The 115,343-nt window shown below is 43.9% G+C and carries 89 protein-coding genes and 2 pseudogenes (1 of these 91 cut by a window edge); 78 read left to right on the forward strand and 13 right to left on the reverse strand.

Annotation, left to right across the window (positions count from 1 at the left end; all coding sequences use genetic code 11):
- Both QNH28_RS14875 and QNH28_RS14880 read left to right on the forward strand, forming a co-directional pair.
- On the forward strand, positions 1-215 hold the 3' end of the coding sequence (locus QNH28_RS14875) for an LLM class flavin-dependent oxidoreductase (protein WP_283907379.1). The gene continues 1,123 nt to the left of window position 1, outside the view; 215 of the gene's 1,338 nt are visible here — the last part of the coding sequence; its start codon lies beyond the left edge, outside the window; the stop codon is at positions 213-215.
- Complete coding sequence (locus QNH28_RS14880) at positions 212-1,483, forward strand: M20 metallopeptidase family protein (protein ID WP_283907380.1); 1,272 nt, start codon at positions 212-214, stop codon at positions 1,481-1,483. Before QNH28_RS14875 ends, QNH28_RS14880 begins: the two co-directional genes overlap by 4 nt.
- A gap of 47 nt (positions 1,484-1,530) precedes the next feature.
- On the opposite strand, the gene QNH28_RS14885 is transcribed toward QNH28_RS14880, so the two are convergent.
- Positions 1,531-2,577 (reverse strand): stalk domain-containing protein, encoded by a 1,047-nt coding sequence (locus tag QNH28_RS14885; protein WP_283907381.1) that lies wholly within the window; start codon positions 2,575-2,577, stop codon positions 1,531-1,533.
- Between the two features lie 273 nt (positions 2,578-2,850).
- Here QNH28_RS14885 and QNH28_RS14890 point away from each other — a divergent pair, with 273 nt between their 5' ends.
- Positions 2,851-3,909 (forward strand): LLM class flavin-dependent oxidoreductase, encoded by a 1,059-nt coding sequence (locus QNH28_RS14890; RefSeq protein ID WP_283912157.1) that lies wholly within the window; start codon positions 2,851-2,853, stop codon positions 3,907-3,909.
- 19 nt (positions 3,910-3,928) lie between these two features.
- Positions 3,929-4,495 (forward strand): NADPH-dependent FMN reductase, encoded by a 567-nt coding sequence (locus QNH28_RS14895; protein WP_283907382.1) that lies wholly within the window; start codon positions 3,929-3,931, stop codon positions 4,493-4,495.
- A 101-nt stretch (positions 4,496-4,596) separates the two neighbouring features.
- On the opposite strand, the gene QNH28_RS14900 is transcribed toward QNH28_RS14895, so the two are convergent.
- Entirely contained in the window at positions 4,597-5,145 is a 549-nt protein-coding gene (locus tag QNH28_RS14900; protein WP_283912158.1) for a TetR/AcrR family transcriptional regulator, read from the reverse strand.
- Between the two features lie 285 nt (positions 5,146-5,430).
- On the opposite strand from QNH28_RS14900, the gene QNH28_RS14905 reads away from it, so the two are divergent.
- The 5 genes from QNH28_RS14905 to QNH28_RS14925 are packed head-to-tail and all read left to right on the forward strand — an operon-like array spanning position 5,431 to position 8,478.
- Positions 5,431-6,171, forward strand: coding sequence for a carboxymuconolactone decarboxylase family protein (locus QNH28_RS14905; RefSeq protein WP_283907383.1), 741 nt, complete (start codon positions 5,431-5,433; stop codon positions 6,169-6,171).
- Positions 6,172-6,192: 21 nt separating this feature from the next.
- Positions 6,193-6,855: an SDR family oxidoreductase gene (locus QNH28_RS14910; RefSeq protein ID WP_283907384.1), complete on the forward strand. Its 663-nt coding sequence runs from the start codon at positions 6,193-6,195 to the stop codon at positions 6,853-6,855.
- A 12-nt stretch (positions 6,856-6,867) separates the two neighbouring features.
- Entirely contained in the window at positions 6,868-7,032 is a 165-nt protein-coding gene (locus QNH28_RS14915) for a hypothetical protein (RefSeq protein WP_283907385.1), read from the forward strand.
- Positions 7,033-7,060: 28 nt separating this feature from the next.
- Positions 7,061-7,456 (forward strand): cupin domain-containing protein, encoded by a 396-nt coding sequence (locus tag QNH28_RS14920; protein WP_283907386.1) that lies wholly within the window; start codon positions 7,061-7,063, stop codon positions 7,454-7,456.
- A gap of 41 nt (positions 7,457-7,497) precedes the next feature.
- Positions 7,498-8,478, forward strand: a complete 981-nt coding sequence (locus QNH28_RS14925) for an aldo/keto reductase (RefSeq protein WP_283907387.1) — start codon at positions 7,498-7,500, stop codon at positions 8,476-8,478.
- 113 nt (positions 8,479-8,591) lie between these two features.
- Here the strand turns inward: QNH28_RS14925 and QNH28_RS14930 are convergent, their stop codons facing one another.
- The gene (locus QNH28_RS14930; protein ID WP_283907388.1) at positions 8,592-9,371 is read right to left on the reverse strand and encodes an AraC family transcriptional regulator; all 780 of its coding nucleotides are present in this window, start codon (positions 9,369-9,371) and stop codon (positions 8,592-8,594) included.
- A 225-nt stretch (positions 9,372-9,596) separates the two neighbouring features.
- Between QNH28_RS14930 and QNH28_RS14935 the strand changes: the two genes are divergently transcribed.
- The 17 genes and pseudogenes from QNH28_RS14935 (at position 9,597) to QNH28_RS15015 (ending at position 34,901) form a co-directional block, all read left to right on the forward strand.
- Positions 9,597-10,256: a ThuA domain-containing protein gene (locus tag QNH28_RS14935; RefSeq protein WP_283907389.1), complete on the forward strand. Its 660-nt coding sequence runs from the start codon at positions 9,597-9,599 to the stop codon at positions 10,254-10,256.
- Between the two features lie 24 nt (positions 10,257-10,280).
- Complete coding sequence (locus QNH28_RS14940) at positions 10,281-11,384, forward strand: Gfo/Idh/MocA family protein (protein ID WP_283907390.1); 1,104 nt, start codon at positions 10,281-10,283, stop codon at positions 11,382-11,384.
- A 227-nt stretch (positions 11,385-11,611) separates the two neighbouring features.
- Positions 11,612-14,083 (forward strand): GH39 family glycosyl hydrolase, encoded by a 2,472-nt coding sequence (locus QNH28_RS14945; protein WP_283907391.1) that lies wholly within the window; start codon positions 11,612-11,614, stop codon positions 14,081-14,083.
- A gap of 272 nt (positions 14,084-14,355) precedes the next feature.
- Positions 14,356-15,468, forward strand: coding sequence for an alpha/beta hydrolase (locus tag QNH28_RS14950; RefSeq protein WP_283907392.1), 1,113 nt, complete (start codon positions 14,356-14,358; stop codon positions 15,466-15,468).
- 230 nt (positions 15,469-15,698) lie between these two features.
- Positions 15,699-18,503, forward strand: coding sequence for a DUF8487 domain-containing protein (locus tag QNH28_RS14955; RefSeq protein WP_283907393.1), 2,805 nt, complete (start codon positions 15,699-15,701; stop codon positions 18,501-18,503).
- Between the two features lie 703 nt (positions 18,504-19,206).
- Positions 19,207-21,849 carry a glycoside hydrolase family 2 protein gene (locus QNH28_RS14960; RefSeq protein ID WP_283907394.1) on the forward strand — a complete coding sequence of 881 codons (2,643 nt, stop codon included), beginning with the start codon at positions 19,207-19,209 and terminating at the stop codon, positions 21,847-21,849.
- A complete protein-coding gene (locus QNH28_RS14965; RefSeq protein WP_283907395.1) occupies positions 21,842-23,947 on the forward strand; it encodes a hypothetical protein in 2,106 nt (701 codons plus the stop codon). Before QNH28_RS14960 ends, QNH28_RS14965 begins: the two co-directional genes overlap by 8 nt.
- Before the next feature lie 308 nt (positions 23,948-24,255).
- Positions 24,256-25,155 (forward strand): carbohydrate ABC transporter permease, encoded by a 900-nt coding sequence (locus QNH28_RS14970; RefSeq protein ID WP_283907396.1) that lies wholly within the window; start codon positions 24,256-24,258, stop codon positions 25,153-25,155.
- Positions 25,156-25,160: 5 nt separating this feature from the next.
- Positions 25,161-26,045, forward strand: a complete 885-nt coding sequence (locus tag QNH28_RS14975) for a carbohydrate ABC transporter permease (protein ID WP_283907397.1) — start codon at positions 25,161-25,163, stop codon at positions 26,043-26,045.
- A 141-nt stretch (positions 26,046-26,186) separates the two neighbouring features.
- On the forward strand, positions 26,187-27,614 hold the full coding sequence (locus QNH28_RS14980) for an ABC transporter substrate-binding protein (RefSeq protein ID WP_156113113.1): 1,428 nt from the start codon (positions 26,187-26,189) through the stop codon (positions 27,612-27,614).
- A gap of 100 nt (positions 27,615-27,714) precedes the next feature.
- Complete coding sequence (locus tag QNH28_RS14985) at positions 27,715-30,162, forward strand: alpha-L-rhamnosidase-related protein (RefSeq protein ID WP_283907398.1); 2,448 nt, start codon at positions 27,715-27,717, stop codon at positions 30,160-30,162.
- A gap of 65 nt (positions 30,163-30,227) precedes the next feature.
- Positions 30,228-31,256 (forward strand): cache domain-containing protein, encoded by a 1,029-nt coding sequence (locus QNH28_RS14990; RefSeq protein ID WP_283907399.1) that lies wholly within the window; start codon positions 30,228-30,230, stop codon positions 31,254-31,256.
- 556 nt (positions 31,257-31,812) lie between these two features.
- Positions 31,813-32,061: a hypothetical protein gene (locus QNH28_RS14995; RefSeq protein WP_283907400.1), complete on the forward strand. Its 249-nt coding sequence runs from the start codon at positions 31,813-31,815 to the stop codon at positions 32,059-32,061.
- A 76-nt stretch (positions 32,062-32,137) separates the two neighbouring features.
- Positions 32,138-32,392 carry a cold-shock protein gene (locus QNH28_RS15000; RefSeq protein ID WP_283907401.1) on the forward strand — a complete coding sequence of 85 codons (255 nt, stop codon included), beginning with the start codon at positions 32,138-32,140 and terminating at the stop codon, positions 32,390-32,392.
- Positions 32,393-32,516: 124 nt separating this feature from the next.
- Complete coding sequence (gene murD, locus QNH28_RS15005; RefSeq protein WP_283912159.1) at positions 32,517-33,815, forward strand: UDP-N-acetylmuramoyl-L-alanine--D-glutamate ligase; 1,299 nt, start codon at positions 32,517-32,519, stop codon at positions 33,813-33,815.
- A 304-nt stretch (positions 33,816-34,119) separates the two neighbouring features.
- A pseudogene (locus QNH28_RS15010) lies at positions 34,120-34,610 on the forward strand (DinB family protein).
- A 42-nt stretch (positions 34,611-34,652) separates the two neighbouring features.
- Entirely contained in the window at positions 34,653-34,901 is a 249-nt protein-coding gene (locus tag QNH28_RS15015; protein WP_283907402.1) for a hypothetical protein, read from the forward strand.
- A gap of 306 nt (positions 34,902-35,207) precedes the next feature.
- On the opposite strand, the gene QNH28_RS15020 is transcribed toward QNH28_RS15015, so the two are convergent.
- Together QNH28_RS15020 and QNH28_RS15025 are read right to left on the reverse strand one after the other, a co-directional pair.
- On the reverse strand, positions 35,208-36,974 hold the full coding sequence (locus QNH28_RS15020) for a cache domain-containing sensor histidine kinase (protein WP_283907403.1): 1,767 nt from the start codon (positions 36,972-36,974) through the stop codon (positions 35,208-35,210).
- On the reverse strand, positions 36,967-38,208 hold the full coding sequence (locus QNH28_RS15025) for a response regulator (protein WP_283907404.1): 1,242 nt from the start codon (positions 38,206-38,208) through the stop codon (positions 36,967-36,969). The genes QNH28_RS15020 and QNH28_RS15025 overlap by 8 nt, the downstream gene beginning before the upstream one ends.
- Before the next feature lie 307 nt (positions 38,209-38,515).
- Between QNH28_RS15025 and QNH28_RS15030 the strand changes: the two genes are divergently transcribed.
- From QNH28_RS15030 to QNH28_RS15050, 5 genes are all read left to right on the forward strand, one after another.
- Positions 38,516-40,693 carry a beta-galactosidase gene (locus tag QNH28_RS15030; RefSeq protein ID WP_283907405.1) on the forward strand — a complete coding sequence of 726 codons (2,178 nt, stop codon included), beginning with the start codon at positions 38,516-38,518 and terminating at the stop codon, positions 40,691-40,693.
- Between the two features lie 57 nt (positions 40,694-40,750).
- Positions 40,751-42,922 carry a GH92 family glycosyl hydrolase gene (locus QNH28_RS15035; RefSeq protein ID WP_349655066.1) on the forward strand — a complete coding sequence of 724 codons (2,172 nt, stop codon included), beginning with the start codon at positions 40,751-40,753 and terminating at the stop codon, positions 42,920-42,922.
- 194 nt (positions 42,923-43,116) lie between these two features.
- A complete protein-coding gene (locus QNH28_RS15040) occupies positions 43,117-44,205 on the forward strand; it encodes a peptidylprolyl isomerase (RefSeq protein WP_283907407.1) in 1,089 nt (362 codons plus the stop codon).
- Between the two features lie 25 nt (positions 44,206-44,230).
- Positions 44,231-49,162 carry an S-layer homology domain-containing protein gene (locus tag QNH28_RS15045; RefSeq protein ID WP_283907408.1) on the forward strand — a complete coding sequence of 1,644 codons (4,932 nt, stop codon included), beginning with the start codon at positions 44,231-44,233 and terminating at the stop codon, positions 49,160-49,162.
- 231 nt (positions 49,163-49,393) lie between these two features.
- Positions 49,394-49,735, forward strand: a complete 342-nt coding sequence (locus QNH28_RS15050) for a MerR family transcriptional regulator (protein ID WP_283907409.1) — start codon at positions 49,394-49,396, stop codon at positions 49,733-49,735.
- 184 nt (positions 49,736-49,919) lie between these two features.
- On the opposite strand, the gene QNH28_RS15055 is transcribed toward QNH28_RS15050, so the two are convergent.
- Together QNH28_RS15055 and QNH28_RS15060 are read right to left on the reverse strand one after the other, a co-directional pair.
- A complete protein-coding gene (locus QNH28_RS15055; protein WP_283907410.1) occupies positions 49,920-50,777 on the reverse strand; it encodes a class I SAM-dependent methyltransferase in 858 nt (285 codons plus the stop codon).
- Between the two features lie 29 nt (positions 50,778-50,806).
- On the reverse strand, positions 50,807-52,441 hold the full coding sequence (locus tag QNH28_RS15060; protein ID WP_283907411.1) for a glycosyltransferase family 2 protein: 1,635 nt from the start codon (positions 52,439-52,441) through the stop codon (positions 50,807-50,809).
- A 110-nt stretch (positions 52,442-52,551) separates the two neighbouring features.
- Between QNH28_RS15060 and QNH28_RS15065 the strand changes: the two genes are divergently transcribed.
- Positions 52,552-54,183 (forward strand): alpha-helical endospore appendage domain-containing protein, encoded by a 1,632-nt coding sequence (locus tag QNH28_RS15065; protein ID WP_283907412.1) that lies wholly within the window; start codon positions 52,552-52,554, stop codon positions 54,181-54,183.
- On the opposite strand, the gene QNH28_RS15070 is transcribed toward QNH28_RS15065, so the two are convergent.
- On the reverse strand, positions 54,180-55,256 hold the full coding sequence (locus tag QNH28_RS15070) for a glycosyltransferase family 2 protein (protein WP_283907413.1): 1,077 nt from the start codon (positions 55,254-55,256) through the stop codon (positions 54,180-54,182). The genes QNH28_RS15065 and QNH28_RS15070 overlap by 4 nt on opposite strands.
- Before the next feature lie 181 nt (positions 55,257-55,437).
- Between QNH28_RS15070 and QNH28_RS15075 the strand changes: the two genes are divergently transcribed.
- The 8 genes from QNH28_RS15075 to QNH28_RS15110 all read left to right on the forward strand — a co-directional run bounded on the left by QNH28_RS15075 (position 55,438) and on the right by QNH28_RS15110 (position 63,951).
- Complete coding sequence (locus tag QNH28_RS15075; RefSeq protein WP_283907414.1) at positions 55,438-56,517, forward strand: glycosyltransferase family 2 protein; 1,080 nt, start codon at positions 55,438-55,440, stop codon at positions 56,515-56,517.
- A 54-nt stretch (positions 56,518-56,571) separates the two neighbouring features.
- On the forward strand, positions 56,572-56,904 hold the full coding sequence (locus QNH28_RS15080) for an alpha-helical endospore appendage domain-containing protein (RefSeq protein WP_283907415.1): 333 nt from the start codon (positions 56,572-56,574) through the stop codon (positions 56,902-56,904).
- Positions 56,894-57,769: a hypothetical protein gene (locus QNH28_RS15085; protein WP_283907416.1), complete on the forward strand. Its 876-nt coding sequence runs from the start codon at positions 56,894-56,896 to the stop codon at positions 57,767-57,769. Before QNH28_RS15080 ends, QNH28_RS15085 begins: the two co-directional genes overlap by 11 nt.
- A 56-nt stretch (positions 57,770-57,825) precedes the next feature.
- Positions 57,826-58,920 (forward strand): BclA C-terminal domain-containing protein, encoded by a 1,095-nt coding sequence (locus QNH28_RS15090; RefSeq protein ID WP_283907417.1) that lies wholly within the window; start codon positions 57,826-57,828, stop codon positions 58,918-58,920.
- Between the two features lie 346 nt (positions 58,921-59,266).
- Positions 59,267-61,255 (forward strand): Na+/H+ antiporter, encoded by a 1,989-nt coding sequence (locus QNH28_RS15095; protein WP_283907418.1) that lies wholly within the window; start codon positions 59,267-59,269, stop codon positions 61,253-61,255.
- A 517-nt stretch (positions 61,256-61,772) separates the two neighbouring features.
- Positions 61,773-62,984, forward strand: coding sequence for an MFS transporter (locus QNH28_RS15100; protein ID WP_283907419.1), 1,212 nt, complete (start codon positions 61,773-61,775; stop codon positions 62,982-62,984).
- 53 nt (positions 62,985-63,037) lie between these two features.
- Positions 63,038-63,397 (forward strand): GIY-YIG nuclease family protein, encoded by a 360-nt coding sequence (locus QNH28_RS15105; RefSeq protein ID WP_283907420.1) that lies wholly within the window; start codon positions 63,038-63,040, stop codon positions 63,395-63,397.
- Positions 63,398-63,471: 74 nt separating this feature from the next.
- Positions 63,472-63,951, forward strand: a complete 480-nt coding sequence (locus tag QNH28_RS15110; protein ID WP_283907421.1) for a DUF6530 family protein — start codon at positions 63,472-63,474, stop codon at positions 63,949-63,951.
- Positions 63,952-64,014: 63 nt separating this feature from the next.
- On the opposite strand, the gene QNH28_RS15115 is transcribed toward QNH28_RS15110, so the two are convergent.
- Complete coding sequence (locus QNH28_RS15115; RefSeq protein ID WP_283907422.1) at positions 64,015-64,953, reverse strand: AraC family transcriptional regulator; 939 nt, start codon at positions 64,951-64,953, stop codon at positions 64,015-64,017.
- 151 nt (positions 64,954-65,104) lie between these two features.
- Here QNH28_RS15115 and QNH28_RS15120 point away from each other — a divergent pair, with 151 nt between their 5' ends.
- Both QNH28_RS15120 and csaA read left to right on the forward strand, forming a co-directional pair.
- Positions 65,105-66,013 carry a DMT family transporter gene (locus QNH28_RS15120; RefSeq protein WP_283907423.1) on the forward strand — a complete coding sequence of 303 codons (909 nt, stop codon included), beginning with the start codon at positions 65,105-65,107 and terminating at the stop codon, positions 66,011-66,013.
- A gap of 42 nt (positions 66,014-66,055) precedes the next feature.
- A complete protein-coding gene (csaA, locus tag QNH28_RS15125; RefSeq protein ID WP_283907424.1) occupies positions 66,056-66,388 on the forward strand; it encodes a chaperone CsaA in 333 nt (110 codons plus the stop codon).
- 129 nt (positions 66,389-66,517) lie between these two features.
- Here the strand turns inward: csaA and QNH28_RS15130 are convergent, their stop codons facing one another.
- On the reverse strand, positions 66,518-68,014 hold the full coding sequence (locus QNH28_RS15130) for a glycoside hydrolase family 43 protein (RefSeq protein ID WP_283907425.1): 1,497 nt from the start codon (positions 68,012-68,014) through the stop codon (positions 66,518-66,520).
- 174 nt (positions 68,015-68,188) lie between these two features.
- Here QNH28_RS15130 and QNH28_RS15135 point away from each other — a divergent pair, with 174 nt between their 5' ends.
- From QNH28_RS15135 to QNH28_RS15170, 8 genes are all read left to right on the forward strand, one after another.
- Positions 68,189-69,097 (forward strand): ArsR/SmtB family transcription factor, encoded by a 909-nt coding sequence (locus QNH28_RS15135; protein ID WP_283907426.1) that lies wholly within the window; start codon positions 68,189-68,191, stop codon positions 69,095-69,097.
- A gap of 133 nt (positions 69,098-69,230) precedes the next feature.
- Positions 69,231-70,340, forward strand: coding sequence for a phosphotransferase enzyme family protein (locus QNH28_RS15140; protein WP_283907427.1), 1,110 nt, complete (start codon positions 69,231-69,233; stop codon positions 70,338-70,340).
- Between the two features lie 57 nt (positions 70,341-70,397).
- On the forward strand, positions 70,398-71,321 hold the full coding sequence (locus QNH28_RS15145; protein ID WP_283907428.1) for an aminoglycoside phosphotransferase family protein: 924 nt from the start codon (positions 70,398-70,400) through the stop codon (positions 71,319-71,321).
- A 256-nt stretch (positions 71,322-71,577) separates the two neighbouring features.
- Entirely contained in the window at positions 71,578-74,229 is a 2,652-nt protein-coding gene (locus QNH28_RS15150) for an endo-beta-N-acetylglucosaminidase (RefSeq protein WP_283907429.1), read from the forward strand.
- Between the two features lie 234 nt (positions 74,230-74,463).
- Entirely contained in the window at positions 74,464-77,079 is a 2,616-nt protein-coding gene (gene ppsA, locus QNH28_RS15155; protein ID WP_283907430.1) for a phosphoenolpyruvate synthase, read from the forward strand.
- 266 nt (positions 77,080-77,345) lie between these two features.
- Positions 77,346-77,723 carry a VOC family protein gene (locus tag QNH28_RS15160; RefSeq protein WP_283907431.1) on the forward strand — a complete coding sequence of 126 codons (378 nt, stop codon included), beginning with the start codon at positions 77,346-77,348 and terminating at the stop codon, positions 77,721-77,723.
- Between the two features lie 198 nt (positions 77,724-77,921).
- Complete coding sequence (locus tag QNH28_RS15165) at positions 77,922-78,608, forward strand: FadR/GntR family transcriptional regulator (protein ID WP_283907432.1); 687 nt, start codon at positions 77,922-77,924, stop codon at positions 78,606-78,608.
- A gap of 38 nt (positions 78,609-78,646) precedes the next feature.
- Positions 78,647-79,429: an ABC transporter ATP-binding protein gene (locus QNH28_RS15170; protein WP_283907433.1), complete on the forward strand. Its 783-nt coding sequence runs from the start codon at positions 78,647-78,649 to the stop codon at positions 79,427-79,429.
- Positions 79,430-79,620: 191 nt separating this feature from the next.
- On the opposite strand, the gene QNH28_RS15175 is transcribed toward QNH28_RS15170, so the two are convergent.
- Positions 79,621-80,499: an AraC family transcriptional regulator gene (locus QNH28_RS15175; protein ID WP_283907434.1), complete on the reverse strand. Its 879-nt coding sequence runs from the start codon at positions 80,497-80,499 to the stop codon at positions 79,621-79,623.
- 213 nt (positions 80,500-80,712) lie between these two features.
- On the opposite strand from QNH28_RS15175, the gene QNH28_RS15180 reads away from it, so the two are divergent.
- The 9 genes and pseudogenes from QNH28_RS15180 to QNH28_RS15220 all read left to right on the forward strand — a co-directional run bounded on the left by QNH28_RS15180 (position 80,713) and on the right by QNH28_RS15220 (position 90,710).
- On the forward strand, positions 80,713-83,373 hold the full coding sequence (locus QNH28_RS15180; RefSeq protein ID WP_283907435.1) for a glycoside hydrolase family 78 protein: 2,661 nt from the start codon (positions 80,713-80,715) through the stop codon (positions 83,371-83,373).
- A 149-nt stretch (positions 83,374-83,522) separates the two neighbouring features.
- Positions 83,523-84,188: a Rossmann-fold NAD(P)-binding domain-containing protein gene (locus QNH28_RS15185; RefSeq protein WP_283907436.1), complete on the forward strand. Its 666-nt coding sequence runs from the start codon at positions 83,523-83,525 to the stop codon at positions 84,186-84,188.
- Between the two features lie 242 nt (positions 84,189-84,430).
- Positions 84,431-84,703, forward strand: a pseudogene (locus QNH28_RS15190) (NUDIX hydrolase); the annotation flags it as partial.
- Positions 84,704-84,817: 114 nt separating this feature from the next.
- Positions 84,818-85,666: a sialate O-acetylesterase gene (locus tag QNH28_RS15195; RefSeq protein ID WP_283907438.1), complete on the forward strand. Its 849-nt coding sequence runs from the start codon at positions 84,818-84,820 to the stop codon at positions 85,664-85,666.
- Between the two features lie 39 nt (positions 85,667-85,705).
- Complete coding sequence (locus tag QNH28_RS15200) at positions 85,706-86,227, forward strand: PadR family transcriptional regulator (RefSeq protein ID WP_283907439.1); 522 nt, start codon at positions 85,706-85,708, stop codon at positions 86,225-86,227.
- 207 nt (positions 86,228-86,434) lie between these two features.
- A complete protein-coding gene (locus QNH28_RS15205) occupies positions 86,435-87,118 on the forward strand; it encodes a MarR family winged helix-turn-helix transcriptional regulator (protein WP_283907440.1) in 684 nt (227 codons plus the stop codon).
- A 245-nt stretch (positions 87,119-87,363) separates the two neighbouring features.
- Complete coding sequence (locus QNH28_RS15210) at positions 87,364-88,716, forward strand: MATE family efflux transporter (RefSeq protein ID WP_283907441.1); 1,353 nt, start codon at positions 87,364-87,366, stop codon at positions 88,714-88,716.
- A gap of 46 nt (positions 88,717-88,762) precedes the next feature.
- A complete protein-coding gene (locus tag QNH28_RS15215; protein WP_283907442.1) occupies positions 88,763-89,641 on the forward strand; it encodes a LysR family transcriptional regulator in 879 nt (292 codons plus the stop codon).
- 169 nt (positions 89,642-89,810) lie between these two features.
- Positions 89,811-90,710 carry an NAD-dependent epimerase/dehydratase family protein gene (locus QNH28_RS15220; RefSeq protein WP_283907443.1) on the forward strand — a complete coding sequence of 300 codons (900 nt, stop codon included), beginning with the start codon at positions 89,811-89,813 and terminating at the stop codon, positions 90,708-90,710.
- Between the two features lie 137 nt (positions 90,711-90,847).
- Here QNH28_RS15220 and QNH28_RS15225 read toward each other — a convergent pair whose 3' ends face one another.
- Positions 90,848-91,825 carry a biotin--[acetyl-CoA-carboxylase] ligase gene (locus QNH28_RS15225; RefSeq protein ID WP_283907444.1) on the reverse strand — a complete coding sequence of 326 codons (978 nt, stop codon included), beginning with the start codon at positions 91,823-91,825 and terminating at the stop codon, positions 90,848-90,850.
- 247 nt (positions 91,826-92,072) lie between these two features.
- Here QNH28_RS15225 and QNH28_RS15230 point away from each other — a divergent pair, with 247 nt between their 5' ends.
- From QNH28_RS15230 to QNH28_RS15320, 19 genes are all read left to right on the forward strand, one after another.
- A complete protein-coding gene (locus QNH28_RS15230; protein WP_283907445.1) occupies positions 92,073-92,624 on the forward strand; it encodes a biotin transporter BioY in 552 nt (183 codons plus the stop codon).
- Positions 92,625-92,723: 99 nt separating this feature from the next.
- Entirely contained in the window at positions 92,724-93,893 is a 1,170-nt protein-coding gene (locus QNH28_RS15235) for an FAD-dependent oxidoreductase (RefSeq protein ID WP_283907446.1), read from the forward strand.
- A 131-nt stretch (positions 93,894-94,024) separates the two neighbouring features.
- Positions 94,025-95,458, forward strand: coding sequence for an AcpB/EbpR/MafR family transcriptional regulator (locus QNH28_RS15240; protein WP_283907447.1), 1,434 nt, complete (start codon positions 94,025-94,027; stop codon positions 95,456-95,458).
- A 161-nt stretch (positions 95,459-95,619) separates the two neighbouring features.
- On the forward strand, positions 95,620-96,327 hold the full coding sequence (gene deoD / locus QNH28_RS15245; protein WP_283907448.1) for a purine-nucleoside phosphorylase: 708 nt from the start codon (positions 95,620-95,622) through the stop codon (positions 96,325-96,327).
- Positions 96,328-96,330: 3 nt separating this feature from the next.
- Positions 96,331-97,677, forward strand: coding sequence for a purine/pyrimidine permease (locus QNH28_RS15250; protein ID WP_283907449.1), 1,347 nt, complete (start codon positions 96,331-96,333; stop codon positions 97,675-97,677).
- A 15-nt stretch (positions 97,678-97,692) separates the two neighbouring features.
- On the forward strand, positions 97,693-98,874 hold the full coding sequence (locus QNH28_RS15255) for a NupC/NupG family nucleoside CNT transporter (protein ID WP_283907450.1): 1,182 nt from the start codon (positions 97,693-97,695) through the stop codon (positions 98,872-98,874).
- Between the two features lie 20 nt (positions 98,875-98,894).
- Positions 98,895-100,082 carry a phosphopentomutase gene (gene deoB, locus QNH28_RS15260; protein ID WP_283907451.1) on the forward strand — a complete coding sequence of 396 codons (1,188 nt, stop codon included), beginning with the start codon at positions 98,895-98,897 and terminating at the stop codon, positions 100,080-100,082.
- Positions 100,083-100,406: 324 nt separating this feature from the next.
- Complete coding sequence (treC, locus tag QNH28_RS15265) at positions 100,407-102,125, forward strand: alpha,alpha-phosphotrehalase (RefSeq protein ID WP_481858318.1); 1,719 nt, start codon at positions 100,407-100,409, stop codon at positions 102,123-102,125.
- A 50-nt stretch (positions 102,126-102,175) separates the two neighbouring features.
- The gene (treP, locus tag QNH28_RS15270; RefSeq protein ID WP_283907453.1) at positions 102,176-104,146 is read left to right on the forward strand and encodes a PTS system trehalose-specific EIIBC component; all 1,971 of its coding nucleotides are present in this window, start codon (positions 102,176-102,178) and stop codon (positions 104,144-104,146) included.
- 163 nt (positions 104,147-104,309) lie between these two features.
- Positions 104,310-105,029 (forward strand): trehalose operon repressor, encoded by a 720-nt coding sequence (treR, locus tag QNH28_RS15275; protein WP_283907454.1) that lies wholly within the window; start codon positions 104,310-104,312, stop codon positions 105,027-105,029.
- Between the two features lie 409 nt (positions 105,030-105,438).
- Entirely contained in the window at positions 105,439-106,884 is a 1,446-nt protein-coding gene (locus QNH28_RS15280) for an MFS transporter (RefSeq protein ID WP_283907455.1), read from the forward strand.
- Positions 106,885-107,001: 117 nt separating this feature from the next.
- Entirely contained in the window at positions 107,002-107,352 is a 351-nt protein-coding gene (locus tag QNH28_RS15285) for a metal-sensitive transcriptional regulator (RefSeq protein ID WP_283907456.1), read from the forward strand.
- 134 nt (positions 107,353-107,486) lie between these two features.
- Complete coding sequence (locus QNH28_RS15290) at positions 107,487-108,410, forward strand: DUF8832 domain-containing protein (protein WP_283907457.1); 924 nt, start codon at positions 107,487-107,489, stop codon at positions 108,408-108,410.
- 232 nt (positions 108,411-108,642) lie between these two features.
- Positions 108,643-108,900 (forward strand): glutaredoxin family protein, encoded by a 258-nt coding sequence (locus QNH28_RS15295; RefSeq protein WP_283907458.1) that lies wholly within the window; start codon positions 108,643-108,645, stop codon positions 108,898-108,900.
- 512 nt (positions 108,901-109,412) lie between these two features.
- On the forward strand, positions 109,413-109,601 hold the full coding sequence (locus tag QNH28_RS15300; RefSeq protein ID WP_042188410.1) for a hypothetical protein: 189 nt from the start codon (positions 109,413-109,415) through the stop codon (positions 109,599-109,601).
- Positions 109,602-109,794: 193 nt separating this feature from the next.
- Positions 109,795-110,592 (forward strand): helix-turn-helix domain-containing protein, encoded by a 798-nt coding sequence (locus QNH28_RS15305; RefSeq protein ID WP_283907459.1) that lies wholly within the window; start codon positions 109,795-109,797, stop codon positions 110,590-110,592.
- A 216-nt stretch (positions 110,593-110,808) separates the two neighbouring features.
- Positions 110,809-112,113 carry an NtaA/DmoA family FMN-dependent monooxygenase gene (locus tag QNH28_RS15310; RefSeq protein WP_283907460.1) on the forward strand — a complete coding sequence of 435 codons (1,305 nt, stop codon included), beginning with the start codon at positions 110,809-110,811 and terminating at the stop codon, positions 112,111-112,113.
- 26 nt (positions 112,114-112,139) lie between these two features.
- A complete protein-coding gene (locus tag QNH28_RS15315) occupies positions 112,140-113,189 on the forward strand; it encodes an NAD(P)/FAD-dependent oxidoreductase (RefSeq protein ID WP_283907461.1) in 1,050 nt (349 codons plus the stop codon).
- Between the two features lie 25 nt (positions 113,190-113,214).
- The gene (locus tag QNH28_RS15320) at positions 113,215-114,162 is read left to right on the forward strand and encodes an ABC transporter substrate-binding protein (RefSeq protein WP_283907462.1); all 948 of its coding nucleotides are present in this window, start codon (positions 113,215-113,217) and stop codon (positions 114,160-114,162) included.
- Between the two features lie 160 nt (positions 114,163-114,322).
- On the opposite strand, the gene QNH28_RS15325 is transcribed toward QNH28_RS15320, so the two are convergent.
- A complete protein-coding gene (locus tag QNH28_RS15325) occupies positions 114,323-114,898 on the reverse strand; it encodes a dihydrofolate reductase family protein (RefSeq protein ID WP_283907463.1) in 576 nt (191 codons plus the stop codon).
- Positions 114,899-115,343 lie beyond the last annotated feature (445 nt).

Below are 115,343 nucleotides of genomic sequence, written 5' to 3' on the forward strand. Positions count from 1 at the left end.
AAACTTGGTTTGAGAGTCATGGGGCAGACGGATTTATGATCGCGGCTGCCGTCCCTAACGGACTGGAGGAATTCATTGATCGGGTGGTGCCGATTCTGCAGGAGCGGGGTTTGTTCCGCACTGAATACGAAAGTGACACGCTGCGTGGAAACCTCGGCATTCCGTTACCAGAGAACCGCTATTCCAAAGCTTCTCAGCCAGCAGGGCAAATTTGACGGTTGATCCAGTATTGGCTATCAATCAAAATTTGGGTATTGCGGAGATGATGGATTACGTAGGCCAGCTACAGGATGAAATGATTGAACACCGTCGTGATTTGCATGCCCATCCGGAGCTACTGTACGATGTCGTCCGTACTTCTGGTAAAGTAGCGGAATTGCTGGAGGAGTGGGGGATCACAGTACGGAGAAATGTCGGCAAACATTTCGGAATGGGGGTGGTCGGCCTCCTGCAGGGGTTGGCCGGCAATGGTTCAACTCTTCTTCTAAGGGCAGATATGGATGCCCTGCCAATACGAGAGGGTAATGAGTTGCCATACAAGTCAGTGAATGACGGCATCATGCACGCCTGTGGCCATGATGCTCATACCGCTATGCTGTTGGGTGCTGCCCGAACCTTGGCAGCCTTCCGGGAGCGATTGTCCGGTACAGTCATCTTCGTCTTTCAGCCGGCTGAGGAAGGCGCAGTCAAAAGTCCGCGTGATGGCAGACTACTCTCGGGTGGACGCGATCTCATTGAAGACAGCGTACTGGAAGGTGTGGATTACGCTTACGCACTGCATGTCATGCCTGAGCTTCCGGTTGGTACGCTTGGTATTCATCCTCATTATGCCATGGCAGCATCCAGTCATTTTAAGGTGGGATTTCAGGGAACATCCGGTCATCATAGTGCTCCGCACCAAGCTGTAGATGCAATCCAGATGGCGGCACGATATATTGGAGAGATCAACGGAATGATGGCTAATCGAATCGATCCGCAGGAGGCGGCAGTGTTGGCCTTCGGTACGTTGCAAGCAGGTACTGCTATTAATGTGATCGCTGAACACAGTGAACTGACAGGAACGTTCAGAGCATTTACCAAGCGTACGGTAGCTGCGATTACAAATGGTTTACAGCGCCATGCTTCAGCTATAGCTGAGTCTTACGGAGGGAAATACAAGCTGGAGCTGCGTGAAGGAATTACAGTAGTGAACAACGCGGAAGCGGTTCAGCAGGTGCTTCACGCAGCCCTTGCAGTTCTAGGAGAGGACCAGGTAATACTGCTGGAGCAGCCAAGTCTGGCTGGTGAGGATTTTGGTTGGTATCTTGAAAAGGTTCCCGGTGCCTTCGCCTTTATTGGTTGCGGTAATAAGGAGAAGGGAATTGTCCATGCTATTCATCAGCCACAGTTTAATATCGATGAAGCGATGCTAGTTCATGGTGCGAGGATACTGGTTAGACTCGCAATACAGCATAATGGATCGGCCAGCGGTAAACAAAAGTAAAAGGTACCCCAATGGGATACCTTTTACTTTTGTTTAGGCTTGTCAACTCACCAGAAATACGTTTCGAATGTGTAACCGTTTTTCCCAAAGAATGTTATCTCCCCGCTTGTCACGCCCTCAGGAATGTCAAAAAACATGCCTTGTTTACCCGAGATATCATAGGTATGAGTTACTCTCTTATCATGAACTTTGTAACTTACCTCGAAATGACTGAATTTCTTCTTAAGTCCTTGATCGAACATACCGACACTAACGAGTTGTCCGCACCTCTTCACTTGGACGTCGTCTCCATCATCCCCCATGCCTAAATCCATACTCCAGTCCAAACTCCCGTTTTTTAAACGATCGATGTATTTCAACGTAAGCGATTCTACGCCATCTTCCTCTTCGATATGTAAGAGTACAGCTGTATATTTATCAATAATCCGAGAGTCCAGAACTGGAATTCCGCTCAAAATAGCAAATTCAGTTAACTCCTGCTCTGTTATTGCCTCTCCTGAGGGGTCATCCAGCTCGATAGGCTTCATTCCTAGCCAATCTTCCCACTCCTCAGGAGATTCGAGTTCAGCACGAAAGTCATCATCCGTGGTAATGATCGCTGTTCTAGTTGCTACATCCCAATCAACAGAGATCCCGATTCGTTCGGCAATAGCGCGCAATGGAACCATAATATCACTGCCGGAGAGATAAGGTGTAGGACTCTTCCAATCGATCCAGATATCAGAATCCTCTATATCTTCGTTGTAATCGCTAAACATATAATCACTTTTATCCGGATAAATAGAAAGTGCTCCATTAAAATGTGAAATAAACACGTGTGGATATTCATTATCTATAAACTTCGTAATATCGGCTTGAATGTCGGGATGCTCAAAAATTTGGGTTGGAACGAATGTTTTTCCGTCTATTAACGTTGGTAACTCATCTTGAAAGGAAAAGTTCATGCCATTAATTGTGACGGAGGGGTGGATTACAGAACGTTCGATAGAATCAGATAGTTTCGGTGAAACAGAAGCCGATGCGAAGATTGGAGTCGAATAGGAGGTCAACAAGATAAGAATAATCAATACGTTTATGAAGCGGCGGTTGTGCATGATTGTAACTCTCCTTTAATTGTTCATCATGTTAATTACGAAATCAATATGCTAAATATACCATATAGAGATTATTATAGGGCTTTCAAACAGCCATTCTGGAAAAGGGGATTCTTAGCACAAAGGCTGAATTCGAATATTTTGTTCTTAACAAGAATCATTAGTTTGACATTATGCAAGCATTTAACTATACTTATTATAGTCACTTACTTAAATATATTAATAAGGAAAATCATAAACGAATTCAAACTTCTTAAAGAAAAGAGGATAATCATGGACCAATATCGGATCACTGCAGACAATGGCTTAGAGTTTGGACTTTATACATTAGGTGATCATCTAGCGAACCCTGAAACTGGGAGCAGAATATCTGCCAAACAACGCATACGTGAAATCATTGACTTGGCTCAATTAGCGGAGCAAGCAGGAATTGATTTTTTTAGTGTAGGAGAGAGTCATCAAGAGTATTTTGCTACTCAGGCGCATACCGTTGTGCTATCAGCGATAGCTCAGGCTACTAAAAAAATGAAAATAGGTAGCTCGTCTACGATTATAAGTACCTCTGATCCGGTAAGAGTGTACGAAGATTTCGCTACAATTGATTTGATCTCCAATGGTCGAGCTGAAATTATAGCTGGGCGTGCCTCCAGAGTGGGGTTATATGAATTGTTGGGTTATGATCTTAACAATTATGAGGAATTATTTGAAGAAAAATTCGACTTGTTATTAAAGATAAATGAAAACGAAGTTATGAATTGGAAGGGGGAATTTCGTAACCCTCTCAAAAATGCAAGAATCCTCCCCCGTCCTGAAGAGGGAAACTTACCGATATGGCGAGCTGTAGGGGGGACTTCTGCCAGTGCGATCAAAGCAGGCATTGCAGGTGTTCCTATGTTTTTGGCCCATTTAGGGGGTCCCGCTGTCTTGTTCAAAAGATCCATTGATGCTTATCGTGAAGCTGCAAGTCAGAACGGATTCGATCCGTCGAAGCTACCTGTAGCGACTGCTGGATTCTTTTACGCGGATGAAACGACACAGAAGGCACAAAGAGCCTATTATCCATATATAAACGAAGGAATGAAATTAACAAATGGACGTGGTTTTCCTAAACAGGCTTTTGCTCAAGGAGCCGATCCGCGCGATGTTATGAATATTGGCAGCCCACAGGAAATCATTGAAAAAATTCTATATCAACATGAACTCTTCGGCCATCAACGATATATCGCACAAATGGATTTTGGTGGTGTACCTTTTGAGAATTTAATGAAAAACATAGATTTAATCGGTTCTGAAATTCTACCAGCTATTAAAAAATATACGGCGAAAAAATAATCTCCAGGAGGTCAGAAATATGAAAATCGTAGCGTTATCAGGGTCAATGATAGGCTCGAAAACCCGAATTGCCATGAATTATACAGTAAATTCGTTTCAAGAAAAATATCAGGATGCAGAAGTTACACTTCTAGATCTGGCGGAGTATGATGTTCAGTTCAGTGATGGTCGCAATTATCTGGAATACGAAGGGGACACCAAGTACGTCATTCAAACGATCATGGAAGCAGATGTAATCGTAATCGGAACGCCTATATTTCAAGCTTCCATCCCAGCAACCCTAAAAAATATATTCGATTTAGCGCCCGAAAAAGCATTTCATAATAAGGTAGTAAGTATGCTGGTCACGGCAGGTTCTGCACGACACTATCTGGTAGCTGAGCAGCAATTGAAACCAATATTGTCCTATATGAAAGCGCAAATTGTTCAAACGTATGTTTTTATAGAAGAGAAGGATTTTCATAGAAAAGAAATAGTAAACGATGATGTGCTATTCCGTATAGACCGCTTAGTGGAAGATACTTATGTACTATCTGAGACTTATGCCAAAATTCGAGAGGCTGAAGAAGCAAAATATGGTTTCTAAGGAAAATCAATATATCCTGACATTTCGCAAACTAAATCACCCTTCATCCATTAGGATGAGGGGTGATTTGTGTACGAAAAGATTACATATACCAAAACTTACTACTCACAATTTCTATCCAACAAGGCTCCCAGCTGTTCTGCTAAAACTTGATAAGTTACAGGTCTTTCATTCGTAAACCACCATTCAACGACACCCACATACGATGAAGCTACAAATTGTACGACTAGATCTTTATTTAAGCCTTCGTTTTTACCCTTTGTGATATCGACTTCGTCTTTGAACTCTTCTTTTAGAAACTCCAGAAAACGACTTCGGAAGAAAGGTGCTCCTTTACTAGCTAACATCATGGAGAAAAAGGCATAATTACTCTCAAAGTATTCCGTCCAAATCACAGACCCCGTTACAAAATCCAGATCAGAGACTGATGCACATCGCTCACGAAGTTCATTGATATGGCTCTCGATAAGCTTATCCAGTAGATCATATTTATCCATATAGTGAAGGTAAATGGTACCACGGCTCACATTTGCTTTATCTGAGAGTTCCTGAAGGGTTATATCATCAAAATTTTTCACGCTCATTAGGTCAATTACTGCTGTCTTCAAGGCTTCCTGCGTTTTAAGGATTCTTCGATCGACTTTAGACAATTTGCTCACCGAACTTTCTTTATTCATAAAAAATAGAGTAAGAATTCTTTATATAACATACTATAACAAACTCAACAATGGGATATCTGTTTATATATTTATATAAAAGAATCGCGAATACGTAGTAGGAAATAAACAAATTCGATGATTTTGTTTATTAATATACAAATCGCATCAAATTAACAATTGGCACAAAATTTAATCCGATTATAATAATAGACATGTGATCATTATTGTAATTATGCGTATTAAATATTCATTATCCTAAGAAAGGATTGTTGTACCATGGATAAACATCAAGAAAGAATGTTTCCAGGCTATGAATCTAAGCTGTTGGAAACAGATCCTGAGTTTATAGAGCTTTTCGATAACTTTGCATTTGATGAAGTAGTAAATCAGGACGATTTGGATGATCATACTCGTATGATGGCTATTCTGTCCGTTTTAATTGGCTGTCAAGGCATTGACGAGTTTAAAGCCTTGCTTTCAGCAGCACTTAACTTTGGTGTTACTCCAGTGGAAGTAAAGGAAATTGTATATCAATCAGTCCCTTATCTTGGCATTGGGAGGGTATTTCCCTTTCTACAAGCAGTGAATGAGATTTTGACTGCTCAAGGCGTTGAACTACCTTTACCTGGTCAGGGGACTACAACCACAGAAAATCGTTTAGAGGCGGGAATTCAAGCACAAGTAGATATTTTTGGAGAAGGCATGAAGCATTTCTGGAAATCAGGTCCGGAAGAGAGTCAACACATCAATCATTGGCTTGCAGCTAATTGCTTTGGTGATTACTACACCCGAAATGGACTCGACTACAAAGAAAGAGAAATGATTACATTCTGCTTTCTTTTTGCGCAAGGTGGATGTGAACCCCAATTGATTAGTCATGCAGCTGCCAATATGAGACTTGGAAATGATAAGTTGTTCCTTATCAAGATTATATCTCAATGCCTGCCTTTTATAGGGTATCCGCGCAGTTTGAATGCTCTTCGGTGTGTGAATGAAGCAGCAGCTACATCGGAATAAGAAGTTTAGGAGGAAATGATTATGAACAATCGCACATGGCTTATTACCGGTGTGAGCAGTGGTTTTGGTTATGAGATGACGAAACAGCTTCTTGAGAAGGGCAATAAGGTTATCGGTACTGTTCGTAACAAAAGCAAGGTCGCCGACCTCATTGAGAAGTATCCCGAAACCTTCACTTGCGAGATTCTAGATGTAACCGATTTTCCTGCTATTCGTAATCTTGTCGATAGATCTTTTGAAAAGTTTGGACGTATCGACGTTATCATAAGCAATGCCGGCTATGGTCTTTTCGGGGCCGCTGAAGAACTATCTGATGACGAGGTAAATCACATTATCGCTACGAACCTAACGGGATCCATCCAGCTTATCCGTTCTGCGATTCCGCATTTGCGGACACAGGGTGGTGGCCGCATTATCCAGATCTCCTCCTATGGTGGTCAGGTAGCCTTCCCCGGCAATTCGTTATATCATGCAACCAAGTTTGGTATTGAGGGCTTTTGTGAGTCCGTTGCTCAGGAGGTTTCAGCTTTTAACATCGGTATTACATTGGTGGAACCGGGAGGGGCCCGTACCGAGTTCCGTTATGGGAGCGCACAGGTAGCAAAACTCATGTCAGAATACGAAGGCAACCCAGCACATAGCTTTTTGAACATGCTGGATGCTTCTAAGAGTTTAGCTCCTTGAGACCCTGTGCGAATGGCTGCCCGCATCATAGAAAGTGTCGAAGTAGAGCCGGCACCGATACGAATGGTACTCGGATCTCAAGCACTGTCAAGCACGATTTCGACCCTAAAAGCTAGAGTTGCTGATTACGAGATGCAGAGCGAACTAGCAGCTTCTACTGACTTTCCAGCAGAATGAAAAAATAGACAGAAAGTAGGAATCAACGATGAAAAATGAACAACTTAGTAACAGCACTATTTTTCCTTTAGGAGAAAAAGTGAAAGCAAACTTTACGGGTGACGCTTATTTGCAAATGGTGTTTACAGATCCGAAGCCGCTTAATACCGCAATTGGTAATGTAACCTTTGCTCCAGGCGCCCGCAATAACTGGCATGCTCATCAGGTTGGACAAGTTCTGTTAGTCACTGGTGGAAATGGCTGGTATCAGGAAGAAGGAAAACCTGCTCAATTGCTAGAAACAGGTGATGTGGTCAACATCCCCCCTAATGTGAGACATTGGCATGGTGCGACAAAGGACAGTTGGTTTGTTCATTTGGCTATGACACCAGGCGAAACAGAATGGTTTGAAGTAGTCAATGACGAATGGTTTGAAGCACTGTAGAAATCGAACGTTGCTTAACCTTAGAAATGGAGGCTTATTCTATGGAATACATCAAATTTGGAAATACGGGAATGGACGTCTCTCGGATTTGCCTTGGTTGTATGAGCTTTGGAAAGGTGCTGCCTGGCGGGCACCAATGGGTGCTTGATGAGGAGAACAGTCGTCCTATCATTAAAAGAGCGCTTGAGCTCGGGATCAATTTTTTTGATACAGCTAATATTTACGCAAGTGGTTCCAGTGAAGAGATTATCGGCCGTGCGCTTAAGGATTATGCGAATCGAGATGAAATTGTTCTCGCCACGAAGGTCTGGGGTCGCATGCGTCCAGGTCCAAATGGTGGTGGGCTTTCTCGAAAAGCTATTTTGGGCGAAATAGATAACAGTTTGAAGAGACTTGGGACTGATTATGTGGATCTCTATATCATTCACCGCTGGGATTACAACACACCCATTGAAGAAACCATGGAGGCCTTGCATGATGTGGTAAAGTCTGGAAAGGCTAGATATATTGGTGCTTCTGCTATGTATGCATGGCAATTTCAAAAAGCATTACATGTAGCCGAGAAAAAGAACTGGACTCGCTTTGTATCCATGCAAAATCACCTTAATCTCATCTACCGAGAAGAGGAAAGGGAGATGATGCCGCTTTGTCAGGATCAAAAAATTGCGGTAACCCCTTATAGTCCTCTAGCATCAGGAAGATTGATTCGAGATTGGTCGGATACGACGCGTAGATCCGAAACCGATCTCATTCAAAAATCAAAGTATGATTCAACTGCTGATGTAGATCGATTAATCGTTGAGCGAGTAGCGTCATTAGCAGAGAAACGAGGCGTAACACGTACTCATATCGCACTTGCATGGCTGTTGCAAAAAGCTTCTGTAGCTGCTCCAATTGTGGGTGCGACGAAAATTGCTCAGCTCGAAGATTCAGTAGATGCTCTTTCGGTGAAATTATTACCTGAAGAAATTTCATTTCTTGAAGAGTTGTACGTTCCTCATCCAATAGTTGGAGCTCAGTAATAACTACTTTGCAAGCTGTCACTTAAACGTAGACCTTTTCGCCGTCTTTGTGCATCCGAGTATTAAAAAAAAGCCGATGATCTGAACCAAAAGATCATCGGCTTTTTGTTTGCTTAACGTAATTCACTTGGAGTCCGTTGTTTAATCTGTTTAAATACTCTGTTAAAGGTACGGATATTAGTGAAACCGCATTCCAGTGCGATATCTAAAATGGATTTGTCTGTAGTCAGCAGCAGCTGTTCTGCCTGATTGACTCGGATGTTGCTAAGGTACGCAATATAGCTCATCCCCGAAAGACTCTTAAAGAAGCGGGAGAAATAAAAGAGGCTCATATTGGCTTGCCTTGCAGCGTCAGCAAGTGTGATGGGATGCATGTAGTTGACGTCGAGGTATTCAAGAACCCCTTGCATAATTTTCATGTTAGTGATGCGTCTTTTGTCTTTCTGCGGATTAATCTTATCCAAAGGAACATGCCGTAAAATGAGTCCACTCCACTCGTGCAACAAGCCAATGATTAGCTGTTCATGATATTCCAGCTTCTGATTATATTCGACCATAAGTTCCTGCAGGATCAGTGAAAGACGGTTGTTGATACGCACTTCATCTTCTCGTGTAGCTATCCGTTTCTCCATAAATGGGGAAGTCAGTCTCACATTCAGAGGCCATCCTCCAGGAAAACCGATTAACGAAGGATTGAATATCACCATCATTATCTTGGAGCTGCTGTCTTTACTGTCATAGTAGTGGATGTCTCCGCTGCTGCATATAGCCATATCTCCCGCTTTCAAGATCCTCGTTTCGGAGTTAATTCCCATCCGAATTGAGCCTTCAAATACATAAACTATCTCAAGATCGTTATGCCAGTGGGCTAGAAAATCAATATTATCAGACACTATTACAGTGAAAGGGAACGTCGAATGGTATGTTCTATTTTCGTGAAAGGCTTTCATGAGATCTCCTGTTCATGCGGTTAAATTTTAGGTTCACCTCTAAAACTTAGCAAAAAATGACCATTCCTACAAGTGAAATGGCGAGCACTCCTCTTTGATCTAGATTACAATTTCATCAGATGGACGAAAGGTTGATTACATATATATATAGGAAAAGGAGATTGCAGGATGACGAAGAAAGCATTGATTGTAAAAGGTGGATGGGATGGGCATGAACCAAATGAAGTAGCCGCAATTTTTGCTGGCATTCTAGAGGCTGAAGGCTTTGAAGTTGAAGTGTCTGATACGCTGGAGAGCTTCAACAGTGCAGAGAAGCTTGCGGATTTAAGCCTTATTGTACCGGTATGGACCATGGGAGAAATCAGTAATGATCAGGTATCCTCAGTTCTGAAGGCAGTAGCTTCTGGAGTAGGAATTGCCGGTTGTCATGGGGGGATGTGTGACTCTTTCCGTAACAATACAGATTGGCAATTTTTGACCGGGTCACAGTGGGTGGCGCATCCATTTAACGATGGGGTAGAGTACAAAGTCAATATCGTACATTCTGGCTCCAGTCCCATTGTGGAGGGCATCCAAGACTTCAAGGTGAAATCGGAACAATATTATTTACATGTAGATCCTGCAGTGGATGTCTTGGCAACAACTACGTTTGTAATGAGTGAGGGTGAGCATTCAGCGAATGGTATCATCACGATGCCCGTTGTGTATACGAAGAAATGGGGACAAGGGAAGGTTTTTTATAATTCACTTGGACATCATGCAGATGTTTTCGATATTCCGGAAGCCAAGGAACTGATGAGAAAAGGCTTTTTGTGGGCGGCTAACTAAAACTGAGATAAGGTGGGAATGATCTTGCGCAAAGTGAAGGTAGGTATAGTCGGCTGCGGGAACATCAGCAGCATTTATTTTGAGAATTTGAATGGGACCTTCGTTAATACTGAGGTCTATGCTTGTTCCGACCTGGATAAAAGTCGTGCAGAGCAAGCGGCGGAGAAATATGGCGTTCCTCATGTATGGACGACAGAACAATTACTTGCTTCGGAAGAGATTGAAATTGTCGTTAATCTAACAACGCCTAATTTTCATTTTGACGTGTGCAAGCAAGCCTTGCTAGCAGGCAAGCATGTGTATGTGGAGAAACCATTATCTCTTTCCCTGGAAAATGGCACCGAGTTAGTTCGTCTAGCGAAGGAGAAGAACCTGTTCCTTGGCTGCGCGCCAGACACTTTCCTCGGAGGCGGTCTGCAAACCTGCAGTAAGCTGATTGCGGATGGCTATATCGGGGAGCCGGTGGCAGCAACTGCCTTTATGCTCTGTCATGGACATGAAAGCTGGCATCCTGATCCAGAATTCTATTATAAAGCCGGTGGAGGACCCATGTTTGACATGGGACCCTACTATCTAACCGCCCTAGTGTCCTTGCTAGGCCCAGCTAAAACCGTATGCGGCATCACTAAAACCTCCTTTGCTCATAGAACGATCACCAGCGACAAGAAGTTTGGTAAAGTCATTGATGTAGAGGTGCCTACACATGTTGCCGGAACGATTGAGTTTGACAGTGGTGCCGTGGCAACCATGATCACCAGCTTTGATGTTTGGCACAGTACTTTACCGAGGATCGAAATCTACGGATCGCAAGGAACCTTGATCGTACCGGACCCTAACAACTTTGGAGGGCCGATCCTTTTACGCCCGGCACACAGCCCGGAATTTCAGGAGATCCCGCTTATCTACAATTATGCAGATAACAGTAGAGGCATAGGTGTTGCGGATATGGCCCGCTGCATCGACACGGGGGAAACTCCTCGTGCAAACGGAGAACTCGCCAATCACGTACTTGAAATAATGCATGCATTCCATACAAGTTCTGACTCTAAACGGTATGCCGAGCTGGTTACCAGCTGCGAGCAGCCCAAGCCACTGCCGCTGGGCTTAGTCAAAGGGTATTTAGGGTAGTAATTTCCCAGAGTAAATTACTGGAGATTACGCCGCATATCAAAAAGGGTAGAAGACTGTAAGATAAGTCTTTACCCTTTTTGATAAACAGCAACAGGTGGATCTATGAAATGTTCGAGTGCTAACTCAAAAAGTCGATATTAACGGTAAACTTGATTTCATCGGTTTATATGTTAGGATTTTGGAGAGGTAAGACTCTATAAAGATTTAAAAATAGGAGGTTAGGTATGCAAGAAAATACATTGATAGCCTCGGATTTCAGGTTTTCAATTAACCTCCCTGAAGACGCTATCGCTTCCTGGCATCAAGAACTTGAGGTAATGTACATTTTGCAGGGAACTGGGGTACTACAGTTGGATGACAATCAGTTTACCTATGAAGTTCGGCAGGATGACATTATTGTGCTGAATAGCTACCAACTGCACGCTTTAGATATGCAAGGTTCGGGCAAGGCGCTGTCGTTGTTTATCTCGCCCGCATTTTCGGCAGCTTTTTGTCCTGAGATTGAAAGTATTATTATAGAGTGTAAGTCTTTTCTGTACCCTAAGGAGGAGCAGACTCGCTTTAATTTACTCCGTAGTGAGTTCGCCAGTGTATTCCAAGCCCTTTACAAAAATGAATCTCATTTACCTATATTGCTGCGCAGCCGTGTGGGGGTACTGCTGAACAACCTAGTACATAATTTTTTCGATCAGAACAAGCAGAAGGATCCCTCCAGATCCTCAAGCAGGGAAAGGTTACGCAAAGCCACCGATTATATTCACCGACACTATCGGGAGAATATTACACTGAGTGGACTAGCCACCACTATCTATTTAAGCAGCTCCTATTTGTCTCATTTATTTCAGAAACAGCTCGGTCTTACTTTCACTACCTACCTTACAAATGTTAGGTTGAGTCAGGCAGTCGCTCTTCTTCGTAGTGAAAGAACGATCACGGACATCGCCTCAGAAGTTGGGTTTCCAAGTACCAATGCGTTGATCGACGCCTTCAAACGACGTTTTGGCGTTACACCAGGGCAATACCGTCACATCAATGAGCATGATGCCGCTGATCCTAAGGAGAACGGTATGACCAGTGAAGGATTCTCCACCGATTTTTCTTCACTGATGCGGCATTTGCATCAACCCGATCAATCTAATGTCCGCCCTCAGGTCAACGAGGTACATGACCTTCATGTGGAGATAGGCCATAAGATCCGGACACTGACTCATAATTGGCGAACGTTGGTAAATGCAGGATATGCCAAAGATCTGTTGAATGGCGCGGTGCAGACACAAATACGAAAGCTGCAAAAGGAGATTGGCTTTCGCTATATGCGCTGCAAAGGTCTGTTGGACGATGACATGATGCTGTATGTTAAGAAAATGTCGGGTAGCGTAGATTATAACTTTGTATATGTAGATGAGGTGCTGGACTTCATGCTTTCTGTGGAGTTAAAACCTTATGTGGAATTTAGTTATATGCCCTCTGCATTAGCGAGGGAAGCCGTGTTTCCATTTAAGAGGCCGAGCATCCTATCTATGCCTGAGCAATTAAATGAATGGCTCGCCCTTGTGACTTTCCTTGTTAGGCATTTCATTGACCGGTATGGGCTTGAGTCAGTGCGGGAATGGAGGTTTGCTCCTTTCGTGAGTCCAGAGTTTTCGGGTTATGGTGTGTTTACCATGGAAGAATACTGGGTGCTTTACCGAGAAACCACCCACGCCATCCGCGCTATCGATCCGCAGCTACATATTGTTGGTCCAGGAAGCAACATTGATTCAAGTGATTTTATTAGCGATTTTCTAGTGTCTTGCAGTAAGGGGAATTGTTTGCCCGATTCTCTGGCTCTACGTGCTTATCACAGCATATTACCGGGGCAGGAAGACACTGGTCTTCAGCTCTTGGCAGAGGATGAGGCTTTTCCACTTGCGGTAAGCGGCGATGAACAGTTTATGAAACACGCGTTACAAAAGGTCAAAAAGCTGTTGCGTCAACGTGGTTTCGCTAGTCTGCCCGTGATTCTTGAAGAGTGGAGTAATAACATATGGCAGCGTGATTTGTGTAATGATACCTCCTACAAATCTGCTTTTCTTTTCAAAAATATTCTGGAGAATTACGACCAGTTTGAGGCTATGGGATACTGGTCGCTTAGTGACCATATGGAGGAGATCGTTCCTTCGCCGGATCTTTTTCATGGCGGGTTTGGTTTATTCACTCGCGGGGGGTTGCCCAAAAGCTGTTATCGGGCGCTGCAATTGTTGCGGTATGCAGGAAGCAGTCTGATCGCTGAAGGTGACGGGTATTTTATAACTTCCTCCAAAGGTGAAATACAGATATTTTTATATAATTATTGTCATTATGATACTCTATATCGCTACCGTCATACCACTCACTTGACTCAAACCGAACGATACAACGTGTTCAACATACGCAATACCCGTCAGTACCACATTCGTCTCGAGGGCTTAACGCCGGCTGTTTATACAGAACGAAGGTATTCGGTAGGTCCTTCTGGGGGAAGCGCCTTTGATGAATGGTTGAATATGGGGGCACCTAAGGACATGCGTCCTGAAGAATGGTCTTATCTTGAAGGTCGGTCCCTGCCGTTATTTCAAGTGTATTCGCAGCAAGTGACAGAGAATTTTGTGGTAAATACTGTTGTTCAGCCACATGAGGTACAATTGATTCGACTAACACGTCGACTAACACGATAAACAGAAAAAACTACGAGGATGACAAAGGTGTCGTCCTTTTTTTTGTTTTTTATATTGTATTTTTGCTCTAGATGTCATTTTTGGAATCGCTTTCACTAATAATGATAAAGAAAGGATATAACAAAAGAAATAATGCGATATTTTTTCTGCAAACCCAAACCTATAATTGAGTTATAGCAACCAGTATAAATCGCCGCGATTAATTTTACAATTAGGTCTAGCGGAGTAAACATAGGCTGAGTGGATACAACATTCGAAAAGGAGTAATCATCATGGAACGTAAATATACTCAAAAGCTTCTTACATCGATGCTTGAAAGACAGCATGTAATTAATGAAAATGGACTGGATATCCTGATTAAGCCTATTCCTGAAACCGATGAGCCTGGCGTACTGGATCCTCGCTTTCATCAGAGTATGGAGTCAATCCTAAAAGGCTTCAATGGAATGCTGGTTAAGATGATGTTAAAAGGCAGCCGAAAGAAAAATATCCAAAAAAGTGCAGCTCAAATGCGCAAGATGATGAATGGCGTGAACAGCATTCCGATCACTGAAGGTGTTGATGTGAGGCATGCTACCGTTCAGAACGGCGATGTGGCTGTCCCTGTGCGAATTTATACCTCGCAGAAGAAGAGCGGAGAGTTGCAGCCAGTGTTCTATTACATCCACGGAGGTGGTTTTGTAGCAGGAGGACCCGAAGTAGTGGAGGAGATGTGCAAGCTTGTGGTTGCTAATACCGGCTGTGTATCGATTCAGGTTGATTATCGCCTCGCTCCGGAAAACCCATACCCCGCTGGGCTCGACGACTGTTATACCGTATTGAAATGGATATATGCTCACGCCGAAGAATTCAATGGTGATCCGAATCGCATCTGTATTTCCGGTGATTCTGCAGGTGGGAATCTAGCCACGGTATGCGCAATGAAAGATCGGGATGAGGGCAAGCAGATGGTAAAGGCACAGGCACTACTATATCCAAGCGTGGATGCAGCAGGTATGAAGGAACATATGAAGCGCAGAGATGTTTATGAAATATCCCCTTCTCAGGAAAAAGAAATTAGATCTATATTGGATCTGTTGAGCGGTGGTTTAGGAACTGTCGGCTTAGGTGAATATTTGGGCGTGCCCGATGATACAATCCCTCATTTGAGCCCGCTGCGAGGAGATCTGAAAGGGATGCCGCCTGTCATTATTTTGTTTGGCGAATATGACTTTCTACGGATCGAGGATGATGCATATGCCTTAAAGCTGAAGGATTCGGGCGTCAAAGTGAAAACGGTACGGTACAAAGGACTTTCTCACGGTTTTGCCGATCAGGTGGGGGTCACACCGCAAGCGGAAGATAGTTTGATTGAAATTGGAAATTTCATGTTAGAGAATGTGTAATTAATTATAGTCAAAAGCTGCTCAGTGCGGCTTTTTTTATTGTTCTGAAATTACTATTAAATCTTGTCATCAGGCACATTCAAGCTCCGGCTATATTGTAAGATTAGACCTGTCGTCATTCAAATGAGTGTTAACCACTCTACTGAATTATCTGGCTTAATATGCTAAGCTTTATATAGTAGAGCATTATACTGCTAGAGTTCAGTGATTACCATAATAGGAGTGATATTTTGCAGACAAAGATCAGCCTCGAAGGCCAATGGAAGTTGCAATTGGACGAGACAAAACAGGGACTAACCTTGCCTTTTACAGAGGTCATCACACTGCCGGGAACAACATCTTACGCAAGCAAAGGACCAAAGAACGAGGAAGTTTTAGTAAGCGCTCTAGCCGATGAATATTTGTTTGAAGGGCAAGTCTGGTTCGCAAGAGAGGTATTCATTCCGGATGAGCTGGCTGGTAAGGCCTGCTATCTATTTTTGGAACGGACGAGACTTACGACGCTTTGGCTGGACAATACGGAGATCGGTAGCCGTAACAGTCTGAACACCCCGCATATATATGAATTGCCTAAGCTACAAGCTGGAATTCATACAATCACCGTCCGTGTGGACAATACCGATTACCCAACCAAAGGCGGACATTTGACTTCACAGGATACCCAGACCAATTGGAATGGAATTACCGGTCGTATGGAGCTTCAGTTCTATGGAGAATCGAAGCTTACTAATATCCGACTGGAGTCGAATCTGGATGCACGTACCGTTCGTATTACAGCAACCTTGGACAGTAACAGTGAAACTACGCTTGCGGTGTCTGCCCAAAGCTTCAATAGTGAAGAGACACACGCGGTGGACGAGCGTGAGTTTCCTGTTTCTCCGGGGCTTTTTTCCGTTGATTATGTGCTAGGTCAAAACGCGTTGCTCTGGAGTGAAGGCGCTCCCAATCTTTATAATATAACCCTTGTTTTGAAAGACAGGGATGGACATATTACTGACCAACAGGAGCTCATCTTTGGTTTGAAGGAATTCCGAGCGGAGGGCGACAAGTTTACAATCAACGGAGAGAAAACCTTTCTCCGCGGCAAACATGACGGCCTGATCTTCCCGCTCACCGGCTATGCCCCAACTGATGTCGAGGAATGGGTAAGAATCCTTGGCATTTCCAAGTCCTACGGTATCAATCATTATCGCTTTCATACCTGCTGTCCACCGGAGGCAGCTTTTACCGCTGCGGATATGCTTGGGATCTATATGCAACCAGAACTTCCATTCTGGGGTACAATCACGGAAAAAACCGATGAAGGCCATAATCAAGCAGAGCAGGATTATCTGATCAGTGAGGGGTATGCCATTCTCCAGGCCTTCGGCAATCATCCCTCCTTTGTGATGATGTCCCTTGGTAATGAGTTATGGGGCAGTAAAGCTAAAATTGATTCTTTCCTGAAGGACTATAAAACGTTCGATAATCGGATTCTCTATACACAGGGCTCCAATAACCACCAATGGGTACCAGAAATTCTGGAACATGACGATTTCTTCAGTGGGGTACGCTTCTCCAGAGACCGACTGTTTAGAGGCTCTTATGCCATGTGTGATGCACCATTGGGACATGTACAAATCGCTTTGCCGAGCACAATGAAGGATTATGATGATCAGATCGTACCCTCGAATCTCTTGAATGGGGAGGAGATGGAAGCTTCAACTGGCGGCGAGATCCAGATTCAGTATGGTACCGAAGCCAAGACCGTGAAGGCAGATGAGGCTTCCGGAGAATGGATACCGCACATTCCTGTTGTTTCGCATGAGATTGGACAATACGCAACCTATCCAAATTTTGAAGAGATCGAAAAATACACCGGACCACTCAAGGCCGAGAATTTCAAAATTTTCCGTGAACGCTTGGAAAGGAAGGGACTGGGGCATTTAGCCGCTAAATACTTCGAATGTTCAGGGCAGCTGGCCGTAGCCTGTTACAAAGAGGAACTCGAGGCGGCATTCCGCTCCCGGCGGCTTGCCGGCTTCCAGCTCCTAGATCTCCAGGATTTTAGCGGTCAGGGAACAGCATTAATAGGTGTCCTCGACGCCTTTATGGATTCCAAAGGAATGATTTCCCCTGAGGAATGGCGAACCTTTTGCAATGATGCCGTACTGCTGGCGAGATTTCCTAAGTATAACTATGTCTCCGGTGAACCGTTCGTTGCTCATGTAGAGCTAAGCTGCTTCCGCAGCGGTATGCCAGATACACTTGAATTACGTTGGGAGCTGACTGTGGATAACGGTATTTTGGCAGAAGGGACAACCGAGGTGAACGTTCCCTCCGGAACGAATTACATTGATATCTGCGATTTGGAAATAACCCTGCCTGTAGTTGACCGGATGAGTACTATCGTATTGTCGCTCTCGATACAGGGGACAGATATTCGTAAGAGCTACGATCTATGGATTTACCCAGAAAAGAGCGGCAATATGCTGGAAGGCATCCATGTATTCGACAAGCTGTCTAGTGATGCGCTTACACTGCTGGAGCAAGGAGATAGAGTGCTGCTGATGCCAAAGCCGGCAACTCTCCAAAATGCTGTTGAAGGTTATTACTGCACAGATTTTTGGTGTTACCCAATGTTCCGCTCAATCTCAGAGAGCATGAATCGCCCAGTTCCTGTGGGTACCATGGGGCTGTTAATTGATAACAGCCATCCTGTATTCCACGAGTTCCCTAGCGAGGAGTATTCAACATATCCATGGTGGAATATCGTTCAGCACTCAAAATCCATTATCATGGATGAAGCTGATCGCAGTTGGAATCCCGTGGTGCAGACCATCGACAATTTTGAAAGAAATCATAAGCTTAGTTTCCTCGTGGAATGCAGCGTAGGAGCAGGCAACTTACTAGTGTGCGCTATAGATGCAGACAAGGTAAGCGATACGCCTGAAGGAAGACAGTTCTTATCAAGCCTTGCGGGTTACATGAAATCCGCAGCTTTCAAACCACAATACAAAGCAACTGTTAACGAGCTTCTTGAGTTGATCAAGTAGGGGATTGCTAAAGCTCTTCATTGTATTTCATAAGGATGAACAGAACACAGGGACAGTGCTTCTTTATATCCGATGGACCGTATAACAGCAGAGCAGCGATTCTCTAAGTCACGAGAGAACCGCTGCTCTTTTTGTGCTAGTTAGGAGGCAAATTTCAACTTCCACAGTGTAATCATCCTCTAGCTTGTGAGAGTTTAGGACCCAAATGACGCTATTTGACAAATTTCAGCCTTTTGAGCAGCGTTTCGGACTCCAGTGACACTAATGCTTAGAAAGAGGTGCGGATTAGGTGGTTTTTATGATAATAGCGACTATGGGGTCCGTTGACATCCGAAAAGTGGAATAATACTGCGTTTAGGGTCATCTCAGTCCGGTAGGTGCTACGTTGTTGCAGTAGTGCTTAAACATCAAATCAAACAAAAATCAAAGGAGTTCCCCAGCAGCCTTTCACGGCTTGAGGGAACTCTTTTTCGCGTTCTACAAACGGCTTGTATCTAGTAAGGTTGTTTGTATTTATCTGCAACTGAGCAGATTTACAAACGATTTCACAGGGTTAGGGACCTTTGAAAATGATAACCCGGTGCTATCATTGGTAATGAAGCTTGATGAATAAAATTGTAAGCGCATTAACCGATGGCGCCAGAGCCGTTCTTAGTCATGAACAGCGCCAAATTAAGCAGGGTTTGGGGGAACGGGAGAAGACATGAAACAAATTTTATTGAACGATCTAAAGTGGGAAGTCAAAGGATACTGGCCTTGGGTGCCATTAAAGGGCACCAGCATGGAACTGGGGCAGGAATTGATGGGAGTTACAGACTGGATGCCAGCTACTGTGCCGGGTGGAGTTCATTATGATCTCTACAGACAGGGCTGGATTAGCAATCCTTATGAAGAGTTGAACAGTCTGAGCTGTGAATGGGTGGAGAACCGTTGGTGGGTTTACCGCACGACTTTGAAACATCCTGAGCTGAAGGCATCCCGAATTGAACTGGCCATTCAGGGACTAGACTATGAAGCAGCTGTTTACGCCGACAATATCCTGTTGGGTGAACATAAGGGAATGTTCGAGCCGGCTGTATTTGATGTTACAGATCTCCTCTCGGAGCGGGAGAGTCTGGAAATCTCAGTACTACTGAAGCAGGCACCGGATGAAATGGGGCAAATCGGCAAAACCTCGGCCACCTTCACGCAGAAGAGCCGTTTTAATTATAAATGGGATTTCTCCACCAGGTTAGTTAACGTCGGAATCTGGGATGATGTTGTACTGAGGGTTCACCGGGATTGTTCCTGGGAAGACTTGTCGATCACTACAGATGCGGAACTTGGTGTGAATGGCGAGCAGGTTTCTGGTCGAATTTCCATTCAGGCAAGCATCAAACAGATGGCTAGACCTGAATATGCACTGGCGATGACAGCTAGCATCACTTGTTCTGATCCGGAGGGGAATCCGCTGGTGGTTCAGACATACCCGGTTCTCGCGAAAGAAGTTCTGAACGCGGAGCTTGATATTCCTGAGCCTCAGCTATGGTATCCGAACGGCTACGGAGAGCAACCGCTCTACAGCCTTGAGCTGAAGCTGCTGGACGAAGAGGATATGGTGCTGGATACCCGGAGGTTACAGACAGGCATCCGCAAGCTCGATTATATCCTTAATGAAGGAAGCCCCGACAACGCACTACCTTATACGGTCGTGATCAACGGGCGCAAGATTTATATAAAAGGTGTAAATATGACACCCTTGGATCATCTCTACGGAAATGTGACGATCGAACAGTATCAGCAGATGATCTATTTAATGAAAGCGGCACATATCAATCTTGTTCGGGTATGGGGCGGCGGAATCATTGAGAAAAAAGCCTTTTACGATTTATGTGATGTAAATGGCATTATGGTCTGGCAGGAGTTCATCCAATCGAGCTCCGGCATTGATAATATTCCTTCCCAGCAGCCTGAGTTTCTGGAACTGCTGCACAAAACGGCTTGCACCGCCCTCTGCGACAAACGCAATCATGTATCGCTGACGGTATGGAGCGGTGGTAATGAATTAATGAGTGAACCGAACAAGCCATCAGACCTCAACGATACCAATCTGGCAATGCTGAAGAGTCTGGTGGAGCAGTATGATCCGCAGCGGCTCTTTCTGCCGACCTCGGCATCTGGTCCGGTGGAATATATTACGGAAACCAAGGGCCAGGGTCATGATGTTCATGGCTACTGGAAGTATATGGGCAACCCCTATCACTACGAATTATATGGAAGTAACGATAATCTGCTGCATAGTGAATTTGGAGTGGACGGTCTGAGTTCTCTCAAAAGCCTAGAGAAATTTCTGAATGCAGCCAACCAGCAGCCTGTCTCGATGGAGAATAGCGCGATATGGAGACATCACGGAGAGTGGTGGGATACGCTAAGCCGTGAAGAGGAAATGTTCGGCAGCATGAATGATTTGAAGCAGTTCTCCGCTTGCAGCCAATGGATGCAGGCAGAAGGAATTCGCTTCGTGCTGGAGGCTAATCGTCGCCGGAAATTCCGGAATAGCGGCAGCATTGTCTGGCAGTTCAACGAGCCATGGCCGAATGTGTCTTGCACTAATCTTGTCGATTATTATGGTGAAACGAAGATGGCCTACCATTGGGTGAAACAAGCCTTCCGTCCGCAGCATGCTTCGCTAGATTACCGCAACCTAATGCTAACGCCTGGCACAAGATTTCAGGGAAATGTATTCGTACATGGTGGAGATGGAGGTAAGGTAAAGGTTGATGCGGAAGTACTCGATGCAGCGGGCCGAGTCCTACATCGGCAAACCTTCGAGGCAGAAGGAGACAAAGATCGTGCTGTCTGTGTTGGGGAGCTGAATTTCAACGTACCTGAGCATGAGAAACTATTATATTTTGTTAGATTGTCATTCCGGAACGTTGAAGAAGAATTGCAGCATAATTTATATGTTTTCTCCACCGCAAAAAATCATCTTTATGCTCCTGCATTTGATCTTACAGGTGGCAGCCTGCAGGTGCGGCAGGAAAGCTTATGGCAGTCTGCTGGTGTAGGAGAGAAAAGTCGTCAGGCTAACTTCACTCTCCATAATACTGGTAGTGAAGTACTGTTACATGTACATGCAGAGGAGAAGGGGAACCGCCACTGGATGGAAGCAAATGAACAGTTCTTCAGCCTTTTTCCGGGAGAAAAAAGGACAATAACGGTTACCTGCACTCCGAAACTGGCGGGTGGGTTTCTGGCTGGGGAGAATTACAGTAGTAGCGACGGCTTACCAGAAATTAAATTTCACTCGTTTCTGACAGCACAGGGCGATACGATACCAGATGAAGGAGCAGGAAATCGTGAGTAAATCATTGTGTTTTGTACCGGGGAAATACGTTCCGCTAAGTCGCTTTATTCTGAGTGGTGGATCTGAACCCATTGCTGTACCCGTTACTAGGGCTGTGGCCGATTACTTAAAATTGCACAACGCAGAACTACTGCTAGCCTGCTTGCGGAGCGGTGAAGTGACTTTCCACAGAGCCGCTTGGTCAACCCTGCGAGAGGATACAGTCGAGGCTAAGAACGCTGATGGAACCCAGAATTCAGAGGAAGGAGTGTTCGTATTGGTCAGCCCGTTGCTGACCAATACGCTTCCAGTAGTGTCACACTGGGATCATAGTGCGGCTGAAGGAAAAGGTGGCTTCCGCTATGGTGGGACCGACGGCATCGGGACCTTACGGATGGACGAAGCTGGAGAGAAGGTTGTAGCTGAACATGTACGGCTCTACAATAACGATCCAGATAGCCCCTATGTATACAATACAGAAGTTTATCAGCTGTTCGGTAGAAGCGAAGGGGATAAGGAACTTAAAACCCCTCAATTCGAGCATTACATCGGTGACCGCTACAGTCTCTATGCAGTAGATGATTTAGTTGCCATCTCCTTGAGCGAACGTATCCTGAAGACCTTCGGGTATCCGGTGGTCTTCCGTAACGAATCCACTGACGATGGGGCTCTTTTAAGCAATGCGCCTGTGTTTCAGCTCATCAGCGGCAGTCTGCTGGTTACGGAGAACGGACAGCATAGCCTCGCTTCCTATATTTTGCCGCCCTATTGGAGTCCCGAAAACGTTAAGTGCTATCCGCTGTTATTCAACGGTTATTATGATGCCAATGAAAATACCTTTAGCACTGTAGGTCCCTCATTTCTGGAAATCATCGGAAAGACTCTGGCCAGCACAGGCAAAGGTGTAGTTGGTGTTCTCTGGAACGGCGGAGGCTACATCGGCAGCCGCTCCCTGCAAGGCTCCATTTACGCCGGCATTGGGGCGGCAATTGCCAGAGGCCGAGATAGCTATGGTGGTGATGCGGAGCAGGTTGTGACCGTGGGTGGCTCACGCGGTGGGCTGACCGCGTTGCTGGCGGGAGGCAATCCTCTAAGGCTGCCGTACCGGGTGCGGTACACATTGTGTTATGCACTTCCGCTAATTCTGAATGGGCTTACCCGTGAGTTTGCGGAAGGGGCCTGCCCGTTGATCTGGCACGTGGCAGAGGTGGACACCGGTTACCGGGATATCTGGAAGAAGGACTGGCGGCATCCTCAGACCGGAAGATCAGGTATCGAGTCTCTGCTACAGACACTTACGGGAGCTGGTGACTCTGCAAGTCTGCGGGAAACGACCGGACTGGAATCCGATTTCTTCCTAGACGGCCTTAAAGCGAGCGGCACTAAGCTACTGATAAACCACGGCACGCATGATGCCTTTACCCTCAGCCGATTCAGCTTTGCCTTCGCGGCCTTGGTCCGGAGTCGTGGCATTCCACTTCGCCATGAGGTCGGCTACCGCTTCGGGCATAACAACTGTACGGACCTTTACGAGCAGGCTGCTCTGTGTCTAAAAGCTATACTACAGGAACAGGAGCTTGAATTCACGGGGACGGTGCATTATCGCAGAAATAGTCCGGCTGCGGTGGAGTGGGAGCAGACGGAACGTTTTGTCCCAACTCATCAACCTGTTTTTCTGGAAGCACCGAAGTTCGTAGCGGTGGGTAGTCCAGTGGCTTGGACTCTGTATGGAGAGCCGGGAATGGAATACCGCCTGGAGCTGGGAATCCTAGATCAGCAGGCTTGGGAACAGAAGCAGCAGGTAGTCCGGAATGAGTGCATTAAACTCGCGTCCGGCGTCTTACCAGATAAACATCATCCTCTTGAACTCTGTTCGTGGCAGGATGGGGTAAGTCAACTCGCTGAGGGGCAGCATGCGGGTTATTATCTCTATGAGTTGTCTTACAGGCTCAAGGGTGAACAGGAGTGGAACGAAGTATCTCCAGCTCGTGTGCCGCAGCCCGGCGTGGAACCGCAAGCGCTGCTTCATATTTTGGAGGAGCAGCCCAATCCGGCGAGCGAAGCATTTCGAGCGAAAGCGGCCGTCCTATGCATTAGTTCAGGGCTAAGTGAGGCCTAAACAAAACGTCATACCATGAACATAAGCGGTGTACGACCATTCCGGTGCGTACATCGCTTTTTTTGAAATATAAGAAAGTATAAGTTTCATACCATACACAATCTCTTATATTTCTCGCATGATTGCTTGCCAGCAAAATAAGTAGCTTTACAAACGCTTTCGCAGGGTTACCGGATTTCGAGGTTTTGTAGGAAGCGCTATCATTTAAATATAACAACTATACAACGCCTGACCGGAGTGAATTCTTGGCTTCGGGAGGAAGGAAGGACAGGAGCATGATTGGAAAAACCACTGAACTAAATCCTTTAATGACAAAGAAAAAGAAAGGTTATCCTGTGCGGCGTCTATTTAGAGATTGGTCCTCTTGGATATTAATTGTCCCTACACTGTTTGCCTTTTTCTTTTTTTCCTGGCAGCCGCTCGTCAAGGGCATTGTGCTCTCTTTTTTCAATACAGAGGGTTATAATGCCGTAAGCTTTGCCGGACTGCAGAATTACAAGGATGTGATACAGAACTCAGCGTTTCAACAGACACTGACCAACTCTTTTGTGTATGTGTTCTGGTCGCTGCTGATCGGTTTTGCTGTACCCATTATAGTCGCAGTTGTGATCAATGAGCTCAGGCATGGGAAATCGTTCTTCCGCTTTTCGGTCTTTTTTCCGAGCATGGTTCCCGGCATAGCTGCCTCGATGTTATGGATGTTTCTGTTTGAGCCTGGGAAAGGCGGCGTGCTGAATATTATGCTGAGCGCTCTGGGATTCCCGGTGCAGCAGTGGCTTCAGGACCCGGACATGACGATTATGCTGATTATTTTCACGATTACCTGGCGGAATTTCGGGGGAACGGTGCTGCTCTATCTAGCCAGTCTGCAAAGCATTAATCATGATCTGTACGAAGCGGCTTCCATCGACGGTGCGAATGTATGGCGGAGATTTAAAAGCATCACCATTCCGCAAATTTCAAGCATGATCGGATTGATGATGATTTTGCAGATCAGCGGTGTATTCCAGATTTTCAACGAGCCTCTGGTTATGACCGAAGGTGGGCCGAACAACGCCTCTATGACGTTAATGCTCCAAAGCTATTACTATGCGTTCCGGAGCTTTGAAGCAGGCCATTCCATGGCGCTGGGGGTTATTACTTTCCTTGTCCTGATGATGCTTACTATTATTTATTTCCGGCTGGATAAGAAATTGAACAGGGAGTAGAAGCTATGAAAACAAAAGAAGCATTTGGCATTATCGGCAATATAGAATACAGGTCACCTTGGGTACGCGTGCTGTATTGGTGCATGTTCATTCTGATGATTGTGCTTGCCGCCGTCTGTATTCTGCCTCCGGTCTGGATTATGGTTTCGAGTCTTAAAGACATCAAAGAGTTTTATGCGATCCCGCCTACCCTGATTCCTCGCTCATTCAATGTAGGCAAGCTATGGGAAACCTGGCAGGAATTTAACTTTCTCAGTTACTATCTGAATACGGCTTACTTAGCTGTCGGTTCTGTACTGTTCTGTCTTACGTTTAACGGCCTGGCAGGATATTTTTTTTCTAAGCTGAAGCCTCGAGGGAGTGCACTGCTGTTTGCCCTGATCGTGTGGACTATGATGGTTCCGAATACAGTCGGTATGGTGCCGCTGTTCAAAAACCTGATTGATTTTCCACTGCTACACTTGAATCTGACCAATACCTACTGGCCGATGTGGTTTATGGCTGCTGTGAATCCGGTGGTAATTCTGATCTTCAAGAACTTTTTTGATACCATCCCACTGGCGCTGCTGGAAGCGGCCAAAATTGACGGAGCGAGCACCATCGGCATTTTTATCAGGATAATCCTCCCGCTTAGCGGACCAGTTATGGCCACGATTACGATACTAACGATGAACAGTGTCTGGCAGGACTTCTTCTGGCCTTTTATGGTGCTGAAGGATAAATCGACCTGGTCGGTCATTGTGGCGATCTATAATCTGAAAGCGACTTTGCCGCAGGACATTCAGTTTATTGCGCTGACGTTTGCGATTCTGCCGCCGATTATTCTGTTTGTTTTTTTCCAAAAGTACATTATGAACGGACAATCCATGGGCGGCAGCATTAAAGGGTAACATCACCCGATCACAAACCATTTCACAGTTTTGCCCCGTAGGGTGCTGCAGAAGGTGCGTGGTAAGATGATTTCAGATTTAAAAGAAAGCGCTTTACATGTTGTGAAGAATGCTTTAACAATAAGACTAGGGGGAATTACATTGAGAATCGAACACACCAAAAAAATTACAGCTACACTGGCGCTAACGCTGCTTCTTACGGCCGGTCTGGCTGGCTGCGGAGGCTCCAAAGAAGAGAACGCCGGAGGGAATACGGAGGAAGCGAGCAACAAACAGGTGACGATCAAGGTCAGCAACTGGCCGAAGCCGAATGAGGAAGCCAAAATTGCCCAGTATGAGCAGCTCATGGCGAAGATGAAAGCTAATTATCCAGATATCATTGTGGACAAGGATGAATGGGGTTATGATGTCAGCTCTTTCTTGCCTAAAGCGGCTAGCGGTCAGCTTCCTACGGTGTACGAAACCTTTTTTACAGAAACTAGCAAAATCATTAAGGCAAATTACGCGGCAGATATCACGGATACGATGAAAAAATATGGCTATGACAAAGCGATCAATCCAGATCTGCTGAAGATGGTGACCAAGGACGGCAAATATTACGGGATTCCGAAGGACGGCTACGTGATGGGGATGCTGTACAATATGAATCTCTTCAAGGAAGCTGGACTGCTGGACGATAAGGGCATACCAAAGTTCCCTAAAACATATGAAGAGCTGGCACAAACTGCGCAGATCATCAAGCAAAAGACCGGTAAGGCGGGAATATTCCTGCCAACCAAAAGCGGCCAGGGCGGCTGGATGTTCATGAACATTGCTTGGGCTTACGGCGCGGAATTCGAGAAACAGGTGGATGGAAAATGGCAAGCGGTGTTCAATTCTCCAGAGGCAGCGGCGGCCCTGCAATATGTGAAGGACTTGAAATGGAAATATGATGTCCTGCCGGACAATAATCTGGTGGATGTTACGAATGACATGTTCCGCATGTTCGGAACCGATCAAGTCGCTATGAGCTTCGGCATGAATGACTGGCCTCCAGTCATCCAGCAGCAGACCAAAATGTCTAAAGATAATGTAGCAATGTCCGCCCTTCCAGTTGGACCGATCGGGAAACCTGTAACTCTGCTCGGCGGTGGTCTATATATGTTCTCGCCTAATGTAACCCCTGAGCAGATTGATGCTGGATTCAAATGGCTAAAAACCTACGGCTTCACACCGGAGTCCTCAGAAGAGGCATTAACTGGTTGGGATATCGAGAAAAAGACACTGAGTGATCAGGGGCTGATCGTAGGCCCTTACGGCCTGCGGATTTGGACAGATGAGAAACGGATCGGTGAAGAACAGAAGATTCTCGACAAATACAACAATGTGAACCTGGATTTGTTCCGTGATTATATGGACAACGGCAGCAAAGGCATGCGGGCAGAAGAGCCGGTCAACGCTCAGGAATTGTACCAGAAGCTGGATATTGTACTGCAAACTGTCCTTACGGACAAAAACGCAGACCCACTGGAGATTTTGACTAAGGCTGCTGAAGAATTCCAACGTGATTATCTCGACAAGGTGAAATAAGCACAGTCAAACGGCGGCGTCGTCCTTCTGAAGGGCGGCGATGCCGTTTCTGCGTACATTGCCAAAATCTACTCTAATTGATAAAGGAGATGTGCATTACATGGCAGCAAAAGAATGGGGAGACTGGAACGCACGCTGGATCTGGCCTTTGGTTGAGAAAGGAACAGCTAGTTGGGAACAGCAACACGAGCGAGTATATTTTCGCAAAGTGTTTGAGCTACCAGCTGGAGCCGGGAAGGCTTATAGTCTAAATTTGGCCATTACTGCTGACAGCCGCTACAGACTCTTTGTTAACGGGCAGCGTTTATGGGCCGGTCCTTGTAAGGGTCATGGCCATGTACAATATTATGAGGAATTCAGTTTGGACGACGTTTTGCAACCAGGTATAAATGTGATTGCTGTTATGGTAGTTCATTATGCAGGGACATCTCCCTTTAGGCTGGGTGAAGACGGACCTCTATCCATCTGGCGTTCGACAAAAGGCGGCTTGCTTGTAGAAGCGGAAGTTATGAACAATGGGCAGCTTGTGCAGGAACTGAATACAGATACCTCATGGAAAAGCATTAGGGACCACAGCTACAGACTTCAGCCGTTTCCGATTATGCGCTGGATGGGCGGATTGGAAGAGGTGGAGGGGGACGTAGCGCTACTGGATTGGACACTGCCGGAATATGACGACAGCGCCTGGTTAGCCGCAAGGATTGTACAGCCGGTGCGGGATGATTATGGCCAATTGACCCCATGGCAACTGGACAAACGTCCGATTCCGCTACTGTATGAGCGGGAGCAGCTCTTCCTAAAGCTGATGCGGAGCAGCAGTGGTGAAGGAGATGCCCTATTTGAAAAAGGGCATTGTCTGGAGCTACGCAATGAAGCTAGTGAGGTTGCCCTGCCAGTAGCAGGAATACATGTGGAAGCGGGGCAGCAGCTTTGGCTGGAGCTGGATGCAGGCGAGCTAATCACAGGTTATCCGCAGCTTAAGCTCCTTGGGGGTAAAGGTAGCCGGATCACCCTGCTTTACGCCGAGTGCTACGAAGAAGAGACTGGGGATGACGAGATCCGCCGCAAAGCTGTCCGCGATGATATGCGGGAGCATGTACTAAGAGGCGGATATGACAGCTACCACCCAGCCGGTTATGGCACCTCGATGCAGGTGGAAACCTATGAACCGTTCTGGTTTCGTACCTTCCGGTATGTCCGACTGGAGGTGCATACTGGAGCTGAACCTTTGACGATATCCGGCTTCAGTTATCGAGAGACTGGGTATCCGTTACTGGCGGAAGGAAGCTTTCATTGCAACGATGAACGATATAATCAGCTCTGGGAGCTGAGTGTCCGAACCCTACAACGCTGCATGCATGAGACCTACGAGGATACGCCGTATTATGAACAGCTGCAATATACCATGGATACCAAACTGATGATGGAGTTTACGTACCTGTTGTCAGGAGACGACCGATTGGCACAGAGGGCAATGGAAGATTATAGGGCTTCGCAGCTGCCAAACGGCATGCTGCAAAGCCGCTTCCCCTCCGTACTGCCACAGGTCATCCCCTCCTTCTCCTTGTATTGGATCGGGATGATTCATGACCACTACAGATCCTTTGGAGATTTGGATATCGTAAATCGGTACCGACTGCCACTGTTATCCGTATTGGACTGGTTCGATCATCGACTGACACCGCAGGGTCTGGTGGACAGAACGCCTCGCCAATATTGGAATTATTTCGACTGGGTAGAAGAATGGCCACTCGGTGCACCAGACTGTACGGATGATGCACCTGCAACCGTACTTAGCCTGATGTATGCGAACGCATTGGGGCAATCGGCTGAATTACTTACCGCCAGCGGGTGGACGCAGATTGCATCAGAATTGCGCCAGCGCAAAGCGGCGGTCAACGCTGCAGTACTGGATTGCTGTCGCCAAACGAATAGCCTAATGTTCCGCGACAGCCCTAAGGCGACTACAGAAACACAGCTTAGCCAGCATACGCAGGTCTGGGCAGTTTTAGCTGGTACGGTAGATGCTGTAGAGGGGGCGGCATTACTAGAAGCAACGATGACAGACACATCGCTGGCTAAGCTTTCACTGCCGATGAGCTACTATTTATTCCGCGCGCTGGAGCATTGTGGATTGTATGACCGTTCCTTCGGACTATGGGTACGCTGGATGAAGCAGCTGGATTTGAACCTCACTACACTCCCAGAAATGGACTCTGTTGGAACCAGAAGTGACTGTCACGCCTGGAGCGCGCTGCCGATCACTGAGTTCACAAGAGGGATATTGGGTGTCCGGCAAGAGATAGAGGAAATAACCATAAAGCCACATTGCGGTGAACTGCAACAGGCCAGTGGAACCGTAAGCACAAGTCTGGGTCCAATACATGTGAAATGGGAAATCCATTCAGAAGCGGGGCATAAAAACTTCCATTTTGAATCTACCTGGCCAGCCGGTTCGGCGATTACAATTATCCTTCCGAATAATGAAGTGCATCTGACAGATTCAGGATCTTTTTATAAGGAGATCGACATTAGTCACTTTAGCTGATAGTCTGATTTTAATTGATTTTCGTTTTCGTTGATTCATACACCGGAGGGGGATGGGGGAGTTATATGTTCAGATCATTCGGCCGCAACATCCGCCTTGTCCTGGTGCTGTTTATTACCGTTTACATTGCTGCTTCAAGTTTCATTTTGTACCGTACTATGGAGCATAGAAGCTTGGATATGTTGCGGCAGTTATCTGTTCAATACACTGGCCAGCAGCATAAGAATACTCTTTTGTTCATGAACTGGCTGGAGGAGACCTCCAAGCTTATCTCCAACAATCAGGTGGTACAAAACGCTCTGAAAAAACCAGCGTACGACGGAGCAATTTCTCCGATTCTTGAGGGCATTCGCTCCTCTAGCAGTGACATTCTCGGCATTTATATTTGGGGTGAAGCAGGAGGGACTTACTCCTCGAGCAATGTGTCGGGGCTTCTCCCCTTTGCAGAGATCAAAAAGGTTCCGGGGATGGAACAATTTCTGGATAACCGGGAACAGACTTTGCGCTGGACGGTGCTGAACCGGGAACATCTAATGAACGCACCTTCTGATTTGCGCGACCGTCTGCTGCTTGAGGTGAAAATTCAGAATGGGGAGGGGCAAATTTTAGGTCTGCTCTCACTCGAAGTTGAGATTGACAAGCTGTACAGCTTCTACCTGTCAGGCAAAAATACGATCTACGGAGAGAATGAAGTTTATCTGCTGACAAGTAACGGAAAGCTACTGAGTGCGGCGGATGTTCCTATGAAGCGATTGCAAAAAATTAGAGCTGCGCTGGCCACACCGGAGAAGGATAATCCAGCTATGCCGGAAGAACAAGATAGTTCAAGTAGCGGTGCTATGGATTTGTTGGAGCGTGAAACGGCCGACGGCTTGATTTTACTCTATCCGCTGCCCGAATCGGACGAGCGGATTGTCACCTATATCTCTGCAGACGGCATGAATGCAGAGCTGCGGACGTTTAAGTATTTAATGATTGGCTTAAACATCGTCGTGTTTATAGTGTTCTGGTTGCTGATCTCAATGCTTAGTGGCAGTATTGTTAATCCGCTGAAACAGTTATACTTGAAAATTAACTCCACGATGAAAGACTAAGATTGGTAGTCAGAATCTATAAAAATAGCTGTGGAATTTCAGTCTATCTGCTAAAGTCAGCAAAAGGTCACTGAATTGCAGTGTTTATATCTATTCAGACATAGAGGTGTCCCCCAAAGCAATGAATTGGTTGCTAATGCTTGGGACGCCTTTTGGTGTTTTTAGTAGAATGAATGGGAGTAGAGGGAGATGAGATCCACAAACTAACCTATGCTTCACCAATACATCTCTCTGGCAGATAAAACTAGTGTGCTTTAGCTGTACGAAATACAACTAAAGCACCTCTATTCGGAAGTGACTCTAATTCGTCTGAATCATCTGATTCACTCAGTACCACTATTTCGCCTGCTACTTCCATCTTTACGCCAGCCTCCTCCTCATCATATTACATTCAAAACGTTTAACTTTTGGGCATAATCGTTACATTTGTAGCGTTATATCGTTAGAATTAGGTTATGTAATGATTTTCTGATATTCCTGAATTGGAACAATGTGGTAAAATATAATATTGTGAGGAGAGTAATCATCGAAAAATGGAGGAGGGAACAAATATTTCATGGGCAACGACTTATACAGAAAACTAGGTGCATCCTTTCTAATTTCCGCTGGAGTAATCTATGCTATCGAACGTGTGGGCTCTTTGAAGGCTCGCAGCCATGAAATTGTAGCGTTATACGAAGCAAAAATGTTCGAGGCTCTACCTGAAACTAATATTACAGGCTTCTTCGATAATATCTTTGTGCCAATCCTTTCGTTCCTGGGTATGATACTTTTCGTATATGGGTTCCCGAAAAAAATAAAATGAGATGATTTTGTTTTGAAGCTAGAGCAAAAAACTCAATCTCCATGATACTTAATAAAGTGACAGAGGTGGTGCTTAAATGGCGGAAAGAAGATGTGGTATTGTCAAATGGTTCAAAGAAGATAAAGGTTACGGACGGATAATGCTAGACGGGCAGGAAGGTAATCATGTCTTTGTTCACTTTAGCGAAATACTACCAGACCCTATTAAGTTACCGAACGGCTTTCGGGTTCTTAAAGAGGGTCAAAAAGTTGCATTCGACCTATTCGAGTTCCCTAGTATAGCTGATTCTCAGAGCAGGACAGCTAAGAATGTGCAAATTTTAGAGGATTGAAGGAACCGTTTCTATTTGTTCGACTAACGGGCAGGTTAGTTCCAATTTGTGGTATATTTTATTTAATGACATTTACTAAGTGGAGGTACTTATGAATCCTGCGTTTGACACCTATATCCAATCAATGGCCGGTCGGGACGTGAGTGTCATCGGCGCCGGTGTCAGTAACGCACCGCTGATCCGTATGCTGTGCTCGGCTGGGTCTCGGGTCACAGTGCGCGATCGCAACCAATCTTTGCCCCGAAAGGAGTGGGATGATCTGGGGGTTAGGTTGTACTTAGGGGAGAATTACCTGGATCGCGTTGGGGGAGACACTGTGTTCCGTACTCCGGGCATGCGCCCAGACCATCCGGCGCTAGACTCAGCCCGCGCGGGCGGCAGCCGTGTGACCAGTGAGATGGAGGAATTCTTTGCGTTGTGTCCTTGTCCAATTTTCGGTGTGACCGGTTCGGACGGTAAGACCACCACCACGTCGTTAATTGCAGACATGCTGGCCAACGGGGGGCGTACGGTGCATCTTGGCGGCAACATTGGCACACCACTGCTGACGCGCGCGGGCGAGATGTCGCCGCTGGACGCTTGCGCGGTCGAACTCTCCAGCTTCCAGCTGATGGACATGACGCGCTCTCCCCATGTGGCGGTCATTACCAACCTTTCGCCCAATCACCTCGACTGGCACCGCGACATGGATGAATATTCCGCCGTCAAGCGCCGCCTGTTGGATTTTCAGAGTGCGGACGACCTTGCCATCCTTAACGGCGACAACCCGGCGACCGCAATACTTCGCGGGCGGGGGCGTACCAAGTATTTCGGCGAGCACACGGTCCGCGATGAAGTGATCGACGGTCTGGTACCTATCAGTGACATTCGTTTGCCGGGGTGGTATAACATTGAAAACGTTATGGCAGCCATGACCGCCGTGAGGGGGACCGTGCCGGACGAGGCAATCCTGGAGACGGTGAGCACTTTTGTCGGCGTGGAGCACCGAAACCAGTGGGTGGCAACTGTTGGCGGTGTCCAATACTACAACAATTCAATCGGTTCCAGCCCCGCACGCACCGTCGCCACGCTGCACGCTCATGAGGGCCGAGTGTTGCTGATTGCCGGCGGTCGAGATAAGAAAATTCCGTTCGACGAGATGGCTAGACTACTGCCTGATCATGTTAAGGTGTTGCTGTTGATCGGCGAAGCGGCAAGTCAAATCGAGGCTGCGGCGCGTAGAGTGGCGGGCTGTCCGCCTATTATCTACTGTGAAGGCCTGGCCGAGGCAGTGGCGCAGGCGCACAAGTTGGCCTCATCGGGCGACACTGTGCTGCTGAGTCCTGCATGCACTGCGTTTGACCAGTACCTTAACTTTGAAGAGCGCGGGCGTCACTTTGTAGAGCTGGTTGGGAAGCTGCGACGGTCGGAGGGAAAGGATTGAATAAGACGTGGGCGTTTTCCGGGAAAACCTTATTGCCCGTATTTGCGGTTAACGGGAAACGATAGTTAAACATAAAGGGTTCCACATATTAGTCATGTACTATATGAAGGACCCTTTATTTTATCTGACTTTTTTATATTTACTCTTGATAAAATGCAGAAAATAAAGCACTAGACTGACGAGGTCATTAACCTAACGGCAGTTTAGTGTCACAAGAAGAAATAGTAGGTTAATGTCGAATGAATTTGTCTGGATAGTTAGAATATTAATATTTCGATGATTTATATTACGAGAGTGCTCTATAATGAAGACTCTGTTCAAATACAACTGGCAGGTTCGTAATAACTGGTTTTCTTGGTCTGAAGATGTACTTGAAGATGAATTGCTTAAAGCTCGAATTGGCGGTGTTGGAGGACTCTTAGAAACACTGTTTCACATTGTTTATTGGGAATATAGTTGGATTCACAGCGTATTGCAGGAAAGGCAGAATTTGAACAAGAGCCCTTCGAGGCTTACAGAAGTCTGAAGCAGCTACGAGATTTATCAATACAGTTTCACGCAGAAGTGGAGCAATTTGTTACGTCATGGACACCAGAGATGGAACGTAAAGAGCTGACACTTCTACGTGATAATGGTGAATGGATAACATATAAGCAGGGAGAAATCATGCGTCACGTCATCGCTCACGAAATACATCACATTGGTCAGTTGTCTGTATGGGCAAGAGAAATTGGGCGAGAACCGATCACTGCGAATCTAGTTCGTAGGGGATTGTTCAACTATTGGGCTGGATAACGTTATGGTAAGATAATGCAATAAAACATCTGGGGTGCAAAAATGAGAATGTATGCTCTTCTTACAGAACCAATAGGGGACATAAGTAAGGTAATGATTTATGAATCAAAGTATCGTGTTTATTTATTTCTATTTGAAACTCATGAAAATATGGGTGCAAATGCTGACTATTGTTATGAAACATTAGAAGAAGCAATGGAATTCTGTAATGAGGAACTAAACATAGTTGAGGAACAGTGGGTTGTTATTAACGATCCTAAAGACGGGGAACAACACGATATTATTTACTAAACCAGTATTGACAGCATTGAGCAAACGGGAAACGTTACTTAAACGTAATAGCGACAGTCCAGGGCTTTATTTTCTCGTCCATTGCTGTCGCTGATTCTATTTCTAGGGGCATTCTACTACGTTATTTTCTGCTGAACGGCTAGCCCACAGACGGTTCGTTCTCTCCTCCGTTTTGAACAGAATAACTATTTACACTACTCAAACGTAAAAAAAAATAAATCGCTCTTTATGAGTAAAGTGAAATTACCACCTATTTCTCAAAAAGATCGATTTATTTATAGTGTCCGCATTCATTAACAATCCTAGTTAATTGGGCAGCTCCTTCTTCAAGCTAATCGTAACCGTGGTGCCTTGCCCCGGAGTGCTGGAGATACTTAGCCCATATTGAGGGCCGTATTCCAGCTTGATCCGCTCGTCCACATTTCGCAGGCCATATCCGCTCTGGAACAGCACATCTTCCTTAGCTTGACTAAGTGTCGCACCGTTGGCAAAGCCGACTCCGTCATCAGTCACTGTAAAACGAATCTCATCCTCCAGCAGCTCTCCTTTAATCCAGATTCGGCCCATGCCACGTTTCTCGCTGATGCCGTGTTTGATCGCATTCTCTGCGATAGGCTGGAGTATCAGCTTCAGAATGCGGACCTTGCGCAACGATTCCTCAATGTCGTATTCAATCTCGAATTTGTTCGGGAAACGCATTTGCTCGACCGTTACAAAGCTCTCCACCAGGCGAATTTCTTCGTCGACGGTGACGAATTTGTCGCCTTTATGCAGGCTAATCCGAAAAAAGGTCGCTAGAGAAGAAATGAGCCGCTCGATGTCGGGCTGTTTTTTCAGCCGGGCAATCCAGGCAATCGCATCCAGCGTGTTGTAGAGGAAATGAGGATTGATCTGCGATTGCAGCGCGGTCAGCTCAGCCTTGCGCTGCTTTTCTTTTTCCTCGTCTTTCTCCAGCATTAATTGGCTAATCCGTTCCACCATCTGATAGTAGCTGTTCTCTAGCTGGAAAATCTCATCGACCTGTGCCCGCTGCTCATAGACAGCAGCTAAGTCTTTTTTGCCAAACAGACTCAGCTTCTTCTTCAAGTTCAGTAGTGGAAGGGTGATTTTGGCTGCTAGAAAGAAGGAAAGAAACAACAGGACAATAAAGGTAACGCTGGCGAAAAGAAGAGCATTTCGATTACCCTTGGCGATCCCCTCAAGCAACTTGTGGCTGGAAATCACACTGGTGAACTCCCAGCTAACGCCAAGCGTCTCCAGCCTTGGATTCAAAGGATAAGTAGCAATGATGTAAGAATTCCCGTTATCTGACCAGGTGCGATAGCCTTCTTTCTGAGCCGGACGAAGAGGTGCGTTCTCCTCCAGGAAATTGCCTAAGAGCCGCTTGTCAGGGTGTGAAATAATCCGATCACGGGAAGTCAGGAAGGAGTAGCCGATGCCAGTGAAGCTGGAGGAATAAAGATCCGCCAAGGCGGCTTCTCTGACATAGATGATGACGACCCCGATATTTTGTCCCGTATTGAAGTTGCGGAATTGCTGTCCGAAAGGAATATAGGCATTGCCATCACCATCCCGTTTAATCTCGCCGACAACAGGCATGCTGCTCTCCTGAATGCGTTTGATGAACAAGGCTTCGGGAACCTCGAGCATTTGCTCCTTGGACTGATAAGAATAAAGCATATTATCATTGGTGTTGATAATTACATTGCCCACCAGATCATTCTGTGCCAGCATACCGTCAATGATAGCTCCAATCCGTGATTCCTTATCTGCTGCCGGCAGGGAATCATTATTAATAATTTGGTAAATGTCGCTGTTCACTAGAAATCGCAGAAACAACATCTGAATGTCATCGACCATCAGCTCCACACTGAGACCAATCTGCCGTTGAGTCTGGACGACATGACGGTACAGATCCTTTTGCAGATAGGTATAGGAATAGAAATTAAAGATAACAAGCATCAGCACCAGATGCAGCGACAATCCCACTAACAGGACAACAACAATCCGACTTTTGATTTTGAACCGCCGCATCCAAGAATCAATCCGGTTGGCCATCGTTAGCTTAACCATAGGTTTTTGCGTATTCGCTCGGCGGTATGCCCGTCATCTTTTTGAAAATCTGGCTAAAGTATTTGGAGTCGGTGAAACCAACCTGATTGCCCACCTCATAGACCCGGTACATTGGATTGCGTAGCATACGTTTGGCTTCTTCAATCCGATATTCCGTCAGACATTCATAGAAAGTCTTGTTCAAATCTTTGCGGAATAGATGCATTAAATGGGTTGGACTGACGAACACCGCAGCAGCAACCATCTCCACGGTAATGTTCCCAGCATAATGCTCCCGGATAAAAGCGAGGGCGTCTCTGATTTCACGCCGGCATCGAGCTCCGGCCTCTTCCTCAGCGTACAACACGCGTTCAATACCAGACAATGCACGCTGCGCAGCAAGCACAGCCTGTTTATATGAATCTACGATTCCGTTCCATTCATCAGTTGGTTTGCCGATGCCAACGCTAAGAGCCTGGCCGAAGTGCTGCTGGCTCCATTCCGATAGCTGCTTACCTAATCTGCGGGCTGAATCACTGGCAAGCTCAGGTTCATCGGTTCGGAGAATCATAACCCACTCCAGATGACTATCGCGGAATAGACAGAGCTGTTCAAAAGAATACGCTTCCAGAATAACCGCTGCTTCATCCTCCAACGCTTTGCCTATATCAGTTCCTTGAAGACCATTATCAGCAGGGAAGGCTATGGACAGCGGCAGCATAGCTTTTCCTGGTTCCAATTGCAGCTCCAGCAGCTTTATTTTGCTGGTAATGAATTCCTTGCTATGCAACTGGCCATGCAGTAAATCCTGCCAGAATTGTTTGGATATCGCGGCAATTTCCTCATTAAGCTGTGAATATCGCTTGGAGAGTTGCTTTTTCCCCAGGATTTCATCGCCAACGCTTCGTACTGTACCTGCGAGTTCTTCTATATTAATGGGCTTAAGCAAATAGGTGGAGGCGCCATAACGCAAGGCAGCCTGCGCATATTGAAATTCGTCATAACCGCTAAGTACGACAATGCCAACGAGCATGTCCTGCTCCCGTATTTTTTCGATAAGTTCAAGACCGTTCATATACGGCATACGGATATCGGTAATAATCACATCTGGGCGGTGCTGTAGTGCAAGCTCCAAACCCTCCTCACCATTGCTGGCTTCTCCTATGATCTCGACGTTGTATTCTGCCCAGTCTATGGTTTGGGTGATGCCCATACGGACCAGATATTCATCATCTACTATAAGCGCTTTCAACATTGGCCTCACCTCGAAGTAGTTTCTAATATGTCTTACAGTCATTATAAACATGAAACCTCTTTTAGAGGAGCGGTAATTTCTTAGTTGTCAGGATCACAAACGATTTCGCAGTATGTTCACCGGTGGCTAAGTACAAAAATGTCCGCATAGCGGAAGTTCTAAACATTTCAACAGCTTAACAAACCGTTTCATAGGATTCTATCCTAACTTTTTCAAAATGTACTGTGATAGACTTTAACCGTAAAAGAGCGGTAAGCGCTTTTATAAATTCATAAAATCGAAATTGAACGCTGTAGGAGGAGTACCCTTGATACAAAATTCATTTATTCCATTCGGGTTTCAATATTACCGTTCCCCAACCCCTTTTCGGGATCAATGGGAGAAAGACCTGAGCAATATTGCCGGGCAGGGCTTCAATTGTGTGAAGTATTGGGTGCAGTGGCGCGCCAGCGTGTCCAAAGAAGGGATCTACCAGTTCGATGATATTCAGGAGCTGATGGATATTGCTCAGCGGAATGGCTTAAAGGTCATTTTGAATGTGATTTTTGATGTGGCGCCAGCCTGGTTTTATAAAAAATATCCTGATTCCAAAATGATCACAGCAGACGGTTCCGTTCTGGAACCAAGGGCTATTAACTGCCGCCAGATTGGCGGAGCACCTGGACCTTGTTATCACCATGCAGCTGCGGCGACGGAGAAGGCTAAATTTCTGTCGGAAGCAGTTAAGACTTTCAAGGATCATCCTGCACTCTGGGTGTGGGATTTATGGAATGAGCCTGAACTGACGACAGGAATTAAGCGCAAGCTGTCTTTTGATAACCAGGTATGTTATTGCGAGCATTCAGTGCTGGCATTCCAAGAATGGCTTAAAAATAAATATATTACCTTGGAAGCCCTGAACGAATCATGGCAGCGGACTTACGGAAGCTGGGAAGAAGTAGAGACACCGCGTGGACAAGGTGTATTTAATGATTTGGTGGACTGGCGTCTGTTCATGTCCGGTACTTTAACGGATGAGCTGCGTAGCCGGGTAGAAACGGTGAAATCGCTGGATTTGCTACATCCAGTTATGGCACACACTGTGCCAGCTCCTATTTTTAATATGATTACAGCGGGTTCAGACGACTTCAAGCTGGCTGAGCCCTGTGACCTGACAGGCAATAGTCTAGGGTCCTCAGCTTGGTCGGCTGATTTACTGATCTCTGCCGCCAAAGGCAAACCGATTATCAACTCAGAGATTCACGCGCTACCGGGCAATACAGCGATGAAGCCGCGCCAGCCGGAGCTGTGGAAAATGAAGCGGCATATTCTGACCCCACTTGCTCGTGGCATTACCGGATTTCTTTTCTGGCAGTACAGACCTGAGGTATTGGGGCAGGAAGCCCCGGCTTGGGGAAGTGTATATTTGGACGGTAGTCCAACTCCATGGTACAAGGATATGGCCCATCTAAATAAGCTCGTACAAAGCAACAAGCAAGAGCTGATGCAGGCAAAACGGCGTGGGGACGGGATTGCTATTCTGTTCAGCCCACAGAACCAAATCGCCAACTTTGCGGCACATGATCATCTGGACACCTATAACGATTCACTGCAAGGGGTTCATAAACTACTACATGAGCTCAATTATAAAGTGGAGTTTCTGCATGAGACGGATGTTACCGAGGAGACATTGGAACAATACCGCTGCCTGTGGATGCCTTATCCGCTGTATCTGAGCCGCAAACTGTGTAACACCCTGCGTGAGTGGGTGGAAAAGGGAGGCATTTTGATTTCGGAATGCTCCTTTGGAGCGCTTCAGGCAGAGAATGGCTGTCACAGCTATACAGTTCCCGGTTATGGATTTGACGAAGTCTTTGGGGTGCGTGAGACTTGGATTCATTCGGCCGAGAACCTGGATCATAGCTATCATCAGGTAGCGTTCGAATCACGGACAGCGATCCCAATACTTAATGTCATGAAGCATAGTAAGGAAGCGGAAACAGCAGCGGACGATAAGGCACAAGGCTCGTATTACAAATCGGATATTGAGCTGCAAAGCCAAGTGAAGGTCCTAGCCGACTTTGCCGAAGACCACATGCCTGCGCTAACCTCCGCCGCATATGGTAACGGGCGTGCCGTGTGGTTCGGCACCTTGCTTGCGGCTGCTTACTGGCAGGATGGGCATTCTGGAACGCTCCAGTTGGTGCGCGATCTTTTACAGCAGGAATTGAAGCTACAGCCAAATGTGCAGGTAAGCGGAGGTGTCCGCGCTGATCTTTCCGAGTGGGAAGTCGAACAAAACAGAGGAGCATTCCTCTATGTTCATAATGAAGGGAACGAGTTGGCCGAAGCCAGAGTTACGCTGCCTGCCGTTTATACTTATGCTGAACCGTGGTTTGACAATGGGAATGTCAGAATTCAGCCAATAGATTCGTTGAAACCCTCAACGACAACCCTGACTATGAAAGTGGAAGCTGGAGATGTTCAAGTATTTCGATTATCTTAGCCGGCAACTGATAAGGCCGGAGATTATAGAGCTGGTGAAAGCCAGCCAAAGGAGTGTATCCATTTGGGTTTGTTAGATTATGTTAATCCATTGCAGGGGACTAAGTCGGATTTCCGCTACTCACATGGCAATACGCTGCCGCTTACAGCGATGCCATTTGGCATGGCGGCTTGGAGCCCGCAAACCCATGAAGCAGGAGGGACCTGGTTCTTCCATCCACACCATCGCCACCTGGAGGGCATACGATTAACTCACCAGCCCAGTCCTTGGATCGGAGATTATGGACATCTAACGCTGTTGCCGCAGACTGGACCGCTATTGCTCAGTCCTGGTTCGCGCTCTTCTTCCTTTAAACCGGAAGAGATGCAAGTGTCCCCACACTACTTCGGTGTGTCTCTTCAGCGATATCGTACCCGACTGGAGCTGACCCCTACAGAGCGCTGTGCAGCGATAAGAATAACTTACGCTGATGGGCAGCAGAACAGGCTGATTATAGCACCGCTAAAAGACGAGTCACATCTCACCTTTCAACCGGATAAACGTAGGATTATCGGCTTTACAAGAGGCCATACTGCCGGGGTTCCCGATAATTTTGCAATGTATTTCGTCATTCAGTTTGATACGAATATTCTTATAGAAGAGTCGGGAATCTTTGACGGGGATTATCAGCCTATGGGCACATATGAAGGAACTGGCGAAAGGCTGGGCGCATACGTAGGATTAGCCGTACCGGAATCCGGTATAGTAGGAGTGAAATGCGGCACTTCTTTTATCAGCAAGGAGCAGGCGCTGCTGAATCTGGTCCGGGAAATCGGCGAGAGCAGCTTCGGGGAGATTTTGAGCAAAGCAGAGGCAAGCTGGGAAGAACGACTGGGCTGCATTGTTGCCGAAAGCGCGGATGAAGAGAACCTCCACACCTTTTACAGCTGCATGTACCGAATCTGCCTGTTCCCGAGAACGTGGCATGAATATAACGAGCAGAACGAGCAAATTCATTACAGTCCTTTTAACGGCAGCATTTGCCGGGGGCCAATGTATTCAGATATTGGACTGTGGGATGTATACCGGACTAGCTTCCCGTTATACAGTATCCTGTTTCCATCCTTGCTAGGCGAAATCATGCAGGCTTGGACATTAGCCTACGAGGAAAGCGGCTGGCTGCCGAAGTGGTTGTCGCCGGGTGAGCGCAGCGCCATGCCCGGCACATTGATCGATGCGGCTGCGGCAGATGCCGTGGTCAAGGGAATCGGTGGCTTCGATGCAGAGAGACTATATGAAGGCTTGCTGAAGCATGCAGATCATCCGTCCACAGATGAGAAGCTGGGCAGACGGGGGCTAGAAATATACTTGAAGCATGGCTATCTGCCGCATGATCGTTTTCATGAAAGTGTAAGCAACACGCTGGATTATGTATACGGAGATTTCTGTATCGCCCAAATAGCCAAAGCACTCGGAAATATGGATGATTATAAACGTTTTATGGCCCGGGCGCAGAATTACAAGCTGCTGTTTGATCCAGAGGTTGGGTTTATGAGAGGACGTAACGAGGACGGCACTTGGGAGGAGGGCTTTGATCCTCTCGAGTGGGGTAACCCGTTCTGTGAAGGTGGAGCTTGGCAAGGGAGCTGGGCAGTGCCCCATGATTTCCCGGGATTAGCCAGTCTGATGGGTGGCGAGGAAGCTTTTGTTCGGCGTCTGGACCAGTTGATGGCCGAGGAACCGATTTTTAAAGTGGGTTCTTATGGATTAGAAATTCATGAAATGTCGGAAATGGCCGCGGCCGATCTGGGGCAGTTTGCCATCAGCAATCAGCCCAGCTTCCATATTCCTTATATTTTCGCCAGACTCGGGGCATTGTCCAAAACACAATACTGGGTTCGTAAAACCATGGCTAAACTGTTCAACAGCGGAATGGATGGATTGCCCGGCGACGAGGATAATGGCAGCATGGGTGCCTGGTATATTTGGAGCGCCATCGGTCTGTATCCGTTAAGTCCCGGAATTCCCGAATATGTGCTTGGCAGCCCCCTATTTGATAAAGTAACGATTCAGCTTGAAAATGGGCGGCAATGGGTCATTGAAGCGGAGAACAATAGCCCCACTAATGTGTACAGTAAATCGATCCACTGGAACCATGCGCTTTGGGTGCAGCACTCTTTGCCTCATGAAGAGATTATCAAAGGTGGAGTTCTGAACTTCAGTATGTTTTCGGGGGTAGACCGTTCCTAAATTAATTCAAGGCAGTCCGGAATGTTCCGGGCTGTTTTTTTGTTTTTATAATGGAGCGAAATCGCTATTTTAGGGCAAATCGTGAAATGGCAAACCATTTCGCAGCATTCCCGCCTATTTTTTCAAGGGTAACATGTCTAATATCGAAGAGAATGAAAGCGCTTAATAAGAATGCGGAGAGGAGGAATCAACTTATGACTTTAAGGCTTCATTCCAAAAGAAATCGACTTATCGCTATTCTGACCGCTTTATTAGCAGGAAGCCTGCTGCTGATTGGCGCGATAAAAGTGCAGGCTCCACAAGCAGAAGAACCACTTCTGATCCTTAACGGACAGGAGGTCACTGCAGCGGAGTTCAGCTGGCATCTTCAAATGAATCGGGCACTGACTGCTGATTATTTTAAACAGACCTACGGCGCCGACTATTCAGAGAAATTCTGGTCTACCGATTATTCCGGCGAACAACCAATCCAGAAATGGATGAAAGAATCCCAGACTCAGCTACTGACGAAGAGGGTGGAACTGCAGCTTGCTCAAGAAGCAGGGGTGGTATCGAACATCAGCTTTGAAGGTTTTCTAAAAGGAATGGAGCACGAGAATCAACGGAGGAGTCAGGCGGCAGCGAATAAGGAGGTGGTGTATGGTCCTCTTCACCTGGACGCACAGGCCTATTACAGTTATTACATGAGCAACCTTGAGGATGCCACGATTGAGGCAATGCGCAGCAACGGAGTTATCGAGATTTCAGATGAGCAGGTAAGGCTGGAATATGAAGCAAATCTAGTTGCTAAATATTCTCGTCCGGGAGCTATACGTCTTGAATGGGCGTCACTCCCCTTTGGTCCTGAAACAGAATACAAAGATCAGCAGGGAGCCATGAAAAAAATGGAATTGCTCCGGGCAGCAGTAACAGAAGAAATAGGATCAGATACAGGCATCCATCAGCAGTCAAAAGAGTTTGGTGTAAACGTCGACGAAGTAAAAATAACAAGTGCTTCACGACGAACAGCAGCTCTGGAAAATCCTAAGGTATTGCTTACCGCAGAACAGCTGGCTCCGGGACAGATTAGTGGCTTGTTTGTTGAAAATGATGCCATCCATCTACTTTACTGCCTATCGGTAGAGGATGCAGGAGCTATACCTTTCGATCAAATGAAGGATGCTATCACACTTCATTTGGCGCAACAGAAGTTTAGATCCATGGTGGACGATAAGCTATCCAAAGCTGTCCCAGAATGGAATTACCCAATGGCTGAAAGACTCGCAAACCAAGCCATTCAATAAATGCTCAAGGGGGAATAACACAACAATGTTAAAAAAACTCGCAAAATCACTACTAATGATGGTGCTGATCTTTACGACAGTGTTCCCAGTAATGGGTGCTTCTGCCCATGCTGAAGAGACGTATGCCGATGATTTCTCGGCACTGCCAGCAGCGGAGTTACGTTCGGAGAATTGGTTGATTGACAGCAGTAATCCTCAATTCTTCGGCGGAGACGCCACACGGTTGGTCAGAACATCTACGGATACCGGCTATGCCGTCTATTCATTAACAGGAATTCAGTCATTTACGCTTCAGGCCTATTATTTCTCCGGTTCAACGGCCGTAATCAAGTTTTACGGATCGAGTGATGCGACAGCGTGGACGGAGCTTCCAGCCATTAATGACAGTCCCACAGCAACCGGTTCTGGTTGGTATGGAACAGTCTACACACCCGCAGGTGCACTTCCGAATGATGTCAATTATCTCAAAATCGAGATCAGCGGCGACCTCGATACTTGGCTGATGCAGCTTGGACATCTTACACTCTCCAATGTATCACTTGCACCTCAACTGATTAATGATGAGCTTGATGACGTTTCACAGCTGTATGCATTCAGTACAAATTGGTCTTTAGATACAAGCAATCCCTCTTTTTTTGGTGAAGATCATTCTCGTGCGGTGAGAACAGCAGATTCGGCAGAATCACTTGTGTACCATTTGCATAATTTGCAGCATTTCATTGTCCGCCTACATTCCTTTGCCGGGTCTAGCGGAAGCATCAAGTTCTATGGTTCGGGGGATGCATCCACCTGGACAGAGATTTCAGCAATATATGAAGCTCCACAATCCACAGGAGATGCAGCTTGGACAGGGACGAATTATACCCCAGCACAAGGGATTGCTTCCGGCATTCATTATTTAAAAATCGAGCTCAGCGGTGATTCCGCCCCCTGGCTGATGCAGCTAGGATCGGTCTCCTTGTCTAACCGCTTGCCTGGAGATGGAGGGAACAGCGGTGGAGACGGAGATTACTACGTCGATTCATTTGCAGGCAGCGACAGCAATGATGGAAAAACACCGGAGACAGCCTGGAAGACCTTCTCTGTAGTGAACCAGACCACCTTTGAGGCTGGTGACCGAATTTTGTTAAAGAAGGGTGGAATCTGGAACGAACAATTTTATCCTAAAGGCAACGGAACAGACGATAAACCGATAACAGTCACTGCTTATGGGAGCGGGAGCAAACCGATTATCAATGGTGGAGGCATGGCCGGAGCAGCTGTATACCTACGTAATGCCTCAAACTGGGTGATTCGGGGTCTTGAGGTTACTAATTATGCTTCCGAGAGAGGAACGGTTTACCGGGAAGGCATAATGGTGGAGAACGCAAACGGAGGGACATTAAGAAATATCCGCATCCAGGATAACTATGTTCATGATGTATCAAGCAGCTTCCGTTATCCGACAGTTTCCGGAGCTGAAGGGGGTCCGCATGCATTCGGTGGAATCTCCGTATATGTGGGCGGAACGACGGGCACAGACAAGTTCGATGGGGTATGGATCGAAGGTAACATGGTAGAACGAATTGGACGGACAGGAATTGTGGTATGGGATCAGCGTTTTAACGGTACCGACTTTGCTACGGTCAATGTTACGATCCGCGAGAATTACGTTAAGCAGGCGGATAGCGACGGCATTCTCACCTTTGGTGCGGACGGAGCGTTAATTGAGCATAACATAGCAGAAGAAGGTGGGAACTACTCCGAAGAAGGCGAGTTTAACGGCTCAGCTGCAATCTGGCCAACTCGGGGCAAGAATAATACAGTGCAGTTTAATGAGTCCTTTAACACAAATAAACCGGAAGGAGATGGTCAAGGCTTCAATCTGGATATCGATACCATGGACAGTGTAGTTCAATATAATTACAGCCATGGAAATAAGGGTGGATTTATGCTTTTTGTCGATGCTCATTTGACTCCAGGAGTGCTGACCGGCTCCTCTAATAATGTAGTCAGATACAACATCAGCCAGAATGATCTGACGCATACGTTTAATTTTGCAGGTGGGGTTACGCCAGATACGCAAATCTATAACAATACGATCTATATCGGCACTGGGCAAAACACCAAAATAATCGACCATGAATGGGACGACGCGGGAAATATCAACGCTCCCTATACGTTCAGGAACAATCTGGTCTACAACCTTGGACAGGGAGGTTATAATCTGCCCGGTGTAAATGGCAGCTTCGACCACAACCTGTTGTATGGAAATCATCCAGTAAGCGAGCCGGAAAATACGAATCCCGTCACAACGAATCCGCTCTTGGTTGCTCAGGGCAGCGGAGGAATTGGCTGGAATACAGTGGACGGTTACAAGCTAAGAGAAGGCTCCCCTGCGCTTGGGGCCGGTGCAATCATTGCAGACAACGGAGGCCGTGACTATTGGGGAAACTCAGTTTCAGCAGAAAATCCGCCGAATATCGGAGCCTATAATGGACCCGGACTTGATCCTGCCACACTGCCTGAAGCGCCTGTAGATGATCTGCGATTATATTTTCAAGGCTTAAAAATTGCTCCACATATTACAGATGGTATTAGCGGGGATATTTCACTGCAACTTCAGTTTACAAACAGTTCTGGAGCAGACCCTCTGAGTATTAAGAAAATTTCCTGGAAAATAGGGGAAGGAAGTGGCCAGCTCAGCGGTAGCGAGTCGCAACTAGCCGAAATCGCTCCAAATAGCAAATTCACTTTTCCAATTCCCTTGCCCGGATTCTCTGAAGGCGTTAAATATCCTCTTGAGTTGACAGTTGACCTTGAAGGCTATGAGACAGTTCACCTCAAGCAAAACATAGATATTAACCGGATGCAGCATCAGACAGATACAAGAAGTCCCGCTTTGATTGATCTTTCGGATGGAACACCTTTGCTTAACGGATATAACGGTGCAGATGATCTTAGCGGAACAGCGCAACTGCGCTGGGACGCGGATAACATCTATTTGACCGCCGATATCCGTGATGATGTATTCAGCCATAATGCTTCCGGGATTAATATTTGGCAAAATGACAGTATTCAATTCAGCCTCGCTCCCGGTGTACCGGGCGATAGCCAATCCTGGTATGAATACGGAATATCGCAGACGCCGGAGGGGCCGCAAATTTATCGTTGGCTGTCTATGAAGGGTGCCGCTACCGGAGTGTTGACCAAAGGAACACTAAGTGTAACCCGAGATGAAGCGACTAAGATTACCTCATATGCACTGGCACTGCCTTGGAGCGAAGTAAGTCCAATTCGGGCAGCGGTTGGCCATATCTTGAGCTTCTCGATGTTAGTCAACGATAATGATGGCTCGGGCCGCAAAGGTTATATTGAGTGGGGTTCAGGCATTGGCGCTGCGAAGGACGCGGCACTCTTCCGCACCTTCCAGTTTATGAATGTCAAAGATGAAGAGGAGACACATCCGAGTGATAATGCTGATTTGAGCTTTTTGAGTATAGATGGTTCAGAAATTCCCGGGTTTGACCGTAACAAATTGACCTATACAATTAATGTGCCCTTTTCTAAAACAGCTGTGACTGTTACAGGGAGACTGTTAGATCCGAAAGCCAAATTAACAGTATCTGGCGGAAGTGAACTTAAAGTAGGAGAAAATAGCGTCAGCATCAAAGTTACAGCCGCAAATGGAACAACAACAAAGACCTACACTTTGAAAGTGGTACGGAGTGCAGACAGCGGGGGAACAGATACGCCCAGCAGTTCGTCCGGCAACAATAATGGCGGGAACAATAGTAACAATGGAAACATTGGAGGGAAAATAGTTAATCCAATGAATATAATCTCAGCCGGCCGTATTCAGATTCAGGATTCACCTGATGCTGAAGGAATGCGCCTTGCACAGCTTTCCACTGGAGAAATTCAAAAAGCAATGAAGGGTGTGCAAGGTGGTGCTTTGGCACTTGAGCTTACTAAATTAGATGCCACAGCTAAGGGTGTAACCTTTCAATTGCCCGTGACCGAACTGAAAGAGAATGTTACCTCTCTTACAATAAAAGCAGGTGCAACCACTGTAACGCTGCCAATTGATAAGATGGGGAGCAATATTCCGGAGGGTTCCAAGCAGTTGGAGCTATCCATTCATTTTGTTGAACCTTCAACCCTTTCTGTTGCCTTAAAAGAGAAATGGAAAACGCATGCTGTGTACCGGATCTCCTTGATAGTAGACGGAAAACAAATAGAAACATTAAGTCAAGCTGCGGCAATGAGGGTATCGTTTGGATATAAATTGAACCCTAGTGTAGCGCCACATCAAGCCATCGTCTATTCAGTTACCAATGAGGGTCTGGCGAAAGTGGTTAAGAACTCCAAATACGTATCAGGCACAGGCAGCATCACGTTTACAACGCGTAGCTTCGGCCTCTTTGCTGCTGCTAATACAGATATTCACTTCTCTGATGTCAAATCAGACTCTGCCGTTATCCTAGAAGCGCTAGCTTCCCGTGATCTGGTTCATGGCACAGGCGATGGCAAATATGAGCCTGCCCGCCAAATCACCAGAGCGGAGTTTGTTCAATTGCTGGTATCGGCGCTGGATCTTCAGGCTGAGAACAGCAGTACTTTCACAGATGTGAGTTCAGACGCTTGGTATTACCAAGCTGTCTCAACGGCTCAGGCATTAAAGCTTGTTAACGGACGCAGCGAAGGCTTATTTGGCGCAAAAGAACCGATTACTCGTCAAGAAATGGCTATTATTTTGTTCCGCGCTCTGAGCTTAGCTGCTCTTCAGCCGGTTCCCTCCGGTAATACCGCAGTCTTTGCTGATCAAAAGCAAATCGGAGCTTTTGCCACGGAAGCGGTTGAGCACCTGCAGCGGACAGGAATTATCAACGGTTATACCGACGGAACCTTCAGACCACTGAACATGACCACCCGTGCGGAAGCAGCTGCTTTGATTTACAGAATCATGGGATTGTAATCATCACTAAAGAGCTGGAGCCAAGTGTATTGGGCTTCGGCTCTTTTTTCTTGCATAGTATGGATCATTAGGTAACGAAACACCAGGATAAAGTATATTTAGCTCTTATTAGAACAAACGGGGCAGGATTGTTTAATCACTTCACGAATACTTTTTAGGAAGAACGAGTTGACAATGTCTGTAAAAAGGATGCTAGCTACAGGAGTTGAATTTAAATAAGTGGAGGGAATTATGAAAAATCTTAGTAACGTTATTTGTTCTGTAATCTTAGGAATTGCAATCATAACTGGTTGTTTTATTATTAAAGGAAGTCAACCATCCATAAATGCAACAAAAAATAATGAAATCTCTAATAAACCCTTAATGACAATTCAAGAAACTGCTAGATATTTAAACATAACTGAATCTCAAGTTCGCAAGATTATTTTTACTGAAGAAACCATGCTGAAAACACAAGGCTCATATACCGGGGTGTTGTTTCCCATTATTAAAATAGCTGATGATATTTTAGTAAGTTCGTCCGCTTTAAAAGACTGGATAAAAGAATCCGTACAACAAAGAAAAGAATTTTAAAATACCGAGCGACTTCTGTGAATGGCACTTTTTAAACTTTGTGGAGGGGATTTCAATCTATGTAATGAATCATGCCACAGGAATTCGGGATACGCTAAAAATATAAGGGTGTTTAAAGACTGTGTTGATCTAGTATCTACAAAAAAGCTGAGGATCAATGATCCTCAGCTTTTTGCGATATATATTATTCTTTCACTCTGGCCACACAACATATTTCATGTCCGCGACGTTCGCCTTGCCATCTGGCCAAAAGCGTCATTCGTTCCACAAATGGAGTATTTGGTCCATAGAGAGGATGTGCATCGATCAATACATCCGAAGCGGGAACCAGCTGCCGCGTAAATATCGAACTGATTTCAAATCCAGCCTGATTGAGTAATTCACGCACATTAGCGTCCGTGTAATGATACAGGTGATCGGGCTCAATAAATAACGGTGATTCAGGTCCATAGATTTCGTTGGTTAATGAATGGCTGTTGGGAATACTGAAATATATTTTTCCTTGCGTTGTCAAAAGCTTACGAATATCCTTCAAAAATGCAAATGGATCGGAGATATGCTCAAGTACATGCCAGAACACTACCGCATCATAACGGGGAAGATCAGAGTTATCAGACGCGTCATCATCCTGGGTGCTTTTCCATTCATCTTTAACTAGATCCACACCGTATTTATATTTGGCATAGGCTCGTGACATTTGTGAGGGTTCAATGCCAACCGCTCTCCAGCCGCCATTTCCAGCAGCATGTAAAAATTCACCTGTTCCAGAGCCAATCTCTAGCAATGCTCCTTTTTCTGGACTGAACATTTCCAGTAGCATTAAATTAAACAGAGCATGGTCGGAATAGGTAGCTTGAGCATATTTTTCACGCATTGCAATCCATTCCGTATTATAAATATCTGCGATTAAGCCGGTTGTATCTACCTCCGCAATATTCGCTCTAAAGATAAGACCGCAGTTGCCACACTGCATCAGCGTAAACGAACTATATTCATGGAATACGGCGATGGATGGAGCAGGGCCACACAAAATACAATGCATATAAAATACACCTCCGTTATTTATTCCGCTTACTCTTCCCAGATCAATAGCTTAGGATTAGGATCGAGGATCGATTCATATTGCTCTTTCCAGCCAAAACGGGCGTTCGGATCAAGGCGCAAGTAGCGTTCATGTTTTAATTCTCTTAGTGTAGGGGTGTACCATCCCCAATGCTTAATGCGATATTCACTCAGCTCAAAAGGGCGGGTTAGGATGTTCTCTGGAAATCTGCCGCAGTGTAATGGTTGCTCTCTCCAGTTGTAGGGGCAGTTAGGGCGGTACCGAAGTAGAAAAGGCCGGTAATATTGATGGGACTGCCAATAGCTGTCACTGCGGAAATGTGTCTCTGACCACATATCGTACAACCGGAAGCAGATGACATCTTTTGAAGTTGAAGCGATCAGTGGTCTGACAGCGTCTGCGAAACCGTCTTCGAACATTTCATCCGCGTCAATATTTAGAATCCATTCAGGGGAAACGGTAAGCGTCTCTTTCCATTGTTGAAGGCGCAGGGCGGCTTCATTTTCAAAAGATGGTGTCTCGTTACGGATCAAACGCAAGGGGATACCCTGCAACACTTCCCGGCATAAATCTCCACTGCCGTCTTGACTGCCATCATCAATAATTACCGCCTCATCAATGAACCCTCGGCAGCTCTGTAGTACCTCAATTAATTTGCGATCTGCCTCATTGTATACTGTCATTGTCAAAGTTAATTTAGGCTGTGTCCGTTGGAATACAGGATTGCCTTTGTCTCCGCGAGATTCAGGAAACTGACTGCTTTTAACTTCTGAAAATGGGAAATGGTAACGACTTGATGTTTTTAGGGAGGGAATTTGAATATTACCAGCACTGGTGGATGTTGCAGACTGAGCCATGAAGATTTCTCCTTCTTCACGGTCATGCTCTCGGTACAGATGAAAGGCTGGGTAGTGGGTGTCCACATAAAGTGGAAAACCCATTGCTGCAGCACGAATGCAAAAATGTCGATCTTCTCCCCAAAAAGTAATATTCGGAATTTGACCGAAGTGAACACCAGCTTCCAGAACATTTCGCCTAATCAACGTACAGGCTCCCAAGCCACCTACTTCATATAAGCCCGGCACACGCAGCTTATCGAGAAACTCCTGCTCTGCTATGTGCTGTTGCTCTTCCGTTAACATTTCCCCAAATCTATTCTCGTACAGATTGTAATTGTCGCTCATCCATACCTGTGGTAGGAGGCTGCCTTCAGGCTGCCACCGAGTCCAGAATATTTCTGAAACAATATCCTTCCCAGTGTTCTCAAGTCTGCATAACGTAGAAGGATGCAGGAGTAGATCAGAATCGATCAATAACAACGCATCATAATTCAATTGAAGCGCTGTGCCGATCAGAGCATTTTTATATCCCGCCACCTTCCATACCAGCTCAGAGGGCCAATAATGCGTATACTCATCCTGCCTTTTGACTGTATTTTTGGAGCCTTGAAGGAAGGGGAGAACTCTTTCCTGATGTTTTTCCGCAAAAAGCTCTAGCAGCTCACTAGATGCTGCCTGATCATTATCATCAACAAACAGATAATCAACGGTATAGTTATCCATATGCAGTCGCTCTAAGGAATTCAGGAACAAATTTAAGGTCTCCGGTTGCTGATGTACTGGGCTGGCAGCTAATATTCGCACAAGCTTTAATCCCTCCAATCTTACTTTTGCATTGAACTAGACACCAGCTTATTTCTATTTGAATAACATTGATTACAGAACAGCTTAGAATGAAAGGAAGTGAGCAACTGATGTTTGGATGGACGCCTGGTGTCATAGATGAAAATACGATTAATCTATTGATGGCGGGCATAGCCTTTCAGGAGCTGTCGCTAAGTCATGTGATCAATGCCGAAGGTGAAAAAATCCAAGCCGCCATCGGAACACTTCCCGGTATTGGACCAGCCGCTATCTCGATAAGTGATCTACTCGCAGTGAACAGCAGTGTAAATAATGTGCTTGACTGTGTTTTTATACAAGAGCTAATTCTACTAGCTCAATTGCAATGCCTCCTGAATCCTTCCGGTTGTACCGGGTCGACTGGTTGTTTTCCATTCGGTATTACGGGAGCAACAGGTACGACTGGGGCCACAGGAGAAACTGGAGCTACTGGTGCAGCAGGTGTAACTGGAGCGACAGGTGCGACGGGTAGCACAGGAGTAACCGGTGCTACAGGTACGACGGGTATTACTGGTGCAACTGGAGTTACAGGAGTTACAGGAGTCACAGGTAACTCAGGCGTAACCGGAGCTACGGGCATAACGGGTAACACGGGTACAACTGGAGCCACGGGAGCGACTGGCACAACGGGCAACACAGGTACTACCGGAGCCACGGGAGCGACTGGCACAACAGGTAACACAGGAGAAACTGGAGCTACTGGTGCAGCAGGTGTAACTGGAGCTACAGGAGCGACGGGTAGCATAGGAGTAACCGGTGCTACAGGTACGACAGGTACTACTGGTGCAACTGGAGTTACAGGAGTTACAGGAGCGACGGGCATAACAGGTAACACAGGTGCAACCGGAGCCACAGGGGCGACTGGCACAACAGGTAACACTGGCGCAACCGGAGCCACAGGTGCGACGGGTAGCATAGGAGTAACCGGTGCAACAGGTACGACAGGTACTACTGGTGCAATGGGAGTTACAGGAGCGACGGGCATAACGGGCAACACAGGCGCAACCGGAGCCACAGGAGCGACTGGCACAACAGGTAACACAGGCGTAACCGGAGCCACAGGAGCGACTGGCACAACAGGTAACACAGGCGTAACCGGAGCCACAGGAGTTACAGGAGCGACGGGCATAACAGGCAACACAGGTGCAACTGGAGCCACGGGTACAACAGGTGCAACAGGTAACTCAGGTGTGACCGGAGCAACTGGCGCAACGGGAACGACAGGCGCCACTGGTATTACTGGTGAGACAGGTGCTACAGGCGCGACTGGCGCGACTGGCGCGACTGGCGCAGCAGGTGGTCTGGCTAGTGCACTCAGCAGGACGAACTCCGGGGCAACAACGATATTGCTCGGAGGAGCCATAACTTTTGCTACAGCAGGTGCGTCGACAGGGACTTTTATAACGGTCGTGAGCAATACCACATTCGGTTTGACACAGCCGGGGTTATATAAAGTTACTCTAGTACTAAACACCGCCCTGACTACTCTGCTGGCAACAATTACTCCATCGTTTACAGGTACCGCGGCACCTGCACCGGGAAGCTATTCCTTTCCATTAATTGCAGCAGGGAGCAGTATTGTTGCCGCATTCATGTTCAGGGTGACTGTCGCAGGAAATCTGCAATTTCTAGTTAGCGGAGTCACGTTGTCCTTATCCGGTGGAACAAGCGCCATGGTCGTTATTGAATATATTTCCGCTTAAGACGATAGAGGGAACAGGCCAGCTAATCTCGCTGAAGCATCTTCTGAATAAGCAGCCCGTTTCATCAGCTCACTACCTTCCGCAAGCCTTCCAAGCTTAATTAAGCAGACAGCTAGATAGTAACGGGCATGAGTGTCTCCAAGACCTTTTAGAGTAAGATACTTCTTTGATGCATCCCCAAGTTCCAGACATTTCTCCAGCAGATGATAAGCTTCAAGTACTAGATCTTTTTGCAATAAATACATCGCCTTGTAAAATAACAGATCCACATAATCGGGGTATAATCTTATCGCGTGCTCTATACCCGGCCAAATCCCCTCTATACCTCCATGTGCAATTAGGATGTCATATTTCTGTTTGTACAATAAGGCTGGCGGAAGCTGGCTTTGACCTAGAAATTCAACAATGGATTTATTCACTTGCACAAAAGCTTCCTCAAAACGATTTAACCGAGTGTACTCACTGGCCAGATGATAATAAAGCCAGGGGTTCGACTTCCCGGAAGCAAGCTCCTGCTCGAGTAACTTCAGGTTTCGTTCTACCTTCCCCTTAATTCTCACCGTGTCTTCAAGGTAACCATAGTGATGAATTTGGAGGGGAAGCAGGACAGGTGTCTCGTTCAACTGTGAGCCGTCACTATGTACAAGCGTTTCGTGAATATTCCCGTTGAAGCAAAGACCAAGTCCATTTCGAAACAAACGTACCTGTGGACATAAATATATTGGTTCAGGAAGCTCTTGGCTAACGCCGGTATAGTTAACGACCTGAAGTGCAGCTATGGCAGCATCTGTCTCCAGTAAGTTGTCACGTAATGATCCGGGATCAGACTGCTCCAATACTTCATCTGCATCCAACCAAAGTATCCAGCGCCCCTTTGCCTTAGAGATTCCTTCATTTCTTGCGTCCGCGAAGCTGCCATTCCAGCTTTTACACCACACAGAAGCTCCAAAAGAGCGGCAAATCGCAGCTGTCCTGTCGGTTGAGCCGGTATCAATGACAATGATTTCATCTACAATATCTTTAACACTCTGTAGACACTTGCCAATGCTCGCTTCCTCATCCCTTACAATCATGCACAACGACAACAGCGGGATTCCCACTTTCCGCTCCTCCTAATATAAATTTTTAGAAAGCTATACTATAACTCTATTGAAGTTAGCCTTTCTTTATGATCAAGTGAGACGAGCATATTCTATCGAGATTGACAATAGAATGAAAGAAATGAAACCCACTCCTGATCGGAGGCACCTCCCGATGATTACAATAAGCTTGTGCATGATTGTAAAAAATGAAGAAGAAGCCCTACCACGATGTCTGAAATCCGTTGAAGGTTTAGTGGATGAAATCGTGGTGGTGGACACCGGATCCACAGACCGGACTATCGACATCGCCCGCTCTCTCGGAGCCGTTGTATACGAATATAAATGGCAAGATGACTTCTCGGCAGCAAGGAATTATGCCTTTGCTCAAGGCACCAGTGATTATTTGTTCTGGCTGGATGCCGATGATGTCTTAGAGGAAGCCGATGCAAACAAGCTGAAGAGCTTGAAGAATAGTATGACTCTGGATTATGACAGCATCACTATGGACTATATTCTCTCCTTGTCTGAAAATGGACAGCCCTTACACAGATTAAAGAGAAACCGTTTAGTACGAAGGAATAGGAAATTTCAGTGGATCGGGTTTGTCCATGAGTATCTTGCGGTGAGCGGTCAAGTATTCCATAGTGATATTGCAGTGACTCACAAAAAAAACAGAGCCTACTCCGAACGCAACCTTCAATTGTACTTAGGGCAACGTGATAGGGGAATGACTTTTACTGAACGTGACCAATATTATTTCGGAAACGAACTATTGGATAATGGCAGAGTTAGTGAGGCTGCAGAACAATATGAGTTATTTCTAGCGCTGGAGCAGGGATGGGTTGAGGATAAGATCGCAGCCTGTCACAAACTGGCCGATTGCTACGGTCGACTGGAGCAACCAGAAGAACAAAAGCTTGCGCTGCTGCGCAGCTTGAACTATGACGCGCCACGTGCAGATTTTTGCTGTAAGTTCGGAAATTTCTTCATAGAAAAAGAGATGTATGAGACTGCCATCTACTGGTTCAGGCAGGCGACTTTGATGGAACCACCGCGAGATGCAATGAATTTAGTAGATTTATCTTATTGGACTTGGCTTCCTCATCTTCAACTCTGCGTTAGTTATGACAGACTCGGTAAACACGCAAAGGCTAAGTATCATCACGAATGGTGCAAAGTCCATTACCCAAATCATCCGAGTATTATTTACAACGAAGCTTACTTTGCTGAATTAGCTGCTAAGCCCGGATAATGTGCTCCGCATCCGGTTATTCACACACATCTCGGACCGAGAGGAGAGCCACTCATGTCAATGCCAAAAATCCCCGACATCGAACCAAATATTACTCTGACAAGAACCCAGGTCATTGATATGATGCTGGCCTCAGTTGCTACAGAAGGACTGGGATTATCTCATATCCTGAACGCCCAGAGCGAGAAAATACTGCGTTTTGTTAATGATGAGCATACAGGTGTAAAAGATATACTCCAGCTGAACCACAGCCTCGATAAGGTACTACGTTCAGTAATCAGTAGCCAGTTTCTTATTCAGCTCAGGCTAGGGGATATCCTGCAGTTGGAGGAGCGAATAGTAGAGGAGGAAGAAATTTGTATTGAAGAGGAAGAGTATGAAGAATAATCAGAACTCAGCTGTTCAGAACATTCATCTGCTTCAATCTATATTATCAATAAGTGAAGGTCACGCAAGATTGGTTGGGACTTGGAGCCTTATTACCGAAAGGCTTTTAAAAGAAGTTTCTAATACAAGATACACTACCCAAATGCTGCAGGCCAGCCAATCCATAATTCAAGTCATGAAGACTCTACTTCTCTTTAGGCTAACCTTGCTGGCTAACTGGAATATGGTACAGTGTCGTATTGATAAAGAAACAGAGCTATTATTGACGCAAAATAACACTTTAAAATCTAAATTCACAGAAACGGTTTGGCAGCTCGAAGAGGCTTACAGTGAATTGACGTCATCTATTTTGGAATTGCACGTAAAACTGTTGGATCGTTGTTACTTCCGTGAAGAACAGGAGGAGAGAACGAAGGTATTCCGGCAAATCAGCTTCTGTCTGGATATCATCAGACAGTGGAGAATGCTGAATGAACCCTCCAAAGACGTCCTGCTTCTAATTCATAGCGGGTTGATACCTGGTAATGCATCCAGAAAGCAGCAGATTTCCGAGGTTTGCAGCCAAGAGTACCTCAAAGTAATACTCGAGGATATGGAGCACAAGCCTCTCATTGATAGAAAGCTACAAGTTCATATTTCTAGACTTATTCAACAGATTAAATCGAATTATACACAGACCATCAGCATGACATACGCTCCAAATACTGTAGCTCCCCGCAATCCGGTTTTTTTCGCAGCTATGACTTCCACCAACACTAAACAAGAACCTGAATGGACTCAAATCGAATACAACACATTAAGCAAAGTACAACCTCCTGGAAAGTTATGGATAAATAAGGGGTTAAAATCTTTGGAAGAATTCTAAACGGCCTTCTTTACTCGTATACATACTTCATCAGCGCTACTAAGGAGGAATTAAATTTGTCATTCCCGAATATACCGAGTGTCACTCCGACGATTACAATAACCAGAGATGATGCCCTTAACTTGTTACTCTCATCCATTGCCTTTGAAGAGCTTGGACTCAGCCATATCATTAATGCTGAAGGTGAAAAGATTCAATATGTTCTTGGTACGATCCCTGGACTAAGCGGCTTGCCGGCAACTATTGCCGATGTGCTAGCTATAGACCAAAGTGTTAAAAGTACACTGGATACGACGATAAGAAAAGAGCTTCTGCTTCAAGCAAAGCTTGATAGCGTACTGAGCGCTCCTACGTTGCTTGGACCTACTGGAGCAACCGGACCTACGGGTCCTGCTGGTGGACCAGTAGGTCCTACCGGGGCTACGGGAGCTACAGGTGCTGCTGGATTAACTGGAGCTACAGGAACCGCAGGAGCAGTGGGTGCTACAGGTACTGCAGGAGCAGTGGGTGCTACGGGTGCTGCTGGAGCCGTCGGGGCTACAGGAGCAACGGGTGCTACAGGAGCTACCGGTGCAACCGGGGATCCGGGTACTGTAGGAGCAGTAGGTCCAGTAGGACCAGCAGGAGGAACAGGTGCTACGGGTGCAACCGGAATTGGAATTACCGGTGCCACTGGAATCGCTGGAATTACTGGGGCTACAGGAGTCACAGGAGTGACAGGAGTCACAGGGATTAATATTACGGCTACTAATGCTTTTGTGGCAAATACAACTGGTGGGCTGATCACTGTTCTGTTGGGAGGAACCAATATTGCCTTCCCTGGACCACCTCAAGTACTCAGCGCTGGGATCACTATTAATGCTACTAACGATGTTATAACCCTCGCCAACGCAGGAACTTACTTCATCTCCTACCAGGCAAATACAACAGCCGGAGTACTGCTGAGCACACGTTTGCTGATCAATGGGGCACAAGCTGCGGGATCGGTAGTTGCGCCTGTCCTGAGCGTTTCAGCATACAATAACGAAGTTATTGTTAATGTCGCTGCCGCCACTACAGTTAGTGTTCAATTTTTTGGAGCCGCTGGTGTCGTTACTTTAAATGGGGGAGGTTCAACCGGAGCAGCACTTAATATCATCCGTTTAAATTAAGCGTTATTGCATCTTGAAAAATAGGCCTGTTGATTAGCCAAACGAGGGAAGTCTATCCGTTATAGAGATCATAGTTTAGCTAATCAACAGGTGAAGCTGGGAAGGAAGTTCCGAGGCTCTATTCAACGAATTTTTCGTGAAATAGGGTCTTTTTGTTATTCTTCAGGTTGAAACAGGACCTGAATTTTTTTGCGTTGATAGGAATCAAGACCAATAAATGAACATTTGCACCTACGTATTTACATTGAGTTTAAAAAGTTATTTTACATTAAGATAAGATGAAATTTTGAAAGAAACATATTAATTCGAAAAGCTACTTGATTGCTGATATGGAGGTAAGATTCGTTTGGAATTGTTTGAAATTATTTTGCTGATGCTGGCGGCGGTCTCTTTATCCAGTTTAGTGAACCGATTTATCCCTTCAGTTTCCGTACCTATTATTCAAATCGTGCTGGGAATGGTGATTACATTGCTGCCCTTGCACTATGAACTGAAATTAAATCCAGAGCTGTTCTTGTTGTTGTTCATTGCCCCATTGCTATTCAGTGATGGTAGACACGCGAATAAAGAAGCGCTATGGAAGCAGAAGAAACCGATCCTTTTGTTGGCGCTGGGTCTGGTATTTATAACAGTAGCCGTGATGGGTTATTTCCTGAATTGGCTACTTCCGGTCATCCCGTTGGCGGCTTCCTTTGCACTGACAGCTGCACTAGCACCTACTGATGCTGTGGCTGTGGGCGCATTAGAGCAGAAAGTGAAAATCCCCCACCAGACGATGCAAATTCTCGAGGGAGAATCATTAATTAATGACGCGTCAGGGCTGGTCTCATTTCAGTTTGCCGTTGCCGCGATGGTTACCGGTGTATTCTCTTTTAAATCTGCCGGCCTCAGTTTTATTTCCATTTCACTTGGCGGAGTGGTTCTAGGTCTTCTGCTCACGCTTGTAAAATATGGCGTAGTGAAATGGCTGCGAAGATTGGGAATGGAGGATGTCACGCTGCACATGCTAATTGAGATCCTGACTCCTTTTTTGATTTTCATGGCAGCTGAGAAACTCGGGGTCAACGGTATCCTTGCTGTTGTCAGCGCAGGAATCGCTCATTCTTTTGGGTACAAAAAAATGAATCCTGAAGTAGCTAAGCTGAGGGTTGTCTCTAAAAGCACTTGGTCGGTCATTATCTTTGTATTGAACGGTCTGGTGTTCTTACTGCTTGGCACTCAGCTTCCGGAGATTATTCAGACGATTTGGAATAGCGCGGAGATAGGGAATTTCAAGGTAATAATGTACACACTATTATTGACTGTGGCTGTTCTCGGGCTGCGCTTCATCTGGGCGCTTTTGATGGATATTTTCACAAAGGATGACACACTCGGTCTTTGGAAACTCAGGTTCAAGAATGCGCTTATTCTTAGTCTATCTGGAGTCCGGGGAACGATTACACTGGCGAGTACGTTATCACTACCGTTTTTTCTTGATGATGGCACTGCATTTCCAGCCAGAGATCTGATCATTTTCCTCGCGGCCGGCGTTATTTTGTGGACCCTTCTGATCTCTAATTATCTGTTGCCACTTTTATTGGGGAAAGAAGGACAACCAGTGCAGGAAGAGGAGGAGATTCAGGCTAAAGTCGATATTCTGAGGAATGTTGTTACCGGATTAAACGAACAGATCACGGAACAGAATCGTCTGGCGACAGCCCAACTCATCAACACGTATTCCTCCAGAATCCGTACACTTAAAAAAGATGAAAATGAAGATCATATCAAGCGGTCCTTGGTCCTGTCTACCCTGAAATGGGAAAGAGAAAACACTCTGCTTGCCGTTGAGAAGAAAGATGTGAGTTCATATATAGCATTCCGTCATTTGAATAGAATTAACAAACTGCTGTTTATGCACACAAGGGATACACAGTATAAAAAAGAGCTGTTCCCTGCTAAGCATTGGGACGAAGTGTTTGGAATGCTACAACAAGTCCGGTTAAGTACCCGAGAAAGACGCGCCGAATTAACGAAGCTCAAAATTCAAAATATTACTTATGTAATTAAACAGCTAAATGTTTTACTCGCAAAAGGAGAGGTGGGTATGGAAACTGCCAGCTCGCTGATTCTGCAATATGAACGTATGCTACTGCATCTGACTAGAAATGAACCGGACACTAGCGCCCGAAAAGAATTCGATATTTCAATGCAGGAACTAGCCCGGGTCGGAATTCAGCTGGAGAGAGATAACATCCAATCCATGTTTGAGATCGGACGGATTTCTAGACAGTGCATGAAGGAACTTAAGCGTAATATCCTCTTCATGGAGCACGATCTGCGAGAAGAGATGGGTTAAATGAAGACCGAACTAATTCGCGGATGTAAATGGGATGACGGGTTGATTTATTCTGAGTTGGATCTGTCGTCCATAAAACGAAGTCTACCATGTAGTCCAAAAAGCATTTAAAAAAGCCAGTCAATATAATATAGAAGCACCCTTCGAAGTTTCTGAAGATAATTTTATGGCCGTTGAGCTTATAGATGGTGGTCTCTCAGATGTCCGTGGCGTTGTAGAATTCGCTAAAGAGTTTTTTGAAAATTAGATTAAACATAAAGAAAGTGGAGCAAATGCTACGGCAGTTGCTCCACTTTTTCTTTATAGCGAATTGAAATCGGCTTGACGAACGGTAATATCCTGTTTAAAATGAAGCTGTGATTTAGTAAATTAGTAAATTACTAAATATAAAAACAAGTAAATTAGTAAATTGGAGTGAAGCAATGAAAATACCAACAACATTCAAACCATCATCCTATTGTCATGTTGGGGAGTTTCGAGAAGGTGTAAAAAATAGTGAAGGATATGGGGAATTAAAATGTTTTCTAATCGTTATGTTCGAACAATTATCCTCTCCCGTGTGTTATTGCAGCTCGGAATATGGATCCGAAATTATGCCGTCCTTCTTTATGTATCAGAATTGACGAATAATAATCCGGTAGATGTATCTCTGATATCGGTCGCTGAATTTGCACCGATCTTTCTTTTTGGTCTTATTGGTGGGACCTTTGCCGACCGATGGCGGCCGAAGAGAACCATGGTATGGAGCGATTTGTTATCTGGCTTGTCCGTCGGGGTGGTGCTGATTGCGGTCATGAATGGCGGATGGGTTGCGCTTCTTGTCGGATCTTTTGTATCTGCCAGCTTATCTCAATTTTCTCAGCCCTCGGCGATGAAACTGTACAAGAGACATGTGCCAGCTGAACAGCTGCAGGGCGTTATGGCGATGTCCCAGACACTTGTCGCTGTCTTTACGGTTTTGGGACCCGTTATTGGTACGTTTATTTTTATTAAGTTTGGAATTCACATATCTCTGATCCTGACAGCCGTTATGTTTCTGGGCTCTTCGCTTATATTGTCTTCCCTTCCTCGGGATGAAGAAGAACCAAAGTCAGGTAAAGCCAGCGGCTTCATCAAAGAGTTAACGGCTGGCTTGCGTTACATCGGGTCGAGTAAACCCTTAAGAACACTTAGTTTAACTTTCTCGGCGGTGGGATTGGCATCAGGACTAACTCAACCGCTTCAGATCTTTCTTGTTATCGAGAATTTAGGTAAGGACAAACAATTTCTTCAGTGGCTTGTGATGGCTAGTGGGGCAGCCATGTTAGTAGGCGGAGCTGTAATAATCGGGATAGCCAAAAAAGTAAGGCCACAGCTATTGCTTTTAATAGGCTTACTCGTTAATGCCGTCTGTACTGTTGGAATGGGAGCTTCTAAGCAAATTTGGCTGACGATTATTTTCTTGGTGATCAGTGGTTTGTTTTACCCTTGCATTCAAGGAGGGATTCAGACACTTCTTGTGCGGAATACCGAGGGGGCCTTTATTGGCCGGGTTACAGGAGCGATTATGCCTATTTTTATGGGAATGATGGTGATTGGCATGTTCATTTCGGGATACCTAAAGGATACTTTCTCCTTGATGGGTGTATTTATGGCGAGTGGTATATTTGTGATTATCGGTGCGCTTTTTCTGCTCCCCATTGTGGTTAAGAATAGAAGCAAATTGGAGCTAGAATCGCTGGGAAAATGAAAATTCAACTACAATTTCCATGAATTTATTATCTACGATAAGGAGAGAAAAATATGGATATGAATAAACGCAAAGAGCTGATCGAGGAGTACAAACAAATTAAGATTTATATGGGTGTTGCTCAGATCAAAAATCAAATCAACGGCAAAATCTTTATCGACAGCTATCCCAACTTGAAAAACAAATGGCTTACTCTGCAAATGCAGTTGGATTCAGGGAGATTTGCAAATGCCCAGCTCCAGAAGGATTGGAAAGAATTCGGCGCGGATGCGTTCACCTATGAGGTACTAGAACAGAAGGACATAGATAAGGTAACTGATATGCGCTGGGAACGGAAGATAATCTTAAAGCCATGGTTAGAGAAGTTACAGCCTTACGGAGACAAAGGTTATAACAAACCACGAATTGACTAACAATGAAATCCAAGATAAGATGAATTCGTCGTTTAGTAAATTAGTAAAATAGTAAATGGAAGGAAGATAAAAACATGAAAATACCTACAACTTTAAAACATAAACCTGTTGTCGTGTCGGAAAATTATGAGAAGGTTGACGGCCGATTAGCAGGAAACACGGATGCGAAAGGCCTATCCTTGGGATTGGCTCAGTGGAATGATAGAGGAAAGGTCGATATTTCGGCCAAGGTATGGAGGTACACCGGAGAAAAATGGTCCAGACAATCGGAGGAACTGCCTCTTCATCGCGTGCTTGATTTGTCCATTCTAATTTGCCGGTCCTTGGAACATTTCCGCGAAGCGTATCGATATGAGAATTTATATGACCCGGAGCAGCCCGTTATAGACAGAGTTGGCCTGCAAGGGGATGCCATGACTGTAGCGGTATGTACAGACAATGAGCGAATTAATGAAGATATTAAGCTGTTCAATCAAGCTCTGAGCGATGACGATGAAATGATCGGTGAGCGTCTGAGCACGTTATCCAAAATATTAAAGGATATGGGATATTAATTAGCAAGTGGTAGTCAATCGGGGCAAATAAGCCTTCGTGACTGCCACTTTTTATTTTATAGTTTAAAACAATTCCGGCCTCCCTCCAGGAGTAGCTATTGGTAAAGTATCTTGGATTTTGATTTCATTTCTTAATTTTCGGAAATCTTTAGGTGTTCTTGTCTGATGTTTTTTAAAGGACTGAATGAAGTTGTTAACATGATTAAAACCAACTCTATGGGCTATTTCAGTTACTGTATAATCAGTTGAGATTAAAAGCTCCATACTTTTCTTAATCCGGTACTTTATTAAATATTCATACGGTGTGATATGAAGGGTCTTTTTAAAACTACGGGTACATTCTGAAACACTTAAATGAGCAGCATCAGAAATATCTAGCAAAGTGATATTAGTTGCGTAGTGCTGATGGATGAAAGTAAGCATGAGTTGAAGTCGTTCTTGCTGCCGTTTTACGTATTTAGCTGTGTCCTCTGAGGAGAGAGAAATATTAGATATCAAGATTAACCATAGTTGTACGGTTCTGATAGAAACCTCATATTCCCATCCCCATTTCTTTGGCAAATCAAATCTATTCTTCAGCTCCAAAAGCATGTTTAGTACATCTTTTTGCCATTCAGCATCTCCCTTAATTAGTAGAGACAGTAAAGAAGAGTTCGTATAAGGTGATACATAATTTTTTTCCATAGCACTATCTGCATAAAAGGCTAACAGCTTTTCAGGAAAATTGAAACTCACATACTGACCGTCAGGAGTCAGGTGCGTCGTAACATGAAGTACACCTTTATTGATCAAAATGGCTTGGCCAGTATTCAATTCGTAATCAATACCATTAACTTGTATAACTAGCTTTCCTTGAGTAACCAAAGTGATCTGAAGTTCTTCATGCCAATGTAAGTCATTAAATCCTCGCCCCTCAGGGATAATTTTCCGAGAGTTTGCTGTGTACATAATGTATGGAAATGAAGCATCGGGGAAAAGAATGGTCTCGTGCAGTTTTGACATCTAATGGCGTCCCTTCTGAAATGATGATATTTATATATAATACAACGATATAATGACACAAAATAAACAATGATGATGATATTATTATATCCAATCTTGATTTTATCACTCTGTGCACAGGAAGTAGATAGAACATTTTGGAGGATTATATGTGAAACCAAATAAAACGTCGCATCCGTACATTTTGCTTTTTATTAGTATATTGTCTATTTCAATCTCTTCCATCATGATAAAATCTTCAAATACTCCCACCTCAGTAGCCGGCATGTACAGATTGTTTGCTTCTGTAATTTTATTGCTTCCTTTTGTATCATGGAAAAAGCTTCGCTGTCTGGAGATAAGTAAAAAAGACTGGAGTATTGTTTTCTTAGCGGGTCTTTTTCTCGGGTTACACTTCTTATTTTGGATGGAGTCTTTAGTTTATACTTCAGTTGCAAGCTCCATGGTGATTTTATCACTGCAGCCTTTATTCGTAATGATTGGTTCATACTTTATCTTCAGAGAACGGGTAAATGTGGTAAACATTCTTTGTTTAGTGACTGCGCTTCTGGGTTCAATAGTTATTGCTTGGGGAGACTTTGGGGTTTCTAGAGTGGCGTTAATAGGAGATGGCTTATCATTATTAGGAACAATTTTAGTATCTGCGTATATGCTGGCAGGACAAAAAGTAAGTCATAAAATAGGAACAAGTTTATACAGTGTTATTGTTTTTTTTCTTGGCGGGACCGTCTTATTAATCTACAATTTGTCAAACCATTTCTCTTTAATAGATTATAACTCTTCGGATTGGTTCTATTTCTTTTTACTTGCATTAATCCCAACTATTTTTGGACAATCTATTATTAATATGTTATTGAAATCTTTAGGTGCAACTACTATTTCTGTAGGGATTATTGGTGAGCCTATTCTCGCCATATTACTAGCTTATCTATTTTTGGGAGAAACAATCACTAGCTTTCAATTGATAGGAGGAATGATGACTCTACTTGGCATGGGGATGTATTTCTGGATAAAAACCTTCAAATACACTACTGTTAAATATCAGAATCAAAGTAGATAAGCGAATAAATTAAGAAAATATTATTAAAAGGGAGAATACTATATGGCAACTTTTGATGATTTTTTGAAACTGGATATTCGCGTTGGCACAATAACTAAATCTGAGTTTTTCGCGGAGGCCAAGGTACCTGCGATAAAACTTGAGATTGATTTTGGAGAAGAGATCGGAATCAAGAAGTCTAGTGCACAAATTACAAAAAGATATACGGCTGAAGATATTATAGGAAAACAAGTAATAGCTGTAATCAATTTTCCTCCGCGACGAATAGCAGGCTTTAAATCAGAGGTATTAGTCCTTGGGGGTGTACCAGAACAGGGAGACGTCATTCTATTGAAACCAGATATGAAACTACCTAATGGAACACCTATTGGATGAGAGATCCTGTAATGGTACAAGCGTTAAGTACTAGGAAGCTGGATATTTAATTTGGCATGATAAAAGAGGGGTTAACTCTACCAATGAGTTAACCCCTCTTTTATTTATAAGATTGCCTCTAAGAGAAATTTAAGAATAATTGCAGCTAAAATTTGTGAATATCGCATTAGAATCTTGGTTTTGTCCAGTGGCGTACAGACCAATTAGCACACCTGTGAATCCTCCGGCTATTTCTGAGGAGAGATATTTGGTTTGCGCAGCTCCAAGTAAGGTCTCAGTACCGTCTGCCTGGATGTAGAAGTGATAATGAGTTGGAGTGCTTTTGATGACTAATGAAGCATGGTTGCACTGGCCTATATTTTTTGTTGATTCAATTGATTTGATATCTCCGATATTCAGCCGTTCGATAATCTCGTAACCCTCTAAATGTTTATGCAAGGCCAAATCATAATGATGATTTTCGTCCATGTAAAGCGTAATTCCAGCTTCACCGCTCGTAAGGCTGACTTCGCAAGCAATAACCGCGTCAAAGTCTCTTTGACGAATACCAATAAATGTCGGGGAGGCCGGGACATCTAAGGTAACTTCAGTTCCTTTAAGCTTTACTTTATCCGCTTCTAACAGATAATTTTCTGTAACTGGGTGTCGCAGGTAACACCAGTCCAGATGCCAATCCGTATTCTCGAACGTAAAGTCTTTTTTCTCCTGCTGAATGACTGTGTCCGAGATGCGATTAGTCTCGAAACTTATAAGAGTGGTACCTTCATGACCCGCTGTAAACCATCCGTCCTTGTCAAAGGTAATCGGAGTTAGAAAAACTTCGCGTCCCAAGTGATGATATGTAAGATACTGGCCAGTCTGCCGGAATCCAAGATGAAAGAGCCACCAACTTCCTTCGTGGTCTTGTACCAAATCTCCGTGGCCAACTCCCTGTAGCTCGTAACCGCCCAAATTCCGATTGGTCAATACGGGGTTATGTGTATAGGCTTCAAACGGACCAGTAGGAGAACCCCCCCTTGCATAAGTGACCATATGACCATATTCCGTTCCACCCTCTGCCGCTAGAAGATAATATTGTTCATTTATTTTGTATAAATGAGGACTCTCCAAATAACGCCCGCCTGTTCCTTGCCAGATTGTACGGCTTGGCGTCAGCTTGTGCCCGGTTTCAATTTCGATTTCACATTGGACGATACCGCTAACTCCATAATCGTCTATTCCATTGCTCATGAAATATGTTTTACCGTCTTCAAAATACAAATCTGGATCAATTCCGCCTTGATCGACATTAATCGGATCAGACCATTCCCCATAAATATTTTCAGTCCACACATAGAAGTTCTGGCGCATAGTATCATTTGTGGTCGTCATGTAGAATCGTCCATTATTGTACCGCAGGGTGGGAGCGAATACACCGCCAGAGCTGCCCACAGTATCTAGTTGAATCTGGCTTTTTCGAGTTAAGCAGTGACCGATTTGTGTCCAATTAATCAGATCTTTGCTTTCAAAAATCGGAACGCCGGGAAAATACTGAAAGGAACTGCAGATCAAATAATAAGTGTCGTTAACTTTGCAAACGCTCGGATCAGGATAAAACCCTTTGATAACCGGATTATTGAATTTCATTTCTCCACCTCATTAATAAATTCATATATATAAGAATCCAGACTGATTAACTACAAAGAAAATTAAACACTATTGCTCAACTGTTTACAATAAATCGAGGTTGATGATGTGCACTAAATTTATTAAATTAATATATATGTAATTTCAATCAATATGGGTCAGGGGATTATGATAATGATTAAAGCGAACGGCGAAGCAAAATTCATAGCCTTGTATGAAGCGCTGGCAAGTGAAGTCAGATGGAGAATTATGAGCCTCATTGCTGATAATGAAATGAATGTGAAGGAGATCGCGGCTAAGCTAGAGCTTAGCCCCTCCATAGTCACCATGCATATCCGAAAGCTCGAACAAGCCGGACTAACCGGAAGTCACAGGGTACGTCTAAACGGAGGAACGCACAAAATGTGTTTCCTTAAACAAAAAAGGGTTGAAATTGAGCTTCCAATTGCTAAACAAACCCCTAGGATCAGAGAGCAGACAATTTCAGTCGGTCATTACACCTCGTTTGATATCCATCCTACTTGTGGGCTGGGTACGCAAGAAAAGGAAATTGGGGTGTGGGATGATCCTCGCTACTTTCTCGATCCCGAGCGGGTCAACGCCGGCATTTTGTGGTTCGGGAGAGGTTACGTCGAGTATAAAACGCCTAACTATCTGCTTCCTGATCAAACTCCCGAAGCTATTGAAATTTCAATGGAAATTGCTTCTGAAGCGCCAGGCTTGAGAGATCATTGGCCTTCAGATATTGAGTTCTTTTTTAACGGTGTATCGCTTGGAATCTGGACTAGTCCGGCAGACTTCGGAAGAGCTGCGCGAGGCATATTTACTCCGGATTGGTGGCATCGAAATGTAAATCAATATGGATTATTAAAGACGATCCGAATTGACTCTTCTGGAACATATATTGATGAAGAAAAAATGTCTGATATAACCGTCTCGGATATTATGCTACGGGAACAATTCTGGACCATTCGTTTCGCAGTTGACGAGAAGGCTATAAATGTTGGTGGATTGACACTCTATGGGGCTGGGTTTGGCAATCATGATCAGGATATTTTAATTCGTGTGTATCTAAATAGCTAAAATGATGTTCCATTTAATAAAAGGCATGAACTGAAGAAGAAGGAAAATTTAATTATAATTGTTTTTACTATCCAGTTTATCAGTAAAAGCTGGTAAGCTGTACGTAAATTGATCAGGTTAGGAAGCTAACGTTATGAAAAATAAACTGCAGGCTAAAAGGAGAGATTTTTTGACTTATAACGAGGTTGTTAAGATCAGTGATGCCTATTTATTTCCATTAATATCGGGGTTGTACGAGCTGGAAGGTTATGAAATCCATCAAGTTCAGGCACATGATGGAGGGCGTAATCTCGTTTATACTTGTGAGAAAGAAAGCGTCGACGCAAAAATACTCAGAATCGCTTTCTTAAATGACAGGAGTCGGGAAGATTTTTTAGGCGAAGTGGAGTATGTTAGGTATTTATTTGAACATGGTGGAAGTGTCTCGGATGTAGTCAACTCCCGAAAGGGGAATCAACTGGAAGAGATCACTCATAATAATCATACTTTTTTTATCTGCCTGTTTAATAAGGCTAAGGGAAAAATGCTGGTGGAAAATAATTATCAATACCGGGAAGAAGCTCCAATTACCGAATATTATTATAACTGTGGTAAGGTTCTAGGGAAAATGCACGAATTGTCCAAAGGATATACTCCTGTTCATCGGCGGCAAAGTTTTTTTGACAGATTCAATGCCGAATATATTGATAAATTGATACCTAACTCCTTGTCTCTACTTAAGGAGAAGCTGGTAATGCTTCTTACAACCTTAGAAGATTTGGACAGGAACAATGAGACCTTCGGTATGAACCATTTTGATTACAACGATGGGAATTATTCGATAGATTTTGATACTGGACAAATCACTGTATATGATTTCGATAATTCATGTTTCTGTTGGTATTTGTTTGATCTGGCAGGTCTCTGGACACAAGGAATGGGATGGACACAATTCGAACCAGAAGCTGGTCAACGTAAAAAGTTCATGGATGATTATTTTGAAGTAGCCCTCAAAGGATATAGATCTGAGACCGCGATCGAACAGTCGATGTTGGATAAATTGCCCTTATTTATCCAAGTGTCGCTCATGGAAAATATTGTAGATGCATTCGAAGTAATGCGGAACAATGGTGAAGAACCATCATGTGATGAGGAATTGTCATATCGTATAAAATGCTTGGAAGGCGACATCCCTTATATGGGATTTTTCGATGAAATTTACTCGTGTGAAGAACCCTTTGAGTATGAGGAACGAGAAATTTAGTCTTTTTGTAGGCAGTAAAGACAAACTCGACTCTAAAATACAGGAGATTAAGCGAAAATGACTTACGAGAAACCGAAATTGGCGATAAGTGAAATTGAAAAAGTATTGGAGACTCATCTCGGACCGGGTGCGGCTGAGATTACACCGCTGTCTGGTGGCAACATAAGCAATGTGTTTTCTTTCAACCACGAAGGAAAGGGATATGTTGTGAAATTCAGTGATCTACAAGGGACATATGAAACGGAACACTATATATCTAATTTGCTGTCAGCTCAAAACATCCCTTTTCCCAAATGTTTGGCGTTAGGGAGAACTAGCCAGTTAACCTATTTGATCATGGAACGAATGGAAGGACGCAACCTATCCGATTGCACTTCAGAGGAACAAACCCTTCAGTTGCCTGAAATTATCGGCATTTTGACAAGAATGGCTGCAGCGGATATTGGGGCAACTAACGGGTATGGGTGGATCGGTGCTGATGGCAACGGTTCCTATGCATCTTGGAAGGACTTCGTCGTTGCCGTAAATGCGGAGGATCAAACAGGGACATTCTGGGAAAACTGGCATGATCTCTTCCACACCTCTTGCTTGGAGAGAGACCTATACGAAGAAATATACGGTCGGTTGATGACCTACGTACCCTATAATGAATCGAACAGAAGCTTTATACACGGAGATTTTCAACAGTGGAATATTTTGTCCACTGGAACACGAATTACCGGCATCATTGATGGAAATTGCATGTACGGTGATTCTCTCATAGACCTTGCGATTCTCGATCGGCATATGCCGTGGAGTGATGTCATTAAGGCGTATCAAAACTATCAAGACAAAGCCAGCATAGAGACTCCTAATTTTAAGGAGCGGCTAATCGGTGCCTATTATTTGAAGGGACTCGACGGACTTCGATTCTACGCGAAGATGGGATGGAACGAAGCTTATCAGAATACACGACAGTTTCTTTTAAATCTGAAAGCTTAACGTCAGGATACATAACTTGAAAACCCAAACAAGTCCAGTAGTGGTTCTAAATGACACAAAAAGATTGAGAGCACCCGTTTGTTTAAATGGGGGCTCTTTTATTTATGGAGGCCAAGCTTATGCTAGCACTGGAGCTTCAGGCTTACAATCTGTAATAATTGCACCTGGACATGTCATTAATCCACTATCTACAGCTTTGTCCAACTTGTTAAAATGTAAGCGCAATCATAATAACTATCGATTGGAGGAGTATGGCATGAAAAAGATTGGTGCAGGTTTTATATTCTTATTGGTGATGTGCGCAGCATTATCCACAACTGCGTTCGCTAAACAGCCTTATTCATCCTACTGGTTTCCAGAGCAATTGCTTAAGTGGAGTCCTGAATCCGATCCGGATGCGGCATTCAACCGGAGCACAGTTCCGCTTCAAGACCATTTTGTGACAGATGGAGTCAACTCCAATGCAACTAAAGCGCCGAAAGTTATGGCTTTATCAGCATTGAACTCGGGAACAAGTGGTGTGCCATCACAGGGTTCGGACAAATTTGGAGCTAACACGTTTACTTATTGGCAATATGTTGACAAGCTGGTTTATTGGGGCGGATCTGCCGGTGAAGGAATCATCGTACCACCAAGCGCTGATACAATTGACGCAGCTCATAAGAATGGCGTACCAATTATCGGAACGGTATTTTTCCCGCCAAGCGTGTATGGTGGGAAGTTAGAATGGGTGAAGCAGATGCTACAGCAGAACAGTGATGGCTCCTTTCCTGCTGCAGATAAGCTGATCCAGGTTGCGAAGTATTACGGATTTGACGGTTGGTTTATTAACCAGGAGACTGAAGGTGGAACACCAGCTGATGCACAGCAAATGAAAGCTTTTCTAAGTTATCTAGAATTGCACAAATCTGCATCTATGCAAATCGTATGGTACGACTCCATGACTAAGGAGGGCAGTATCAGTTGGCAAAATGCACTAAATGACAAGAATGCAATGTTCCTGCAGGAGAATAAAAAGAAAATCACAGATAGTATGTTCCTGAACTTTTGGTGGAAAGATCTGAAAAGCTCGGCGGAGAAAGCCAAAAGCTTGGGCAGAAGTCCATATGATCTGTATGCTGGCATCGATGTCGAAGCCAAGGGTTATGATACGAATGTGAACTGGGATCTGCTGTTCCCGGATGGGAAACCTGCCGTCACTTCCCTTGGTATTTATCGCCCGGACTGGGCTTTTAACAGCGCAGAGAGTATGGAGGATTTCTTCGTCCGTGAGAACCAATTCTGGGTGGGTCCAAATGGGAATCCGGGAAACACCACGAGCGATCAGGCTTGGAAAGGGATCGCGAACGATGTCGTCGAATCATCCTCTATAAATGAGTTGCCTTTCATTACCAACTTCAACACTGGAAGTGGACAGAAATATTATGTCCGAGGGAAGCAGGTGCGAGATAAGGGATGGAACAACCGGAGCCTACAGGATATTCTGCCAACATGGCGCTGGATCACAGATAGCAAAGGAACAGCACTTACTCCAGCGCTTGATTGGTCTGATGCGTATTATGGTGGCAGCTCATTGAAGGTATCAGGTGACTTGAGCCATAACAATGCGACACATCTGAAACTCTACAAGACAGACCTGAAAATCGAAGCAAGCACAAAGCTAGCAGTTACGTATAAAACCCTGAACAAGCCAAGCTTGAAGGTTGGTCTTGCTTTCGCAGACCATCCCGACGAATTTGTCTTCCTTAACGTGAAGGATAAGACAGCACCAGGCTGGACTACCGAAACTTTGAATTTGACCCCATACAAAGGGAAACGAATCGTAGCAGTGTCACTTTATTTTGATACCAAGGATACGATTAGTAATTATAGTATTCAAATTGGCCAACTCTCCATCCAAAATGCCAACGATTCGATTAAGCCGCTGCCGGCGGTTCGCGAACTGAAGGTTACTCAATCCGATTTCCGCGATGGAATTTATGGAGATGCTAGATTGGAGTGGAAACCACTTGACCAGCAGGTGAAGCAATACGAAATCTATCGTGTACTGCCAGATGGCAGTGAGGTATTATTGGGCGCAACGCCAAATCATGTGTTTTACGTTCCTGAGATGAGAAGAATAGACAAGGAAACTGGCACAGAATTAAAGATCGTTGCAATCAATGGAAGATACGAACAAGGTCAGTCCTCTAGCGTGAAGATCAGCTGGCCGGCTTATCCGAAACCAATTGCTGGGTTCAAGGCTGATCGAACCCTGGTGGCTCCAGGTGAGAGCGTAAACTTCACTGACATGTCGACCGAAGTGACAGAAGGATGGTCATGGAACTTCGAAAGCGGAAGCCCAGCCATCAGCACATCGAAGAACCCGATGGTAACGTTCAATCAGGAAGGTGTTTATAGCGTGACACTGACCGCAACCAACAGCTCAGGTCAAGACACAATTACTAATAAGGAACTCATCACAGTGAGCAAGGATGCTGGAGCGGTGAAGAATCTGGCACTTGGCAAAACTGCGACAGCCGATCATGCGTGTGGGGACAAGGAAGGAGCACCGAATGCCGTAGACGGAAAAGTTACGGATAACAGTAAATGGTGCGCACTTGGTAATCTACCTCATTGGCTACAAGTCGATCTCGGAGCCGAGCATCAAATCAGCAATTTTATTATCAAGCATGCTCAGAGCGGAGGAGAATGGTCGGGCTTTAATACCAGCGATTATACCATTCAGGTGAGTAGTGACGGAACGAACTGGACGGATGTCGTAAACGTGCAAGGAAACTCGGCAGCTGAGTCGACAGACGCGATTGCGTTAGTGAAAGCACGTTATGTGAAATTAATCATTCTTAAGCCCACGCAGGGAGCCGATACGGCAGCGCGAATCTATGAGTTTGAAGTCCATGGGTTGTAATTCGATTCTTACCATGGTTTTTAAATAACAAATAATAGTGGTAACCAAAAAAAGAACCTGAGTAGTTTATCAGGTTCTTTAATATTGCATATGAACAGACACGATGATATAATCATATCACGACTTTTAATGTATATAAAAGACAAATTTAATGCATCTTACATTATTAATGTACCACGCCGGTAAACTCTTGTCAAATGTTTTTTTCTCAATTTTAGTGTTAGGAGAGATTGAATGAATTCTTTAGTTATCGGTTTTCAAGAAGTTGAAGATACTCAGCTTTTGCTCGTTGGAGGAAAAGGGTTAAATTTAGGGCTTTTATCAAGTATCGAAGGAATAAAAGTACCCGAAGGATTTTGTGTTACTTCAGTAGGATATCAACAAGCCATCGAACAGAACGAAATATATCAGGCCTTATTGGATCAACTATCCATGCTAACAGTAGAAGATAGAGAGCAAATTGGTGAAATTAGCAAGAAGATTCGCCAACTCATTATGGAAGTAGAAATACCTTCTGATGTTGTAACAGCAGTTACTCACTATCTCTCCCAGCTTGGTGACGAACATGCTTATGCTGTCCGTTCTAGTGCTACTGCAGAGGATTTACCGCATGCATCATTTGCTGGCCAACAAGACACCTATTTAAATATCATCGGCCAACAAGCAATCTTACAGCATATCAGTAAATGTTGGGCGTCTCTATTTACGGATCGTGCGGTAATCTACCGAATACAAAATGGTTTTGATCACAGACAAGTTTATTTATCTGTTATTGTTCAAAAGATGGTTTTTCCACAGGCTTCAGGAATTCTATTCACTGCTGATCCGATGACCTCTAACCGAAAGCTGCTATCCATTAATGCCAGTTTTGGACTTGGCGAAGCACTGGTCTCTGGCTTGGTATCTGCCGATTGTTATACAGTACAGGAAGAGGAAATCGTCGATAAGATGATAGCAAACAAAAAATTGGCTATCTATGGATTAAAAGAAGGTGGAACAGAGAGCCGGAACATCGATCTCGATCAGCAAAAGACTCAAACCCTTACAGAACAACAAATCATACAACTGGCACGCATAGGTAGAGAGATTGAGGCTTATTTCGGTTACCCCCAAGATATCGAATGGTGTTTGGATCATGATACATTTTATATTGTTCAGAGTCGGCCAATCACTACTTTATACCCGATCCCTGAAACGAATGATCAAGACAATCACGTTTACGTATCTGTCGGACATCAACAAATGATGACAGATCCCATGAAACCACTAGGGTTATCATTTTACCTGTTAACGACTCCTGCACCGATGCGAACAGCTGGCGGAAGATTGTTTGTTGATGTCACAGCAAAACTGTCCTCTCCTGTCAGCAGAACAATGGTGATAGATGCTTTAGGAAAATCAGATCCCCTCATCAAAGATGCACTCATGACCATCGTAGCGCGAGAAGATTTTATAAAATCTTCACCAGATGTTAAAAATGTACCGAGTCCTAGTAAAAACAATATAGGGTTATCGCCTGCAGATCCCCAAGCACAAATCGAAATCGATCCGGCAATCGTTACTGATTTAATTAAGATTAGTCAAACATCGATAGAAGAGTTACAACGAGGCATCCAAACGAAAACAGGAGCAGAATTATTTGATTTTATTCTCGAAGATCTCCAGGAATTAAAGAAGATCTTATTTAACCCACAAAGCACAAAGGTTTTTATGACTGCTATGAATGCTTCATCATGGATCAATGAAAAAATGTACGAGTGGTTAGGTGAAAAAAATGCAGCAGATACACTTTCTCAATCTGTACCAAACAACATTACTTCGGAAATGGGTCTGGCGTTAATGGATCTCGCAGATGTGATTCGTCCTTATCCAGAAGTAATCGAGTATTTACAACATGTTCAAGATGATATTTTTTTGGACGGACTGGTTAAGTTTGATGGTGGAAAAGAAACGCAAGACGCGTTCTATGATTATCTCAGCAAATACGGAATGCGTTGTACTGGAGAAATCGATATTTCGAGAACTCGTTGGAGTGAAAAGCCAACTATACTAGTTCCGATGATTCTCAGTAACATCAAAAACTTTAAACCTAATGCTAGCCATCGAAAGTTTGAACAAGGGCGACAGGAAGCTTTGAATAAAGAACAAGAATTATTAAATCGATTGAAGCAATTACCTGATGGAGAACAAAAAGCCAAAGAAACAAAACGAATGACTGACCTAATACGGAATTTCATCGGGTATCGGGAATATCCAAAATACGGCATGATTAGTCGTTACTTCGTCTATAAGCAATATTTACTGAAAGAAGCTGAACAATTAGTACAAGCGGGAGTTATCCATGAAAAAGAAGATATATTCTATCTCTCTTTTGAAGAACTTCATGAAGTCGTACGCACAAATAAACTAGATAACCTGATCATCAGCAACCGAAAAGAGGATTATAAACTATATGAAAAACTAACCCCACCACGTGTTATCACGTCTGATGGTGAAATCATTGTTGGAAAATACAAACGAGGGAACTTACCAGCTGAAGCCATTGTAGGTCTACCTGTTTCTTCCGGGGTTATAGAAGGTCGAGCACGAGTCATCTTAAATATTGAAGATGCTGTTCTTGAAGATGGAGATGTTCTAGTCACTACATTTACTGACCCAAGCTGGACGCCACTGTTCGTATCTATTAAAGGGCTAGTCACCGAAGTTGGTGGACTGATGACCCATGGAGCAGTTATCGCACGTGAATACGGCTTACCAGCAGTTGTAGGAGTGGAGAATGCTACCAATCTTATAAAAGATGGGCAACGGATTCGCGTGCATGGAACAGAAGGGTATATCGAAATATTATAATTGTTAGCTTTATGGATGAAGTTCTGGTCTTAGTAAAAGACAAGAACGTGGCCCATTACTAATTCAATAATTTACTTTCGCTATTCTTAGATTCGGTTTAATGTAGGAAAAGGAAGTAAATAATACGGGAATAGAGACTCCCTCTCGAAACATAGGCAGAATGTAATTTAAAGGGGAGTCTAAATATATATTCCTTGACGAGAATATTCTCCATAAGGTATATTGTAAGAGCAGTAAATTATTCTAACTAAGGAAGTGTATAAATTATGATTAATAAACTTGGTCAAATTATGTTATATGTGAATAACCAAGAGGAATCCAAAGTTTTCTGGACAGAAAAGCTAGGGTTTGAGGTGATTTTGGATGAAACCAATGGCCCAATGAGATTTATCGAGCTTGCTCCTAAAGGTGCAGCCACTAGCATTGTTCTTCATAATAAAGAGTTGGTTGCTCAAATGAATCCTGAAATGAATCTCGGAACACCTTCTTTAATGTTCTTTTCGGATAATTTTGATCAATTGAATCGTGATTTGAAGGACAAAAATGTCACAGTTGGTGAAATTGTAGAAATTCCCGGGGGAAGAGTTTTCAATTTCGCAGACAGTGAGAATAACTACTTTGCTGTAATGGAAAAAGGACAATAATTGAGTCAGCAAACTCCCCACAAAAGAGCCTTAAAGTCTACCATAAAGAAGAAGGGTGAAGAAGTAGGGGAACGTTAGTTAAATAAGTTACTTTTGCAGCTAATCAAAGTGATTAGCTGTTTTTTTTCTTTGTCATACTAAATCTTACTTGTTAAGTAAGGAATATCATGTTATTCTGCAAAAAGAGGAGATGATCAGATGTTTGAAAATGGATCGTTCCGACCCGCTCAATCCACTAAGTTAGTTGACAATGTTGTTAATCAAATACAACAAAAAATTTCAACTGGAGCAATCTTACCAGGAGACAAATTGCCTCCAGAACCTGAATTAATGCAATTATTCAATGTAGGTCGATCAACGATAAGAGAAGCAATTCGTGTGTTAGTTCATGCTGGTCTATTGGAGAAAAAGCAGGGTTTTGGAACTTATTTAAAATCCAGCCCGATTATTCAAGAGCCACTTACCCATCGTTTACTTCGTGCAGAACTGATTGAGGTCTTCGAAGCCCGAAAAATGATTGAATTAGAAATCGCAAGATTAGCAGCTCTAAGGCGTGATGACACAGATTTATCCAACATGCGAAAACATTTAGATACAAGAAATATGGCTCTAAAGCAGAATGATCGTGAGCTCTATGCCAAATCAGATATACAATTCCACATGGCAGTAGCAATTGCAAGCAAAAACGCTGTGATCATTGATTTATATAGAACATTTACTCATATTTTGTCAGATGCAATGAGTAAATTAAACCGTAATTATAGTTCCCACGATCCTCAATCTGATTACCATGAACAAGTTTATGAATCTATTAAAAATGGGGATTCAGATCAAGCGGTACAAGGGACTCTGAAAATTTTAAATGGAACTCTTTCTGAGCTTTAAGTTTAATTTAGACATTCATAAGAAGGGGGAATTGAGGCATGATTATATCACTCGAAAATGTATCATGGAAACGTGATACTACCATGATCTTACGCGATATGAATTGGGAAGTGAAACAAGGACAACACTGGTGTATCGTCGGACTAAACGGATCAGGCAAGACGACGATGTTGAATGTAGTGAACGGCTATATATGGCCGACGACTGGGCAAGTCGAAGTGCTAGACCATCGCTACGGCGATGTGGATCTTAGAGAGTTACGCAAACGAATCGGTTGGGTCAGTACCTCCCTGCAACAAAAGCTGTATGGCCATCAGACTGCTTTGACCATTGTCCTCAGCGGTAAATTCGCGACCATCGGGCTGTATGACAAGACGAATGAAGAGGATCAAAAGCAAGCCGAGGAGTTGATGGAATTCTTAGACTGCTCTTCCTTAGCCGCTCGTACTTACGATACCTTGTCGCAAGGTCAGCGTCAGAAAGTCCTTATTGCACGCGCACTTATGGCCAATCCGGATCTATTGATTCTTGATGAGCCATGCACAGGACTCGATATTTTTGCCCGAGAACAGCTGTTGCAAATGATTGAGAAGATTACGAAGCAACCCGGCGGACCCACTTTGCTGTATGTAACGCATCATATCGAAGAGATAACGCCATGCTTCACACATACGCTGTTAGTGAAGGACGGCGAAATCTACAAAGGGGATGAGACGGAAAACTGCTTGCAGTCGGATGTGCTGAGCGATTTCTTCGATATCCCCGTTGAAGTCCAGGAACATCATAATCGCAAGTGGCTCACACTTGCTGGTGATAATTAGAATACGCTGCCTGAACATCTTATACGATAACAAAAGCTGCCTAGCAATTGCTTGGCAGCTTTTGTTATTAAATATGGTTATTCATAATTGAATTGGTTTTCTACTAAACAAGATGAGTTAGATTAGCACGCCTTACATGGGTCCTGCACAATCCGCATCTATACAATTTAAGACTACTTGAAGGTTAGTAGCTATCCCTCACCTCGTAGCGTATTACTATATTGTCGGGGACTCATTCCGATCTTTTTTTTGAATATTTGGTGAAAAAACTTTAGGTCAGCATATCCAACTGCTGCGGCAATTTCGCTTACACTTCTATGACCTCCCGAAAGCATACGACAGGCAGCATCCATTCGAATACTTTGCATGTAATTTGTAAAACTCATGCCAGTTTGATGCTGAAAAAGGCGGCTGAATTGGCGTTCACTAAGGTTCGCTTTGCTAGCGAGATCACTAAGTTTAAGCCCACTGGCATAGTTGTAATTTATATATGCAATTGCTTCATCGACTGCCATCCATTGAGGCTTATCCCCTGTAGGTGTATCAATCTGCAACCGATGTCTAAACAAGCCCGTTAATATTTGCACGACTAGAGCATCGAGGACAGCTAAATATCCAGGTGGTTTTGCCGAGAATTCACGAAACAATTCACGGAACATGATATGGTATGCTCCATTGACATCTTTCATAGAGAACCAGAGCAATTCCTTGTCTGTGAAAAATCCACAAATATCCGAAGCGTGAGGAAAGCTAGCCTGAAGTTCGGATAAATACTCTACCGGGAACAAACAGTTGTAAACGATAAGCGGACGGTCTTTCATAGGTGTCTTTGGTCTAAATACATGACTGCGCCCAATAGGTATAAAAAACAACGTGCCGTGTTCGACAGGAACGGCCTCATCCTCAATATAATGCACGCCTGCTCCTTCACTGATATAAGTTATCTCGACAAATTCATGGGAATGCGCATTCAATTCGAACGTTTCATAAGCCCTATTTACATAAATTGGTACATCGGGCTCGAAAAAGCTATCTCCAGACATGACAAAGGTGCTGCGTCGGATACTCATGATCGTGGCTCCTTTCAAATGATCTTAGGCTAGACTCATCGTACGAAATTAAGGAATAAATGTCTATATCCACCTATAAAAATGTCGGGATTACCCCCAATTCTAAGTTCAATCTCCTCATACAATAGAATTAGTGCTACCGAGTCTATGATCTTGGAATCAAATGATGAATTGTTCCGGTTGTTATCGAATTAGTATAGGAGGCAGATACAAATGTCCAATTTTGAAGTCTCAAATCTTAAAGTAAACTACAGAAAGAATCCGTCGGGGATTGATGATTTACATCCGCGGCTTAGTTGGTGGATAAGCTCAGATATTAGAGGCTTTATCCAGACTGCTTATCAAATTCAAGTTGCTTTTGATCAATCATTCGTCTCAGAAATCATATGGGATTCCGAAAAGATAGCGTCGGATAGCAATGTGCATATTGAATACCAAGGTCCCGCTCTACAATCCCGTACTCGGTATTACTTTAGGGTTCGAGCTTGGGACGATCAAGGGAAGGTAACAGCATGGAGTGAACCTGCTTACTGGGAAACGGCATTGTTATCAGTAGAAGAGTGGCAGGCAAAATGGATATCAGCACCTATGAGTCACCAAAAGAATGGAGCTGATCCTTGCGATTATATTCGTACAGAATTTTTAATCCCTGACAATGTAGTATCAGCACGAATGTATGCAACCTCTCTTGGTCTGTACCGCCTATATATAAATGGAATTCCAGCAGATAACACGCTATTTAACCCCGGTTGGACTAGCTATAACAAACGGCTTCAATATCAGACCTATGACGTGACTTCTTTAATTACTGCGGGTAACAACGCTCTTGGCTGCATTGTGGGAAACGGGTGGTATAAAGGGTATTTAGCTTGGGATGGACACAAAGATTTCTATGGCAAAGATCGTGCTGTGCTTATTCAGCTACATGTCACATTATCCGATGGTTCTGAACAAATCATTGGTTCGGATGAGAACTGGCGTACTTCGGCAGGTCCACTCTTGATGTCGGAATTGTATCATGGCGAAACATATGATGCGAGGCTCGAGGTAGAAGGATGGTCTTCTCCCAGTTTTGAGGATTCAGAGTGGCAAAAGACAGTTCTCAGGAATCATCCAGAAGCTACATTAGTTGCTCAGGAAAACGAGCCGACAAGGATTATAGAAACCATCAAGCCTATTGCTGTCATTACAACACCCAAAGGCGAATCCGTGCTGGATATGGGACAAAATATGGTTGGATGGGTGAATTTTACGGTTCATGCTGAGGCTGGAACGATCGTTACTATAGAACATGCTGAGGTATTGGACCGCGAGGGGAACTTCTACATCGGAAATTTACGATCGGCAAAGCAGACCATTACTTATATATGCCGAGGCGGAGAAACAGAAACGTTCGAGCCTTATTTATCCTTCCAAGGATTCCGTTTTGTAAAAGTGACTGGTATACCAAATGATCAATTATTGGAACAATTCACAGGCTGTGTAATTCATACGGACTTAGAGCTAACGGGCAGCTTCAACTGCTCAGATGAGCTCTTGAATCAGCTTCAGCACAACATATTATGGGGACAAAAGGGCAATTTTCTAGATATTCCGACAGATTGCCCTCAAAGGGATGAGAGATTGGGATGGACGGGGGATGCTCAAGTTTTTATTCGCACAGCTGCCTTCAACATGAATGTCGTTCCGTTCTTTGAAAAGTGGCTAAAGGATTTGGCCGCAGATCAAGAAGAAGATGGAAGAGTTCCGCATGTCATTCCCGATGTGCCAGCAGCAGGTTACGGTTCTGCAGCTTGGGGAGACGCCTCAGTGATTTGTCCTTGGACGCTCTATGAATGTTATGGGGACATTCGTGTACTGAAAACGCAATATCCAAGTATGAAAGCATGGGTCGAGTATATTCGGGCGCAAGGCGAAGACGAATTTCTGTGGAATACGGGATTTCACTTCGGAGATTGGTTAGGTCTTGATGCCAAAGAAAACAGCTATGTCGGAGCAACACCGAAAGAGTTGATCGCCACCGCGTTCTATGCTTATTCTACGGAATTGCTAGCTAAGACGGCAGCCGTCATTGGAAAAACCGGAGATGTCATTAGATACGAAGCATTGCATGAGAAGATTGTTCAGGCATTCCGTCAAGAGTTCGTAACGCCAAATGGGCGGGTGGCCTCACCGACACAAACGGCGTATACACTTGCCCTTATGTTTGATTTATTGGCGGAAAAGGATCGTCATCGGACGGCCAAGATGTTAGCTCAGCACATCGAAGAAAATGGAGTACATTTAACGACTGGCTTTGTAGGAACTCCCTATCTATGTCTGGTCCTTTCTAGATTCGGTTATACGGATTTGGCCTACCAATTGGTCCTGCAGAAAGAGTATCCTTCCTGGTTATATTCTGTAATCCAGGGAGCGACAACGATTTGGGAACATTGGGATGGAATAAAACAGGACGGCTCGTTCTGGAGCGACGATATGAATTCCTATAACCATTATGCTTATGGCGCTATTGGAGATTGGCTCTATCGCACTGCCAGTGGAATTGAATTGTTGGAGCCTGGCTACAAAAAAATACGAATCCAGCCGCAGATCGGGAATCATTTGACGTGGGTTGATGCTTCGCTTGAGTCTGTCCATGGAACGATTAAGGTATCTTGGAAAAAACAGAAAGATGCTTCAGTAGAAATGCAAGTGTTGATTCCTTCCAATACAACGGCTGAGATCATTATTCCAACGATGAATCAGGATAGCATTCTGGAGTCTGGGGCACCATTAGAACAAGTTATAAGTCTTTACAGTGTTGAACAAACGTCAGAAGGTCAAAAACTAATCATTGGATCCGGTAATTATCACTTTAAGTTCCCAACTAGCTAAAACATGCGTATTTAAGAGGTCTAGTTTTGATTATTATTTATGGTTGGAGGCAAGCCTAATAGGCTTGCTTTTTTTAATAAGTTGAAGTCGAGTATAATTACCTTAACGTACAGTAAATTAGATGAATAGGATTGGAGTGAATATACAATTTGAAGGTCATTATATTTGGCGCTACGGGAATGGTAGGTCTAAGTGCACTGAGGGAATGTATATTAGATGATAGAGTTCGAGAAATAGTTACTATAGGTCGTAAACATCCAGAGCAGCAACATATAAAATTAAAATCAATTGAACTTGAGGATGTATCCGATTTACAGCGAATTGAACATGAAATAATTGGGTTTGATACTTGTTTATTCTGTCTCGGGGTATCATCTCAGGGTATGAAAGAAGATGAATATGGACGCATAACGTATGACATCACGCTATCCGTTGCAGAAACATTAGTTAGACTGAATCCCCTGATGACCTTTTTATATGTGTCGGGAAGTGGGACGGATAGTTCTGAGAGAGGTAGGTCCATGTGGGCGAGAGTGAAAGGAAAGACTGAAAATGATCTTTTGCGGCTTCCATTTAAGGCAGCTTATATGTTCCGGCCAGGAATCATTCTTCCCTATAACGGCGTCAAATCCAAAACAAAATTGTACCAACTTTTATACGATGTGCTGAGACCTTTTTACCCCATACTAAGGAAGTTGAAGGGTACCGTTACTTCGGAACAATTAGGGCAAGCGATGATAGAAGTAGTAAGTACTGGTTATCCTAACCCAATCATAGAAAGCAATGAGATCAAAAAAATATCTTTAAAGAATTAGGAATTACGCCATTAAGCCAAGAAAATATATGCATACATAGTCGCCAGTTCGGCGGCTTTTTTTGTTTTAACAATGTGAGTTTTTGTCCTGAGCGGAGGACGAGAAAATTTTAAAACCATTCACATCTCCAGCCGTTAAGCTAACAGCAGTTACCTTCTTAAGCCTGAAGTGGTCATTTACAAACAAAAGAACATATGTTCTAATTATTATACTGGATAACTTTAACATTGGGGGTTCCAAACATGACTCAAAACGGAATTGTATTGGTTGTAAGTGTTTCAATTATACGTGAAGAAAAGGTACTGATGGTAAAAGAAAATAAAACATCTGTTAGGAATAAGTGGAACTTTCCTTCCGGTAGAATCGAGTATGGTGAAGATATTCTACATGCAGCACGTAGAGAAGCAAAAGAAGAAACAGGCTATGATGTAAAACTTTTAGGTACAACAGGCATTTATAATTTTATTAGCAGTTCAAATCATCAGGTTATTTTATTTCATTTTATTGGTGAAATTATTAAATTCTGAAATTAGATCTTTTCAGGTTAAAAAGCGTATTGTTGACAATTAGTCTAATTAGACTAATAATATAGACAGTCTAATTAGACCAGTGAAGAGAGGATGAGAATAATGGTCAAATCATTTTTAATGATTGGACAGTCAAATATGGCTGGACGAGGATTTATACATGAAGTACCCCCAATTTATAACGAGAGAATACAAATGTTGCGTAATGGCAGATGGCAAATGATGGCCGAACCTATTAATTATGACCGCCCAGTTTCAGGAATAAGTCTGGCTGGATCATTTGCAGATGCATGGTGTCGCGAAAATGAAGAAAACTTGATTGGCTTAATTCCTTGTGCTGAAGGTGGAAGTACCCTTGATGAATGGGCTGTTGACGGGGCACTTTTTAAACATGCATTAAATGAATCTAAATTTGCTATGCAGAATAGTAAATTATCGGGGGTTTTATGGCATCAAGGAGAAAGTGATAGTAGCAATGGTAACTATAAAGTCTATTATCAAAAATTACTTTTGATTGTTACGGCGCTTAGAAAAGAGTTAAATGCTCCAAATATTCCATTTATAATTGGTGGACTAGGGGATTTTTTAGGCAAAGAAGGATTTGGGAAACATTGCACTGAATATGAGTTGGTGAATCAAGAGTTACAAAAATTCGCTTTTGAACAAGATGATTGTTACTTTGTTACTGCTACAGGCTTAACTTCTAATCCGGATGGTATTCATATAGATGCAATATCTCAAAGAAAATTTGGGTTACGATATTTTGAAGCCTTTAATAATAAGCAACATGTACTTGAGCCGCTAATGAATGAAAATGAGTTGTTGAGTCTCCATAATGCAAGGGAACTTACTAAAGCGGAAAAAATGTATTTATTGAGTATGGATTTTGCGTTAGGAAAAATATCATTTGAGGAATTTCAAGCTCAGTTCATGCAAATCAACAATGATTAAAATAGTACTACCTAATAGCATTATGATGGAGGCGTTTATTTGATCATATTACTAATTTTAGGATTATTAAAACAAAATCCAGGGGCTTACGGATATGAATTGTTATCCTTAATGGAAGAAAAACATTATAAATATATAGTGAATTTCACCAAAGGGTCCTTTTATTATAATCTTGGGCAATTAGTAGAAAAACAGTATATTGTAAAAGTTGACCAGAGAGATACTACCAGAGAGACGCATAATTATAACATTACTGAATTAGGTGAAAAAGAGTTTGAAAAGTTAATGGCCAAATATGGATCTAAGACAGATTATATAAATCTATCTTTTTATGTAGCAATGCTGTTTGCAGATGACTATAAAAAAGAGGAGCTAACTAAATTAATAGAAATACAAATTAAACAAACTAAAAATAAGATTTCTTTAATACAACTATCTCTTGAGCATGATGAAAATATCACTTCTTATTTTAAAAAAATGTTAGAAAATTCACTTTCCCATCATGTAGTAAATGTTCAATGGTTTGAAGGATTGCTTGAAGATATGAAAAATGAAAACTGATCATAACATAGTTATATAAGCCCGCGCCCTGTGCGGGTTTTTATTTTGTTTGCGAGTTTTTTCAAGCTTCCGAAAACAAAGCAGTGACATACTAACGGTACCTGCAAAAAACATTTTGACATATCTAACAGGTACCGTTATAATAAAAACCAACAGGTACCGTCACAAAGATAAACAGGTACCGTAAAAAAATATGGAGGATCCAATATGGACATGAATACTGAATTATACGAAAAACTTGCGAAACTGCAATGGCTGCTGCAACGACAACACTTAAAAACACACGCTGCCGTGGGCCCTATGGCCGACACATCCCGCGGGCAAGGCAGGATACTGGCGTTTCTCCGGATGAAAGACGGTATCAGCACCAAAGATTTATCCTATATGCTGGACATCCGTGTATCATCCCTCAATGAATTGCTTGCAAAATTGGAGAAAGCCGAATATATCACCCGTAAGCCATCAGAAACAGACAAACGCATCATGTTGATTTACCTAACCCAAAAGGGACAAGAGGAAGAGGGACAAGAGATAGACAGCGTTAACATATTTTCTAGCCTATCTTTAGAAGAGCAGGTTGCTTTCGGGGATTACTTAACACGCGTAATTATGGCTTTAGAAGAAGAGCTTGGAACGGACGGAGAACGTGATGTAATGGCTATGTGGATGGTGGCCGCAAAGGAGCGTATGGGTACAGAGGAATTTGAAAAGCTAATGGCCATGCGTGGACAAATGCAAAAAATGTGGGGGAATTCTAGGGACGAACGCTTTAGCGGAAGGTTCCCTGGCTTTGGCGGAGAAGGGCATGGAGACATGCGCGGATTCGGCTGGCCTTCCAGAGATGGAAGAAATTCGTCACCAGACAAGTCACATGATCCGAACGATAAGTAAGCAGAGTCTTTTCAACAAACAGTAGCAGTGGCGCTGCCTTTCACAAGAGAAAGATGAACGGCAAAGGCGGCGAAATGACGTACTTTCTTGGAAACTGAAGAACTTTCAAATTTCGTACACCAACCCCGTAAAGTAGTTGTTACGGTACGGGGTTGTTTGTTGCTGCGTCATGGTTCATATTCAACCAATAGTTAGAATTCTAAGTAATTTGAAGACCAAATATGATGAAGAAAGTGGTGACCCACATGGATGCAGAAAACCTCCATTACTTTGAAAAAGCACCCATCGCAAAAGCCGTAGCTCACTTCGGTATACCGATGATGTTAGGCATGTCAATGAGTGTCATATATTCCATTTTAAATGCCTACTTCCTTGGCACACTGGGCAATACGGCTATGTTAACCGCACTTGCACTAACCTTGCCGTTATTCGCGATTATTATGGCGCTAGGAAACTTGATTGGTATGGGCAGTGGTACATTCATCTCCCGCTTGCTAGGGGAGAAAAAATATGATGATGTAAAGCATGTATCTTCATTCGCTTTTTACAGCAGTTTAGTTATTGGTCTTATCGTGATGGCTGTTGGTCTCCCGTTAATTGATCCAATTGTTCATGGCCTGGGAGCGACGCCTGACTCCTTCGGATTTACAAAAGACTATGTAACAATTATGCTTATTGGCTCACCATTCGTTGTATTATGCTTCACGCTGGAGAATATCGTGCGCTCAGAAGGTTCTGCAATCACATCTATGATCGGGATGATTCTAAGTGTGGTCGTGAATATTATTCTCGATGCGCTAGTTATCTTCGTCTTCCATTGGGACGTGATTGGCGTTGCAACTGCTACGGTCATCTCTAACTTGGTTGCGAGCGCATTCTACGCCTACCATTTGGGTTATAAAAGTCAATTCTTAACTGTCTCTTTAAAATGGTTCAAAGCTACCAAGGAAATAGTGAGCAATGTATTCAAAATCGGAGTTCCCGTCTTTATTATGAGTATCTTCTTGGGTGCAATGTCACTCGTATTGAACCATTTTCTAGTCGAGTATGGAGATCAAGCCATAGCGGGGTTCGGAATTTCATCCCGTTTATTGCAATTACCTGAGTGTATTCTGATGGGTTTATGCGAGGGTGTCGTGCCGCTCATTGCCTTCTCTTTTACAGCAAATAAATTACGTATGAAGCATACCATCGGATTCACGATCAAAGCGATAATAGCTTTAGCTGTCGTGTTCGGCGTTATCGTCTATCTGATTTCCGACCACTTAATTGGCTTATTTACGAATGACCCGCAATTAATTGAGATGGGCAGCTACATTCTGCATGTAACATTCTTATCCTTATTCATTACAGGAATGACTTCGTTGTTTACCGGGATCTTCCAAGCTACAGCGCAAGGAACTGCCGCGTTTATAATGTCAATTATTCAAGGTGTTACTCTGATTCCTGTGTTGTATATAGCCAATCGAATGAATGGTTTCCATGGTGTGGTCTGGTCGCTCGTCATTTCGGATGCCGTTGCGTTCCTTGTTGGTGCCATCATGCTGTATGTTCTGCGGAACAAGATGCAGTCTGATTTAGATGCTTTAGCACAGTAGAATAAGCGAAATATAAATTTTACAGTATAAAGGTGGAGCCTAGAGTATGGTTGATTTTGAATGGTATAGAAGCTTTTGCACAATATATAAGTATCAATCGATTTCTGAAGCCGCAAAAACCCGCATGATGACGCAGCCAGCCATGAGTCAGCACTTAGCCGCCTTAGAGGCGGAGGTGGGAGAAACTTTATTTATTCGGTCGACTAGAAAAATCACTCCAACAGAGCGGGGAAAGGAGTTATATTCCCAGCTCGCTCCACTTATAGAGTCATTAGAGAATACGACAATGAGCTTTAAATCGGCTTCTTTGCCTACGCTGAGCGTAATCAAGCTGGGAGCGGCGCATGAGTTTTTTAGTGAAAAAATATTGCCATTGCTTCCTGAATTTAATACTTGCACCATTTCGCATTTTGGAACCGCCGAGCAATTGCTAGAGCTCCTGAAGGAAGACAAGCTAGACATCCTCATTGTGTCAAAAAGGTTCCAAACTCCCGGTGTCGAGTATCTGAAACTAATGGATGAAGAGTTTGTTATAGTAGCTCCAAGCGATTATGAAATCCTTGAATTTGATACTCTGAAGCTTGAAGAGCAATGGCTCTCTAAACAGAAATGGATTAGCTATGGCTTAGAATTGCCGATAATAAGAAGAATTTGGAGAGAACATTTTAAGAAACGTCCTGAAATTAGACCTATTCATATCATTCCTAATTTACACATGATCCTGAAGGCAGTTGAGCTCGGGGAGGGCATGAGTGTCATACCTACATACCTCTTGCAAAATTCGTCAAAAGAAGGTAAATCAAAAGTTGTTTTTAAGCATTTAAAAGTAAAAAACGAGTTATATATCGCTTATCAGTTAAAGAATAAGCATTTACCTCTGATTCATGAGATCATATCTGTCCTAAGGGAAAAGAAGATGGATTAGCTAGTATTATTTATAAAAATATTTATTAATAAGTGGTTATTTCATAATTTGTTTTATTTATGTTTTGTAGCTTACAATAAAGAAGCAGCAAAATTAATAAATAATTGAGACTGGCACCATACTTTGTCGAATGGACAAGCATCAACATCATAGATGAGGAGGAAATATTATGAAAGTGTTTATCACAGGAGCTTCAGGTTATATCGGCGGGTCGGTGGCTAAAGGTTTACTTGATGCTGGGCATACTATCTTCGGTCTGGTTCGCAATCCCGATAAGGTGGAAGCATTAAGGGATATTGGGATAGAGCCTATACTCGGCACGTTGGAAGATACGGATACTCTAACGAAATATGCTAAGCTCAGCGACGCAGTAATTCACACAGCCGATTCAGATCATTTGCTAGCAGTTGAAACTTTTATAGCTGCGCTACGTGGAAGTGGAAAACCATTTTTGCATACATCGGGTTCTAGTGTGGTTGGGGATGATGCCCGTGGCGAAACGGCGAGCGAACAAATTTTTGACGAGGAAACACCATTTGTGCCTATGGATATTAGGGAAAACCGCGTAGCGATCAACAACCTAGTACGCAAGGCTGGAATTGAGGACTGGGTGAGAAGCATCGTGATAGTCCCATCTATGATTTATGGTGATGCACTAGCGTTGCCTGTGGAAAGCGATCAATTGCCGCAAATTATTCGCAAGTCGAGAGAGCTGCAGGCAGGTGTTCACGTAGGTAAAGGCGTAAATCGTTGGTCTAATGTCCACATCAAGGATTTGGTACAACTGTATGTATTGGCACTTGAAAAAGCACCTTCTGCATCGTATTTTTTTGCCGAAAATGGAGAGGAATCTTATGGAGACATCGCCAAATCTGTCAGCGAGGCATTAGGCTTTGGAGGCAAGACCATAAGCTGGCCAGCAGATGAAGCGATAGCAGAACTTGGAGACTGGGCGCGCTTTGCTATCGCCTCGAACAGTCGTGTGCGTGCCACCCATGCTAGAAATCTACTCGGTTGGGCTCCGAAGGAAGAGTCACTGATTAGCTGGATAAAAAATAATTTGCAATAATAAACCACTGAGAAATGATTCTTCAATGCTTAAATTTGACGATTCCCACGAGTAACATATACGCAAAAGAAGCCACCTACAAGGTGGCTTCTTTTGCGAAAACGTCATAAGCTAACCTATCTTAAAAAGAACAATAGCTAAATTTTAACGCTGACTTCTCCATTTGAAAGATATTCCTCTTCACCATTCTCATATCTGACTTTCAGATGGCAATCGTTATCGATATCAATGGCTGTTGCCTTAAGTTGTTCATTATTCTTTATCACTGTCACGGGTTTGCCAAGTGAAATTAACCGTTTTCTATATTCGGAAAGAAACAATCTGTCCGTTAATTGCTCATAATATCCCATGAAATTGTTCAGTACTTCTGCTACCAGTCGGTTGCGGAGATCACCATAAGAATTGTTTTCAGAAATTACAGTTGTTGCAATCTCGGTAAGGTCGTTAGGAAAGCCGTCGGACGGTAGCGCTACATTGATACCAATGCCAAGAACGGCATAATCAAGCCAGCCGTTTTCCAGTGACACAGATGCTTCGGTAAGGATCCCGCACACCTTTTTACCTTCCATAAAAACGTCATTCACCCATTTAATCTGCGTTTCTTTACCGGATATGCTTTCGATCGAAAGGGCAACAGCGACGGCGGCACAAGTGGTCAGCAGAGCGGAATCTGTTGCTGACAGCTTGGGACGCAGCAGGATGCTCATATAGATTCCCGTTCCCGGTGGAGAAAAGAATTTTCGGCCCATTCTACCGCGGCCTGCTGTCTGTTCTTCGGAAAGGATTACCTTACCCTCAGCTTCTCCATTTGAAGCAAGGCTTTTTACGGCTTCATTCGTTGAAGATAGTGTCTTAAAGACTTCTACACGTAGCTTTTGCCCCTGTGTATCCAAGTACTTTGAAATGGCACTGGCTGATAAGATATCTGTTTGAGGTGACATGGAATATCCCTTATTGGTTACAGCTTGTATGGAATAACCGTCTGTCTGTAGCGATTTTATGGCTTTCCAGACAGCGCTGCGCGTCACGGATAACTGAACGGCTATTTCCTCGCCGGAAAAATATTCACCCTTATTACTATCGAGCAAGGCAAGAATATGTTCTTTTACTGTCATGAACTTAAACCTCCAAAAGTATAACTCTCCGACCAAAACCCATTGGATATATTAATATCCAACGATTACGACTGAATACTCTAATTCTATATAACAATTGGAAAAACTCAAGCTTGGTATTTTGTTCTATTGTAAACTATAAATTAATTCATGGTTTACAATCAAGGATATCTCCATTATAATTCAGCTTACTGGACGCATTTACTAACCAGAATACAATCATTTATATCCAATGGAGGTCAATTTTTTGAAGACAAAAGAACTTATTTATGCTGCATTATTCGCAGCACTTATCGCAGTGCTGGGCATGATTCCACCCATCCCCCTCGGCTTCATCCCCGTTCCGATCACTGCACAGACGCTTGGCGTCATGTTAGCTGGATGTTTTCTAGGGAAACGGATGGGTGCCCTCAGTCTAGTCATTTTTATCATTCTGGTAGCCATCGGACTGCCTGTACTGACTGGTGGTCGCGGCGGAATCGCGGTGCTCATTGGTCCTTCTGCTGGATACATATTTAGCTTCCCTATCGCGGCCGGCCTTATCGGCTGGTATTCTGAAAAAATCTGGCCGAAGGTCCGAACTTGGAAGCTGATAGTGATTAACCTAATCTTTGGTGTATTGCTGGTGAGTCTGATTGGTGCCCCTATCATGGCATTGATAACAAATACGTCGATATGGGCCGGACTTGTCGGAGCGTTGGCCTTTCTTCCGGGAGACATTATCAAAGCCGTTATTGCAGCCGTTATAGCGATGCAGCTTAAAGCAATCAGCCCGATTGAAGAAAAAGCGCAGATGTGATGAAACCTTTGCACCATGCTCGTTTAAATTCAGTTTAATTAGCCGCACTACTATATCTGTGTAAGGAACAGACAACATACATGGATATAGGAGATGGTTATGGTGACAGCAAATAAAACGAAAAAACGAATTGCTATTATCGGCGGAGGTCCAGGTGGACTTACTTTAGCTTTAATTTTGCAAAGACATGGCATTGCAGTAACGATTTATGAACGAGAATTAAAGGATGCCAACGCCCAGCGCGGAGGATCACTCGACATTCATGAGGATTCCGGCCAGATAGCTCTGAAGGAAGCAGGATTGCTTGAGCAATTCCAGGCGATTGCGCGCTACGAAGGAGAAGATTTTCGCCTGTTTGATAAAAGCGGCAAGATCTATATGGACGAAAGAGCAGAGGAGGGAGAACAAGGTGGCCGTCCGGAGATCGATCGTGGAACGTTAAGCGACCTGCTGCTGAATGCGTTGCAGCCTGATACGATTCGCTACGGTTACAAGCTGACGGAGGCAGTGGCTCTGGAAGGCGGCCAGCATGAGCTTCATTTTGACAACTGCGTGAAGGAGACAGTGGATCTAGTAATTGGTGCTGATGGAGCTTTCTCTAAACTGCGCCCGCTGTTAACGGATGCCAAGGTTTCTTATTCCGGGTTAACAATGATAGAGCTGCAAGTGGATTCCAAGGTACATCCTGATCAGGCATCCTTTAACGCGAGGGGCAAGGTGTTTGGGCTGGGCGATCATAAAGGTATACTTGCACAGCTAAACGGGGACGGTAAGATCAAAGTCGCCTTAACCTTCACGGCCGAGCAAAACTGGATGGATACATGCGGTATCCCTTTTGATCAACCAAAGGAAGCGAAAGAGCAGCTGCTCGCGTATTTCGAAGATTGGGCGGAGCCGCTTCAGAACTATATCCGAAAGTCAGAGGATAATATTCTGCTAAGACGGATCTATACGCTGCCGGTCGGGCTTAAGTGGGATCATAAGCCGGGAATTACGCTCATTGGTGACGCTGCACATCTAATGTCACCGTTTGCAGGTGAAGGTGTCAACTTGGCGATGCACGATGCAGCGGAGCTTGCGCTTGCCATCACCGGTCATGAAGACTTTGATAAAGCCATTCAAGCTTATGAGGAGAAAATGTATGAGTATTCTTCGTCGTCTGCGAAGGTTTCAGATGATAACCTGAAGCTGATGTTCTCAGACAATGCCGCAATGAAGCTTAAAGCTTCGTTTGATGAGCTATTTGCACAGTTTGCTCAACAAGAATAATTTCATTAATCATTTTTTTGAAACTCGGGTAAATGAAACCCGAGTTTTTTTATTGAAAAATAATATGGTTAAGGATGTGAATTTGTTTATACTATAAAAATTAAAATGAAATTGAAATAGGGTGGATAACAATGGACAAGGGATTTAATTTAGCTAGCCAACTATTAACGCTGCTTGATACGGAACAAAGATGGTTTACCTTAGCCGAAGTGGAAAAAAGTTTAGGGATCTCAGATAAGACAATACGGAAGATGGTGGAGGAAATCAGCAAGCAACTACCCTCTACTGTAACCATTGAAGTTTCTAGAGGTAAGGGAATCGTTCTTCTACGTGATGGGCAAAGTACGATAAGTGAAGTGATTTCTTCTATGTTCAGACAAACCATTTTTTATCAGCTGATGAATTTATTGTTTACGAATGCTGGTCGAATGTCTGTGGAGGAGCTTTCTGAAGCCATGTTTATGAGTACCTCGTCTTTGAAGAAGCTGATTGTGGAATTAAATAATAATGATCTAAAAGCGTATAAGTTACGCATTAGTTACTCTACACCTGTGATCAAAGGGAATGAAATGAATATACGATATTTTTATTGGAATTTATATTGTGATGCGTATGAGTTTACAGGATGGCCCTTTGCGAATGTCGATTTTGCTTATATCAATCAGTTGATCACAAATATAGAGAATGAGAATAACATTGTATATTTTATCAATTCCAAAAGGAGATTATCCTTTTTGTTGGCCATTGTTATAGAAAGAGTTGCTAAAGGGAAATGTGTAAAAATCGACGAAAATGCTTACCACTGGGAAAAGGGGATGTTTTATACACCATTGATAGGCATTGCAGAGCGTCTTGAAGAAAAGCTGTTCATTGAATTTCCAAAAAGTGAAATATTCTTTATGCAAGCAATGGTTAGTCTCAGCCAATATCATTATTATGAAGGGTCAGAGATCACTCCGATTAAAGAAGTCGAATTACATAAAGATAAAGAAGAATATCAAATGGGAAATCTGCTTCTAATGTTGTTGGCAAAGGTATACCCGAACTTGGATATGCATGCACGATTTACCTTGGAGATTTACGGGTTCTTTGACAAGCTATTAATCGAAAATGCCATTCCGGAATGGATGATGATCTCAAAAAGTCATTTAACAACATATGTAGAGCAGGAGTGCCAGCAGATTTATCAAGAAATGCAAACCTGTATGCAAACGTGGAATAAAACTTACCATTCCGTTCTCTTCAATAATTTCCATTTAACAAAGCTAACCTTAATTGTTCGTTCGAGTTTACGTTATAAGAGTAAGAGGGCTTTCTTAGTGATCGGGGAGGAATTTTCAATTCGTCATTACATAGCAGATTTAATAAAGAAGGAAATAGGGGATCAGTTGATCCTTAATACCTCCATTATGAAAGGGCTAACCGACGAGATCATGCAGCAAAATAATATTGATCTTGTCATTAGTAATATCCCGGTTGCACTAAAGACAGTGCCGGTTGTTATTATTTCTACAATCCCATCTAAAAGAGATTTGGACAACATTCGTAAAGAATTGCTTTTATAATTTGACCAATTATTTTCCGTAAGCTACGTAAGTTTTTGGTCTAGTTTGTAATGTTAAAAAACCTTATGCTCAATCTAGTTTCGAAACTGATTTTACTTGAGGGCAATTGGAAAGCGATTTCGGTAAACCTCAGTTTACTATTAAAAGTTGGAGGAAGAACTATGAGTAGGCATTTAGGTGCAAATAAGGGAGAAATAGCAGAGCGCGTTTTGCTCCCAGGAGATCCATTACGTGCAAAATTTGTAGCAGAACACTTTTTAGAGGAGGCTAATTGTTATAACGAAGTAAGAGGGATGTATGGATACACTGGATTATACAAGGGTGTACCCGTGTCGGTTCAAGGGACAGGGATGGGAAATCCATCGATGAGTATTTATGCAACAGAATTGATCGTCGATTATGAAGTTAAGAAATTGATTCGCATTGGTACATGTGGAGCGATGCAGGAAGAAATCAATATCCGCGATATTATATTAGCCCAAGCAGTGTCTTCAGACAGTAATATGACGGAGAAGATCTTTCATGGCTGTAATTTTGCACCTACAGCAGACTTCTCATTGTTAATGAAAGCGTATCAACAAGCACAAGCTAAAAATGCAAAAGTGTTTGTTGGTAACATCTATAATTCTGATGAATTCTACCGTGAAAATTTAGATCGACTTCACAAGTTTATGGATTTTGGTGTATTAGCAGTGGAAATGGAAAGCACAGCCCTATACACTTTAGCCGCTAAATATGGTGTAAAAGCGTTATCGATTTTGACAGTCGGCAGTCAATTGCTAAGACAGGAGCACCTGACTCATAAAGAAAGTGAACAATCCTTTTATGAAATGGTCGAAATAGCTCTTAACACAGTCATTGATGGCTGATTTATGGATAAGAGCAGTGTTGTTAGAAAAGAGAGTGAGAAAGAAATGAAGGTCATACTGTCAGGATTGCAGTGGATGATTTTTATGATCGCTGGTGCAATTGCTGCACCCATTGCTATCGCAGATTTATATAACTTAACACCCATAGAGACTTCCGGGCTTATCCAGAGCACAATGATTACTTTAGGGATAGCTGGTTTTTTACAAGGCCTGATGGGTCATAAATTCCCTATTCATGAAGGTCCGGCAGGGTTATGGTGGAGCATTTTTACGATTTACGCAAGTTTAGTGGGGGGACTTTATTCCTCTAACAATGGTGCTTTACAAGCTTTAAGTGGGGCAATGATCATTAGCGGTGTGTTATTTATCCTAATTTCAGCATTTAAGCTAATGGATAAAATCGCTCGTCTATTTACTCCCACCATCACTTTTATTTATTTACTTTTATTGATCTTTCAATTAAGTGGATCTTTTATGAAAGGGATGATGGGGATCACCATAGCCCACACCACCTTAGATGTTAAAGTATTTATCCTTAGTGTCATTGTGGTTTGCATTACCTTTTGGTTAGGGAACAGTCGCTTTGTAGTACTCAGCCAGTTTTCAATCATTTTCAGTATATTGATAGGCTGCCTATTATTTATTATCTGCGGTAATATACCTGTGTTTTCACATGCGGATACTCTATTTAAGCTACCGAAAATATTCCCATTTGGCAGACCTCAATTCGATGCCGGGACAATCACTACTGCATTTTTATTAACGCTGTTATTAATAACTAATGCAGTTGCGTCGATCCGTTTGATGGAGACCGTTATGAAACAAAAGCAAGTGGATCATCGTCGTTATTTGCGCGCCGGGTTTACTTCAGGAATTACGCATCTTATTAGTGGCGGTTTAGGAGCGGTCGGCTCTGTCCCTATCTCGGGAGCGGCGGGATATGTTGAACAAACAGGGATGAAGGAGCGTAGATCATTTTTAATTGGATGTTGCTTTGTGATCTCAATATCCTTATTTCCGCCAATGATGAATGTTATATCTGCGATTCCAGCACCCATAGGCTATTCCGTTACCTTCGTCATTTTTGTGAAGATGGTCGGACTAGCGCTAAAGGAATTGAAGAAGGTCATTCACGAAGATCGAACATTTATCGTTAGTGGAATTTCCCTTTTAGTGGGTGTGGGTTTAATGTTTATCCCTTCATCAGCTACGGCCCATTTATCTCCGATTGTGATAGCCATTTTAAATAATGGATTAATATGCGGAAGTCTGTTAGCGATTATTTTGGAACAAGGGTTAATGTGGAAAGATGCATTTCGATATAAGGATTCCAAGAAAATTAACCGATAATTTGGAGGGCTAAAAATGCATTATCTAATTTCTATTGCTGGTTTGGTTATTGTTCTATTGCTGGCATGGCTAGGAAGTAACAATAAGAAAAAGATTAAATATCGACCAATCATTGTAATGATTGCTATTCAGATCGGTTTGGGATTAATTATACTAAAAACAAGTATAGGTGAATTCTTAATTAAAGGGTTTGCCGATAGTTTTGCAAAATTGCTTGGATACGCCAATGAAGGGACTGACTTTGTTTTTGGTGGGATTGCAAATGAAGGGGCCCATACATTTTTCCTTTATGTTTTGATGCCAATTGTTTTTATGTCGGCATTAATAGGGATATTGCAGCATTACAAAATTCTCCCGTTCATTATCAAGTATATTGGTTTGGTACTAAGTAAAATAAATGGAATGGGCAAATTGGAATCTTATAATGCAGTTGCAGCTGCAATTGTAGGACAAAATGAAGTGTTTATATCGGTGAAAAACCAGCTTGGATTATTGCCAAAACATCGCTTATATACATTATGTGCGTCAGCAATGTCCACGGTATCCATGTCAATTGTTGGTTCATATATGACGATGCTAGAACCACGGTATGTAGTGGCAGCGTTAATATTAAACCTATTCGGTGGATTCATCATTTCATCCATCATTAATCCGTATGAAGTTACACCTGAAGAAGATATTGTTGAAGTTCAGGTAGAGGAAAAACAAACGTTTTTTGAAATGCTAGGCGAATATATTATGGATGGCTTTAAAGTAGCCATAGTAGTTGGGGTAATGTTGGTTGGTTTCGTTGGGATCATCGCTTTAATTAACGGGCTCTTCAGCGGAGTATTCGGTATCTCGTTTCAAGGAATTTTAGGGTATGTCTTTGCACCCATTGCCTTTCTTATCGGTGTACCATGGCATGAAGCTGTTGATGCAGGCAGTATCATGGCGACAAAGCTTGTTGCGAATGAATTCGTTGCTATGCTTGACTTTGTTAAGATGCAAGACGGTTTAAGTGGGCGTACTACAGCCATTGTCTCGGTTTTTCTAATCTCATTTGCTAACTTTGGGTCCATTGGTACGATTGTGGGTGCAGTGAAAGGCTTGAATGAAAAACAAGGAAATATTGTCGCTCGATTTGGATTAAAGCTGTTATTTGGTGCCACACTTGTAAGCGTTTTATCTGCTTTGATTATCGGTATCATATTTTAGTTAAACTAAGGAGTATCAACATGAAACTAACACCTCGGTTTAAGCGGGTTTTCGTCATTGTTATGGATTCTGTAGGCATTGGTGAAGCTCCAGATGCTGAAAAGTTTGGAGATGCAGGATCACATACCTTACGGCATATTGCGGAAAATATGAATGGGCTGCATGTTCCTGTTTTATCCAAGTTAGGGTTAAGCCATATTGACCAAATACCCGGAGTACCCAAAGTAGAAGGGCCTTTAGCATATTGGACCAAAATGCAAGAGGCTTCGAACGGGAAGGACACGATGACAGGACATTGGGAAATCATGGGCCTACGAATTGATGTTCCTTTCAAGGTGTTCCCTGAAGGATTTCCGTATGAATTAATTAACGAATTAGAAGAAAAAACGGGACGAAAGATAATTGGGAATAAGCCCGCTAGTGGTACAGATATTCTCGATGAGCTTGGACAAGAGCATATGAACACTGGTGCACTCATTGTCTATACTTCAGCTGACTCTGTGATTCAGATTGCGGCTCATGAAGAGGTTGTTCCTTTGGAAGAGCTATATCAAATCTGTGAGATTGCCAGAGAGATTACTTTGCGTGAGGAATACATGCTAGGCAGAGTGATTGCAAGACCATTCCTCGGACAGTCCGGGGATTTCAAGAGAACAGCGAATCGTCATGATTATGCCTTGAAGCCTTATGAAAGAACCGTGATGAATGAGCTCAAGGATGCTGGGTTTGATGTACTAGCGATTGGCAAAATCTCAGATATATATGATGGAGAAGGTGTCACCAAATCATTGCGTACAGTGTCTAACATGGATGGTATGGATAAACTCATGGAGACCATTCATACTGATTTTACAGGACTTAGTTTCTTGAATCTTGTTGATTTTGATGCACTTTATGGACATCGTAGAGATCCAATTGGGTATGGGAAAGCGCTAGAAGAATTTGACGATCGATTACCTGAAGTTCTTGCGGAGATAAGTGAAGAGGATTTACTTATAATTACGGCAGACCATGGCAACGATCCCATTCATGCAGGTACAGATCATACCCGTGAATATGTTCCTTTACTCATCTACAGTAAGAGTTTCAATCGACAAAGTGAGCTACCTGTATGTAAGACATTTTCGGATATTGGAGCAACAATTGCAGATAACTTTGGTGTAACCATGCCACAATTTGGACAGAGTCTCTTACAGGGGCTTAAATAAACTTTATTAAAAATAGTAACAGGATACCTAACTTGTATTGAGTAAAAAGGTATCCTGTTCGTCCTTTTAACTACACATCTTCGTAAATAAGAAGCCGCCAAGAGAGCGGCTTTTTTTGTTGTGATTATGGAATGAATATTAAGGTAAGAAAAACCAAATGTTAAACGCTGAAGTAATAATCTATAGTCAAATGGGTTAATAAAAGAAGAAACTTCAGTTGTTGTGATAAGCAAAAGTATTGACAACCTGTATATACAGGTTTAAACTGTGTGAAGTGTTTGAACTTGTATATACAGGTTTAATATTTGACATAAAGTAATTCTTTTGGAGGTGTTCAACTTGAGTCAGTCCCAGTATTCGGAATGGTGGCGCCGGTCCACGGTGTATCAGGTGTATCCGAAGAGCTTTAAGGACACTACAGGCAACGGAACAGGAGATATTAAAGGACTTATTGAAAAAGTGGATTATTTACAGAACCTTGGAATCGATATTGTCTGGTTACAGCCGGTTTATGTCTCGCCACAACATGATAACGGTTACGATGTTGCGGATTATGAAAATATCAACCCGGATTTTGGTACGATGGAGGATTTTGACGAGCTAATACAGGAACTGCACAGACGCGAAATGAAGCTAATGATCGATATCGTGGTTAACCATACTTCAACAGAACATGAGTGGTTCAAACAGTCCCTTTCAAGCAGGAACAATCCCTACCGTGATTACTATATCTGGAAGGACCCGGCTCCGGACGGCGGCTTACCCAACAATTGGCAGTCGAAGTTCGGGGGTCCTGCCTGGCAGTTTGATGAAGCTTCGGGACAATATTATCTTACTCTCTTCGATAAAACCCAGGCCGATCTGAATTGGGAGAACGAGAAGGTACGTAGAGCAGTGAATAATATGATGCTATTCTGGGCTAATAAGGGTGTCGACGGCTTCCGCATGGATGTAATTAATTTAATCTCCAAGGATCAGCGCTTCCCTAACGATGACGGGAGTGTTCCACCGGGGGATGGACGCAAGTTCTATACTGACGGTCCACGGGTCCATGAATACATCAAAGCGATGTACGAAGAGGTATTTGGTCCGTATGAGATGGTGACGGTCGGAGAGATGTCCTCAACTACACTGGAGCATTGCATCCGGTACTCGAGTCCTAAAGAACGGGAATTTTCCATGACTTTCAATTTTCATCACTTAAAAGTCGATTATCCGAATGGACAGAAGTGGGAGCTAATGCCCTATGATTTTGAGGCGATGAAAAGCTTGTTCACAGAGTGGCAGACGGAAATGCAGAAAGGTCGGGGCTGGAACGCATTATTTTTTAACAATCACGATCAACCGCGTGCCCTCTCCAGATTTACGGATGATAAGGTCTACCGTGTAGAAAGTGCCAAGCTGCTTGCAACAACTCTGCATGGCCTTCAGGGAACACCTTATGTGTATCAGGGGGAAGAAATCGGGATGCCAAATCCGGTATGGAAGAGCATCGATGAGTTCCGTGACATTGAGTCACTGAATATGTACCGTATATTGTGTGAACAGGGGAAAAGTCCTGAGACTGCCCTGAGTATTCTTCAGGAACGTTCACGGGACAATTCCCGTACGCCGATGCAGTGGGATGACAGCCGAAATGCCGGATTTACCACAGGTACTCCATGGCTGAAAGTTGATGAGCGGTATTCGGACATCAATGTGAAGAAGGAGCTAGCAAATCCTGATTCCATCTTCCATCATTACCGCAAGCTGATTACATTACGCAAGGAGTATGGGATTTTCATAGAAGGTGTATTCAAGAGACTCGACGAAGGGCATCCTGAAGTGTTCGCTTATGCTAGAACAAGCGATGGAGAAGCGCTTGTAGTGGTCTCGAACTTCAGGAGTAAAGAGATTACCTTCCGCTTTGAAGATAGTCACTGGACAGAGTTATCATCAAGTGGTAAAGACGAGCTTCTGATTGGGAATACAACAGAAACACCTGCATTAACACAAGAGCTTCAGCTTAGTCCTTATGCTTCCTACATGTGGTTAATCCGCTAACGAAGTGTACTTGAGAAGGAGCACAAATCAATTATGTAAGGAGTGAAGATATGGCTATAGACCGCAAAAATGTTGAGGATATCGTACAGGCAATTGGGGGTAAGGAGAATATTGAGGTTGCGACACATTGTGTAACCCGGCTGAGATTCTCGCTGTATGATGAGAGCAAGGTGGATTCGGAGGCCCTGGACCGTAACGAACTCGTAAAAGGACAATTTTCTAGCCAGGGGCAGTTTCAGATCGTTATCGGACCGGGAACTGTAGATAAAGTATATGATGAAATGATTAAGATCACTGGCGGAGCTCGTTCTTCCAAGGATGAAGTGAAATCAGCTGCTGCCCGAAAACAGAATCCGCTGCAGCGTGCGATCAAGACGCTCGCTGATATATTTATTCCGATTCTTCCGGCCATCGTAACCGCAGGTTTGCTGCTTGGGATTAATAATATACTGACAGGACCTGGTATCTTCTTCGATAGCCAGTCACTCGTGGATGTCTATCCCGCATGGAAGGACATTGCTGCGATTATTAATACGATTGCCAGCACAGCGTTTACCTTTTTACCAGCACTTATCGGTTGGGCAGCTGTCACCCGTTTCGGAGGTAGTCCTCTGCTCGGGATTGTTCTCGGTCTCATTCTCGTACATCCAGATTTATTAAGTGCCTACAACTATGCAAGTGCTTCCACTGAGGGAACTGTTCCGACCTGGAATTTGTTCGGCTGGCATTTGGAGAAGATCGGTTATCAGGGGCAAGTATTGCCAGTACTGGTTTCGGCCTATATTCTAGCTAGCTTGGAAAAATTCCTCAATCGCCGGGTACATGATTCCATTAAACTGCTGGTTGTTGCACCAGTGACTCTGCTGATTACAGGCTTTCTGGCCTTCACCATTATCGGACCAGTTACCTTTGGCATTGCCAATGCCATCACCTCCGGCCTGATCTATGTATTTGATCACTTTGCGCTCCTTGGGGGCTTGATCTACGGCGGATTCTATGCGCTACTGGTTATCACTGGTATGCATCATACCTTCTTGGCGGTGGATGTGCAGCTCATCGGCAGCGAGGGCGGCACCTTCCTCTGGCCGATGTTAGCGCTCTCCAATATTGCACAAGGTGCCGCGGCACTGGCAATGATGTTCGTAGTCAGAGAACAGAAGGCAAAAGGCTTGGCTGCTACGTCTTCCGTCTCTGCATTCCTCGGCGTGACGGAACCAGCGATCTTCGGTGTGAATATTCGCTATCGTTATCCTTTCATCTTCGGGATGATCGGCTCGGCAATTGCCGGCATGCTTCTTACTGTTAACCAGGTTCGCGCTTCTTCCATTGGCGTAGGGGGGATTCCCGGCTTCCTGTCGATATTCCCGAACCAATGGGGCGTATTCTTTATAGGCATGGCTATTGTACTCATCGTGCCTTTTGTCGCCACTGTACTCTACGGTCGTTCTGTGGTGGGACGTTCCGAAAAGAACTCAGCTAAAAAGGCTACTAGTACTGTGAGCAAAACAGACGATTTGAACAGCCACCCTACAGTTCAAGAGTCACAAAAATCCATGAATATTCTGGAGCTTATCTCTCCGCTCAGTGGAACTGCAGTATCTCTAGAACAGGTGCCTGATCCTGCATTTGCTGAGAAGCAGATGGGCGAGGGAATTGCAATCGAACCTTCTGAGGGTAAAGTATATGCACCCTTTGATGCTACAGTAGCTCATGTGATCAAGAGCAAACATGCGCTTATACTGGAGCATGCCAGCGGTGTACAAGTACTTATCCACGTTGGTATTAATACGGTGTCTCTTAAAGGCAGTGGTTTTACCACCCATAAGAATATTGGCGACAAGGTGCATGCAGGTGAGCTTCTGCTAGAATTTGATATGGAAGCTATTCGCGCAGCAGGCTACCCGTTGATTACACCAATCATCATTCCTGCAGGTCAGGATATGGTGGAGAAGATTGAGGAGAAGACTGGACCAGCTGCAGCTAGACAATCTAGCATCTTGACTATTCATCTCAAGAGTTGAGATAGACTATATTGGCAAAGACTTTATATTACAGAAAGACAGCCCCTGGGGGCTGTTTTTCTGTAAATATAAGAATTTATATGTTACACGCTATAAATTTCCCTCCAATTGAATCGATGCTTCCAAAGGCATGACGTGATACAATAAAGGGCGGTGATCAAAATTGAGAGAAAATAAATATTTGCAAATTTATAATGAGTACAGCAACCAAATTCTTTCTGGACAACTGCTACCTGGAACCAAACTGCCTTCTGAAAGTGAACTTGCTGAAGCTTACAGCACTTCACGAGAGACCGTTCGCAAAGCGCTGAACCTGCTGTTTCGTGAAGGGTATATTCACAAAATTAAGGGTAGAGGCTCCTTTGTGCTTGATATGACGAGAATGGATTTCCCCGTTACCGGTCTGATTTCATTTAAAGAGATGGCCGATACACTGGGTACTGCCTCACGGACACTGGTAGAGCGGACGATAAGTGATCCGGCAGGCTCCGCGCTCGCCAGACATCTGCAGATTCCGCCTGAAACCCTGGTTTGGAAAGTTATTCGTGCCAGAGAAATTGAAGGCGATCGGATCATTTTGGATAAGGATTATTTCCGAGCAGATATTGTTCCATTCCTAAGCGAGGAGATCGCGGAAGGCTCACTCTATGAATATCTGGAGCAGGAGTTGGGGCTTAAAATCAGTTATGCGAAGAAGCTGATATCCGTTGAGCCTTCTACCGAGGAGGATCATAGACTGCTTGATTTGAAGAGTTACACTCATATTGTAGTAGTACGAAACTATGTTTATTTGGAGAACACGGTGCTTTTCCAATATACCGAATCCAGGCATCGACTGGATAAATTTCAGTTCGTGGATTTTGCTCGAAGGGTGAAACGTTAAACTAAGCTTAAAGAGGGGGGTCCCAGTTTGGGATACGCCTTTTTTTCCGAAAAGGCAGTATATTACCGATACAAGAACGCTTGAGAAGTTCATTCCTACGTTCGCAATAACGATATATTAAGAAAAAGGCTGCCCTCAGAGGCAGCTTTTTTATATGACGTTCAAAATAACAAGCTACCCCTGGCGATTCCTCATTACTACGGTTGAAGGCAAAACTATAAATCGTCTTCTGGGTGCCAATAAACAGCCTTGTAATGAACATTTTCCTATTTCAGTTTTGAAATTCTTCTGGAACTGAGGAAAATACGACAATTTACTCTTGACATTATAGGGTAGGGGGGTATAGTATATTACTGCGTTGGTATTAAAAATTTTAATTATTGGTTACAAAAGGAGGAGGAAGAAAGTTATGAATAATCAAGCACAGACTTTACCGCAAGCCGATCCCAAACGCTGGATGGCTCTGGCCTTACTATGTCTTGCCAATTTTATGGTGATCATGGACACATCCATTATCGGCGTTGCACTGCCAGCCATCAAAGAAGCGCTCGGCTATACGCAGGCAAGTTTACAGTGGGTGTTTAACGCTTATGTCATTTTCTTTGGCGGATTATTGTTACTTGGTGGTCGATTGTCCGATCTATTTGGTCAGCGCCGCATATTCATGTGGGGATTTTCCATTCTAACGTTAGCTTCCTTGCTGGCAGGACTCGCTTGGAACGAGGAAGCGCTTAATGTTGGTCGCGCCCTACAAGGATTTGGTTCCGCATTAATAGCCCCATCCGCGTTAACGATTGTTATGATGCTCTTCGGTGGCAACCCCAAAGAACTAGGGAAAGCATTAGGCTTCTGGGGCGCATCAGCTGCTGCTGGCGGTTCAGCCGGCGTGTTTCTTGGCGGGGTCATTACCGAGTGGCTCAGCTGGCAATGGACCTTCCTCATCAATGTACCCGTTGGCATTATTGCATTACTCCTGTCGCCTGGACTTTTAGCCAAGGGAATGCGAAGAAAAGGCAGCATTGACGTCATTGGCTCCATCTTCGTCACAGCGGCTTTGGTTTTGGTGGTATATGGCATTGTTACTGCAGAACACAATGGATGGGGAGCGCCATCCACGTTGTGGACGCTTATTTCAGGAGTCGTGTTATTTATCCTTTTCCTGATCGTTCAGGCAACTAAAAAGGAACCGCTTGTTCCACTGAAGATTTTTAAAACACCCAATCTGGCTGCAGGCAATATCGCGCTCATTATGCTGGCTGGGAGTTGGATTCCGCTGTGGTATTTCCTCAATCTCTATATGCAGCAGGTGCTAAAGTTTTCTGCTTTCGCCGGCGGAGTCGGCTTACTGCCGATGACGGTCCTAATTACTATCTTCATGATTTTGATTACCGGTAAATTAATCGGAAAATTCGGAATAAAAGCAAACTTGATCATTGGATTGATTGCACTCGGGTGTTCGATGCTTCTGTTCGCTAGCAATACGCCGGTTGATGGGAACTTTATCGCCAACGTGCTTCCAGCTTCCTTGCTTGGTGCACTTGGCATGTCACTTGCCTATATTCCGGCTACGATGTCCGCCATGTCGGGGGCTAAACCCGAAGAAGCAGGGCTTGCATCGGGTCTCGCCAATACGAGCTACCAGATTGGTTCAGCTATCAGTTTGGCCATCATGGTTGCGATTGCGGGTTCAACAACTGCTTCCCAAACCGGTATTGACCCGGTCTCCGCGCTAAACGAAGGCTTTCAACAAGCTTTTATGTGGTCTGGTATCGTCGCTCTTGTAGGTGCTGTGCTAGCGTTTCTATTTATCCGTTCACCTAAGCAGGGTGAAGCAAGTGACAAGAGAGCTATATAACCAATGAATCGAGCTCCAGTGCCTAATCAACGGAGTTGACAGGACTCCATCGAATTAACAAACTTATATTTTATGTATATAGGGGTGTGGAGTATTTTAAAAGAAAGGAGGATTCCGATGAGCAAAGAATCGATACTCTTTGAACAAGTGATTCAGCAAGATCCGGGCTTTTGCTCACCTGGAGAGGATAAGCGCAAGAGCCATCATTCCAATCAAGCCAATAGCGATCTGCTCAACCGATTGAATCGAATCGAAGGACAGGTCCTTGGCATTAAAGCCATGATTAAGAAAGATATTTACTGTGACGATATGTTGAATCAGATCTCTTCGGTGCAAGCATCATTGAATGATGTCGGGAAGCTAGTACTTGAATATCATATGAAAAGTTGTGTCATCGAACGGATTCAAGTAGGGGATACGGAAGTATTAACGGAATTCATGAAGACGATCAATAAACTGATGAAATAAAGGTCGGACCGCTTTCAGTAATGATACGGCTTTTATGCCATCATTATTATAGGGTAAGGGGGACTTTGCGGCTGCAGCGTGTCAAGATGCGCTCTGCATCTTCGAATTTATATTGAAACGGAGTTGCTATAACCATGAAGAAGAAGATACTCCTCGTCGCTGCTGCGGTGGTCGCTTTTAGCGTATTGGCTGCATGCGGCAAAGCGGAGGACAAGAAGCTAGCAAACGGAAATAACCATGCCGGGCATGCAGCAAGCAGCGGGCAAGAGAACGCCGAGAAGAATGCAGGAAATGAGAAAGAGGAGGCGGAAGACATGAAGCACGGAGGTAGCCACGGCAATCATGGCGCAGCTGCGAAGCCTGCATTGGAGGATCTTAACGTATCATTTACCTTCCCCACAGGCGCCGCAAAAGCAAACGAAGAAACGGAATTGACTATTCAAATTACGGATAAGGACGGGAAAACGGTCAATAAGTATGATATCAATCACGAGAAATTGCTTCATCTCATCATCGTCAATCACGATTTGTCGTTCTTTAACCACATTCATCCCGAGTTTAAGGGAGACGGCACATTTACGGTGAACACTTCGTTCCCGGCTGGAGGTGAGTACAAGGTGTTTGCGGACTTTATTCCTACTGGCGGTGCCAATTCCACGCTTAGCGAATGGGTGAAGGTGGAAGGCAAGGAAAGCAAACATGCCGCGATTACGCCCGAAGGGAAGCTGGTAAAAGAAGTGGGTGGCAAGGAAATTGAACTGGCCTTGAGTGGTACGAAACCAAACGAAGAAGTGACATTGACCTTCGACATTCGCGATGCGAAGACGAAGAAGGGGATTGATAACCTGCAGCCTTATTTAGGAGATGTCGGCCATGTTGTGATTCTATCGAAAGATGCGAATCAATATCTTCATGTTCATCCAATCGATGAGAAAGCTACGGGACCGGATGCAAAATTCGCGACTTCTTTTCCGCAAAGTGGGACGTATAAATTATGGGGACAATTTCAGCATAACGGGGAAGTGTTCACCGTACCATTCGTCGTTGATGTGAAGTAAGCCCATGATCATGGGATAAAAGACGATACTGGCGGTATCATCTGCCATTCAAGTCGGGGGAAGTCGCTGTACGACGAATCTGCTTACTAAGATCGGTATGATTTGTTCCTATCGTATCCACGCGATCGATTTATACAAGGAGCAGGCGAAAGGGAAAGAAAAGTTCAGCATGTTGTGGACCGAATTAAATCGAGCAGTTAAAACAAATTAACGCGTAAAGGAGCGAACATTTATGCTGAAAATCGATTCGAAAACACCGATCAAAATTTACACGATTCCAACTTGCAGCGATTGCCGATTTGCCAAGCGCTACTTTAATGAGCATCAAATTCCCTACATCGAATTCAACTGCGAAGAAGATGTGAATTATGCGAAGGAAGTGCTGGAGCTGACAGGCAAGCAGATCGTACCGACCATTGTCATTCAAGACAAGGTGTTCGTTGGTTTCTCTGAAAACCTGAACGAGATAAGCAATCTTCTGAAAACTTGACTGCTAATATGATGGAAGTATGGTAGACAAAGGAGATTAGCGATGAGTGCCCTTCCTATATAAGGAAGGGCTTTTTTAAATAGAGCAATTATAAAATTGTCATCGACCTCCAATGTCTAGAGTTATTTATGTGGTAAAATTAGGATAAGTGAATCTTGGGAGGCGAGTAAATTGAGTCTCGATCTTGTGATGATCATTTTTCTACTGTTCTTAAATATTCCAGTATATAAAGTATTGTTTCGCGTGTTCTTTGTGGATAATGATGATTATAACGAAACGATTAGACATACTTTTACACCTAACATCGTTTCATTATTCAGAGGAGAGTATTGGAAGGATAGAATGAATACGGCAAGACTTCAGTTTTTTATTATTCTTTGCGTTGGGATAGTTGTTTTAGAATACCTTGTTTTGAATAAAGTAATTGAAATTCTTGCATAAGCACCGCTCTATTATGGAAAACTTCTGTAGTGCGAATAAACTGCATGATTCCATTTTGGGAGGATAGTATTATGACAAATCAGGATCCGCAGGAGCTTCTTAAGAGTAAACACAAGCTAGATGAGCAGAAAAGGCAGTTCACAAATTTTGCCCGAAGTGCTTCCGGTCATGGTGAAGTAGAAGCAGGCCAGGAATTTAGTAATGACCGAGTGCCGGACGATCAAAACCGCATGAAATCTGTTGAGAACAGACAAGATTGACCTTGAAAAAACTATAAAAATAAGCCGATCCTTTTCTGGATCGGCTTAAATAATGAATATTACGTTGTAATGTGTTGTTTCAGTAGAAAAACTGTTCTTCTAGCAATTTTGCACGCTTTTGTCTATACTATTTTAAATAAATATCAGATTTGGATCTGATTTTAACAGAAGCAGGTGCAGAACATTGATAAATTTGGACAAATTAGCAAAGGCATTTACTAAAGGTGTCTATGATATAGAAGATAGAAACAGATTAGTCATCCAGCCAAAAAGTTTATTAAGTGAATTTACCACCGTTAAGCATGGATTTCTGTTTATCATTCGCGGGGGAGCCAGAATAAGGGTGAATGGTACGGTATATGAATTACGGCCAGGATCAGTTTTTCATGCAGCTCCAGGCATGCAGATGGATTCGCGGGTTATAGGACAATCAGAGCTTGAGTATTACTCCCTTTTTTATAAATTGGATATGCCAGAAGAAATGAATTGTACTACCGAATTTGACTCTCATTTCAAGCTGGAGCCAGGAGCCAATCTAAAAATTATTGAATTACTAATCCTGCTTCATCAGAATACCCATCCATCCGGAGAAATTGGAAAGCTGCGTATCAAAGAGCTGTTCTTAAGCCTAATGCATCAGGTTCTGATTGCTTGCAGTTACAGAGAGAACGACAGTTCACCGAATCAAAGGATGGTAGACGAAGCCCTTGCATACATTAAACTCCATTATATGAATTCACTTACACTCGGTGAGTTAGCGGAACGGCATGCAGTGAGTACGAACCGCTTCTCTTACTTCTTTCACAAATATACGGGGCTGCGTCCAATCGACTATGTCGTTAATTATCGTATGGAACGAGCCTGTGACTTATTAAAAGCAGGCAATTTTCCTATCCACGAGATTGCGGACCGTGTCGGTTATGACAATCCGCTGTATTTCAGCCGATTATTTAAAAAGAAATTCGGCGTTGCTCCCTCTGCCTATAGATAATTAGATAATATACATATCGAGTTTCTTATACTTGAATTAAGTCTGCAGCTACTGGTGATGAACCAGAAGTGCAGACTTTTTTTATTTAGATTAAATAATGATGCATGTAGAATTTGAGATTTGTACATTTGAATTTATTTAAATTTTTGATAAACTCACCCTTGTAACTGAGAATCATTATCAGTAAATTGATTTATAAATGAAAGGCTGGTAGATATGACAGGAAACAGACAATTATGTATTGGGTTGTCCTTAAATGCAACCTGGATGAAAGGAGACGGCTGGCGGCACCCGGATAGCAGAGTCGAAAAGATGGGGTCTATTGAATATTATATTGATTTGGCAAAAATGGCGGAGAATTCTAAGCTCGATTTTCTTTTCAGGGCTGATTATCTGTATGTTAGCCCGCAGATGTTAGGGGATTCCTCTAATTTCGGCAGCCCGGACCCTGCATTGTTTTTTGCAGCCATAGCCCGTGAAACCGAGCGGATCGGACTGGTGACGACGATTTCTACCACTTTTAATCCGCCTTATGTTGTAGCAAGACAGCTTCAGTCTTTACACTGGCTGAGCAATGGACGTGCCGGCTGGAATATTGTCACTTCTATTGAAGGCGCCGATAATTTCAGCGATTCACCTATGCCTTCACCGGAAGAGAGATATGCCAAGGCAAAAGAGTTCACGGATGTTGTATGCAAGCTGTGGGAGAGTTTTCCGAATGAAGCGATTGTTATCGACCGTCAGTCGGGTATGTTCTCGGATAAAGATAAAGTGACTGCTATAAATCATTCCGGTGAATTTTTTAGTGTAAAAGGGCCGCTTACTTTGCCTGCTCACAGGTCAGGAACGCCTCCGCTATTTCAAGCCGGCGCTTCGGATATTGGACGGAATTTCGCTTCTTCCGTTGCAGATGCTATTTTTGCAGCAATGCCGGATATCGAATCAGGAGTGGAGCTAAGGAATGATCTGAGAAAAAGAGCGGCAGAGCAGGGACGTGATCCGGATGCCATCAGAGTTTTGCCGGGCTTATATTTTTTCCTGGCTGATACGCGCGAAGAAGCGCTTGAATTACATAAGACCGCACATGCGAATTTAAGTCTTGATCGCAGACATGCTTCGCTTAAATCGGTGTTAGGTCTTGATTTAACCGGTTATTCCATAGATAGGCGCGTAACTGCCGATATGTTACCCGATCCAAATCAGGCCGTCCGCAGCCGGACACATGCCGAACTATTACGGCGGTATATTATCAAAACCGAACCTACAGTGAAAGAGATTCTGGACAGGCCGGAGGTTGTCGGATCTGCTCATTGGGTATCTGTCGGGACAGTCGAGGATGTACTGAACGATATTATTGAGCGGTTTGAAGCGGGGGCTATAGATGGCTTCATCGCCTTGCCGGGCGGTTCAGAACAATCTATGGAACTGTTTTTTGAGAAGCTGGTACCGAAGCTGGTTGAGAGAGGCTTGTTCCGAAGTGAATATACGGGGTGCACTTTACGTGAGCATCTAGGGATTTAATAAAAGAGAGTTGAGGCGATTGAACGATGCATGAAGAGGAAATGTTTGATGTTACGATTATTGGCGGCGGTCCGGCCGGATTATTTGCTGCATTTTATAGTGGACTCCGCGAAATGAAGACCAAAATCATTGAATTTCAGCCTGTACTTGGCGGCAAGGTGCATGTCTATCCGGAAAAGATGATCTGGGATGTGGGAGGCTTACAACCTATTCTTGGCTCGCAGCTTATTGAACAAATGGTTGCGCAAGGGATGACGTTCCAGCCGAAGGTTGCTTTTAATGAAAAGGTCACATCCATCTCGAAAGATGAAGCAGGTTACTTTATATTGCACACGGCCACAAACCGGAAGCACTTCACCAAAACTGTAATATTAGCTATTGGAGGAGGTATTCTGAAGCCGATCAAGCTTGAAATCGAGGGAGCTGAAAGATTTGAAATCACAAATTTGCATTATACGGTGAAGTCACTTGCCCGCTTCAAAGAGAAGACTATTCTAATATCGGGTGGCGGACATTCTGCTGTTGACTGGGCGAACGAACTGGCCCCGATTGCCCAGAAGGTGTATTTGACGTACCGGAAAGAGAACTTAAAGGGGCATGAAGCCGATATTTCACGTTTGGCAAACAATGGCGTAGAGTGCTTATTAAATACTTCAATCGAAAAATTGATTGCCACACCAGATCACGAAAGAATAGGGACTGTACTGCTAAAAAGCAATGACAACGGAGAAGCATTTGAACTGTCCGTTGATGAGGTTATCATTAATCACGGCTATGAACGCGACAAAGAACTGCTGGTGAACAGTGAAATAAAAATGGATCTGTGGGAACATCGGATTTCAGGATCAGCAATGAGCGGGACTTCCGTACCGGGAATTTATGCGGCAGGTGATGTTCTGCATCATGAAGGGAAGCTGCACCTGATAGCAGGAGCGTTCCATGATTCTGCCAATGCGGTAAACCAGGCCAAACAGTACATCACGCCGGAGGCAAATTCGTCCGGGATGGTGTCTTCGCACAATGATCTGTTCATACTGAAAAACCGTGATTTAATGAAGCATTTATACAGATCGTAATGATAACAACTCAAGGGGGAGCCAAATGAATAGATTATTTGGATGGATTGCATCCTTAATTATCCTTGCAGGATTACTGGGTGGATGTTCCGAAACTTCAGTCACAACTGCACCTGAAGTCGGCAAGATCGAGGAAGAGGGATGGCCAAGAACAATTGCGGATGCCAGCGATAATGGAGTGGTGCTCAAGACACGACCTGAGCGGATAGCGGTTCTTCATCCTTTGTATTTAGATTACTTTTTTGCTCTAGATACGCCTCCAATCGCATCAACTAACGCAGCTGAAGCTATGAAAGATTTCGCTACTTTACAGCCTTATGCCGGAACTGCTGAGATTATTGATTTGGGCAATAGCAATGCGAATCTGGAAATGATCATGGATGCAAAGCCTGATGTGATTGTAACCTTCAAGGGTTCTGTTGATAGCAATTATGAGGAGTTGAACAAGATTGCACCTGTCATCTTAATCGACTACACCGATACCTGGGAAAAAACGACGATGCTGTGTGCTCAGATTGTTGGAAAAGAGACGTTAGCGGAACAAGCCATTAAGGAAACCCAAGAAATGATTGCCAATACGAAAAAACAGTTAAATAGTCTTGAAAATAAGACCTTTGCCTTGCTACGGGTCGATGGAAAAGCCAATTTTAATACTCAAGGCTCTAAAAACACGATGTACTACAATCAAACTGTAGGCTTTGGGTTGTTGCCACCAAAGGGATATCCCGAGGAGGGTGGGGCGCTTTCTCTGGAGGGTCTATACAGCATGAATCCCGATTATATTATTATCCAACATGATATGGATATCGCAAAGGCGGCCATCAAGGAGAAGGAAACTTCAAAAGCGTGGAACTCACTGAAAGCAGTAAAAAACAATCATGTTCTTATCTTTGATAATTCACTAAACAGCGCAAGTATCCTGGCTGTCCGTTTGGCTGCGGATCATTTTCTGCAATTGGCGGCTGAACAATAATTTATTATACAAAAATCCGATTGCTCCCTGTAGGGTGATCGGATTTTTGTTATTTAGATAAATATCTTGACCTGTTGTTTGGTGAAAATAAAGTCTTAGACTGCCGCTGTTGTCGTTCCACTAACGTTCCCCGTTAGCGTAATCACCTTAGGTGACAAGGTTATCTTACCGTCTGGTAAACGAGACCTATGGCTCCAGAATCAAAGGTCTTGTTTTCGATTAGCTTAAGATTGATCTTCTCCTTGAGACCTTGGAATAACGGCAATCCCTTACCGATCAGGACGGGAGAAACCGTAATTTTATACTCATCAATTAAATCAAGCTGCATAAGGTGGTGTGCCAACCTAGGACTGCCGAGGATGACCATATCCTTGCCTGGCTGCTGTTTGAGGTTATTGATCTCTTCCTCGACATCTTCTTTCACGAGTCTGGAATTATTCCATTCGACTTTCTCCAGCGTCGTGGAAAAAACGATTTTGGCTGTCTTTTCGATCCACTCGGCATGATTCCGTTCATGCTGCGAAGCTGATGGGTTCGAAGGCACAGTTGGCCAGTAACTGTGCATCATCTGATAAGTCCCACGTCCCCAAATGACAGTGTCGGCAGTACTAAGAATTTCTTTCGCATGTTTCTCCAAATCAGCATCGTAGGAAACCCAGCCAATGTCCATTTCACCATTCGGCCCTTCTACAAAACCGTCAAGCGATGCGTGCAGAAATAGAACGAGTTTTCTCATTTTCAGTTCTCCTTTGTTCATGAGGGATATCTACATTATACATTAACTACATTTTAGCAGAATTCAACTTGGGTTGCTTCTTATGGATTGCTAATCCCAAAACCTGCTCGTTAGCTTAATGAAGCATCTAAATATAAGATTCCTGCCAGTATGTTTTTACTTTCGGTACATGGGAGCGCTCAAGTTCAGTTAGATCAGTCCGAATTTTCTTTTACAGGATTTCAATTCCTGCATCGTGGAAAAGGGGCGACCCTCAATATTGTTCCGACAAGCAAGAAATTTGTTTACTATATCATTTATTACCGTGCATGGATTCATGAAGAGGATTAAGTTTATTTGTATGGTGATAACTATCATGATGAATTCGTAATGGAAGACCCTTTTTCATTAGAGCTTCAGCTTGATACGATTGTTAATTTATTACTTGACACTACTAAATAGTTTA

The organism is Paenibacillus sp. G2S3 (assembly GCF_030123105.1).
Classification (GTDB): domain Bacteria; phylum Bacillota; class Bacilli; order Paenibacillales; family Paenibacillaceae; genus Paenibacillus_AQ.

Coding starts and splice junctions, on each gene's coding strand:
- QNH28_RS15105 (WP_283907420.1), top strand. CDS start 63,038: ATGGATATGAATAAACGCAAAGAGCTGATCGAGGAGTACAAACAAATT.
- deoD (WP_283907448.1), top strand. CDS start 95,620: ATGAGTAGGCATTTAGGTGCAAATAAGGGAGAAATAGCAGAGCGCGTT.
- csaA (WP_283907424.1), top strand. CDS start 66,056: ATGGCAACTTTTGATGATTTTTTGAAACTGGATATTCGCGTTGGCACA.
- QNH28_RS15235 (WP_283907446.1), top strand. CDS start 92,724: ATGGTGACAGCAAATAAAACGAAAAAACGAATTGCTATTATCGGCGGA.
- QNH28_RS15160 (WP_283907431.1), top strand. CDS start 77,346: ATGATTAATAAACTTGGTCAAATTATGTTATATGTGAATAACCAAGAG.
- QNH28_RS15325 (WP_283907463.1), bottom strand. CDS start 114,898: ATGAGAAAACTCGTTCTATTTCTGCACGCATCGCTTGACGGTTTTGTA.
- QNH28_RS15080 (WP_283907415.1), top strand. CDS start 56,572: ATGTCAATGCCAAAAATCCCCGACATCGAACCAAATATTACTCTGACA.
- QNH28_RS15050 (WP_283907409.1), top strand. CDS start 49,394: ATGAAAAATCTTAGTAACGTTATTTGTTCTGTAATCTTAGGAATTGCA.
- ppsA (WP_283907430.1), top strand. CDS start 74,464: ATGAATTCTTTAGTTATCGGTTTTCAAGAAGTTGAAGATACTCAGCTT.
- QNH28_RS14895 (WP_283907382.1), top strand. CDS start 3,929: ATGAAAATCGTAGCGTTATCAGGGTCAATGATAGGCTCGAAAACCCGA.
- QNH28_RS14935 (WP_283907389.1), top strand. CDS start 9,597: ATGACGAAGAAAGCATTGATTGTAAAAGGTGGATGGGATGGGCATGAA.
- QNH28_RS15065 (WP_283907412.1), top strand. CDS start 52,552: ATGTTTGGATGGACGCCTGGTGTCATAGATGAAAATACGATTAATCTA.
- QNH28_RS15150 (WP_283907429.1), top strand. CDS start 71,578: ATGAAAAAGATTGGTGCAGGTTTTATATTCTTATTGGTGATGTGCGCA.
- QNH28_RS15075 (WP_283907414.1), top strand. CDS start 55,438: ATGATTACAATAAGCTTGTGCATGATTGTAAAAAATGAAGAAGAAGCC.
- QNH28_RS15055 (WP_283907410.1), bottom strand. CDS start 50,777: ATGCATTGTATTTTGTGTGGCCCTGCTCCATCCATCGCCGTATTCCAT.
- QNH28_RS15020 (WP_283907403.1), bottom strand. CDS start 36,974: ATGGTTAAGCTAACGATGGCCAACCGGATTGATTCTTGGATGCGGCGG.
- QNH28_RS15310 (WP_283907460.1), top strand. CDS start 110,809: ATGACAGGAAACAGACAATTATGTATTGGGTTGTCCTTAAATGCAACC.
- QNH28_RS14950 (WP_283907392.1), top strand. CDS start 14,356: ATGGAACGTAAATATACTCAAAAGCTTCTTACATCGATGCTTGAAAGA.
- QNH28_RS14885 (WP_283907381.1), bottom strand. CDS start 2,577: ATGCACAACCGCCGCTTCATAAACGTATTGATTATTCTTATCTTGTTG.
- QNH28_RS15170 (WP_283907433.1), top strand. CDS start 78,647: ATGATTATATCACTCGAAAATGTATCATGGAAACGTGATACTACCATG.
- QNH28_RS15040 (WP_283907407.1), top strand. CDS start 43,117: ATGACTTTAAGGCTTCATTCCAAAAGAAATCGACTTATCGCTATTCTG.
- QNH28_RS14975 (WP_283907397.1), top strand. CDS start 25,161: ATGAAAACAAAAGAAGCATTTGGCATTATCGGCAATATAGAATACAGG.
- murD (WP_283912159.1), top strand. CDS start 32,517: ATGGCCGGTCGGGACGTGAGTGTCATCGGCGCCGGTGTCAGTAACGCA.
- QNH28_RS14915 (WP_283907385.1), top strand. CDS start 6,868: ATGGCTGCCCGCATCATAGAAAGTGTCGAAGTAGAGCCGGCACCGATA.
- deoB (WP_283907451.1), top strand. CDS start 98,895: ATGAAACTAACACCTCGGTTTAAGCGGGTTTTCGTCATTGTTATGGAT.
- QNH28_RS15285 (WP_283907456.1), top strand. CDS start 107,002: ATGAGCAAAGAATCGATACTCTTTGAACAAGTGATTCAGCAAGATCCG.
- QNH28_RS15215 (WP_283907442.1), top strand. CDS start 88,763: ATGGTTGATTTTGAATGGTATAGAAGCTTTTGCACAATATATAAGTAT.
- QNH28_RS14990 (WP_283907399.1), top strand. CDS start 30,228: ATGTTCAGATCATTCGGCCGCAACATCCGCCTTGTCCTGGTGCTGTTT.
- QNH28_RS15045 (WP_283907408.1), top strand. CDS start 44,231: ATGTTAAAAAAACTCGCAAAATCACTACTAATGATGGTGCTGATCTTT.
- QNH28_RS15250 (WP_283907449.1), top strand. CDS start 96,331: ATGGATAAGAGCAGTGTTGTTAGAAAAGAGAGTGAGAAAGAAATGAAG.
- QNH28_RS15100 (WP_283907419.1), top strand. CDS start 61,773: ATGTTTTCTAATCGTTATGTTCGAACAATTATCCTCTCCCGTGTGTTA.
- QNH28_RS15290 (WP_283907457.1), top strand. CDS start 107,487: ATGAAGAAGAAGATACTCCTCGTCGCTGCTGCGGTGGTCGCTTTTAGC.
- treP (WP_283907453.1), top strand. CDS start 102,176: ATGGCTATAGACCGCAAAAATGTTGAGGATATCGTACAGGCAATTGGG.
- QNH28_RS15240 (WP_283907447.1), top strand. CDS start 94,025: ATGGACAAGGGATTTAATTTAGCTAGCCAACTATTAACGCTGCTTGAT.
- QNH28_RS15205 (WP_283907440.1), top strand. CDS start 86,435: ATGGACATGAATACTGAATTATACGAAAAACTTGCGAAACTGCAATGG.
- QNH28_RS14920 (WP_283907386.1), top strand. CDS start 7,061: ATGAAAAATGAACAACTTAGTAACAGCACTATTTTTCCTTTAGGAGAA.
- QNH28_RS15220 (WP_283907443.1), top strand. CDS start 89,811: ATGAAAGTGTTTATCACAGGAGCTTCAGGTTATATCGGCGGGTCGGTG.
- QNH28_RS15025 (WP_283907404.1), bottom strand. CDS start 38,208: ATGTTGAAAGCGCTTATAGTAGATGATGAATATCTGGTCCGTATGGGC.
- QNH28_RS14905 (WP_283907383.1), top strand. CDS start 5,431: ATGGATAAACATCAAGAAAGAATGTTTCCAGGCTATGAATCTAAGCTG.
- QNH28_RS14890 (WP_283912157.1), top strand. CDS start 2,851: ATGGACCAATATCGGATCACTGCAGACAATGGCTTAGAGTTTGGACTT.
- QNH28_RS14970 (WP_283907396.1), top strand. CDS start 24,256: ATGACAAAGAAAAAGAAAGGTTATCCTGTGCGGCGTCTATTTAGAGAT.
- QNH28_RS14945 (WP_283907391.1), top strand. CDS start 11,612: ATGCAAGAAAATACATTGATAGCCTCGGATTTCAGGTTTTCAATTAAC.
- QNH28_RS15300 (WP_042188410.1), top strand. CDS start 109,413: ATGACAAATCAGGATCCGCAGGAGCTTCTTAAGAGTAAACACAAGCTA.
- QNH28_RS15165 (WP_283907432.1), top strand. CDS start 77,922: ATGTTTGAAAATGGATCGTTCCGACCCGCTCAATCCACTAAGTTAGTT.
- QNH28_RS15175 (WP_283907434.1), bottom strand. CDS start 80,499: ATGAGTATCCGACGCAGCACCTTTGTCATGTCTGGAGATAGCTTTTTC.
- QNH28_RS14960 (WP_283907394.1), top strand. CDS start 19,207: ATGAAACAAATTTTATTGAACGATCTAAAGTGGGAAGTCAAAGGATAC.
- QNH28_RS15315 (WP_283907461.1), top strand. CDS start 112,140: ATGCATGAAGAGGAAATGTTTGATGTTACGATTATTGGCGGCGGTCCG.
- QNH28_RS15295 (WP_283907458.1), top strand. CDS start 108,643: ATGCTGAAAATCGATTCGAAAACACCGATCAAAATTTACACGATTCCA.
- QNH28_RS15070 (WP_283907413.1), bottom strand. CDS start 55,256: ATGATTGTAAGGGATGAGGAAGCGAGCATTGGCAAGTGTCTACAGAGT.
- QNH28_RS15320 (WP_283907462.1), top strand. CDS start 113,215: ATGAATAGATTATTTGGATGGATTGCATCCTTAATTATCCTTGCAGGA.
- QNH28_RS15255 (WP_283907450.1), top strand. CDS start 97,693: ATGCATTATCTAATTTCTATTGCTGGTTTGGTTATTGTTCTATTGCTG.
- QNH28_RS15015 (WP_283907402.1), top strand. CDS start 34,653: ATGAGAATGTATGCTCTTCTTACAGAACCAATAGGGGACATAAGTAAG.
- QNH28_RS15110 (WP_283907421.1), top strand. CDS start 63,472: ATGAAAATACCTACAACTTTAAAACATAAACCTGTTGTCGTGTCGGAA.
- QNH28_RS15115 (WP_283907422.1), bottom strand. CDS start 64,953: ATGTCAAAACTGCACGAGACCATTCTTTTCCCCGATGCTTCATTTCCA.
- QNH28_RS15085 (WP_283907416.1), top strand. CDS start 56,894: ATGAAGAATAATCAGAACTCAGCTGTTCAGAACATTCATCTGCTTCAA.
- QNH28_RS15130 (WP_283907425.1), bottom strand. CDS start 68,014: ATGAAATTCAATAATCCGGTTATCAAAGGGTTTTATCCTGATCCGAGC.
- QNH28_RS14995 (WP_283907400.1), top strand. CDS start 31,813: ATGGGCAACGACTTATACAGAAAACTAGGTGCATCCTTTCTAATTTCC.
- QNH28_RS15140 (WP_283907427.1), top strand. CDS start 69,231: ATGAAAAATAAACTGCAGGCTAAAAGGAGAGATTTTTTGACTTATAAC.
- QNH28_RS15225 (WP_283907444.1), bottom strand. CDS start 91,825: ATGACAGTAAAAGAACATATTCTTGCCTTGCTCGATAGTAATAAGGGT.
- QNH28_RS15195 (WP_283907438.1), top strand. CDS start 84,818: ATGGTCAAATCATTTTTAATGATTGGACAGTCAAATATGGCTGGACGA.
- QNH28_RS14910 (WP_283907384.1), top strand. CDS start 6,193: ATGAACAATCGCACATGGCTTATTACCGGTGTGAGCAGTGGTTTTGGT.
- QNH28_RS15145 (WP_283907428.1), top strand. CDS start 70,398: ATGACTTACGAGAAACCGAAATTGGCGATAAGTGAAATTGAAAAAGTA.
- QNH28_RS15000 (WP_283907401.1), top strand. CDS start 32,138: ATGGCGGAAAGAAGATGTGGTATTGTCAAATGGTTCAAAGAAGATAAA.
- QNH28_RS15180 (WP_283907435.1), top strand. CDS start 80,713: ATGTCCAATTTTGAAGTCTCAAATCTTAAAGTAAACTACAGAAAGAAT.
- QNH28_RS14985 (WP_283907398.1), top strand. CDS start 27,715: ATGGCAGCAAAAGAATGGGGAGACTGGAACGCACGCTGGATCTGGCCT.
- QNH28_RS15280 (WP_283907455.1), top strand. CDS start 105,439: ATGAATAATCAAGCACAGACTTTACCGCAAGCCGATCCCAAACGCTGG.
- QNH28_RS14925 (WP_283907387.1), top strand. CDS start 7,498: ATGGAATACATCAAATTTGGAAATACGGGAATGGACGTCTCTCGGATT.
- QNH28_RS15135 (WP_283907426.1), top strand. CDS start 68,189: ATGATTAAAGCGAACGGCGAAGCAAAATTCATAGCCTTGTATGAAGCG.
- QNH28_RS15210 (WP_283907441.1), top strand. CDS start 87,364: ATGGATGCAGAAAACCTCCATTACTTTGAAAAAGCACCCATCGCAAAA.